The sequence below is a fragment of the Niastella caeni genome, from assembly GCF_004834005.1.
Taxonomy (GTDB): Bacteria; Bacteroidota; Bacteroidia; order Chitinophagales; family Chitinophagaceae; genus Niastella; species Niastella caeni.
The window spans coordinates 1,285,432-1,400,774 of record NZ_STFF01000001.1; the positions used below are offsets into that span (position 1 = coordinate 1,285,432).

Here is a 115,343-nt window from a genome sequence, read left to right on the forward strand (position 1 = left end):
AGGAATAATAATACCGATAATATTGTAAAACCCCTTTCCCCAAACAATTTACCGGCAAGAATGGCAGCAATGGATTGCGCTTCTTTTAAATTCCCAAACCCTATCACTTTATAATAGGTGTAATTAATTGTAATATACAGCAACATTATGATAGCAATGCCAAAAAATATCCCTTTGGGTAAAATTTTCGATGGATTTTGAACCTCTCCGCCGAAATTTATCGTTTGTTGATATCCGCCATATGTAAAACTTACCGCAACCAAACAGGCGCCGAATGCTTTTAAGGTGGACATGATATCTGGTTCGGCAACTGAAACCGGGGTAAACGGAGTGGCATAATCGCCGGTGAATAATGCACTGATCAAAAATATCACCAACCCTATTTTTATGACTGTTAACACATTCTGCGTTCGGGCGCTCATTTTAAGCCCCAACAGGTTTACGCCATAAAAGACGATCACGGCAATAGTAGATATGACCAACTTAATGGAGTTAATATTGCTATGTCCCTGAAACAACACATTGGCGAGGTACTCTGACCCAATTAATGCCACGCCGGCCAGGGAAGCAGCATTTGATACCAGGATAATGCAATTAATGGCGAATGCGATGGAGGGATGATAACAATAAGAAAAGATTTTATAATAGCCGCCGGTAACCGGATATCGCGAGCCAATTTCAGCATAGGTTAATGCGCCACATAAAGCAACCAGGCCACCGGTGATCCAGGCAATAAAGAACATATCAGCCGAATAAGCCTGCCGCGCTACATTCACCGGGGCGCGAAAAATACCCATACCTATTACGAGGCTCACGACGATCATGGTGAGATCGAACAAATTTAACCGGGAAGACTTCATTTGTGGAAGTTAAAATAATATTTGCATTTACCTTTAGGGTTCATACACTTATTCTGATGATGAAAACCTGGTTGCTTATTTCATTAGCATTTTTTTTAGCAGTTGAACTTCATGCACAAACCAAACCGCAGGATACCGCCCGTGTATTACAGGAGGTAGTAGTGAAGGCTTATGAGCAAAACCGCCAGTTGAAGGAAGTGTCGGCGGCAATCAATGTAATAAATACTGCTCAGTTGGAACGGTATAACAATACCAACCTGTTGCCTGCGCTGAATGCCACGCCAGGCGTGCGTATGGAAGAACGTTCACCCGGAAGCTACCGGTTAAATATACGCGGCAGCACCTTGCGTTCGCCTTTTGGCGTTCGCAATGTAAAAGTGTATTGGAATGGAATACCTTTCACCGACCCCGGTGGCAATACCTACCTGAATCAACTCAGCTTTTATAATGTTAATGCCATTGAAATAATTAAAGGACCGGCCAGCAGTTTATATGGCGCAGGAACCGGCGGGGCAGTGCTGATCAACAGCCAACAAGCCGATCGGCCGGCCGGCATAAACCTGCATTATGCAACCGGTAGCTATAATTTGCAAAACATCAATGCCCAAATTACCACCGGCAACAGCGATCGCAATAATACATTTGGTTACACCCATCAAACCAGCGATGGTTATCGTGATCATACCCGCATGCGGCGCGATATTGCTACCTGGGAAACACAGATCAAAGCAAACGACAAACAACAATTAGCCGCTTCGGTACTGTATGGCGACCTGTATTATCAAACACCCGGCGGTTTAACTACCGCTCAATTCAATGCCAATCCACGTGCAGCCCGTCCGGCGGCAGGGGTATTTCCCAGTGCCGATGAAGCCAAAGCTGCTATATATCAAAAAACATTTTTAGCAGGCATTACCCATAAATACCAGTTCACGGAGAATCTGCAGAATACGTCGGTAGTTTATGGCGCTTTTTCAAACATAAAAAATCCTGCCATTCGCAATTATGAAAGAAGAAGCGAACCGCATTTCGGCGGCCGCACTGTATTTACTTTCAATAAACAGTGCCAGGAATCGAACATACAGATCTCATTTGGGGGTGAAGGACAACGTGGTTACTTCAACACCAAAACGTTCAGCAATGCAGGCGGCCATCCTGATACCGTTCAAACCGATGATGAAATTGATAACTACATTTATTCAGCCTTTGTACAAACTGATCTTCATTTACCAGGCGATTGGTCGGTAAGTGCGGGGGTAAGCATCAACAAATCATCCATCACCATTACCCGGTTAACAGGTTCGGAAACTGGCAAGCTGACCGCCACTTTTAACAGTGAATGGGCGCCGCGAATAGCACTTTCAAAAAAACTGATGCCGGGCATGCTGCTCTATGCCAGTGTTTCGCGCGGCTTTTCTCCTCCTGGAACTGCAGAAATATTGCCTTCTACGAGTATCATCAATACCAGTTTGCAGGCTGAGCATGGGTTGAATTATGAAGCAGGCATTAAAAGCAGTTGGCTACAACAACGATTATACGTAGAAGTGAATGCGTATTACTATCAGTTAAAAAATGCCATTGTACAACGGCGCGATGCCAGCGGGGCCGATTATTTTGCCAATGCAGGAAGTACGCGGCAACGAGGTATTGAATCACAGGCCAGTTACCAGTTATTATCCAGGAACAATGGATTTATCAGCAATGCACGCATCTGGGCAAGCCATACTTATAATAAATTCCGTTATCATGATTTTAAAGTGATCGCCAATGATTATTCCGGTAACAAACTGCCAGGCGTTGCCGCTCACATGGCAGCTGCCGGTGTTGACATTACTACGCGGCCCGGCTGGTATGTAAACCTTACCTGGTTTTACAACGATCCCATTGCATTGAATGATGCCAATACCGAATGGGCTACTTCGTACAATTTAGCCGGCGGACGAACCGGCTGGCGCACTTCATTGAGCAAAGCCATCATGATGGATGTGTATGCCGGAGTAGACAATGTGTTTGATGTTACCTATAGCCTGGGTAATGATATCAATGCTACCGGCGGTCGCTATTATAATGCCGCGCCGGGCATTAATTATTACGGCGGCGTATCATGGCGATACAAGTTTTAAGATCAACATATTGATTTACAACTTTATACTTTCCAAACTTTCTTTCCACACAGTAGCTTAAAAAATTATATTGGTAGAATAACAAGTCCGCCTATTTTTGCCGCGTAATTGGTTTCTGTCCCGACAGAGTCGGGATGGAATGAAAAGGGAAACCGGTGCAAATCCGGTGCTATCCCCGTAGCTGTAAGTTCCTTGCCGTGAAACGGCAAACGGCAAACGTGAAATCTGCTACCCGCAGATCGCTTTCCCTCCTCAGAGAGAGGCAAGCTGTAAAACTTCACGTTTACCTTTCACGTTTCACGACTGTTGAAACTCCATACCACTGTTGATTTTTGGTTCAGAAGCCACATCAATGGGAAGGTCTCTCAACAGCGAACGAGCCAGAAGACCTGCCAGTTGCAATTTTTAACATCAACGAGCTTTCGGGTGAAAAGCCGGGATGAACAGTCTTACCACGGGAAGACCGTTTCATTTCTGTTTGTATTTCATTACTCCGAAGGTTCATAGTTATTTAATACTAAACTATGACCATGATCAAAAGGCTACCTACGCTATTGGCGTTGTGCTTGGGTGTTCACTCCTATGCACAGGACTCTACCAAATCAAAACAACTGGATGAAGTAATTGTAACTGCCAATAAACTGGCCCAGAAACAATCTGCCACCGGTAAAGTAATTACTGTTATTCCAAAAGAGGTGATCGAAAAAAGCAGCGGCCGAACTGTAGGCCAAATATTAAATGAACAGGCCGGCGTTTCGATCAACGGCTCATTAAACAACATGGGCACCAACCAAAGTGTGTTCATGCGGGGCGCTGCATCGGGCAGAACATTGATCTTAATGGATGGAATACCTGTATATGATCCTTCTCTTTCCGGTAATGAGTTTGACCTGAACCTTCTTTCCCTGAACGATATTGAACGAATTGAAATTTGCCGTGGAGCACAATCCACGTTGTATGGCAGTGATGCCGTTGCAGGTGTCATAAATATTATAACCGTTAAACAAAATGTTACCAAACCTTTAAATGCAAAAGCAACGATCAGCGGTGGTAACTATGGCACCTTCAGAGGTAATGCACAGGTATATGGAAAAGCCGGAAAACTTACCTATAGCGCCCGGTATGCCAGATTATCAACTGATGGTTTTTCAACGGCGTACGACAGCAGCAAAAAAGGAGGATTTGATAATGACGGTTTTAAAGGCGATGTAGCCAATGCTTCAATGCAATTTCAGGCAACACCCGGACTTACTTTCAGAAGCTTTATTCAATACAGCAACAATAAAACTGATATTGATAATGGCGCTTACAGAGATGATAAAGACTATACAGCTAAAACCAAAAACTTAATTGCCGGCGGTGGATTTAATTTTCGCAAAACAGGCATCAGCTTAACAGGAAATTATCAATACAGCAACAATACCCGCAACCAGGTAGACGACAGTACCGATGCACCGGGTTTTGCGAAGTACAGCGCGTTTGATTTTTTTGGCAAGGCTCAATTTATTGAGGCTTACGCCAACATTAACCTGGGCGAAGGCTTTAGCTGGTTACAGGGAGCCGATTACCGGTATAGCAGCATGAATAGCCAAACCCTTTCTATTAGTTCCTTTGGGCCTTTTGCAGAAGCATTCAGGGACACAGCTCATAGCCAGGCATCTTTGTATTCTTCTTTATTTTATAATGCCGCCAATGAAAAACTAAATATTGAACTGGGCGGCAGAATGAATGTACATTCACGCTATGGCAGCAACTATACATTTACATTTAATCCATCTTATAATTTCAACAGATATTTCAGATTATTCGGAAGCATTGCCACCGCATTCAAAGCACCTACCTTGTACCAGCTTTATTCCGGCTATGGCGATCCTTCGTTACAACCTGAACGTTCCACTACTTACGAAGCAGGCGCGCAAGTTACCTATATACGATCAACCGCCCGCTTAGTATATTTTAAACGCCGTATTAAAGATGGCATCGATTTCGATTATATAAACTATAAATATTTTAACTCAGCCAAACAAACAGTAAATGGTATTGAGCTCGAAGGAAGTGTAAAACCGTTTAATGAACTGACAGTAACTTTTAATTATACTTACCTCGACCCGAAAGAGCAAATACAAAGCCGGGAAACATTTAAAGATACAGCCTACCATTACCTGCTCAGAAGACCAAAACACAATGTAAATTTTACTGCCGGTTATCAGGTTAACAATGCTTTGTATGTAAGCGCTTCCGGAAAATATGTAAGCAACCGCTACGACGTCGGCGGTTACCAGATGGCGGATGTAGCTTTGGCAGATTACTTCTTATTAGGCGCTTACGCAGAATATAAGTTCCCAAAATACGTAAAAATGTTTGTGGATGCCCGCAATATAACTGACAAACAATTCTTCGATATCCAGGGCTATAATTCCATTCCATTCATGATCAACGGAGGAATTATTTTAAACTGGTAAATATTGAAAAGAGTGATGTTACATGCATCACTCTTTCTCTTTATAATAATAAGTAAATTGTAATAAGATCATGTCACTAAAACAAATCAACCCACGGAACGCCGTGTTACTGCTCATCATTCTGGTAACGGCTATCCTGCGTTTGGCAGCTTTTACCGGCTGGGGACCGCTTACTATATTCACCCCAATAGGCGCCATGGCTTTGTTTGGCGGTGCTTATTTTAGCGGCAATGTAAAACCATTTGCGTTTCCTTTATTGACACTGTTCATTAGCGACGTGGTGTTAACATTTACCCTTTTCTCCGACTCGGAGTACCGTGATGGTTTGTTGTACAATGGCTGGGTATGGACCTATGGCGCTTTTGCGTTAATGACCATTGCAGGCAAACTAATCATCAGGGATGTTACTGTAAAAAACATTGTTATTGCAGTAATCGTTTCAACCCTCATCCATTGGCTGGTAAGTGATATAGGCGCTTGTGTTGTTGAAAAAGAATTCACTTTTTCATTATATACGCAACGATTGATCACAGCCCTACCATACGAATGGCGATTCTTAGGCGGCACTGCCATTTACAGCGCCCTTTTGTTTGGATTGTTTGAGTGGTTGCAGACGAAATATACCGCATTACAACCATCAACCTTTCAATAGAAACAACGCTTGTCCTCATAAATCGCAAATGTAGGTTACAAGGGCTTTCCCTGGAACCTGTAACTTGCAACTTGTAACAATACCTAATATATTTATTCATTCAACTTCTCCTCATGACGGCCTCTTCATTTCTCCCCGCAGCTACACAAATGATATACGACATGGGCCTGCAACACCTGCTGCAGGGCATTACTTTTGAGTGCCCGCACCAGGCGCTGGCCGAAAAACAGAAAGTAGTACGCTGCGTGTTGGAAGGGCATCAATACAGCAGCATGGAGATCGATAAAATATTTTCTGCTTCCAAGGCACAGGGAAAGAGTTTGTATTATGTAGATGAAAGTCTGCTGCAAACCATTGCACCCGATATTATTTTTACGCAGGATGTTTGTGAAGTATGCCAGATAGATACCGCCTGTACTTCAGCCGCTGTAGCGAAGCTGGAAAAGCAACCACAACTCATTGCACTTACGCCCAATACCCTGCACGATGTTTTTAATACTGCTATTACCATTGCATCGGCCATGGGCAATGAAGAAGCGGCTTATACATACCTCGCTTCATTACAAAAAAGAATTGACGCCATAATAGATGGTTTACGCTTGCACAAAGCACCGCCCAGGCGGGTGATGATCATGGAATGGCTGGCGCCGGTATACAACTGCGGCCACTGGATCCCCTACCAGGTAGCTTATGCCGGCGGTATCGACATGCTTTCAAATCCCGGAGGCGACAGCATTGTTACACCCTGGGAAAAGATTGTGAAATACGATCCGGAAGTATTGGTGATTGCACCCTGTGGTTTTACTATTTCCAGAACGGCTGAGGAAATTCATTTGCTTACGCAGAAAAAAGAATGGAGCCAGCTTACCGCGGTACGAAATGACGCCGTATTTATGGCCGACTACGATCTGTTCACGCAACCCAGCGCCAGTACATTAACAGATGGTATTGAATTACTGGCTTCCTTATTCCACCCTACCCTGTTTACCGTGCCTGTACATCTGCAACATAAGTACAAACCGCTTCATCAAACAATATTGGAACATGTGTAAGCACGAGCAAAAAACCTGTCCGCGTTGCCATACGCCCTTTGAATGTAAAGTAGGCGACGTAATGCATTGCCAATGCTATGGCATTACCTTCACCAATGAAGAAAAAGCATTTATAGAAGAACGTTACACCGATTGCCTTTGCCGCAATTGTTTGCAGGAACTAAAACAACGGTATACTTTATTTAAAGAAAAATATTTTCATAATGGCAACAGATGAGAAAGGCCTCCCCTCAGCCCTCCCGACAAGTTGGGATAAACCCTCCGGTGGAGGGGGAGCGCACTACAAAGGCATTGTTTTCATCACCGGTGGCGCCCGCAGTGGCAAAAGCCGCTATGCACAACAACTGGCGCTTCAACTAAGCAATAATCCTGTTTACCTGGCTACCGCCCGCCATTGGGACGATGATTTTGAAAAGCGCATTCAACGCCACCAGGCAGAAAGAGATGAACGATGGACGAGCATTGAAGAAGAAAAAAATATCAGCGGGTTATCCTTATCGGGCAAAGTAGTAGTGATGGATTGTGTTACCTTATGGATCACCAATTTTTTTACTGATAACAAATATGATATCGATGCCAGCCTGCAGCAATGTAAAGTTGAAATTGACAAGCTGGATACTGCCAACAATACCTTTATCATCATCAGCAATGAACTGGGTATGGGTATGCATGCCGAAACCGAGATCGGCAGAAAGTTTACCGATCTGCAAGGCTGGATGAATCAGTATATTGCTCAAAAAGCCAACCAGGTAATATTTATGGTGAGCGGTATACCGATGGTTATAAAGTGAGTGTGAATGGTGAATGGGTTCACGACATTCGAAAAGTTTCACTAGTCCACAGCAGTAAGCAAATAAAGTTAAAAACGGTGAAATAGAATGAGCAATAATATTTTACAGGCGAAAGGTGGTAATGACCTCAACGCCTCCGCCAGTGGGCGAAGAGAGGGGGGTGCAGGCCGTGGATATATGAACTGGAGCGGAGGTAAAGACTCATCTCTTTGCTTACATTATATACAACAGGATGATCGCTACCAGGTAGATTGCCTGCTTACCAGTGTTAACGCAGCCCATGACCGGATTTCCATGCATGGGGTGCGGCGGTCGTTACTGGAAGCACAGGCCGCATCAATAGGACTTCCTTTGCAAACTATTGAGTTGCCCGAGCAACCCGGCATGCAGGAATATGAACAGGCGATGGTGAGCAAGGTGACTTCTTTAAAGAACAATGGGTACAGCCATGCCGTATTTGGTGATATTTTCCTGGAAGACCTGAAACGTTACCGGGAAGAAAAACTGGCCACGATGGATATTCAATGTGTATTTCCATTATGGAAAATTTCCACCACACAACTGATGCAGGAATTTTTGCAATTTGGTTTCAAGGCGATCATAGTTTGTGTGAATACAAAATTCCTGGACAAAAGTTTTTGCGGCCGGTTGATCGATGAATCATTTGTACACGACCTGCCCGCCAATGTAGATGTATGCGGCGAGAATGGCGAGTATCATTCTTTTGTTTTTGATGGCCCCGTTTTTAAATACCCAATACCTTTTAGCAAAGGCGAGATCGTGTATCGCACTTACCAGGCGCCCAAACAGGCGCAGGATACCTGCAACCCAATGAACCAGGCCTCGGAATATGGATTCTATTTTTGTGACCTGTCACCGGATTAAAATGAAGAAATGTTGGAAACTGTTTTACCTAATATTTCGGGAAATAATATACATTGCCTGATTGCTGATCCGGATAACCAAAACTCTAAATCATGTCCCTTACATTACAACAACAGCTACAGCACATCATTGATCATAAAACCAAACCACTCGGCGCGTTGGGAAGGCTGGAAGAAGTAGCCATGCAAATTGGTCTGATTCAGCAGACAACGAAGCCAGTAATTCAACACCCACATATTATTGTATTTGCCGGTGATCATGGCATTGCCACAACCGGGCTGGTAAATACCTTTCCGCAGGAAGTAACGGCCCAAATGGTATTGAACTTCATGCATGGCGGCGCTGCGATCAATGTATTTTGCCGGCAACACAAACTCACTTTGAAAGTAGTGGATGCAGGAGTGAACTTTGATTTTTCTTCAAATCCAGTTGATCTCATCAGCGCAAAGATTGGTTACGGAACCAAAAACTATCTCAATGAACCGGCAATGAGTGTAGCGCAAGCCCAACAAGCCATCGATAAAGGAAAAGCGATCGTGGCGGAAACTGCTGCTTCAGGATGCAACTGTATTGGCCTTGGAGAAATGGGCATTAGCAATACTTCCTCTGCCGCGTTGATCATGAGCGCAATGACCGGATTACCAGTTGTAACATTTACCGGCAGAGGCACTGGCTTGAACAATGATCAGTTACAAACAAAGATAGACACGCTGCACCAGGTTTACGAAAAACATGCGCTGAGTGAGTTGAAAGAAAAACCCATTGAATTATTAGCACGGATAGGCGGTTTTGAAATAGCGATGATGGCAGGCGCGTACCTTGAAGCGGTAAAACAAAAAATGGTAGTAATAGTAGATGGATTTATTACTACTGCGGCGTTGCTGATTGCCAATGCCATTTTCATGGCGGAAAAACAAAAATCATTAGTATCTGATTGGAAAACCCTGATAGATCATTGCATTTTTGCACATACCAGCCACGAAGCAGGGCATGAAAAAATATTAGGCCGCCTGGGCGTTCGCCCCTTATTAAACCTCTCGATGCGGTTGGGCGAAGGAACAGGCGCAGCATTGGCCATGCCATTGATACAATCTGCTGTAACCTTCCTGAATGAGATGGCCAGTTTTGAAAGCGCCGGCGTGAGCAATAAAGAGTAAGTTCTATATAATATGATTATGAAAAAAGAGCTACGGATATTCTTTACTGCCATGATGTTCCTGACACGGTTACCTGTGCCGCGCTTTACCGATCATTCGCCTGATTACCTGGAAAAATCGGTAAAATATTTTCCGTTGATAGGATATATGGTGGCTGCCATCAGCGGGCTCACCTTCCTGATCTTTAATAAATACATCAGCGAAGACATTGCCATAGCAGCGTCTATCATTGCAGGCATTTTAACAACAGGTGCTTTTCATGAAGATGGCTTTGCCGATGTATGTGATGCCTTTGGTGGCGGGTGGACCAAAGAAAAGATCCTGATGATCATGAAAGACAGCAGGCTGGGATCGTACGGTGTAATTGGAATGCTGTCAATATTATTCTGCAAATTTCTATTATTAAAGGAGCTGCCCAAGTTCACCCCCGATTTACAAGCGCCTTCAATAAATATTTTCTACAACTACCGGTACTTTTTACTTACACTGCTAGCAGCCCATGCGATAAGCCGGTTGATGCCAGTATTGGTTATGCGCTTTTATGATTATGTAACCGATCCAGACAGCAGTAAATCGAAACCGGTAGCTACCCGTAAACCAACGGTGCCGGTTTTGTTGATACCTATTATTACCGCCTTACTTCCCTTTGCATTTATGAGCTGGCATTTTTTGCTGGCTATTGTGCCGGTAGTATACGTCGCATTCAGCCTGGCTAAATATTTTAAAAAATGGATCGGCGGATATACCGGCGATTGCCTCGGCGCCATTCAACAGGTAAGTGAGTTGTGTTTTTATTTAAGCATGATTATTATCTGGCGCTACGTAATTTGATTGCTGATTTGGAGATTTAGAGATTTGGGGACTTATTTAAATGGGCAATTCTTCTTCTAAATTTCATCTTTTTGCAAATCACAAAATCGCTAAATCAGAAATCCCGAAATTTGTTCTCATGGCAATCTACCTTGTTCGACATACTACTCCACTTATTGAAAAAGGCATCTGTTATGGGCAATCACAAATAGATGTAACGGCTTCTTTTGAAGAAGAAGCAAAACAAATTCAGGCGGCCCTGCCGGAAGGGATTGAACAGGTGTATAGCAGTCCGCTCATTCGCTGTCATAAACTGGCCAGCTATTTATTTCCCCAACATGCTATTAACCTTGAACCCGACCTGATGGAATTGCATTGTGGCGAATGGGAAGGATTGCATTGGGATGCCATCCCATCTGAAGTAATTGACCCGTGGATGAAAGATTTTGTGAATGTATGCATACCCGGTGGGGAAAGTTATGTGCAAATGCACGGCCGGGTAACCCAATGTTTTACCAGGATCATCGAAGGACCTAAACCGGTGGCAATTGTTACGCATGGAGGCGTCATCAGAAGCATTTTAGCACATATAACAAAAACCCCGCTGGTTGATTCATTTGGCGCCTTCAAAATACATTACGGTTGTGTAATGCAGCTACAGGTTACGCCGGCAGGATTTCATTTCGAAGAATTGCATAATATCACTACGGAGAAAGAGCAGCATAAACCCAGTAATTTCAAAAGGTAGATCGGCATCAGGCACCTGATACAAGCAGACTATGCTGAAGGAGGGTCTAAAACCCGGAAAATCACCCTTTTCGCACCAGACATTGGGCATCATTTTTTGAAAAACAGGCTCTTGTGAATGCTTTTTTTTCGTTATTATCGCATTAATTATCAACGCTGAATTGGCAATTTTAATGTAGATTTGCCGCCCGAACTTTGGTTTGGGGTTTTACCCTACTGAATCAAATGGTCTCGTAGTACAATGGATAGTACGCAAGTCTCCGGAACTTGATATCCCAGTTCGATTCTGGGCGAGACCACTCTCTCACGTTCATTTAAGAAGTAACGAAAATCAGCAACCCGCATAAAATCGTGATTTTGTGCGGGTTTTTTGTTTGTGGTTGATCATTCAACATATGGCGATGTACATAGAAGTTAGGCCAGTCCTCAATATTGTTAAGTTAACAGCTGATAATATGTTATAATAAACCTATAATAAAACCGTTACTTCGCATAATTAATTTCACTTATGCGAATAAAAAACACATGTATTCCCGTTAATCGCCCTTTTTTGTTTATTCGCAGCAAGTACCACCCTTGGCCAAACGCTGCAGTTCGATGAATTTTCAGTACCTATTTACCGTTTTGCAAAAGATCAACGATATAGTGAGCACCAGAAAATTGGTTATATAGCAGATATAAATGAGCAACTGGGCGCTTCCCTGTTACCCTCAAAGTCAAAACAATTTAACCGTGATGCATTCCTGAAAAGCATCATCGAAGAATTGAATGCGGCTGGAATAAAAGTGGTATCAGAAAGCGCAGATCTTATGGTTGCTATCGACGTTGATAATTTTGCAGCCACTACAACTGCTCCCGCTGATATGCTGGGCAATGCAAGCTATAATTTGTCGGGCAGCGCCAAGTTGGCTCTATTCAATGGAAAATCAGAACTCTATTTTATCAAACCTTTAAACCTTGCAACAAGCACCTCACTAAAAGCCAGTGAGATGATCAAAAATAGTTTTACGCAAGATCTTGCTACGCCAAAAGCAATAGAAAATTACACATTGTTGGTGCGCACGATCCTTTTGTCGCTACAAAATTGGCAATATAAAACCCAAAAATTTCTACCTTCGATCCCTATAAGAGCTCTCATTATAGCCCAAAATTAAGGTTGATATAACCTGACATTGAAAAAGAAGATCATGAAAACAGCCATTCTATTTGTACTCCTTATTTTTTCATTCAAGACTTATTCACAAGACACTGCAAAAATCAGACAGGTGGATTCGTTAGTTAAGCTGATCAATAATTCAAACTTCAAAACCCAGAGAGACACCATAAAACAAGACCGTCCTGATTATGGTATTTCAAGCAGGACATATCTCACTATGGTAAGTGAAGGGAATGAACTAAAGAAATATGTCAATAGCTTCCATATGACAACGAAGAATAATGGAATATCCAAAAAAATGGATGGAGAAAATGCGTTTTATTTTGATCATAACAAATTGATTAAGGTAGAAGAGTTTATGAGCGAGGGTGATAAAAAGATGGAAATGCACTGGTACTACGCAGACGAGAAACCAATTTATAATACGCTGAACGCTGGTAAAGACAATGAAAGAGCAGAAATGCTGTTAAAAATGGCGAAGGGTTTAGTAGAGAAAATGTCATCGTTCATTAAATAGTAAAAAAAAATTAATCCCCAACACCTAAATGGTAAATGATCGTAAACAGATTGCAACTGATCTTATCTCTACAATAATCGATTGCCAGGCTTAAATATGCGATCATTACAAATTTGCAGCAAATCGTCTCATTTCAATTATTTATTCCTGGCGTGTTGCAGGCGAAATAGCACCCGTTAAAATCGAATTAATCCTCGCAAATGCAATTCACGTTCAAAGTGGAAGTGAAAAATTTAAAGACAGCCAGGTAAATGGATGGGATTTAAAATAGAAGAGTGTAATTCTAAATAAAAATGCAGGGCATTTCACACCCTGCATCTTTAAAGCTCTTTGTTAACTTTCATCCCGCCTTAATTAAGTGCTTCCGGTGTTTCAGGCGCACTTTCTTCTGCAAATAAATTTTCACCTGATGCTTCTTTTGCAGGCTTGGCTTTCTTCACTGATTTGTCAAGAATTTTCTCAAGGGCAGCAATAGCTTCCTGAAGAGGCTTTAATTTAGCTTGCAATTCTACTTCCTCTTCTTTCAGTTTTCTTAGTGCGTCGGTAACGGGATTTTCCTTTACAACGGTTTCTTTGGCCATAGTATATTTTGTTTTTTATTGTGAAAATTCTCCCGCATTACGCGTTATGCAGGGAAAACAGGTCGCTAAAATACATTCAAAAATGGTATGGCAAAATACAGAAAGCGCTTTGTGAAAAAGAAAATCGGAAAAAACAGAATTGGGCCAAAAATTGAAAAATTAGCTGTCAATCTTTCGGGAAAAATAGCTTAATCTGCCGTTCTATCATTTATTTAATTAATGCGTATCCAAAATTTATTCCCCGAAATACAAACCCCGTATAAACCCATGATTTTATACGGGGTTTGTACCTTATAGAAACTACTTTCTGAAATTTCTTATCGCTTGATCACTACCTCCTTATTCAGTACATTTCCACTTGTAGGGTTAGGTTCACCTGGCTGACTACCACCCACGCTAATTTGAACATTGCCCGTAAGCGGCAATTGCTTTCCATTGGCATCTACATAAGTAAGATCGCCGGGCGATACCATGAAACTAACCACTTTGCTTTCTGATGGTTTTAAAGCTATTCGCTTAAATCCTTTCAATGCTCTTAATGGTGTTGTAATAGAAGTATTCTGGTTCGCAACATACAATTGAACCACTTCATCACCAGCCAGCTTGCCTGTATTGGTAACCCGAACCGAAACACGAATGGCTTTTCCTTTTTCTATAGTTGCAGGCATTTGCAACTGATCATAACGAAAGGTGGTATAACTAAGGCCATAGCCAAAGCCATACAATGGCTTTCCGGTAAAATACCGGTATGTACGGTTCTTCATTGAATATTCCTCAAATGCTGGCAGATCATTATCACTCTTGTAAAAAGTAACTGGTAAACGACCCGATGGATTATAATCACCGAAAAGCATGTCCGCAACTGCCGTTCCTGCGGCTTGTCCGCCATACCAGGCATTTACAATAGCAGGAATATTTTCCGACTCCCACGGTGTGGCAATAGCGCTGCCTGTCATCATTACAAATACAACTGGCTTTCCGGTAGCATGCAACGCTTTCATTAATTCGGTTTGTACTGCAGGAAGCAGGATGCTGGTCCTGTCACCACCCCTGAAGCCCGGGTCACTTACTTTCATTTCCTCCCCTTCCAACTGTGGCGAAATACCGCCCACAAAAATGAAAGCATCTGCGTCGCTGATCTTTTTCGCCAATGCACTGAAATCCGTTACGGTAGTTTTACCTGTGTTCATTTTCATGGTGGCTTTGCCTTCGCCCTGCCAGTATTCCACTACCAGGTTGTAAACCGAATCTTTCTCCGTTTTGAGCGTATACGATGCAATATCCCTGGGCTTTCTTGTCCAGGAGTTGAAGATCGTTTTACCATTGATCATAAACCGTAAGCCATCATCGGCTTCCAACTCGAAAGTAATTGCACCGTCGCCTGGTGCTTTGTAATCGGTAACGTAGCGGGCTGAAAAATCATTGGCACGCAGATTGTCAAAAACAGTTTCGCCTTCCTGCCAGTTATGATCGATGCGTTGTTCAAAAACCGTTGCTATTGGCTCCCCGCTCAGTTCCCTGTTTTTGTAATAGGTTGCTTTGATCCCTGCTTTTCCTTCAAACGAACACGCGCTGCTGATATCAATGTATTCAAGGATGTTGTTATTGGTATAATTAACCGCTTTCTCATACACTACCTGTGCAGTGGTTCCCACTTTATCTTTTATTCCCTGCAATATAGTGGTGAGTTTTGAAGGCGTTCCATTATAATTGCCCAATGGCGCAATCACATTGTCGGCATTCGGTCCCAGCACAACAATTTTTTTCAGGTCTTTTTTCAATGGCAGGGTATTATTGCTATTCTTCAATAACACGATCGATTCGTGGGCCATATCCAAAGCATGCTTTCCATGTGCCGCTGCCTCCAGCGCTGTTGCTGGTGTTTGTGCATACTTCACCATCGCAGGCGGATCAAACATACCTAACCGGAACCTTATAAGAAAAAGCCGTTTTACTGAAACATCAATTTGCTGCTCGGTGATCTTTTTCTCTTTTACTGCCTGTACCAACGCTTTATAGGCATCTGTTCCGCAATCGATATCCGTACCATGATACACGGCATCGGCGGATGCGGATGCTGCATCGGGATGTGTTTTATGATTTTTAAAGAAATCGTCAATAGCCCAACAATCAGATGTTACATAGCCTTTAAAGCGCCATTGATTGCGCAATATATCCGTCATCAACAGGTCACTGGCACAACAAGGTTGTTTTTTGAAGGCGTTATAGGCGCACATGACGCCGGCAACTTTTGAGTCTATGACCAGCTTTTTAAATGCCGGCAGGTACGTATCCCACAGATCATAGTTGCTTACATCGGCATTAAATACATGGCGCTCGGGTTCGGGACCGCTGTGTACCGCATAGTGCTTGGCGCAGGCAGCGGCCTTCAGGTATTTGGGATCATTACCCTGTAATCCACGAACAAATGCATCGCCTAACATAGCCGTGAGATAAGGGTCTTCACCATAGGTTTCCTGTCCCCGCCCCCATCTTGGATCGCGAAAAATATTTATGTTGGGTGTCCAGTAAGTAAGTCCGAGATAACGGGAATTCGTTTTTCCAGCTGCTACCGCCTTATTATAAATCACTCTTCCTTCCAAAGCCGAAAAATCGGCCATCTTAAAAAGGGCGGCGGTATCGAAGGTGGCCGCCATGGCAATCGCCTGCGGATAAACGGTTACATTGTATGGGGTCCTTGCCACGCCATGAAGCGTTTCGTTCCACCAGTCATAAGCAAGTAATTCAAGCCGTGGAATAGCGGGCGAAGCGTTAAGCATTTGCGACACCTTTTCTTCCAGCGTCATGCGGCTCACCAGGTCATTAACCCGCTCTTCGAAAGAAAGATTATGATTTTGGTAAGGGAATTTCCAGTTCTGGGCATTTGCACCCACACTCATTAGTAAGCAAGCCGTTACCAATGGATAAAGAAAATAACGTTTGATTTTCATATGCATTAATCTTATTGGCAACAGCAAAGTAAGGTTTTATGCGCATCAAAGTGAGTATACAAAATGGTCGAAATGGTATAAAAATGTTCAAAATGACGCCAATCATCATTTTACCCGGGCGTGAGCTGTATCCTTTAATGCATCCCGCACCATCAACGGCAAAACCGGACTGGCATAGAAAGAAGAAAAGCCATTTTTAAAACCTGTTATGTGTGTAATAAAAAATCCATACAACTTATTTTTAAGGTCTATCCAGGGATAAGCACCGGCCCACGATGGACTGCTAATTAATGTTGCTTCACCTTGTGCATTCACTTCTTCCCGCCATTCTCCCAAACCATAAATGTCATTTGACCGGCGATCCCTGATCTTTACAATAAATTTTTCTCCTGTAGCGTCAGCCGCCAACACCTGGTTCGACTGCATAGTACGGATAACTTCTTCCGACAAGATCCGTTTGCCTTTATACATTCCGCGGTTATAGATCATGGAAAGAAAATTTATGTAATCGGTCAGCGTAGAGCGGGCGCCGCCGCCCAGCATAGGGGCATGACCACCCGATGAATCCACTGGCGTAAAGTGAGTAGATGACATATCCAATGGTACAGCAATCTTTTCGCGAAACAACGTTTCCCAATCTTTACCGGTCGCCAATTCCGCCATGCGCCCGGCAACTTGCATGGCCAAACCGCCATACTTGAATTTTGTACCGGGTAATGTATCGGCAGGCAAGGGTACTATATGCGCAACCGACTCTGTTAAATTCTGGTATATATCAATGGGCTTATCGACGGGCTGATAATCGGGATAGCCAGCGGTATGTGAAAGCAATTGCGCCAGGGTGGCCTGTCCTTTTTCATCCTTAAACTCCGGCAACCATTTGCTCACCTTATCATTCCAATGCAGTTTGCCTTCATCCACTAACGCGGCAATGGTAGCTGCGGCCAACCATTTGCCTGCCGATGCAATGAACACAACGGTTTCAGGTTGGTAACTGCCATAATACTTTTTATGAATTACCTGGTTGTCTTTAACCAACATAAAGCCTGCACCTTTGTAATACCCGGTGTCTATCCAACTGTTTATTTTGTCATCCAGGCGAGAGAAATCATAATGGGTTTGAACGGCTTTTTTTGATTGGGCAATGCTTAGCTGCGTGCAAAATGTCAATGACAGAACAATCGATTTTTTAATACAATTCATGCAAGTATGATCTGATATTATGCGATAAAAAATTCCGGTGAACCTGACTATAATCCACTCGTAATTTGCATCGATTTATAGTAGAAAATGATATTATTTGGGCAAACGTTGGCACTACCTGGCAAAAACTCCCTCCCTCAACGCACTGTATTTCAATACACTAAAAAATATTTGTAGAAATATTTTGTCTGCCTAAATATTTAGGCATAATATTGCCTAAGAAATTAGGTAAAACTTACATCATGAAAAAACTGACCGCTGCCGAAGAACAGATCATGCAAACATTATGGAGTTTGGGAGAAGGTGGTTTTATGAAAGATATCCTGGAACACCTTTCCGATACCAAACCTCATTACAATACTGTAGGCACTTTATTAAAGATACTGGTAGAAAAAAAGTTTGTAGGTATTAAGAACCCTAACCGTAACAACTTCTACTACCCGCTGGTTTCTAAAGAAGAATATTCTGCAACCGGTATAAAAGCCATTGCCGAAAATTACTTCCAGGGATCATATACAAATGTTGTTTCGTTCCTGGTAGATAAAAAAGAAATGTCTATTGAAGACCTGGAATTTTTATTGAATCAACTTAAAAAGAAAGGCAATGAATAGTCATACTTTGCTACTGTTTGTACTGAAATCAACTTTCATCTCAGGCATATTTGTGGGCTATTACTGGATGGCCTTGCGAAATAAAAACTTTAATAACTACAATAGATTTTACCTGCTGCTGAGTATGGTTTGTAGTTTGATCGTTCCGCTTTTTGATCTTAACTGGTTCACTATTGAAAAGCAGGCATTGCCGGTACCTACTGAAACATTCAACTTTATTCCGGCCCAAACAACAAATAGTAATAACATATCCCTTTCCTGGCAGAATATTACTTTTTTCATACTCAGTACCGTTAGCCTGTTCTTATTGGCTTTGTTGGCCTTGAACGTGTTTAAAGTATATCAACTAAAAAGAAGGTCCACCATTACAAAAATGGAGGGCGTTAATTTCATCAATACAAATCTGGAACACGCTCCTTTTTCTTTTTTGAATAACCTGTTTTGGAAAGAAGCGATTCCGTTGGACGAAGATTATGGCAGGAAGATCTTTAAACATGAACTCACACATATTCACCAGAAGCACACCTTTGATATTCTTTTTTGCCAGATCATACATGCTTTATTCTGGATGAACCCGTTTAACTGGTTCATTCAAAAAGAGCTCAAAGCCATTCACGAATTTATTGCAGATAAAGAAGCTGTTGGTAACAATAACGTGGAGGAATTTGTGACACTACTTTTACAAGCCCATTATGGAAATCACTTTTTAAACCCCACGCATACGTTCTATTATTCATCTATTAAACGCAGATTATTTATGTTAACAAGCACTAACAAAGTGAAGTTCACCTACCTACGCAAACTATTGCTGCTGCCTATAACCTTATTAGTGGTCGTGGCAATGTCCATTTCAACCATTGAAAGCAAAGCAACTGTTGTTGTTGCACCACCTGCTGAACCTCTAAAAGAAAACAGTCCTTCCCATATTCAGCAACCGGAAAAGCCTGTACTAAAGAATGACACAACCCCTGCTCCTGCAAAAGCAAAAGAACAGCCTAACATAATCAGGATAACCGATGGCAACAGAAAGGCCAACCCGAAATCTGATACAATAGTGATCAGGTCAACAGCAAATCCTAATAGTAAGATACCTGAAAATGTTTTGTATTTCATCAACGGTCAATCCGCAACGCACCAGGAAGTTAGCAAACTTAGGCCCGATCAAATTAAAGCTATTGATGTCTTGAAAGGAGACGACGCGATAAAAATATACGGCGCGGCCGGCGCCCATGGGGTAATCAACATTACATTAAAGTAGGTTTAATAAAATATTTGAAAAAGGGACCGGCGGCAACCGGTCCCTTTTCTTTGGTGTTATTAAAGGAAAGCTGCCTTTTTCGTAACGAGAACTAGCTTATTTTATGTACCGATAAGTTATCATAATAAATGTAACCATCGGTTGTAGACTGCCAATACGTTTGGCTGCCACCCCTGAACGTATGGAAGCTCATTCTGTTGATCAGCCGTTTGGCATCATTGGTAGTCCAGCGCATAGCTCTGTCAAGCACCACAGTACCGTTAATTACAATTTGTACATGTCCATTCGTATTGCTGCCTGTATTGCTCTTTATATAGAGGTGCACATGGTACCATTGGCCTTTGTTCAAACTACCGCTCGATGGATATGATTTTCCAAATGTATCGCCATACTCACCCGGTTGATCTTTATAATAAATATAGGGTTGAAAGAATACGCGGCCTGCATCTGTTTGATACCACATTAAACGCAAACTGCCACCATTGCCATCCCAACCCGGATCGCCACCGGTGTTACCATCACCTACCAGGAAGCCAAAACCAATTTTACCACCGCGGCTAAAATCAAACTGGCTGTGAAATCGTACATCGTAATCCAGTTCATAAGCGCTTCCATCAGAAATGTCCACGTTGGCAATCACCCCGCCAGCTCCCGACAATGCATTTTTCAACAATTTAATGCGACTCGTTCCGCCTGAGATCCAGGTACGGGTATCATTCCAACCGCTGATATTACCAAAATCGTTTGCTGCTGCCGAGCTCGTATACACGCCATCGGCATAATTGTTCCAGTTTACCGACCAGGTGCTGTTAACGGCTTCTGTATGCACTACAGGATCGGAAGTTTCTTCCTGTTGCCGGCTGTTGCGATCAATAGTTGTTTTTTTACAGGCTGTTACAAACAATCCAATAGTTACGATCAACAAACCTGCCTTACTTACGCCCAGGTACTTTTGCATTTTTTTCATTTTAAGGTTTAACAAAAAAGTTCATAGGGCAAAAATGCAACCAAACAACAGGCGATACCAAATTGTGGGGTACCACAAAACCACTACAATGGAAAACTTTTAATAATAATCAGCAGATTATAAATAAACCAGGTGTAAAAATATTTCGAACTTTGGCAGCCCTGAAAATGTTACATCTTTACTTGTTTAATAAAAAACATCGACATGCGTTTACTAAAAATAATGCTGAGGGTTGTATCGGTGCTGCTTTTATTGCTGCTGGTTTTTGGCATCTGGTACGCATGGCGGGCTTTTCCCATTATCAGCGGTTTTGGCGCAAAGAACATGGCCTCCGGGGTATTCCTGCAGAATCGTGATCCGGCAGCTATACTCAAAGAAGAATTGGGATTTTTTCCTGTTTCGGCTGGTACATATACTATTAACAAAGAAGACTCTTCCGTTACCGGTTCCGTTTTTGGTTTTGCCAAACGAAAAGCCATTTACCGTAGCGGTACCGGTTGCACGCTGGTAAACGATTTTACAGAAACTGCCATCAGGCAACAACACTTTTATTTATCACCGGCTCCCGTTCAAAACAGGGATACTATTTCCTGGCCTTATGGTGATCAGCTTGCTGACAGCACTCCGGCCGCCATCGATCAATCGTTATTACGACAGGCTATTAATAACGCCATGCAGGCAACCAACAAAAAGGGAAAGCCGGCTTATACCCGGGCATTCCTGGTTGTATACGATGGAAAAATTGTCGGGGAACAATACGCGCCCGGTTTCAATAAAAACTCCGTAATGCTTGGCTGGTCAATGAGTAAAAGTTTAACCGCCGCCGTTATAGGTGTGCTTGTTAAAGAAGGAAAATTAGATCCCAATGCGCCGGCGCCTGTGCCGGAATGGAAGCATACCGCAAAAGAAAAGATCACGCTGAGGCAATTACTGCAACAAACATCCGGGTTGGCTTTTACCGAAGATTACTCTTCACCCAGTGAAGCAACGGATATGTTGTTCAAGCGAGGTGATATGGGCGCCTTTACCGCTACGCTGCCCCTGAAGTTTCAACCGGGTACTATCTTTAATTACTCCAGCGGCAACGCCAACATCCTGAGCCGGATCATCCGGCACACCGTGGGCGATGCTGATTATGCTGCGTTTCCTTACCAGGCATTATTTCATAAAATAAATATGTATTCTGTAGTGCTTGAGCCTGATGCATCAGGTACTTATATTGGCTCATCTTATAGTTATGCCACCGCGCGCGACTTTGCCCGCTTTGGTTTGTTATATTATTATAACGGCACCTGGAACGGTGAACAAATATTACCAGCTAATTGGGTGAAAGAAACGGTTCAACCCGCTGCAGCAAACCAACAACAACGCTATGGTTACCAGTTCTGGCTGAATGGCCTGGATGAAAAAGATCCCGGCAAGCGGTGGTTTCCCGATGCACCGGCTGATATGTTTTTTGCAGATGGCTTTGGCGGGCAGAACATTTTCATTATTCCTTCCAAAAAATTAGTGATAGTACGATTGGGCGTACATACCATTGATGAAAACAAGTACCTCAGGGAAGTAATTCGGGCGGTTAAATAATTGTTTGAATTTTGCAAGTTTTTGTTTGAATCGTATAAAGCGAAGGCTGTAAAGCAGTTGTAATTTTACAAGGGTTGCTAAATCAGCTCCTATATTGACACACAATTTGCTTAAATTTATTATATGGCAAAGATGGAAACACTCGAGGACTTTTACCGCCAGAAAATGAATTGGTTGCCGGATAATCTTAAAAAAGATATCGGGCATTTCAATGTATTTAATGTAGAAGAGTGCTCGGGACCGGGCAAAGCACCAGTTGTTTATACACGGCGCGATTACTATAAGATCGCACTGATGCAGGGACCTTATATATATCATTATGCAGATAAAAGCATTGAAGTATCAGGTTCAACCCTCATCTTTTTCAGTCCCAATGTGCCCTATACGTTCGAACCTTTAACAGACAATCCTAAAGGATACTTCTGCATATTCAGGGAAGAATTTTTTACCGAAAAGATCCGCGGCGGTATTAAAGACCTGCCCATGTTTATTGGGGGTAACAAACCCAGCTATTCATTAGATAAAACGCAAGACAAATTTGTAAGCCAGATATTTGAAAAAATGCAGGATGAGATCAAATCTGATTATGTGTACAAGTACGATCTGATCCGCAATTACATTATGGAAATGGTGCATTATGCGTTGAAAATGCAGCCGACTGAAACCTTGTACCAGCATACAGATGCCAATGCCCGCATAACGGCCGTGTTTACCGAATTGCTCGAACGGCAATTTCCTATTGAATCGCCCAACCAGCGGTTCACCTTGCGTTCAGCCAGGGATTTTGCCGAACAACTGGCCGTGCACGTGAACCATCTTAACCGCGCGATACGATTAACTACCGGCAAAACCACTACTGAACATATTTTTGAACGGTTGATCAGTGAAGCAAAAGCCTTATTAAAACACACCAACTGGAATATTTCCGAGATCGGTTATTGTTTGGGTTTTGAAGAACCGGCGCACTTCAACCATTTCTTTAAGAAGCAAACCAGCATGACGCCGTCGGCGTTCAGGAGTTAATACCGAAAGAGTAAGTACGAAGTAACAGGTAAGAAGAACCTGTATTTCGTGCTTCCAGCTTCGTACTTCATCTTCATACTTCTCACCTCCTACTTCGCCTTCCGAGCACCTCCCCACATCCTCAATGCACCCCGAGCTTCCTTTAACAAACATACACTCCAGCCTTGCACAATTCAAACCATCTAACAGCTACCCGTAATTGTTTGAATTATACAACTATCTGTTTGAAAGCAATAATAACACAGGCATTCCTGAACTATACCTTTGTGTTATCAGTTCATGAACGACACAAACAGCTTATAAAAATCAAATTAAACTTAGTATGAAAAATAAGATCTGGTTCGTTACCGGCGCATCCAAAGGATTGGGACTGGCCCTGGTAAAAAAATTATTGAAAGAAGGCTATTGCGTAGCAGCTACCTCCCGCAACATCAAAGAGCTGCAAAAAGCGGTGGATGCCGGCCGTGAAGTATTTCTTCCTTTATCTGTTGATCTTAAAAATGAAAGCAGTGTTGAAAAAGGAATACAGGAAACCGTTGCGCATTTTGGTTCCGTTGACGTAGTAGTGAATAACGCCGGTTATGGTTTAACAGGTAGCCTGGAAGAATTATCGGATGAAGAAGTACGGCAAAATTTCGACATCAATGTATTTGGTGTACTAAATGTGATTCGAAAAGTATTGCCTTACATGCGAAAACAAAAATCAGGGCATTTTTTCAATATCGCTTCTATCGGCGGTTTCATTGGATCATTTCCTGGATTCGGTAGTTATACAGCCACCAAATTTGCGATGCATGGTTTTTCAGAATCATTGGCAGCGGAAGTAAAACCGTTTGGCATCACCGTTTCAATTGTATCGCCCGGTTATTTCAGAACAGAATTTCTGGATGCCTCACTCGGCGTTCCCAAAAATGAAATTGCGGATTACAAACTGGTGAGAGAAATTCAACAGGTTCACCAGAACGATTACAATCATAATCAAATTGGTGATCCTGATAAAGCAGCGGCTGTTATGATAGCTGTTGCAGAACAAGCAGCACCACCAATACATGTATTTCTCGGCAAAGACGCTTACCAACTGGCTGATGCCAAAATGAGAGCATTGAAGCAGGATATGGCTGCCGTGGAAGAGCTGGCAACATCAACCGATTTCGAACAATAGTTTTAAGTTATTCCCAAAATAAGCCTCCCGATTTACACCGGGAGGCTTATGATTTAGGGGAACCTGTTAGCAATATCCCCGATACATTCTACAGCAGCTGGTGCGTATCTTTCAGTATTCCCATTACAAAAATACTTTGTGTTTGACTGATCCCTTTTATCATGCTTAATTTATGCAAATAAAAATCATGATACGTTTCCATGTTCTCTGAAACAACTTTCAGCATAAAATCAAATTGCCCTGAAATATTATAGCATTCCAGCACTTCATTAAAACCGGTTACAGCATCAATAAACACTTTTGCAATTTTACGATTATGCTCTTTTAATGATATATAACATATGACCATGATCCCTTTTTGCACTTTGCGGTGATCAAGCAGGGTTGCGTATTGCTTAATAACCCCATTTGCCTCCATACGTTTTATCCGTTCATGAACCGGTGTGGCGCTCAGGTGAATACGGGCTGCAATTTCACGCACCGTCAATTTTGCATTTTGTTGTAACAACCGCAGAATGGCAAAGTCTTTATCATCTAATGTAATGCCAGCGGTGTCCGGTTGTTCTGTTTTTGATTGCATAAGAATAAGAAACTATTTACTTGTTCTAATTACAGCAATAAATTTAATCATTTGTTCTAAAATAATAAATTTAAACCGTACAAGTGAACATATAAATAGATTTGTATAGAACAATGGAGGTTACGATGCGAAGAAAACAAATCATACTGCTGGTAGCTTCTACGGCTATCTTTTTTGAAGCACTGGATATTGCCATTCTCAACCTGGCCATTCCCTTAATGCAAAAACAGTTTCATTTAGATGCTGAAACCATACAATGGGTGCAAACGGTTTATGTGCTTTTTTATGGTGGCTTTCTGGTTATCGGTGGAAAGCTTTGCGATACGATCGGCAGAAAGACCATCTTCCTTACAGGCGCCAGTCTGTTCTTATTTACTTCGCTTGGCGCTGGTCTTTCCGGTAATTTTATTTTGTTAACGGCCTTCAGAGCTTTGCAGGGGTTAGCAGCGGCCATGGTAATGCCATCTGCTTTATCTATCATCACCAATACATTTACCGAACCGGCAGAACGGAACCGGTCAATAAGTATTTTCAGTTCTTTTGCTGCTATTGGTTCAGGATGTGGTTTGGCATTAGGTGGAATTGTGGCTACTTATTTAGGCTGGCAATGGATCTTTTTTATTAATGTGCCGGTAATTACAGTCGCCCTGATCCTGGCCTACCGGTATATCGACAAAGACGTTATCAGCAAGGGAAATCGATTCCCTGATATTATTTCCAGTATTCTTCTTACATTGATCATTGTACTTGTTTCGTATGTAGTGCACAACCTGCCCGGTTTTTCAAAAAACTATTTACTGTTGTCTTCATTTACAGCAGTTATTATTGCAGCCTGGCTTTATTTCATGCGCCGGGAGCGCACGCAGCAACAGCCGCTGATCGATTTTTCTTTATTCCGTAGTACCGGCACTATCACCGGTAACGTAATAACCATTTTATTAGGGGCGTTCTTTTTAAGCTATCTGTTCTTACTGTCGTTGATATTGCAACAGAACATGCATTTCAGTGCTGCGCATGCCGGGTTACTGCTCTTTCCTTTCAGCGTGCTTTCCTTTCTTGTATCCCGATATGTAGTGCCTGCCCTGTTTAAAAAAATGACAGTATTACAAACAGGCATCCTGGGTATGTGCCTTATGCTTTCAGGTTCTTTGCTTTTAATGATCTCAATAATATATGATCATAGCCTGCCGGTAATTTTATTATCAATAGCCTGTGTAACCGGCAGCGGCATGTCTGTTTGCTATCCCAGTTTAACGGCCCTGGCCATACGCGATATTCCGGATACGCAGCAAGGCGTGGCTGCTGGCATTTGTACCACTTCTTACTTTATAGGAGCAGGGTTGGGTTTGTCGTTGCTAGCGCTGGGCATGCAATTATTGACGTCAGCAACCGACGCCATAAATCATATTCCGGTATTGCTGGTTAGTTGTTTTGCGTTGCCGGGGGTTATATGGTTAGTGTGGGTTAGGAAAAAAATTTGCTGAGTTTAAAAAAATGATCATTGAGGAATAGTTACAGTTTGTGGTTTGTAGTTTGTGGTTCTGTTATTCGATCTGGCTGCACAATATCGGGCATTGACCCTTAAATTGAGCCAACTCAAATTCAATAGAAAACAATAAACTACAAACCATAAACTGCCACTTAAGTTCCCTGTTCATTCACAAACTAAAGCTACCTGTTAAAAAATGTATCGTAACCCAATCTGCATTTGCCAACGTGAAGGCAAATCGGGACTGGCCGTGAAGGTAGAAGTTAATGAAGGATCAAACTGATAAACAGGTGAATTGCCATTATAGTTAACAGACAATGGCTGAAAATACCCGGATGTTGTAGCATAATTTACTACACCCCACTTACTGTTTAACAAGTTACCTATGTTTACAAAATCAATACTCAACTGCAGGGTGGAAGGCTTTTTCGTTGGATTTAATATATAGTCCTGCAGAATACGAAGATCAACCTGGCTCAACCAGGGATTCTCTCCGGCATATTTCTCTGTATACATTCCACGGCGGTCACGAAGGTATTTATCATTCGCAATGAAATTTCTTAATCCCTGCCGCTGCGCAGCCGCATTTTGAATATTTCCGTTTACATCCGTTAAAGGCGCAAACTGCATGGTATTTATCTCTGCATCAGTAGGAACATACAACAGGTCGTTGGTGCCGGTTCCATCGTTATTAATATCGCCGCCATACACGTAAGCAAACCGGTTGCCTGAATTCCAGGAACCAAATAATGAAAATGTAGTAGCCATATGCGCATCATACGTAAACTTCTTTGAAAAAGCAGCCACTATACGATGCGTATTACCATACAATGAACGCGACAAAACCGCTTCATTGGCATTGTTCAAAATAGGATTACGATCGAAGGCATCGCTTGAAATTTCTGCAGAAATAGAACTGGCATCTTTTGCGATCAGGTAGTTGTACCCGAGCATGGCATAAAATCCGCTACCAAAATAATGCTGTGCCTGGAAGGTAGCGTTGAACTGGTAACCTACACTTGTATTGGTGAACGCATACAAATTGGCAGTACCCTGGTTGGCTGTCAAATATACTTTACGATTATCGTCTGTGCCCGAATTTAAAGTGCCGCCGGGTGTTCCCAACTTATAGTTACGCACCATCATACCATTTACATCTTTGGTATACGCAACATCTACGGTAAATATAGTCCCAAACGGGATCTTTATATCAGTTCCCAGGTTGGAACGCCATACCTGCGGCCATTTGAAATCGCGATCGGTAACATTGTAGAAAAAGCTGTATGGGTTGCCGATATGATTCCCGAGCCATACAAATGGCAAACGACCCGTAAACCAACCAGTACCACCGCGCACCTGCACCGTTTTATTGCCCATTACATCCCAGTTAAATCCAAGGCGGGGTGAAAATAATATTTTCTTGGTCGGCAACCGGGTATTATCTACATCTCTGCCAGGACCATTTGTAATTGGTCGGCCATCTTTATTAAAAATAGTAAGGTTGTCTTTATTTGATAATGTTGGTTCTCCTTCATCATACATTCCAGCGAAACTACCATCAGGATTCATTACAGGATTGCGATAACTTGCATTAAAGTAAAATGGCCTGTCGACGCGCAAGCCTAACGTTAACCGGAACTTCTCTGATAATTGCATTTCATCCTGAAAGTAGGCTGATAACTGCCCAACGGTTAAATAATACCATGTCCATTGATTGGCAGCAGCCCTGTTCCGGGCATAAGCCACATCCACATCTAATGGATAAGCGCCAAAAACGTATTTTCCGCTTGCCGGTACACTGTCGATAAACGTTTTTATATCAGCCTCTGAAAACAGGGTTGCATTATAACCGGTCAAATTAAAGGAGTTACCAAACTTGAACGACTCAAATGAAGCGCCAACAGTAAGGGTATGCTTATTAAAAAACATATTGAAGTTGTTGGTAACCTGGAATGCATCCTGGTTCAAGCGGTTGTGGATTGAAAAAGGTTCGTGCCCGGCGATAATATATCGCACACCGTTCTTGGTAATATTAATAACGGGAAAAGGCGCAGAGAAGGGATTGCGCTTATCGCGGAACGTGGTATACACCACTCTTAGTTTGTTGGCATAATCGCTGCGGAAAGTTGATTTTAATTCTGCCCCAAAAGATTGCAACCGGTTTACGATCTCATACCCTGAGTTCCTGAATTGGAGCGTAGTGAAGTCGGGACCACGCCGGCCGATAGCGCTGGGGTGCGCCGGTTTATCTTTAGAGGCGTCCAGGCCGTTATAGGTGAAAGAAAGCCGGTGGCTGGCATTAATATTCCAGTCGGCTTTGATCAACCATTTATAATTATTCTGATCAAGGGTAAACCGCTGGTATGGGCCAGTTTCATAATTAAACTTTGATCGCAAAATTGCACTCACCTGTTGCAGGTCCGATTCCAACACCCTGCTGGTATTCGTATTATTAGCGTTCGTGCTATTCTGGGCCACATAGGATGATGCTTCATCACTCCGTTGTTCCGTTTCAAAACTTATAAAATAGAACAACTTATTTTTAATAACAGGGCCGCCTAATGCAAAACCGGCCTGCAGTTGTTTTAGGTCGGGCAGCACCAGTTTATTCTTTTCAATCTTTGATCCGGTAAGCGATTGATTGCGGTAAAAGCCATAAACGGTTCCCGAAAATTTATTATTCCCCGATTTGGTTACGGTATTAACACCGGCACCCGTAAAGCCCGCCTGCGTAACATCGTAAGGCGCAATATTCACCTGTATCTGGTCAATGGCGTCCAGCGAAATGGGCTGGGCATTTGTTTGTCCGCCAGGCGTTGGCGCATCCAATCCAAATGGGTTATTAAAAACCGCGCCATCTAATGAAAAATTATTGTATTGTCCGTTACGGCCGGCAAAGGAGAGTCCATTATAGGTAAAGGAAGCGGAAGGCGTTAACCGCAGGTAGTCATCAGCCGACCGTGAAATGGTAGGCAATGATCGAATCACCCGGCTATTGATATTCAGTGAAGCGCCGGTTTTCTTATTATCGAAAATTGCTGACCTGCTGGTCACCGTTACCTCTTTCAGTTCGCCAGCTTTTGCCCGTAATTGAATGTCTACCGCATTGTCCTGACCCAGTTCCAAAAAAACATTATCTGTAACTGATGTTTGATAATTTATAAAGGAAACAGTAACGGTATATGGACCGCCCACCCGCAGGTTGGGAACGGTGAACCGGCCATCGCCCTTTGTTGCCAAAACATGTTTAAAGCCGGCATCGGCAAATTCAATAGTCACCGTAGCCAGGGGCAATGGTACGCCATTGGGGTCTTTAACTATACCACTAAGTGTAGCTGTGGTAACCTGGGAAAATAAAGCCGGTGAGCAGCATAAAAAAATAAGCAGACCAAGCACATAGTTTTTGTGTGTACCTCTTTTCATAGCAGTTATTTTAGGTTATAAATACCGGTTTGCGGTACCGATTTAAATCGATGAATTATTAAGGGAGGGGATTGGGCCTGAACCAATCAGATTTTTTCAAAAGGCCTGGCAATAGAAGATACAGATTAAGTAAGCCTAAGACTTTTTTTATAGAAGGCAGCTGCCGGACTAACAATGGATATAGAAGTTTCCATGCGCTTATCTTCATGTGACACGGTCCTGAACAGGTTGTTACTAACAGTATCGTAATTTAAGTAAAATATATTGATTTACATTCCATTGCTATTTTAGCGGCTCCACCCACCCATATAATTTTCTAGCAAGGATTTTGTATATATGGTAATTACCGCCCTGTCAGACACAGGTTGCGCCCCTTAAAAATCACTAATATGAAAAAGATCAGTTTGTTTGTAGGTTTCCTCTGCCTGGCATCCGTTTCCCTGGCCCAGTTAAAGGCTACAGTGGCCTGCCCGTCCTTTGAAGTAGATATCCTGGATGGAAAAGTGAATGGTTATAAGGCAAATACAATTGCCGGTATGATCAAAAACAAATGGCCTTGCTTTACCAGTGTTACCAACGACAGCGCCAAATGCGGCGAAGCTGTATATTACAAAGACAAAGGCATTTCGTTTTATACCAGCCGGGATTATGTGGAAATTACGGAAGGCTTTAAGGGAAAACTCAGCATTCCTTTACTGGGATCGGCCCGGGGTAGCCTTTTTAAAACGTTAGGAAATCCCGCAATGAAAGATGCTGCCTGGGATGCTTACCAAACATCGTATGGTTGCCTGATATTGTATTTCAATAAAGCGAATAAAGTAAGGATGATACAGTTTAGTACCCTGGGTACGTCGGCGATAAAGCTATGTGAATAGATTCGGCGAGTGGTGAGTAGTAAATAGCGAGTAGGGAATACAAGCAAGTGAATCCCTACTCGCTCCCGATAGCTATCGGGGCCACTTAATTCCAGCTACTTCAGAAGAACCCCAAAAAAACAATCTAAACACTAAGTATCCTAAGGAACTGCTGTTTATAATTCCTTCCAATCGGTAAAGAAATAGATTGCACGTTCACTTCTTCATTATTATAGCTCACGATCTTATCAACTGATACGATATACGATTTATGAATGCGTACGAATTTGGTCTCGGGTAATTTTTCTTCCATATACCCAATGCGCTGATAAGTAATAACACTTTTTCCCGGCATTACTATTCTTACATAGTCTTTAATACTTTCTATATAAACGATCTCTTTCAAAAATATTTTCACCAGCTCCTTATTCACCTTGAAATACATATAGGCTTTCTCAAAAGCTTCTTCCTTATTTTCAACTGCCGCCGGTTGCTTTAATACATTATACTGGTGGTATTTTGAGATTGATTTCAGAAAGCGTTCAAACGATATAGGCTTTACCAGGTAATCGAGCACATCCAGTTCAAAGCCTTCAACCGCAAATTCGCGATATGCTGTGGTAAGAATAATTCGGGGACGCTCCTGCAGGGATTTAATTAATTCCAGTCCATTCATCCGGGGCATCTGGATATCGAGGAATAAAATATTGACCGGATATTTTTGAATAAAGGCAAATGCTTCCAGCGCATTCCCGCACTGTCCTGTTATTTCCAGGTCGTCCATTTTTTCAATGTAAGAAACCAGCAACTCCCTGGCAGGCGGTTCGTCATCCACTATCAGGCATTGTATTTTCACACTAGCTTTTTTTGATTTTTAGTATTGTTAAAAACGACTGGCCTTCGCTCAAACATTTAAACTCATGCCGGTCGGGATATAGAATTTCCAGTCGCTTTTTTACATTTTCCATACCTATGCCTTTGTATACTGCATGCCCGTTCATGGAGTCGGGCACCCGGCTGTTCTCAATTTTTACGGTAAGCCAGTCATCTTTTACAGTAAGGTCAACGCGTATCCAGCTATTACCCACGTCATTGCTGACCCCATGTTTGAAACTATTTTCTACCAAAGGCAGGATCAGGAAGGGCGGGATGGTGAAATTATCGACCGCATCAAAACAGTTAACAGATACATCCAACCGCTCGCCATATCGTATCTTCTCCAATTCAATATAGTTGTGAATGTATTCCATTTCCTTACTCACAGGAATGAATTCCTGCCGGCTATCGTACAACATATAGCTCAGCAATGAAGACAACCGGTAAATGAGATCAGATGTTTTGGGATTGTTTTTCAACGACAGTGAATAAATATTATTCAGCGTATTGAAAATGAAATGGGGTTGTACCTGGCTCTTCAATAATTCCAGTTGAGCAATGGCTTTATCGCGTTGTAGTTCCTGCGCCAGCCGCTGTTGTTCGTACCAGGCCCGCAAAAAATAGAACATTGTATACAAAGCAACAATGAGGTAAATATTTACTGCTTCAATAACAACCTTTGGTATAAACAGAAAGGGCATGGTGGCACTTCCATGTGGGTAATAAGTGGGATAGGTATAGTAATAATTAAAAGCACGGCGAATAAGAGTGAACACGATCACGCTTACAATAAAACCGATGCGAAAGGCAGTAGTCCTTTTTTTAAGCAGGTATTGTTTTATAAGCACCTGGGTGGTATACCAGGTGGCAAGCCCGGCAATGGGAACAATGACCAGGGCGTTTATTAAGTAGCGGCGAAATTCATTGGCAATAGAGGCCTGCCCTATCCATTCATATAAGAAGTAAAGCAGCCAAAACAAAACACTTAACCTGACATTGCTTTTATTGTAGTTCATACCCCGGAATTCTCTTCTAAATTACCTTATAATCAACAAAATGCAGGTGTTTCTTAGACAAACGACCATTCTGCACCACAAACGGCAATCCGGGAGGCCGGGAATGGCCTGTTTTGGAAATGGCCAACTTACAAACCAAAACCTATTGGGGCTGTTTTAAAAAGTAAAATGAATCATTTAAAAAATTAAGCTGTGCCTGAAAAGTAAAATGAGTCACTTAAAAAAATTTGAAGGGGCGAAATCCATTTTTGCATGTCACTTAAAAAGTTTCACTATGGCAAATCGTTTTATTCTAGTCATTTAAAAAAATCTGCTATAGCAAAATTCATTCTGTGCGTCATTTTTCAATTTTTATTATAGGAAATATCTTTTTTATAGGAAAGTTTTGAGATTTGGTAATGGTAAAAAACTTTAATGCAGCATTTAAGAAATTAACCAATTACTGTTGACCAATTGTATGATAGTAAAACTTTTAAAGTGTAGGCTGTTTTAAAATTTTGCTATAGCAAAAAAGTTTAAAAGATATCAGTGAAGCGATTGTGCGATAGTAAAAGTTTACAACACGATGATACAATCGGATTTTATAATAGTAAAAAATTACAACACGGTTATCAACGCTATTTAGTAATAGCAAAAAGTTACAATGCTTCCCTTAAGCCTGAGTTTATAATAGCCAAATTGTGCAGCATGACAGTATAATTTGGTTAGAGGCATAAAAAAACCTGGCTGAACCTACAGCCAGGTTTCAATATGACTATTTAATTTATTAAACGAGTGCATCAAACATGATCTCCACGGGGTGAAGCGCATGTTTTCCGGTTCCATCCTTTACTTGGTGGCGGCAACTGGTGCCGGCGGCAGCAATGATCACCCCTTCGGGTTGTTTGCGAACCGTAGGGAATAATACCAGCTCTCCTATCTTCATCGACAATTCATAATGTTCTTTTTCAAACCCAAACGAACCGGCCATACCGCAGCAACCTGAAGGAATGGTTTGCACCGAATAATTTTCCGGTAAGGTCATCATTTTTACCGAGGGCGCAGTGGATGACAATGCCTTTTGCTGACAATGTCCATGTAACTGGATCACCTTTTTCTCAGTGGTGAATTGTTCTTTTCGAATGGCGCCTTTCTCTATTTCGCGGGCAATAAATTCTTCGAACGTAAATACATGCTTGGCCATTTGCCTGGCGACATCGAGATGTTCATCCGTTGCCAGGTCAATGTATTCATCGCGGAAAGTAAGTATAGCAGATGGCTCAATACCGATCAACGGCGTTTCTTCTGTAATGATCGGATGTAAGAGCGCTATGTTTTTATTGATGATCTCTTTAGCCTTGCGCAACAATCCTTTCGATAACCAGGTACGACCGCTTTCAAAATGATGCGGCATCTCTACTTCATAGCCCAGTTTCTCCAGTAATTGTATTGCTTTAATGCCTATTTCAGTATCGTTGTAATTAGTAAACTCGTCACAGAACAAGTATACTTTTTTCTGTATTCCTTGTATTTTGTTTTTTGCTTTTTGGTTCTTTTCTTTCTTATACCAGCTCCGCAAGGTAGTTTTATACATGGTGGGCATAGACCGGTCTGCCGCAAAACCGGAAAACTTTTTTATCAGTTTACCTGTTACCGGATTGGTCACCGCCCAATTGTACAAACCGGGAACCATGGCGCCCAGTTTTGCCGAACTTGAAAAACCGGCAATGAGTTTGGCGCGGAAAGGCACCCCGTTCGCATCATAATAATGTTGCAGGAATTCTGCTTTCAGTTTGGCCACATCTACATTCGAGGGACATTCCGACTTACAGCCTTTGCAACTCAAACACAGGTCCATAACCTCGTAGATCTCTTCATGATCAAAACGATTGGGTTTGTTGGAACGGGTCAACATTTCGCGCAGGATATTGGCCCTGGCGCGGGTAGTATCTTTTTCATTCCGGGTTGCCATGAATGAAGGGCACATGGTTCCGCCCGATAAATGCGTTTTACGACAATCGCCCGACCCATTGCATTGCTCAGCATGTTGCAACACATCCTGGTTATGATAACGGAATACCGTTTTAAAAGCCGGCGTTTGCTGGCCCGGTGTATACCGCAACATGCTGTTCATGGATGGCGTATCAACGATCTTATTGGGATTGAAAATATTCTTCGGGTCCCAGGTGTATTTGATCTGTTTAAGCAGTTGATAGTTCTTCTCCCCTACCATTTGCGGAATGAATTCACCACGCAAGCGGCCATCGCCATGTTCGCCACTTAATGAACCGGAATATTTTTTTACCAGGGTAGCAATTTCTTCAGCAATAGTGCGGAATAATTCATTGCCCTCTTTGGTTTTTAAATTAAGAATAGGACGTAAATGTATTTCACCAGACCCCGCATGCGCATAATGCACCGAATACAGGTCGTACTTCTTCAGGATCTCATTAAAGTCGCGGATGTAAGCCGGCAGGTCGTTCACATCAACAGCGGTATCTTCAATTACCGGCACTGCTTTTTCATCTCCAGGTAAATTACCCAACAAGCCCAGTCCTGCTTTTCGTAAAGTCCATATTTTCTTTGTGTCTTCGCCAAACAGTAACGGGAAGTGATATCCCAGTCCGGCAGCACGCATTTCTGCTTCCACTTGTTTAGCGATCTCAATAATTTCTTCCCGGGTACTCCGCGCATATTCCACTACGAGAATAGCACCCGGATCGCCCAATACAAAAAAGCGGTTTTTGCGTTGTTCGATATTATCCTTTGTACAATCAAGGATATAATGATCTATCAGCTCGCTGGCGCTTGGCCCATATTTCAAGGCGATCAAATTGGCGCGCAACGATTCATCTATTGAGTTAAAATGTACGCACAGCAATCCGGCTTCTTTAGGCGGAAGCGGTACAACATTCAGTTTTATTTCGGTGATAAATGCCAGGGTGCCTTCGGAACCGGCAATGAGACTGCAAAAATTAAACTCCGGCCCGCCCGCTGTAAACGGCGCCATGTTGAGCATCACATCTACGGCATAGCCGGTATTTCTTCTTTCTATACTTGCCTTGGGAAATTCTTTTCTTATCTCAACCTGGTTATTATAATCGCTCAACAGGCTGCGAACGGTTTTGTATATGTTGGCTTCCAGCGTAGCGCCTTCACACTTGTTGTGGAAATCGTCAATGCTTATGGCAGAAAACACTGCTTCGGAACCATCGCTCAGCAAAGCTTTAACTTCCAGCAAATGTTCGCGGGTGCTGCGATATATTACAGAGTTGGAACCACAGGAATTATTACCCACCATTCCGCCGATCATGGCCCTGTTGGCCGTGGAGGTTTCGGGTCCGAAGTAAAGTCCGTGCGGCTTCAGGAACATGTTCAGCTCATCGCGAATAACACCGGGTTGAACGCGTACCCATTTTTCGGCGGCATTCAACTCCAGGATCTGCGTAAAGTTTTTGGAAACGTCTACTACAATGCCATCACCAACTACCTGTCCGGCCAGAGAAGTGCCTGCCGTTCGCGGTATCAGTGACGTTTTATGCGTATGAGCAAATGCGATCAGTTTCTTAATATCATCTACATTTCGCGGTATGGCTACGGCCAGCGGCATTTCGCGATAGGCCGAAGCATCAGTGGCATACAAAACCCGCATGGTTTTATCAAAATACAATTCACCTTCCAGGTCCTTAGCCAACTGCTGTAAAGAATTGTTCATGAATCTTCTCCTTTGATTGCGCCGTGCCGGCGCGGTGCGCAAATTTACTGGCTTTACGGGTGGTTTGGTGCAATCAGGTAAAATATTAGATATTTTTCAAAAATTATCTATTTGGTGTTCAAGTGATTAGAAAAAAATCCGCCCTGCAATCTTCTGGGATTTCACCGAAACTACCTCAAATGGTGCTTTTAAATATCGCCAGTGCTTTAACCCGGCCCCGGGTGTAGATTTTGGCGCCGCATTTTCCTGCAAAAAATTTGAACTTTCAACCACCAACGCTAATAACCTTGTATTACAACCGAAATTAACCATTGGTTTATAGAATTGATCCTAAAAAAGAGTAATATGTGCATGCCTGGGGGGTAAACCTGGAAATTAAAATCCTTGAAAACCGGTCTTACATAACTGACATTAATTAAATTGTACACTCATTCACCACAGGCGTATCCCGGAAAATAATAGTGGGGCAGACATCCGTTCCGAAACGGTAATTACATAATTGCAGTAAGTGAGTTTGAGAGCCATTATAACTGAAAACATGCACAAGAAAAGGGGCCAAAAAATATATAACCGATCTGCAGCACTACCTATTTTTTTCTTGTCATGGCAACAGTTTATCCAATTTTATTATGTATTTGCCTACCAGTACGAGAAATATATAGTACTACTGGTTACAGACACCAGCAAAAAACCAATAACTGCAAATGGTAAAACATGTTGTTTTTGTACTATGCTTTGCGGCCCTCTCGGCATCAGGAAAGGCGCAAACCAATGCCCTTGCTGCAACACCAACCATTGTAAAGGCCGGGGATGTATACAATCCTTTTATCGAAAATCAATCTCGGTTATATAATGGTATTGAACACCTGGGATATTCTATTCGAATAAAAGGACATGCTTATTTCCTGCAAAAAGAACTGGCAATAGGCACCATAATGTACGATGAACTGGAGTTTGCCAATGTACCTATGCTGTACGACCTGTCAAAAGACCAGGTTATAGTGCAGCACCTCAATGGTTTTTCAAGGTTAGGACTGGTGTCAGAAAAAGTAAAGGAATTTACCCTGCTCAACCATCACTTCATTCGCCTGGAGGCCGACAGCCTCAGCAGGTCGCCCATTTTTACCGGCTTCTATGATGAATTGTATTCCGGACAGCTTAAAGTGCTGGCTAAAAGATTTAAATACATCCACGAAGAGATCAAGGATGAGCTGGAGCGGAAATTTCTTCAACAAGACCACTATTTTGTACAAAAAGATGGGGTCTACTACTTGGTCAAAACTTATAAGGATTTACTTACCATCTTGAAAGATAAAGGCAGAGAAGTAAAGCAATACCTGCGTAAAAACAAGATCAAATTCAGAAAGGGACGTGAAAATGCCATTGTACAAGCTACTGCCTATTATGATTCGTTAAACAAGTAACATGAGAACATTTCGACTGCTTATAATATTTAATCTTATCCTTCTAATAACCTGTCTTACAGTAAACGCACAGCCCAATACCAAAAGAGTGAGCGTAGAACTGAAAGATGCCCCCATTGATAGCCTGGTATATGAATTGGAAACACAAACAGGTTATCATTTTTATTACGATCCGGCACAGTTCGATAGCCTGCGCGTTAGTTTGTCGGTTACCAATGTTTCCCTGCAAAAAGTGCTTGAGTTGATATTTGCCAATTCAGATTTTCATTTTGCGATCCCCGAAAAACAATCCTACGTTTTGCTCACCAAAGGAGCAACCATAAAAACAACCCTGCCTCCCGGTTTCTTTTCCGGTACAATTGTCGATAGCCTTCAGGGCACAACGCCTTATTACGGCGATAAAAAGAAAACAAGAACCGACGCTTCCATCGAAAATAAATTATTTGAGATCGGTATCAGGAACAACAACCCCGGCACGGGTTCCGTAGCCATAGCCGGTTATGTGCGCAATATAAAAACGGGCGAACCGGTTGCTGGCGCCATTATTACGTTAACCACTCCTGCTATCAGCGCGGCCACTGACCAATACGGCTACTATTCCATCACCTTACCCAAAGGGCGCCACCTGCTCAACATACAAGGCATAGGTATGAAAGATACCAGGCGGCAAGTGATGGTATATTCAACCGGCAATTTTGATATTGACATGGATGAGCGGATTACATCGCTTAAAGAAGTGATTGTATCGGCGCAAAAACTGGCCAACGTTCGCAACGTGCAATTGGGCATCGATCGCTTAACTATAAAAGCTATTAAGCAGGTGCCAACCGCATTTGGTGAAGCAGATATTTTAAAAGCAGTACTTATGCTGCCCGGGGTAAAAACAGTAGGTGAAGCAAGCACCGGATTTAATGTTCGCGGCGGTTCTGCCGACCAGAACCTGATACTCTTTAACGATGCCACAATTTATAACCCCTCGCACTTTTTTGGGTTCTTTTCTGCATTCAATCCCGAAGTTGTAAAAGACGTGGAACTATATAAAAGCAGCATCCCTGCCAGGTACGGTGGCCGGCTTGCCTCGGTGTTGGATATCAGCAGTCGGGAAGGTAATAAGAAAAATTTCGCCGGAACCGCTGGTATTGGTTTGCTTACAAGTCGCGTTACTATTGAAGGACCCATAAAGAAAGATAAAACCTCTTTTATTCTTGGTGGAAGAACTACTTATGCCAACTGGTTATTGCAGTTTTTACCCAGCGAATATAAACACAGCAAGGCTTCTTTTTATGATGTGAACCTGAACATCAGTCACCAGTTCAATAAAAAGAACAACCTGTATATAACAGGCTACTTAAGCAAAGACCGCTTTAATCTCAACAGCGATACTACTTATGGGTACGGTAACCAAAACGTATCTGTTAAATGGAAGCATACTTTCTCTAACAAGCTCACCATGGTGCTTACCGGCGGCTACGACCATTATGACTACAATATTTATAGCGATAAGGACAGCCTGTTTGCCTACAAAATGAAGTTTGACATTAACCAATATAATTTCAAATCCGATTTCAACTGGTACATAAACGCCAACCACACCATTGACTTTGGTATCAGTTCCATCCGCTACCGTTTATACCCCGGCACCTATGAACCCAACAGCAAACAATCGCTTGTAGTAAGAGATAATATGGAAGCGGAACATGCATTGGAAAGCGCGGCCTATATCAGTGAGAAATGGAACATTACCGATGCACTTTCAGTGCAAGCCGGGCTTCGATATTCCATTTATAATTTCCTGGGACCCAAAACTGTAAACGAGTATTCGCCCGGATTGCCCATTACAGAAGACAACTTACTGCAGACAAAAACCTATGCAAAAAACAAATTCATTAAAACCTACCACGGTCCCGAATACCGGCTGGCGCTTCGTTACAGCCTTACTCAAAGCTTTTCAGTAAAAGCCGGATATAATTCATTGCGGCAGTATATACATATGTTATCAAATACTACCGCTATTTCACCCACTGATATCTGGAAGCTTAGTGATGCCAATATCAAACCACAGACCGGCGACCAGGTGTCGTTTGGCCTTTATAAGAATTTTAAATCGAACACCATTGAAACTTCGGCGGAAGTATATTATAAGAACATAAAAAATTACCTGGATTACAAAAGCGGCGCCCAGTTGGTTTTGAACCATCATATTGAAACGGATGTAATGGGCACGAGAGGAAAAGCTTATGGAGTAGAATTATTGGCTAAAAAACAAAACGGCAAATTAAATGGCTGGATCAGTTATACCTGGTCGAGAATATTGCTTAAGATGGATGACTCCACTGCCGGAGAAGTCATCAATGGCGGAAAGTATTATCCCGCCAATTACGACAAGCCACATGATATTACTATGGTAGGCAATTACAGGTTCAGCCATCGGTTCAGTGTTTCCATGAACATTACCTATAGTACCGGCAGGCCTATTACCTTACCTATTGGACGTTTTTATTATGCCGGCTCCTGGCGCGCATTATATGCTGATCGCAATGCGTACCGTATTCCCGACTATTTCCGTACCGATCTGTCGATGAATATTGAAGGCAATCATAAAGTGCATCAAAAAACGCATAACTCCTGGACGGTTGGAATATACAACCTTACAGCCAGAAGAAATCCATACTCGGTTTATTATATTACCGAAAACGGGGCCATCAATGGATACAAGCTATCCATTTTCGGAAATGCCATTCCGTTTGTAAACTTTAATATCAGGTTTTAAATAGCATACCATGAGAAAGATTGCATATTGCTGCGTAATGATACTGTTGCTGTGTTGCAAAGAAAAATATGATGCACCGGTACATGTACCAATAACAGGGTACCTGGTTATAGAAGGTTATATCAGCGCCAACGGGCCCGCTGAAATTCATTTGTCGCGCAGCATTCCTTTAGCTGATTCAGCTTTGCTCATCAATGAAACAGGATCCAAAATGCAACTGCAGGGGCGCGACAATTCCATTTACGATTTTGTAAATAACGGCGGAGGTATGTATTCCATTAATCAGCTTAACCTCAATAGCAGCCAGCAATACAGGCTGAACATAAAAACAAGGGAAGGAAAAGAATATGCTTCAGATTATGTAAAAGTAAGAACTGCACCATCTATTGATAGCGTAGGCTGGATAAGAGAAAATGGCGACGATGTGCAGATATACATAAACACACATGATCCCAGAAACGATACCTGGTATTACCGCTGGACAACAGAAGAAACCTGGGAATACCATTCTGATTATTATACCAGCCTCGATTTTAATAGAACCTCCGATGGTCGCATCAGAGGTGTTAAATGGCGCAGGCCCGATATGCAGCGTGAAACATCACTATACACCTGCTGGCAAGGGGAGAATTCAACCAACCTGATCCTTGGCTCGTCTGCCAAACTTAGCAAAGACAGTATTCACAAGCCATTAATCAGTATACCATTTGGTTCCTGGAAGCTAAGTGTATTGTACAGCCTTTACGTAAAACAGTATGCCCTCAGTAAAGAAGAATATCAATTCCTGGAAAAGATGAAACGCAATTCAGAGGAAACCGGTTCTGTTTTTGGCCGGCAGCCGTCTGAGCTTAAAGGAAACGTTCGTTGCCTTACCAACCCGAGCGAACCGGTTGTAGGATTTATTGGCATTGCTAACCGCCAGGAAAAAAGGATCTGGATCAAGCGTACTGATTTACCCGACTGGCAATATGTGATGTCTTGTGAAACCTATATAGTACCACTAAAGCCAATAGATTCGTCAGAATATTATTCCTACCTGATGCCTGTAGCGCCTTTTGAATGGGGCAGCGGTGGTATGATATCCTATTTGGGCGTTACCCCAAGTTGCGTTGATTGTACAATACGCGGCACCAATAGAAAACCAACTTTTTGGCCATAAGAAAACAATTGATCTGTATAACTGACTGCATACATGAAACTATTCAACCATATAAAAATTTCAACTGTTTTGATCCTGGCATTTCTGGCATTGCATGCTGTGCAAAGCAATGCACAGGATGCGTTTTCGGGTATACCAGAACGATTCAAACAATATTGCAACAGGAACCAGCAGGAAAAACTGTATGTACATACTGATAAAAATTTTTACCTGGCAGGCGAACTGCTTTGGTTTAAAGTATACAATGTAGATGGCGCCTTATATCAACCAGTTGACCTGAGCAAAATAGCCTATATAGAAATTCTCAATAAAGAGAACAAACCGGTAATGCAAGCTAAAATAGCGTTGAAGAAAGGAAAAGGCAACGGTTCATTTTTTTTACCGGTATCAATAAATTCAGGCAATTATAAGTTGCGGGCGTACACCAACTGGATGAAAAATTTCAATGCAGCGTATTATTTTGAAAAGCCGGTGACCATTGTAAATACATTAAAAACATTAACGCCACAAGCCGCAGATACAAGCAGTCGTTATCAGGTTGCGTTCTTTCCCGAAGGTGGTAACCTGGTAAAGGAAACAAACAGTAAAGTAGCTTTCCAGGTTACCGGCCCTGCTGGTAAAGGAGTTGATTGCAAAGGCATCGTATTGACAGAAAACAATGATACCGTGGTAAGTTTTCAATCACTCAAATTTGGCATGGGGCATTTTATGTTCACGCCTGCCGGCACTCAACGCTACAAGGCATTGATCACCTTACCTGATGGCCGCATCATCACTGACTATTTACCGGCCGCTTATGAACAGGGGTATGTAATGCAGTTAAACGAAGAAGGTGCCAATAATATCAAGGTAACGGTAACTGGCAAGACCATGCCTTCCCAACCGGTATTTCTTTTTGTGCATAGTCACCAGGTTATGCAGGTAGCCGAAACACAATCACTTGCAAATGGGGTGGCCACTTTTTTGATCGATAAAAATAAACTGGCAGACGGCATTTCGAACATTACTATTTTTAACGCTCAACAACAACCGGTATGTGAGCGCCTGTACTTTAAGTACCCCACGCAGGAGCTACTTATTACAGCCACCAGCAATGCACCAACATATGGAAGTCGTAAACGGGTGGCTATTTCTGTTAGTACCCAGCAATCCAAAGCACAAGCTGGCACGCCCGCAAACCTGTCATTAGCCGTATACCGGCTCGATTCGCTGCAAACTGTTAATCCCAATTCTATATTTAGCTATTTATGGCTCACATCTGAACTTAGCGGTAATGTTGAATCACCGGCTTATTATTTTTCTTCGCCCGGTAATGCATTAAAAGAAGCCACTGACAACCTCATATTGGTGCATGGCTGGAGAAAATTCAATTGGGATTATGTATTAAACGAAACCCGCCCTGCATTTGAATACGCACCTGAGTTCGACGGCCATATTATTACCTGCCAGGTAAAGAATAACATGAGCAATACTGCCATTCCCAGAATGGATGCCTGGTTATCGATACCAGGTGTACAGTTGCAATTTTATAACGCTAAAACCAATAAAGAAGGGAAACTATATTTTGATGTAAGAGATTATTACGGACAGAACGAGATCATTGTACAAACCGATGCACCCGATAGTAACTACCGGGTTGATGTATTGAACCCATTCTCGGAAAAATATACTAACCAGCCCCTGCCTACATTTGTTTTACCACCGGCTGCACAAGCAACACTCAACGAACAAAGCATTAGCATGCAGGTGCTCAACACATACGATGCGGGAAAATTAAGCCGGTTTCACGTACCACTGATAGATACAGTGCCTTTTTATGGAAAGCCATTTAAAAAGTACAAGCTCGATGATTATACCCGGTTTACCACTATGGAAGAAGTGTTGCGCGAGTATGTACCGGAAGTAGCTGTACGACGTTATGACGGTCAGTTGCACCTGAAAGTATTTGATTTCGAATCCCGGGATTTTCATACCTCCGACCCGCTTATTTTATTAGATGGAGTAAAAGTAGATAATACCATCCTGTTGAAATACGACCCATTGAAAGTAAATAACCTGGAAGTGGTAACCAATAAGTATATCAAAGGAGAATTTATTTATTTGGGCATTGTAAATTTTACCACCTATCATGGCGATATGCAAGACCTTAAACTTGATTCGAAGGCCGTAATTCTGGATTATGAGGGTTTACAGCTAAAGCGGGAGTTTTACTCACCCGTATACAAAACCGAACAGCAAGCTGCCAGCCGTTTGCCTGATTTCAGAAATCTTTTGTATTGGTCGTCAGACGTGCAGACCGATGCCAGTGGACAGGCGACCGTTGAATTTTATACGAGTGACAGGAAAGGGAAATATGTAGCTGTTTTACAGGGCATGAACGACGTGGGTTATGCTGGCAGCCATTATTTTACGTTTGAGGTAATGGATAAATAAAAATATAGGGTACGGACCGGTACTTAAGAGACGCAGGAATCCCCCTTACCTAAACATACATCTAAAAGCTAGCCATATATAACCGTCTTTAATTATTATTTATTGGGCCTATGAAAATGTGAAGAAACGCGCACTAAGAAAGACTGCATCAAAATGCAAAGTATTTATATATCCGTTCTTTGATTAATTAAAAAAACGGCTTCTACCAATGCTTCCATCTTTTCATAAAAGTAGATATGGTCATTGCGTTGCTGGCCTTCCTGGGAAATACTTCGGCTGCTGCTTACAACTTCTATCATCCAGTTCCACAAAATTTGCCTGACTTCCTGTAAATGATAGCATTCGAAGAAATTTTCAATGGCTAGTCGTGGATTCTTTAATTCTTCCTCACTTAGCCGAAGGGGTTGATTATGCCATTCTGGATGGTTATTAAGGGACCGCATAACAAGTAAGTTAAAGGTGAAGGAATAATCAAAAAAACCGGTAAACGTCCTGAAAACAAACACGTCTTACCGTTGCAATCCCCTGATAATGCTTAAACGAAGATAAGAATTATTTTAATATGATGTACTATATCACAGCCGAAAAATTAAAAAAAAATTTCATCTTAACCTTCTAATACTACACCATTGGCTGCTAACCATCAGATATTGAAAACGTTCGGCGCAAACCTGCGTCACTTCAGAAATGAAAAGGGATTAAGCCAGCGCGATTTGTATGCGCTTTGTAATATTGACAATGCCGAAATAAGCAGAATGGAAAACGGCGAGGTAAATGTTACACTCAACACACTGGCTCAGTTAGCCGAAGCATTGGATATTCCTGAATACATGCTTTTAAAACAGTAATATCCCCTTTTATTGGAGGAAGCACAGGCGCAAACATTCCTTAAATAAAGCATCCCCCGTAAAACGAGGGATGCTGGTAATTTAATGTACCTGTAAAGGAGTTCGTATTGGTTTTTTCAGATATTGGATATGGATAACCTTTTTAACAGGTTCCTGGGTAAACAATGCGATTTCGTTCATAAGATACCGTTTTAAAAACGGGGCCTGTTTCGAAGGGTATTGGATTGTCATCCAAAATTACTCTGCAAATAACAGGTTCCTGCTTCTTGCGGCACTCAATTCAATAAAATGATCAATATGTTTACAGGCTACTAAGGGTTTTCTGTAATAATGTAGATAAATGAAAAGTTTCGGTGTTGTTACGGCGTTATACAGCCTTTTTCAATAAATTTTCTGCAGCCCATTGCTGTACCTTAGGAAAAGCAATATTGAACCAGGAAGTATATTTTTGGGGATGCGATAATAGGGTGGCTTCTATTTCTGCAAGACTTTTATAACAATAATCTTTTACTTCCATGGGGTCGGGTGACATCCTGCCTTCATACATCCCAATAAAAACATGGTCAAATTCATGCTCTGTTAATCCATGTTCAAATTCACACTGGTATACAAAATCGAAGATCTTCTCCAGTAAAGTAGTAAACCCCATTTCTTCGTTCAAGCGGCGGGTGGCAGCCTGCAAGGTATCTTCGCCGGGCGCCGGGTGACTGCAACAGGTATTGGTCCATAACCCTCCGCTATGGTATTTTCCCATTGCCCGTTGCTGCAATAACATTTCTCCTTTACTATTAAAAATAAAAATGCTAAATGCGCGATGCAACACGGCTTTACGATGTGCCTCCATCTTTTCCATAGTGCCGATGGGTTCATCCTGTGCATTTACCAATATCACGTCGGTTACTTTACTCATGATACAAAGTTGCTAAATAATCATGGTGTTACCATACCTGGTAATACAAAATCCTGCTCTCAACCCGGTTAGCCAAAAATGGCGGCCAAACCAGGCTTATTGAATTTAAGAAATTCAATACAATAAGGGAGGTAAAAGAAAGTACGACCAGGAATCGATTATGGTAATACTGTACCGGTTTAAAGATTTAGAAATTGGTAAACTACTAATGCCGTTCTATTTGTGTTTTTAACAGTTTACGGGCAAAGTGAATGCGACTTTTAATAGTGCCCAAAGGCTCACCAAGCATATCTGCAATTTCATGGTATTTAAAACCATCAAAGTACAACAGAAAAGGGTTTCTGAATATCTGGGGCAGGTTATGAATAGCTTCCTGAATATCTTTCAGCCGCAAATTTGATTCGGCGTTATTAGCAACAACACTCTGGGTTTGATTGATCAGAAAATCATTAGGAGTACTATCAAATATAGTATTCTGTTTAACTTTTCTCCGATAATTGTTAATAAAGATATTGCGCATGATAGTATACAGCCACGCCTTGATATTTGTGCCTACACTATACTTGTCTTTGTTGGCCAATGCACGAAACAGCGTTTCCTGGAACAGGTCTTTCGCAGCCTCTGAGTCTCTCGTCAACGTTATTGCAAACGGCTTTAAAAACTCCGCATTGTTCACCAGCATTTGATTAAATTCAACCGTCGACATAAAAAAGTTGTTTAAATAATTACAGTACAAATTTAAACATAAACTACTTAAGGGAAAAATCCGGGCAATTAATAATTCTATAATAAAATATCGAACCAGCCCGACCACCTGCCCCTGGCTTTTGGCGGCTTTCACCTTTTCCACCGGTTGGTGAATATGGCATTGAACGATGGTTAAGACATCGCAGAAAGAATCATCCCCTATTAGATTGACGGTTAATTGGTAGAAATATTTGTTAAGAAAATCTAAAATCAGCCAGGAAAGAATACATTAAACAAATAACTAAAGTATTGCAATAAACTCCAATACTTCGGCTAAAGAGCGCTTTAGCAGAACACGTGCGGGTAATTTCTTAAGATTACAATTGGTTAACTGGCCTGAAATAATGATTTGTACCTGTGGAGCGTGTTGATGGATCCTGGAGAGAAATTTTTCAAAATTAAAATTGCCGGCAATACAGGTGAGGTGGGTATACAGGTAATCGGGTTGTTTACAACTGGTAATAAATTCAAGGTCGTGAAAAGGCACATTGGCTCCCAGGTATATTACCTGCACACCGCGGCTTTTTAGTAAATAGTAGGTATACAGCAAACCCAATTCATGGTATTCGCCCTCAGGCAAAAAGAGGATCACTTTTTTGTTCACCGAAATATGCGAAACCACACTTTCTATTCCCACAATTAATTTTTGCCTGATGATATTGGTAACCACATGTTCCTGGGCCGGGTGAATATGGCTGGCCTGCCATAATATGCCTATTTTATCGAGAAATGGAAAAATGAGAAAACTGATGGTTTTGTCTATGCCCTTTGCCATGATGTAATTATCCAGCACATCTTCAAATTTCTCCAGGTCAAGATCGATCATGTATTGCAACAGGTCGTTCACCAGTCGTTCCTGTTGCGCTTCTGCATGAGAAAGGGACACGATTTTTTCCCGCACTTCCTGCGAACTCATTTTATCGATATGGGAAATTTTATACCCGTATTTATTAAGCAGGGCAATATTGAGCACTATTTTCAATTCTTCATTGGTGTAATAGCGGATATTGGTGGAAGTTCGTTGCGGGCGCAAAAAGGAATAGCGTTGCTCCCAAATACGAATTGTATGGGCTTTAATACCAGAAAGATTTTCCAGGTCCTTTATGGTAAACGCATTCATATACAGTTAACTACAAAGTGCAATATTAAATTGTTTAAGCATACAGAAAGAAAGCTTAAACCAATAATTGCTATTTTTTTTGAGTTAAGCATAAAGAATACATTTACAATGGCTTATCCTACACCAAAGTAAAGCAAGCTAATGCAAATTATGAACACGCTAAGCAACTTTTCTTTTCGCTTCGGCAGTAAGGACCAGTAAAGGTCTTTTCCGGGAAACAAAGCTGGAAAAATATATTTTGATTTTCTCGCGGTTGTTACGAACGTAATTGCGGATGACCACCAGAAGAAGCAGCCAATATATACAAATTGTCACTTCGAACAGAATATGGAATTTTCTTAACATATAGGTCCGGAATGAAAAACTGTTTGCCATTTCTCTACCCATAGCCAAACTCAGGATATTTCTTATCATTGGCATCACAACCGGCACCTTATCCCAATTTGTATATCGTACCCCTGCATAACTATACCTGCTGTCGTAGTTGGCTGGCGTTTGTGTACGGTAGAAATTCCAATTGTTTTGCACATCATTAAAACTGGCCATGCGGCCGTCTGCCCGCTTAAAATACAAATCGTAAGAACCATCCATTACAACCCAGCCCTTTGATGTTTTTGCCTCAACCAGAATATGCCCGCCATAATTGCCTTCTACCTGCATTTGAGCAATGCGATTGGGAATTTTTAATTCATTCAACAAGCGACTTAAGATATAAGCATAACTACCACATGCACCATTATTGGTCATTAAATCGTACGTAACCGGATGAATGATGGAAGATTTAATTGAATGGAATTCTCTGTTCCTAAAAATAGCAGCGCGGTTTTCTCCCAGCGAATAGGTAAGATGTAAACTATTTAGTAGAAGTGCCTCTTCGCTATTTTTTGCACCAGCTGACTTATCCTTAACATAACCGGCAAGGGTTTCAAAAAGTGTTCTTTCATACGAGTCTTCCGTATAAAAATAAAGAAGGGAGGCAAGAAGAAACCCATTGATAAACACCAGGGCATAACGGGAATGGAAGATCTTGCCTGTAAATTTGGCAAAACTTTTTCTTAACGCTTTCAAACCTTATGACTTTAGGGGTAAACAAAAAATAGCATGGCTTAAGCATACCATTCATTTATTTTTCCTAGGATATGAAAGATTAGGCAACTAATATTACCAGACTTCTATTGGATTGAAAAGTTTAACGCAAAAGTATGGTTTTTCACAAAAAATACTTTTTACTCACACAATAAAAAATATTTTTGTTTTTCAATTACCCAATTACCATCTACACATTACTGATAGAAATAATAACAATTATTAAATCGATGGCTTATAGTTAAGATTATAAGCTAATTATTATTGCTTTTAACTATACATGATTCAGGTAATTAAATTTTCAAAAAAAAGGCAGCGGAAATTGATTACAAAGAAGGATTTAACAGCATTCCACTGTCGAGAAGGGAATTAACCGGCTCCATAATATTATTGCCGGCCGATTGAAGTGTATGAAGGTGGCGGAAATGATGGCAATCTGTTCCTAACAGGTTTATATATTTCTTGCCCAGCAGGTAGTGGGCCAATTGCAAAGAAGCTTTTCCATAATAACCGGTGAGCGACAGAATATTCAATTGAAAATAACAACCGGCATTTTTCAGCTCGTCGTACCACCGTTTGTCGCTCATAAAATACAAGTACCGTTCAGGATGCGCCAGCACCGGCTGGTATCCCTTCAATTGCATGTTGAACAGTTTGTCTTTAAAATTAAGTGGTGTAGTTACAAAAGAAAATTCCACCAATACCCAGTTTTCGTGCAGCGTAAGTAAAGGGGTATTGCTTTGCAGCAACTCATCAAAATGTTCGTCCAGGAAATATTCAGCGGCTGCTTTAACTGGTACGTCGGAGTTATTTTGTTGCAGTGCAAGTTGTAATTCCTGATGTGCGGCGCCAATGGAGGCGGCGTCATTCTTATACATATCCCACAAAATATGCGGGGTGGTTATAAATTTCCGGTACCCCAGTTCCTGCAAACCGGCGATCAGTTGCAGGGAGGTTTCTGCATCTGGAGATCCGTCGTCAATGCCGGGTAACAAATGCGAATGCATATCGGTGCCGAGGCTACTCAGATCAACACGCGCTCTTTTCTTTTTTTTAAAAATAGAAAACATGACAAATTCCTTATAAGAATGATACCGGCAGCAAAGCTACAAACCTGCAGTATATTGTTGCGAAAATTCCTGGTATACTTTCTCAATTCCTTCCCGCAAACCTATTTGGGCCTGCCAGCCCAGGTTATGCAATTTTTGAACATCCATCAATTTGCGGGGTGTTCCATCGGGTTTGGATAGATCATGTTCAATATTGCCGGTATAACCCACCACCTCTTTCACTAATATTGCAAGATCTTTTATCGTAATATCTTCCCCGGTCCCAATATTCACAAATCCTGGTTCATCATATTGTTGCATTAAGTAATAACAGGCATCTGCCAGGTCATCTGCATGCAAAAATTCCCTCATGGGTTTACCCGTTCCCCACATTACAACCGACGGCTCATTTTTCAGTTTGGCTTCATGGAATTTTCTGATCAATGCCGGTAATACATGCGATGTTTCAAGGCTGTAATTATCATTTGGGCCATATAAATTTGTTGGCATTACCGAAATAAAATTACACCCATACTGATCGCGATAGGCATCGCACATTTTTATGCCCGCAATTTTTGCAATGGCGTATGGTTCATTGGTTGATTCCAGCAAACCGGTGAGCAGGTATTCCTCTTTCAGCGGCTGGGGCGCCATCTTGGGATAAATACAGGATGAACCCAGGAACAGGAGCTTTTTAACACCATTCACCCAGGCATTGTGAATGATGTTAGATTGCATCATAATATTATCGTAAATAAATTCAGCCCGGTAAGTATTATTGGCCAGGATACCGCCTACTTTGGCAGCCGCAACAAAAACATAATCCGGCTTTTCCTGACGCATAAAATCCTGCACTGCGTGCTGATTGCGCAGGTCTAACTCAGCCGAGGTACGCAGTAATAAATTAGTAAATCCTTCCTTTTGTAATTTGCGTACAATAGCTGAGCCCACCATGCCCCGGTGACCGGCAATGTATATCTTATCTGTTTTATTCACTTTGAATACTGAATATTATAATTGAATATCGAAAAATGAATGTGCATTGCAGGTAACATTATTCAAACTGATTACGCACATAATAACCCGATTGCTTCAATAATTTTTCTTTTTTAAATAGATCTACATCGTTTTCCACCATTTCTTTAACGAGGGCGGGCAGGTCATACTTTGGTTTCCAGTTCAGTTGTTTTTGTGCCTTGGTAGGATCACCGATCAACAGGTCAACTTCTGTAGGACGGTAATACCTTTTATCAACTGCTAGTACTTCTTTACCAATTTCAATTTGAAATTCAGGGTTCTTACAGACCTTCACGATACCTACTTCATTTTCATCTTTGCCTTTAAACTCCAGCTCAATACCAACTTCATCAAAAGCCATCCGCACAAATTCACGTACCGGAGTAGTTACGCCAGTTGCAATTACATAATCTTCCGGCTTTTCCTGTTGAAGTATCAACCACATAGCTTCCACATAATCTTTGGCATGTCCCCAATCGCGTTGCGCATCCAGGTTACCGAGAAAAATTTTATCCTGTAAACCAAGCGCTATTTTCGCTACACCGCGGGTGATCTTTCTTGTTACAAAGGTTTCTCCACGTAAAGGAGATTCATGATTGAACAGAATACCATTTACAGCATACATGTTATACGCTTCCCGGTAGTTCACCGTAATCCAGTAAGCATATAATTTAGCCACCGCATACGGCGAGCGGGGATAGAATGGTGTTTTTTCTGATTGAGGCACTTCCTGCACCAGTCCATATAATTCAGAAGTAGAAGCCTGATAAACCTTTGTCTTTTTTGTTAAGCCCAATAAACGAACAGCTTCCAGGATGCGCAGCGTACCAATACCATCAGCATTGGCAGTATACTCCGGCGTTTCAAAACTCACGTGCACATGGCTCATGGCTGCGAGATTATAAATTTCGTCGGGTTGTGTTTCCTGTATAATACGAATAAGATTAGTTGAATCAGTCAGGTCGCCATAATGTAGCGTAAGGTGTACATTTTGTTCATGTGGATCCTGGTATAAATGATCTATTCGTTCGGTATTGAATAATGAGCTTCTTCTTTTTACTCCATGAACGATATATCCTTTCTTTAATAACAGGTCGGTTAAATATGCTCCATCCTGCCCGGTTACCCCTGTAACCAATGCTACTTTTGCCATATGTTTATCGGGTTAAATTGTAAAACTTTTCGCAGTGGCTTCAACCACATGGTAAAAAAATAAGGTTTCAAGTTATTCAGTTTCCAGGCCATTGCATCTTCCTTATTGGCCCTGAACCTGTTTTTCAATGATGCATTACTCATTCCACCAGTCCGCATTTTTACCAGTACTTCGGGTATATATTGTACCCGTGCATCGAATTTTACTAATACGCGTAGCATTAATTCATAATCTGCAGCAGACCGTAATGTGGTATTGAACAATCCACATTTTTCATAAATGTGCCGGCGAACAAAAAAAGTAGGATGCGGTGGCATCCAACCATAGTAAAGCGACCTCTTCCGGAAGGTGCCAGATTTCCAGGTGCGGGTCACCAGGTGCACATTGGTAGCATTTACATATTGCAGATCACCATATACCGCTTCTACGGCAGGGTCTTCAAACGCCTCAGCTACTTTTGACAGTGTCGTAGGACCCGTATAAAAATCATCGGAATTTAAAATGCCTATTATATCGCCAGTTGCCAGTTTCACGCCTTTGTTCATGGCATCATAAATGCCTTTATCCTTTTCGGATATCACGTAGGCAACGTGTGGAAATTCCTTTACGATATCAAGTGTATTGTCTTTTGATAACCCGTCTACCACAAGATGTTCAATATTGGGATACTCCTGACTGGCAATACAGGCCAGGGTATCTCTGACAGTTGCGGCGCTGTTATACGTGGCGGTGATTATAGAAATCTTCATCATAACTCGCTAAACCCTCATTCACTTAAATAATGCAATAAAAAGTGCAACCAATGATATAATAAAAGAAAGTACAAACAACCACTTTGCATTAGACCGATTGGATGGCTGTTGAACATTCGCTACATTTTTTTCGCTGGCAAACAAACTAGTCTCCGTGTGTATTGCAACAGCAATAGCAAGGTCATTGGTATGCGACACTGATATATCATATCCGGGATACGTTGGTTTCCCTTCGGGATCGTGGTTGATAACAATTGTATTGAAAGGCCTGCTCCTGTTTACGTTGTCAGCTTTTACAATTGCCTCTTTAGCCGCAAATAAACCGGCAAAAGAAGCATAGGGTGAAGGCTGCAATATACAGTAGGCGATTTCACCGGGGGAAAAATTCATTTTATAAAACTCATCTTCTCTAAAATCGTTTGTTCGCGGCATGGCAGTAACCTCTTCTATATCTATACCTACAGCAGGCGCCACTGCATGCCTATGCACTGGTATTGCATTCGTATTCACTACCACATCCTGGATCACTGATGAAGTGGCATGGCCGTTCCCATTAATTCTTTCCACAAGGGTTGAAAACGTTTTTATATTCCAATAGTCAGCAACGATAAACCCTTCTTCCGCCAGTTTAGCATACATCCGGTGCAATGTAATAGAGCTGCTTACAGCCGTACGGTCAATTACTGTATTATAAGATATCTGTTCGGCCGGGACCCGTAAAAAGGCAGCGATCAGATCCTTTATTTTTTCTTCCATAGTCTTAAAAACCTTTCAGACAACTTTGACAAATATAGCCTTCCTTTCCTTCGGGTGTAATACTTTTTACAAAACCCACATCACCCAGTTCATCTGCCAGCGACTTGCTGCATTTATAGCAAATAATATCCTTCACTGGGTAAATATGATTTGTAGCCCGGTAAGATTCAAGTCTGTTTGCCAGTTCTTTGAGGAATGTAGCCACCATCTTGCCTTCTGTAACCCGATGATCGAATGTACAGGAAAGTGTGCAGCGTTGTAATTTATCGTCAATTGCCGATATACCTAATATACCGCTATTCATCATATTGATAAGCGGTCTGAAAAATGCGACACCTTCAGAAGAAAGATCAGTTATTGTAAACGTAATATCTGTGAGATCCTCAAGTTGCAATGTCTCATCCAGGTAACGGGTTGATAAGGCCATGATATTTTCTTCAATATCAGCCAGCGTCTTTTCTGCACTGTTGCTGATCTTCAGTACTTTCAATCCTTTATCGATGTCAACTGCAAACCCCACATTTACCTGTTTATAAAAAGCAATTCCATCTCCTGTAAAATAGCCGTTTAATGCTGGGTATTTCTGCAAAAGCCTGGCTGTTTCATACATGATCACGGGTAACAGGGAATTCTTAAAATATTTAAGTGACCGGTTAAGATGTACGAAAATACCTTCAGTGTTCACCGTTACATTAATGGTGCTTGTTAAACCGGTTGACTGAACCGGACTGAGAAATTCGATCTCCCGCTTTTTGTTTGAAGAAAGCCTTTCTATAATTACTTTGGAATTATCAACCGGTGCTATTGCTTTTTTAGGCGTAGCGGTTACTGGTGGAGCAGCTATTTTTTTATTGGCAATTCCATTTATTCCCTTCAATTCTTCAACATCTTGGCGGGTTACGAAATCCCTACCTTTAAAAGCCGACTTATCAATATGCAACGACTCAATAAGGCGGAGTGCTTCCACAGAATACAGCGTATCACCGGTCCAGGCATTAACAATATGCTGCTTTACTTCCTGAATTTGCGCCGTAAGGTCCTGTTTTGCCGCTATCGGTTCTTTTAGAACTTCTGCATCAGTACTGAATATTTTTGCAACTACCTGATTAACGTCATAATCCCGCCCGGCTTCACATAAATACTGCACAAAACCATCAACCTCTGCCATCACCTCATAGGTTGTTTTTGAGGTTTCAAATACCAATATGATATCGCCTTTTTTTATATGCTGACCATTGGGATATGCGACATCAACTACAGTAAGTGTTGTATCATTTACAGCCAGCAAAGGAACCTGTATCTCCTGAAGTAGTGCCATCAGCCAAAAATTTCTTTAATTTCCTTTACAATACGTTGCTTTTCGGGCAGCACTGCATGTTCCAGTGACTTCACAGCAGGTATTGGAACAGGATAAGCTGCAATTCGTTTCATTTTTATTGGTCCTTCTACCCTTTCAGCCACAGATGCCAGCAACTCACTACCAATGCCAGCATAACCACTCCCCTCTTCAATGACAAGCAGTCGGCCTGTAGCCATTGCCGATTCAGTTATAATATCAATTGGTAGCTGTGAAATTAATGAGGGTACAATTAGCTCCGGCTTTAGATCGGTCTCCATAAAGATAGCCTCCAGCATCGATAACATTTCATCGGCCATTCCACCATAGGCTACAATAGTTATTGTAGGGTCTGAAACAGCAGGTCTCACACGTGCAACCGGGTAAGCATCATCGTTCCGTTCATATAGGAAATGGCTATGTTTGTTCGACAGTATTCTTTTGCCGTAATCAGTTTTATTTTCAATCACCAGCACGGGATGTTCTTCGCAAAAAATGCTTTCATAAATAATAGCCGGATCGAAAAAGGTATTTAATGCAACTGTCTTTACATTATCAATGCCAACAAGAAATTTGTCGAGCGTTTGAGAATGGGTTGGACCATATCCCCTGCGGCCGCCCATGGGCGTACGAATAACAACCGGGCAGTTGATCTTCTTATTGAACATGTGGTGAAACTTGGAAGCATGATTTACGATCTGGTCAAATGCCAGCGTCATAAAATCGCCAAACATTATTTCACCAAGCGGTTTAAACCCATTTAATGCAAGCCCGTTTGAAATACCGGTAATAGCCGATTCAGAGATGGGTGTTGAAAACACACGTTCAGGCCGAAGTACCGATAATTCCTTTGTTACTTTAAACGCACCACCATAAGGCGACAAAATATCTTCACCTAAAAAGACCGTGCGGTCATCAGCAACAATTTTATCTCTGAAAAATTTATTGAGCAGTTCTACCTGCCGCTTATTAATTGATTCCAGAGCGCTCCAGTTATTATCAGAAACAATTTCTTTATGCTGATAATAATTTTCAAAAGGTAATTCGCTTTCCAGCAAAATCTCATCAACCAACTCATCAATTTCCCTGTTGATAGCTTCCAAATATCTGTTATAATAATCGGCCGACTCCTTGCTGAAAATATTCAAAAAGTCTTTGTTCCTGTAACTTTCAACCTCTTCTTTTGCCCGATCGTCATCTCCTTTTGAGTGTGCATTCAATCTGTAAGTATTTACCAGGAAAAAACCGGGTTTTTTCGAAGAACGAACATAATCAATAGCGCCCTGGGCTTTATTGATGAGGAACTCCGGATCCCAGGTATCTCCTTCAAAGGTTTCAATGCCAAATGCCGTCGCCCTTGACACAATGTCTCCAGCAAGGTTTATATGCTGAGGAGTTGATTGGGCATACAGGTTATTCTCACAAACGATGAGTAATGGGATTTCCCATTTGGAAATAATATTCATTGTTTCGTACAACGCACCTTCACCTAACGTGCCATCTCCAATAAATACAATACCAATGGAGTCGTCACCTCTTAACTTATTACCCAATGCATATCCTGCTGCAACCGGAACTATGCCTCCCTGTATTCCATTGGAATAAAAGTTTTTATTGCAAAGGTGCTGGCTACTGCCTATTCCACCCGAAACACCCGATGCTTTGCCAAGCAATTCGGCAAGCAGGCCGCGAATATCACCGGTAAAAGCAATGTAATGCCCATGGCACCGGTGGTTTGAAAATATAAAGTCCTTCTTTTTAAGTTGACCGGCAAAGGCAACAGCCGAAAATTCTTGTCCAACACAAGTATGAACAGTTCCATTTAATTTTCCTGAAGAGAATAATTCAAGGAATTTTTCTTCTACCCGACGAATTCGGATCGCTTCCTTTATAATTCTATGACTTATTGTTTTTGAAACCGATTGCATGATCAGCAAAACTAATATTGATTACTGAATTTCAATTCCTTGGTATTCTACACAGCATTTCTGCAATGGTGGATATCAGAACAAAGATTAAAAAATGCTCCTGCCTAAAACAGGGATCGCAGGATTGCCTTTATATATGGTATAAGGTTTAAGGTCTTTCTCTGCCACAGAATTTATTCCTAAAATACTGTGTGTTTGGCAGGTAGTTCCTCCAAAAACAACTGCCCGCGCACCGATCCAAACGCCATCTTCAAGATGAATTGGATAAGAAATAAAATCGAAGGAAGTACGGGTATGATCATGGCTGCCGGTAAGCAACAAAGCGCCCTGTGATATGGTAACATTATTTCCAATAATAACTTCCGAAAGGTTATCAATCCAAACTTCTTCGCCTATCCAGGAATGATCACCTATCTGCAATTTCCAGGGATATTTGATGTTAACTACAGGTTTTATAACAATCCCTTTACCAATTTTTGCCCCAAACAATTTCAACAACGATACTTTTAGGGACGAGATTATGATAAAGGAATTTTTAAAGAAAAGCACGTTTACAAAATACCAAAGTATTTGTTTGAATTTAGACGCACCAATATCGATAGTTGATTTATATAAGGCGTTATTTACCTGCTTCACCACCGGAGATTTCATGAAAATAAATTGAGATACTGCTTTTTCAATGCGGGATTTTCAATAAATACCTGTGCATATTGCCAGGCCCCCAGCGCCCATTCATCAAAACGGCTTTGCTCCCATGAAGCCATTTCGTCAATGATCTGTGCAAATTTACCCTGATCTTTTAATGGCACATCCCAACCGGCTTTTTTTGATGCCAGTTGCAGCCAGGGTGTTTGATCACTTATCAAAACGGGCCGGCCAGTTAGCAATGATTCAAATATGGAATGTCCAAAATTTTCACCCTGGGTTGGAAGTATAAATAAATGATGTGTAGAAATAATTGATTTTACCTTGTCATTACTTATAGCTCCTAAATATTTTACCTGGATGTTCGATGGTAAATCCTGAATGATCTTTTCACACGCCGCCCAGTAATCTGCATCTTCAATTGGCCCGGCCACTGATACTGTTATCTGCTTTTTCACTTGCTGCAAAACCTGCAATAGAAATAACAGGTTCTTGATAGGCACTATCCGAGCAATGAAAATACATTTCAAAATGTCTGGGTCTTTTTTACAGCTCACAAATACCGGCTGATCCGATTCGGGAAGATTATCTGCAATAATTACCTGGCTTCCTGGAAAATAGTCGAGGATCGCCTGTTTTTCACGCTCGTTGGTAGCGTGAAAAGTGATCATTTTATGAATTTTCAGCCACCTGAAAAGCTTGATAAAGGGTTTCTTTTTTATTGGTTTTACGGCCAGTGCGCTTTCGTATAAAGCACCCCGTGGACACAACACCACTTTACTTTTCAATTGTCGCGTAAATTTCAGCCACAGCGGGTATACTACAAATTTTGGAGAAAACAAGTGATTGAGATATACATAATCAGCATGTGCGCTGATCATTTCCCGTTTTATCTGATCCAACGACAAAGTTGCTTTGCGGGCATAGTAAACCTGTATATCAGGACCTAAATTTGTTAACCACTTATTTGATGTAATGTTTTGGTAAGGTTCCTGCTCACCATGGTCTGTATCGGTAGTTAAAACACGTATATCAAAATCGTTTTTTAAAGCATATGCAAAATTGGTGCAAGACCTGATTGGACCACCGGCTTTATATCCTGGTTTAAACCAATCAACCAATACCAAAACTTTCTTTCTTTCTTTTTGCAACGACATATTGTAGTCTTGACAACTTTTTTTACTCAATCCCATTTTTTTCCATCCAGTATTCCAGGATCACAAATAACCAGATCTCCATCCATCGTACTGAGGCATCGTTATTTAAGAACCGCTGCCAATAACCAAGCAGATTTTTGCCATTGATAAAATCTCGTTGAGCGATGCGCTGAAGTCGCTCCTCACAAAATGTGCGAAGCTCCTTTTTCATCCAGACGCTCCAGGGAAATAAAAAGCCCTGCTTTTTGCGGTGTACGATCTCATCAGGCAGCAATCCCTGTAAAGATTCTACCAATAATTGTTTGGGATAAGTCGGGAATTTTAAGTTATCGGGAATAGCTAATACAAATTCTATCAGGTCATGATCAAAGAATGGCTCTCTGGCTTCAAGCGATACAGCCATACTAAACTGATCGGTATCTTTTAACAGCGTGTGTTGGGTGTATCCGGTATATTCTGCAATAGAAACCTGGCTAAGTAACGGATACTTTTCCAACAAAGCGGGTAATTGAACCAATTGCTTTTCCAGCAGTGTATGTTGATCATTATCCCATTGGGTAAGCGATGATAATAACCCCGGGGAAATAATACGTCTAAACTCAGGATAAAAATACCTGATCGATGATGCAGGCGCATTCAATAACTGTTTTATCCGTTGCGATTTATTGCTGTTACCTAATACCAGCCCGGCTCCCCAACGCAAAGGCTTTGCCGCCCCCCAAAATGGTGCGTATTTCTTTAACTGCAGATATTGTTTAAAAAACGGATATCCTGCAAACAATTCATCGCCGCCCACCCCCGACAATGCAACGGTAAGACCACTTTGTTTAATGGCCTTCGATACCACATATGTATTAACACCATCTCCACTAGGTGTGTCCATTGCGTTCAGGGCATTCGTTAATTCATCAAGGAACACGGCCGGCTTTAATAAAACCTGGTTATGGTTGGTATTGAACTTGCGGGAAATAATATTTGCATAGCCCGACTCATCAAACTCCTTCTCTTCAAAACCTGCAGTAAAAGTATTCGGGCGACCGGTACCAACTTCCGCCATCAGGCCAACTACGGTACTGGAATCGATGCCGCCCGACAGGAAAGCGCCCAGGGGTACATCACTCACCAATCTTCTTTCAACCGCATTACGCAATAACTGACGCACCTGCTGCTGTACACGCAATTTGTCGTTAAAATCAAAATCAACGGTTGGCATTGCGGTAATATCCCAATACTTTTTTATGCTATACTTATTATCACAGATCCTGATAGAGCTACCTGCTTCTAACTGAAATATACCCTGAATGGCAGATTCAGGAAAGCCTACCGATTGATAACTTAAAAACTCCCTAATAGCTGATTTGTTCACTTTTGTTGGAACCATACCGCTTCCCAGCACACCCCGTATTTCTGAAGCAAACAAGAACACGTTGTCATTCACGAAATAGTAAACAGGTTTAACCCCCATTCTGTCCCGCGCAATAAACATCACCTTTTCAACGGCATCCCAGATCACAAAGGCAAACATTCCTTTTAAATAGGGTAAACAATCTGCTCCCCATTTACTGTAAGCAGCCAGTAATACTTCAGTATCGCTGTTCGTATTGAACGGATAATCAGGCAGCAGCTTTTTTACTTCGCGGTAATTGTAAATTTCTCCGTTAAAAATGATCTGGTACCGACCTGTATAATCAGCAATTGGCTGGTTGGCTGCCGTTGACAGATCAATAATAGATAAACGCCGATGGCCCAGCGCGATGGTATCGTTGGTAAAAAAACCATCTGCATCTGGTCCCCGATGTGACATGGCATCTGTCATTCGCCGAATGGTAGATGGCAGATCAATTTGTTGGGCAAAAGATACTATTCCGGCTATTCCGCACATGATTCAAAGAAGTCTTATAATTAATTACTAAACTCCTGGTATTAATTGTTAGTTATAACAAGCCAATTCTTAAACAATGATTTTTTTATATAAATCAAGGTATTGCGTGGCAATAACGTCGGGATCAAATCTCTTAATATTTTCAAAACCGCGTTTGATCATATCGTCCCTGAAGGAATCATTATTAATGATCTTTTCCAATCCTTTGCGTATTTCGCTCACTATAAATGGATCCACCATAACAGCCGCATCACCTGCTACTTCAGGCATCGAGAATAAGTTGCTTGTTATAACAGCCCTTCCTACAGCCTGTGCTTCCAGGATGGGCATGCCAAAACCTTCATACGTTGAAACGAGGTTAACTATATCTGCCTGTTCATATCGTTGAATGATTTCCTCATCAGTCAACCCCCACTCGTATTTATACTCTACACCATACTTTTTCAGCAAGGCTATATATTCATCGTTTTGTTTGCCGATAATATTCAAAATGCAAGGCAACCCTTTCACAGCTTCAATAAGGTTAGGAATGTTTTTATTAGGCGCCGTACCTACCTGCAAAATGACCGGCCGTTCTTTATTGAATGGTTTATCTGTACGTTTAAACTTAGGTGATATAGCAACCGGAATCACTACAATCTTATTTGGATCGCACTTGTGGTGGCGAAGTATCTCCTGTTTAGTTGATTCAGAAATGGCAGTAATATACTTACACCTCCTTTCAGGTATTGAAACCCAGAACAGTTTTAAAATTTTATATTTTATACCTGCTGATGTATTCAAGTGAACACAATCCAATATGGTTTGAATAGTCGCCCGGCGTTTAAGAAAAAGCCCCAAAAAATTTACATCACCGGTAACATGGTTTACCGGACCTTGTTTCCACCAGGCTTCAACGCAGTTATATAACCTTTTAAAAAACCCGGAGCTTTCGTATTTCGATACTACGATCTGGGCATCGATTTTATCTCTTAGGCGTTTTCTGACATCCTCAAAAATAAATTCAACGCTATAGTTACCAACACTTCTTGGCCGTCTGTGAAAGAAAACCACCCTGGGTTTCACGGTCTGCTTATTTTCCATAGTTTTTGTACTCTTCCTCAATAATTAAATTCAACACGTCGAAGAAATCCATATCATATTGCCAGTTTAACACAGAACGGGCTTTTTTATTAGAACCGTATATATCCTGTATTTCGGTAGGCCTGAAAAACGCCGAATTAATTTTTATTCGTCCCTTGTCAATTTTCATCTTATCAAACACATAATAAACTATTTCACGCAATGTTATCGACTTGCCGGAACTAATAATATAATCATCCGGTTTGTCCTGTTGCAATAACAGCCACATCGCCTCCACATATTTTTCAGACCATCCAAAGTCTCGTTTTATATCCAGGTTGCCTACTTCAAGAACCTCGCGTTTCCCATGCACAATATCAATAGCTCCTTTAATTACTTTCTTCACAAAGAAGTTTTCACCTCTGAGATAAGATTCATGATTAAAAAGTATACCACAACTGGTATAGAGGTTATAGGACTCCCTGTAGTTTATGCATACATAATGTGCAGTAACTTTTGAAATGGCATAAGGACTCAACGGATGCACAATGGAGTCTTCAGTGATTGGAAGATCATTCACCTTGCCAAACATTTCACTGGTAGATGCCTGGTAAAAGCGAATGGAAGGGTTTAATAACCGGATAGCTTCCAGCATGTTCAATACAGACTGGATATTAAAATTAATAGTGCCGATCGGTTGCTGAAAAGAAAGTGAAACAGAGCTTTGGGCCGCCAGGTTATAAACCTCATTGGGTTTGTGGGTAGATATTATATTTAATACCTGAGAAAGATCGCTCTGATCGCACTCCACCAGTTCAACTCTGTCAAGTAAGCCCAGGTATTTGAGCCGGTTTAAATTTGATCCATAATGTGACCTTATAAGCCCAACGACCTTATACCCTTTTTCAAGCAGCAGCCGGGTAAGGTATGCCCCATCCTGACCGGTTATTCCTGTAATAATAGCAGACTTCAAACTTGTATTTTTAGATTTCCTGACTGATTCACAACTGCAGATTAATTCGCTACAACTAAATCCTTATTCACAGGCTTAAACAGTGATGGAAATGTTTTATATAAGATAAAAACAAAAAATCCCGATTTTATCAATGTGTTTAAAATCTGCAATGTATCGTTTTCAGCAGAATAAGTGACTTGATAAAACATTACCGGTATCCACAAAATCAATAAGGGTATTTTTTGAGCAATTAAAAATATTCGGGTATAAGCAAATCTAATAAGAAAGCCTAACAGTAACATGTAAATAACTCCACCTACAACACCGAAGCTTCCATAGGCTTCTCCAAGAGGCCCCACGTCAGTTGCAAACCCTTTAATACTAATATTTGCGTAATATTTCATATTTGCCTTTCCGCCAGCCTCTGGCTTATCAGGCCACAATAAGCGAGGAACTAACGACGCAGCTATTTTAACCATCAGAAAAGAACCTCCATCATGTGGTGCTCTAATAGGCATGCGACGCATCACCAGCGCTACATTATACCCCTGATTAACCCGATAATAAATGGGAAAAAATGCTTCTTCTGAGAATAAAACAGTTGAAGAATTAAGTTTACTGGAAAGCAGCTCCCCAAAGAGTTCTACTTTACTTCCTGCATAATTACCCCTCCACGTCTTTTTCCGATAATTAGCTTTCACGCTCTGGATCAGCAACAACATAGCCGAGCTCACAACAAATACAGTTAATTTCTTCCAGAAAGCGACTTTCCTGTTCAGGAAAAAAAATGAAAATATGGTGATGCTCATATATGCCACAACAGTAAACATTCCACTCCTTATGGCATCTAATAATACAAATCCTGTAAAAAAAAGTAAAACTGGTATCTTGTAACGAAAATTGCGGGTATAATACACATACAAAGACCCTACAAAAGAGCTCCAGTATAAAAGAACAGCTACATATCTCAAAGAATCGGGTATTAAATTAACCATATAAAACATAAATAACCCTACTCCTATAAGATATAAGCCCATATTGGGTTTCTGTGCCAATTTATCTTTTATTGACTCAAGCCTTTCCTGCAGGCTGACGCCGCTATCACTACCCAATCTATTGCTTATCGGCCAACAAATAGCTGCTGTAAAGGCAGTCATTGCTGGTAATGCATATGAAAAATAAGTCACTTTACTGACAGGCATAAAACGAACCCAAAGTCTGGCGTAATAATTATCATAATTGTAAATATTGTAGCCCAGCAATGGCATAAATAAACAGATCAGGCATCCATGAAAAGCAATTAATTCACGTAACACAATGCCCTTGCCCAGTTTATCCAAAACGAATATTAGTGCTGTGCTTATAAGAGTGTATACCAGCACAGAATACCATTCTGTTATAAGAGAAAGTATAAAAATTAATATACAGAAAAGAGAAAAACTATATTCCTTTATTTTCAACATAGCCTGCAAACATTGTTCAAATTAAATAAATTAAAGGTTGTAATTTTTCTATCTCAGAAAATGCTTTACAATTGCGGCAATTCGATCTGCCGCCCGACCATCTCCATATGGATTAATATTAGAGCTTGACTTATATTGTTTAGCCCATTCAAAAGTTTCAAGAATCAAAGATGTATTAGCGCCTGTTAATTTTGCACAACCTGCTAAAACAGCCTCAGGTCTTTCAGTAACATTCCTCAAAACAATCAAAGGCTTTCCAAAGGAAGGCGCTTCTTCCTGAATGCCGCCGGAATCGGTTAAAATTATTCTGCTTTGACTCAATAATTTAAGCAAATCCCAATAATCAACCGGTTCAGTTAATACGAAGTTAGAATAAGTTTTAAGTTTTGAAGTACTTATTACGTTTTTCACATTTGGGTTAGGGTGCAAAAGCCACACAAATTTGAACTGGGTATATTGCCTCACCAATTCTTCCACTGCAGCAACAATGTTATTCAGATTTTCTCCGTGATTTTCTCTTCTGTGGCAGGTAATTAATACAATATCCTTTCCCAAACACTGATCAAGGTTACTGTTATTAAAGCCTGCTGTCTTAAACATTTCTGTTGAACTGATGTACTGCAAAGCATCCACAACGGTATTTCCAACTACATAAACATCATTTTCCCGAATGTTCTCTTTTAACAAATTCTGCCTCGATACTTCAGTGGGTGCAAAATGCAATTGAGTGGTAATGGAAGCAACTTTCCGGTTATACTCTTCCGGGAAAGGATTATCTAAATCAAAGCTTCGCAAACCTGCCTCAATATGTCCAAATGGAATTTTGTTATAGAAAGCCAGCATGGCCGTTCCCATAACTGTAGTGGTATCGCCCTGCGCCATCAATAATGCCGGCTTTTCCTCCAATTTATCCAGAAAATCCTGCAACTGTAATAAAATGCGGGAAGTTAATGATGTCAGCGATTGACCTGAAACCATAACATCCAATGAATAATCAGGTTTTAAACCAAATATATTCCAGTAAGGATCCAGTAGATCTTTATGCTGCGCCGTATTGACGATCCGGAACGGAATTCCCGTTTTTTTAAGCGCGAATGCTACAGGTGCGGTTTTAATCAGCTCGGGTCTGGTACCAATTACAAGATAAACGCTCATATTGTTTTTCTTACTATACTATCAAGTCCGGAAATAAATTTATTGAGCTCAAAATTGTCTTTAAAATGTTGCCGTAGTGAATTGCGATCCCAGGTCTCAAGTTGCTTCGACAAATTGATCAGTTCATTATACAATACATCGGGATTGCTTAGGTCGGTTAAAGTACCCTGAATGGAGTTAATGAATAATGGTTCAAGGCTGATCAACTTATGTGCAATCACCGGAACACCACAGCTCCAGTATTCATACATTTTTGTAGGAGCGGCATACCGGGTATTTAATTCATAAGGATGGTACAATATAATTCCTATGTCAATACTGGCATACACATTTTTTAATTCATGCTGCAGCACATGGTCTATAATCTGTACCCGATTACCCAATTCTTTCAACATACTTTTTACTTCAGGGGTGATCCTTCCTGCAAACAGGCTTTTAAAATTGGGAGGCAGCTTTCTTAATACTTCCACATACTGTTTGATAAAATGTTGTTCTGTTCCCAGGGAACCTATATGCCCTATTACAATATTCTCTTTTTGAGTAACTCTATTTGCAGCTGGTATAAAATCTGCTTTATCTGAATTGGTATTAGGAAATATAAATGTAGGGATAGAGCCCGGAATACCTGTAGATTGTTTAAAATATGTTAACCTGTTAATTTCGGGCATAATAACAAGGCTAAGCCGGCTAGCCAGTTTCTTGAAGATCCAGAAGTTAATTTTATCAAATTTACTGGCCCTTGCCGGGTCGTACATTTCAAACTGATGATAAATAACTTTATTTCGCTGAAAAAAGAATAGTAATTGAGAAATCAATAACAAATTACAGGTGGCAAAATCTATGCAATAAAGTACCGATCGCTTATTGGTACTCTGAAACTGAAAGATGCGGTACAGTAATGACAAATGTCTTTTGATCTTCGTAAATCCGCCCTGCTGTAAAGTAGCTGCTGTACTTTCAAAAACAGCCAGCGGGTAAATTTGTGTTTCCTGTTCCTTAAAAACCGATAATCCCCTGACTTCGGCATGATAAACCTGCACCTTTTGGCCACACAAAGAATAAAAATAACTGATCAAATACTTCAACGGAGGAATACCATTGAAGGTACTGTTTGTAAACATTCCTATGGACATAGTTCTTACTGATATTGCGCTGTTTCCTGCAAAAATTTCTTGTACCAATCAAGGGTGTACCTGATCCCATTCTTTATATTCACTTTTGGAGCCCACCCAAGCCGTTGATGGATCTTTTCTATATCCAGAGAACGGCGACGGATATTATCTATGTCCCTTTCCGGTATATTGTTTACCTGCACACCAGACACGGCAGCACTTATATGATCTACCAGGTGATTTACACTGGTTTCGGTATTAGTGCCCACATTAAATACATCACCCAATGCTTGCGGATGCACAGCAGTTAATATGGTTGCAGAAACAGCATCAGTTATAAAAGTATAATCTCTGGTTTGTTCTCCATCACCAATTACCAACAGCGGTTCATTGATCAGGGCATTATGAACAAATTTTCCCAACACCCCGCAATATGGGTTTTTAGGTGACTGGCCATATCCATATACGTTTGAATAACGCACTGCTGATACAGGAATGCCATAATTACGGCCATAGATCATGGTGTAATTTTCTCCTAACAACTTGGTTGCAGCATAATTACTCAATACGTTAGTTGAAGAACCTTCTTTTAATGGTAAATAGGTAGAACTTCCATATACAGAGCCACTGGAAGTATATACGAACCGCTTTAATGACGGAGGCAATTTATAGCGTAAATGTTCAAGTATTTGTAAAGTGCTTTGAGCATTTACCTGAAGGTCGAGCAAGGGCTGGGTACCCGATGCAGCAATTTGAACGCAGGCAAGATGAAAAACATATTCTGCCTTATCAATCAATGGAAAAAGCCGGTCTGTGTCCAATACACTTATCTCATGAAAAACAACTTTGTTTTTGATATCTTTAATAACAGAGGGGCTACTATTTAAACAATTGTCAACTACTACTACTTCACACTCAAATTCGTTGACCAGGGTTCTTACAAGGTTATTACCCACAAAACCAAGCCCTCCAGTTACCAAAACCTTTTTCTTCTTTATGTCATTCAGGTAATTAATCATATTATTCTAATGTTTGAAGTTGTTGCAACAATTTACTTATACGATGTTGATATGTATGCTCGGCGCATACCATCTCATGGCCGGCTTTTCGAATTTGCATGGCCTCGTCGGGATGACTTATATAATATATGATTTTATCCAACAGTTCCGTTGTAGAATCGAAATACAGCAAATGCTTTTTGTCAAGAAAAATTCCAGCTTGTTCCGGACTGTAATTTACCAGTTGTAAACCATTGGCAACAGGAATTTCAAAAAACCGCATGTTTACAGAGGGATATGCAATTTCACCAATTACATTAATATTAATAAAAGTACGGTTAAACAGCTTTGCATATTCGTTACCGCGCAATGGTTTATTAATGGCTTTTTTGACTACATTGGCATTCTTTGCCCTGTTCCAGCCAGGGCCATAGATTGCGATCCGGTATTGAGGCATGTTTTTACAGATGGCAGCCATTACTTCTTCCCGTTCTCCATTCCAACTACCTACAAAACTTATATCATAGTCATAATTGGTTGCCGGTTTATCGAAATAATGGAGCTGCTTATCGGCAGCAAAGGGTGACCAAAAAGGATTTTTAAAACCCATTTGCTGTAATACAGGAAGGATTTGTTTGCCATGAGATACAACCGCATCATACATCGAACTGCATTGCAATGGCCAGCTACCCATATTTAATAAGGTATCGGGCCACACTAATACAAATTTTACCGGTAGTAGCGATTTTACAAATCCAATGCAACCAGGTTGAACCGGCGCATTGGTAAATACAAATACTATATCGGGCTCAAATCGTTTAATATCAACAGCTATTTGCTTATTGAGTTTTTGTATCCATTGATCTACTGATACAAACCGATGAAAAATACGCCCCAGTTTTCCAAAACGTATATGTTGCGCCAGGGCAGGTGGATAACTAAAAGATCTAACTTCAATACCCTCTTCCCGCAATGCTGCCTCGTATGAGCACTCCAAACCCATTTCACTAAATTCACTTATCAGATATGCCTTCTTCATATTAGTATTGCTTCGCAAGATTGTATAAACGATTCTTGAATTTTAAAAACAATGTCGAGGGTATCACTATGGATACAAAAGAGGTAGCCGAATATTCCATTAACAGGAATACTTGTTTAAAGATATTTAAGGATGTAAAATGATTCACGCGATAAGGAAACATACCTACAACAATGCCAATAGCCGCCGGAAAAGCTTTATTGCTTTTATAATCCAGCACCCAATTGGGTACAGTGAACAGGTAAATTCTTTTAAATATCTTAAACAGGACTTTCTTATCAGGAATGCCGGCATCCCGAAAAGCCGAAAGAATAACATTTATCACAGAAGGCAAGCCGCCGTGAATAATATAAAAATCCTTCCATTTTCGTGGTAATTTATCTTTATAAGAGTTTCGATGTTCCGATTTCCCTGCAAGAATGTCTTTTAGTACAATAGGTTCTTTAATAGAAAACAGCCTCATCCCAGATGAAATCATTACTACAGCCAGGTACATTTGTACAAAAATGCTCCCATCGTGTTTATTGGTATTGAACCTGTCGAAAGCATCTTTTTTATAAACAAGGCCGGCAACAAAGCTGAAGCAGCTATAATGATGCAAAGCCACCTCATATCCTTCACCAATAATACCAGATGCTGCAGCTCTGCCATATACATTATCGGGGCTTGATTCCTCTACCATATTACAAAATCCTACTTCCGGATAATTGTTCATTTTAAGAAACTCAACCAGCATTTGCAAGCTGTCGGGTGTGTTTAACGAGTCGTCGTTTCCTAAAATGAAACAATAATCACCAGTGGCCAGCTCCATTGAACGGCGCAGATTGGCATCATACCCTATATTGGTTGTATTACGTGAATAAATAACCTTAAATGGGTATGAAGGAATAAGGGCTTTGATTTGCTTTTCCGTATCATCGGTGGAGCAATCGTCACTGATCACTATTTCAATATTCCTGAAAGTTTGGAGCCTGATCCTTTCAAGGGATTTTAATAAAAAAGCGATACGGTTATACTGAGGTATACAAAGCGATATCTTCATAAGAAATTACCTGTTTAGCGCTGTCCGAACTTTTTACGCTGAAATTGGTCTGGTGTCCAGTTCGAATAAAGGTGAAGCTTGCTTGCCGGTATTCCAATTACTGTTCCGTAAATACCATTTTTATCTGTATAATCTGCTTGTAAGTTTGTTACGGGTGCATCATCACCCACCCTGTAAACTTTATAATTTATGAGAGATAAAGCCTTTCCAATAGCTTTGTCCTCTTCAGATGTATGACTTTCGAGTAGCAAAATTGGCTCATTTTTTTTAATACAATTCTCCATTCCCTGCAAAGCATACACCCCTCCTCCTTCAATATCCATTTTAATAAAATCCGGATACCTTCCTAATTGTTCGTAAAAACTATCTAACGTTACAGCCGGTACTTCTACACAACCGTTTTTATCTTTTGCCCAGTTCATATCTAATGAAGCCATATAGTGGGTATGGCTAAGAAACATCGTAACTGAGCCGTTTGCGTTGCTTACTGCCTTGTTAACCGGAGTTACATTCTCCAGCTTATTCAGGCTAATAGTATCTTTTAAAATATTGTATGTGTTCGGAATTGGTTCAAAAGAATGGACCATGCCTGATGCTTTCACTTTTTTACTCAAAAATCTTGTAAAATATCCTACGTTAGCTCCTATATCGGCTACTGCCATTCCTTCCTTAAGGAAAATATCAAAGACTTCAAATGTATTAGGTTCATGAAATCCCAGCAACATATCCACGTTGAGATCATCACTGTATCGCAATCTCATTCCTTTATTTTTTCCAAATCGAATTACATTAATTTTTTGTGTTTTTAAAAGGAGTTTTACCCCCCGGCCCAATAAGGATGCCATACAATTTTAGTTTTGAGGTTAAAGAATTTCGGTTATTACCAGAAAATAATAACCTATAGGTCAGGTTTCTACGATTTCGCTTTACTTATTGATCCTATATGATTTGCAATGGTCGAAATATGTTTATCATACATGTTCGTTCGTGCAAATGCAATTCGTTTCTTTTGTAAAGAAATGTCGTTATATGTTTCAAGGTTCCGAATGACTTTATTGAATAAAACCGGTAATTGATCATTGTTATTCCTTTCCGGGATCATCTGTACATAATCGGGATAATCTTTAAAGGTTGTTACATTATTAGAGATAATTACTTTGCCAGTGGCCATATATTCCATGATCTTATGGTAATTAGTACCCCGGCTTTGATCTTTATTTACATCGTAACAAATCAGAAAAGCATCCATCCTGTGCAATTCCATCGCTAGCTTTTCTGTTTTGGCTGTTCCATGTAAAATTACATTGGGCATACTTTTTAGCGTATCGATAAATGCTATTCCCGATAATTCTGTATCACCTCCAATGTTTGATTGCTTCACTTCATAACTACCCCAACATTCAAAAACTATCTGCGGGTTCTGTTGTATAATGGTCAATAAAATGTTTCTGTCTATATCTTTCCTGAGTAAGTTACCTGACAAACCTACTTTAACCGGATCGTTTTTAACAACCATTCCATTTTCCCTGAAAAACAATGGGCTTACCCCGTGATGTACAAAAAATGAGGGAAGATTGCAGAACTTGTATTTATTTAATATTTCATTGGTTACAGAAAAAATAATATCTGCGCCCGCTGCCGCCTTCAGTGCTGCTGGCTGTAAAGGCTCATCAACAGGATGAAAAACTTTTATACTGCTTTTATCGAAAAAATCAAGCGGGTATAAATGAAGCAGGTCGAATGACCAAACTATATCAACCGGCGCTGGCATGCTACGTAATATTTTTCGTATATGCCCTCTCATGAAAAAGTGAAACAGGCTGATCGCATGAAAACGTAACCTGAAAGGAAAGGCCAGTTGATGCTCTATAAAAAACAGGTTTTCGTGTACTCCTGAATTTCTTATTTGTATTTTTTTGCTGCCAGCCAAAACAGAAGGCGGATTCAGAAAATATACCGTATTGCCTGCCTTCGCCAGCTCAACAGCATAGTGATGCTTCGACAAAAACATAGCCCCCCAACCTTCAGGAGACAAAATCAGTATAGTTTTATTTTCCAGTTTGTACATTACTTCTTTTTTGCCGAATAAAACTCATTTATACTACCGGCAATATATTTAATACTGTCTTCGCTTAGCTCAGGGTACATCGGTAAGGATAATATTTGCTCCTGATACGCAGTTGCAACCGGGAAATCGGCTTTGGTGTAACCCAGATACTTATAGGCTGGCAAATTAGGTAATGCAGTAGGATAATGAATGGTACATTCTATACCCCTGCTTTTTAAGAATTCCATTAAAGCATCTCTTTGTTGAGCCCTGATAACATATAAATGGTAAGAATGCTTGGCGTTTGGCCGAACAGCCGGTAATACTATCTGATCTATACCTGCCAGGTATTTTGAATACAATCCGGCATTACAAATCCTTTTTTCTGTCCATTCAATTATATAAGGCAGTTTGGATGTAAGAATAGCAGCCTGCAGACCATCCAGACGGCTGTTAATACCTTCAATAAGATGATGATGTTTTTTCAAGGCGCCATGATTGGCCAGCATTCGGCATTTTTCGGCCAATTGATCGTCATTGGTTATAATGCATCCTGCATCGCCATATGCGCCTAAATTCTTGCCGGGATAAAAACTAAATGAACCAGCTATTCCAAACAAACCGGCCCTGTTGTTTTTATATTCTGAAAAATGCGACTGGGCACAATCTTCAATCAAATAAATTCCTTTTTGCTGGCAGATCGATTGAATGGCATCAATTGCACACATTTGTCCCTGCAGATGTACAACGATCACTGCCTTAGTGTTGGGGGTAATCTTACTTTCAAGTTGTGTTTCATCCATACTGTAATACTCTGGATGAATATCAACAAACACAGGGCGGGCGCCGGTTTGACTTATAGTTTCAGAACTGGATATCCAACTGTTGGCAACAGTTATCACTTCGTCACCAGTTCCAATACCCAATACTTTCATAAGGATGTATAAGGAATCAGTTCCATTGGCGCAGCTTATTACATGTTTTACGCCATATAGTGACGCAAACTGCTGCTCAAATTCCTTAACATATTTTCCCCCTATAAAGGCTGATTCTTCAATAACCGATTGAATAGCATCATCTATATTCTTTTTGATGCTATGATATTGCGCTTTAAGATCTACAAATGGAACTTGCATATAATACGGTAAAGGAATTATTCAGATGATGGTAATGTTCTTATCAGTCGTGCAGGATTACCTGCATAAATACCCGGTTTCGTAATATTTTTAGTAACCACTGCTCCGGCTCCTATAACAACATGATCACAAATGGTAACTGGTAGAATAGTAGCATTTGACCCAATTGATACATGGTTTGCGATTTGAGTAGACTTCCATTTGGTTTTATCGCCCATGGCAGGCCCACCCTCCGAAAACAGGTCATTGATAAACATAACGCCATGCCCAACAAAACAATGGTCACCAATAGTTACCAGTTCGCAAATAAAAGTGTGCGATTGAATACGACAGTGATTGCCAATAGAGGTTTTGCGTTGGATCTCTACGAATGGTCCAATAAAAGTATGGTCGCCGATTTTGCAACCATACAGATTTACTGGTTCCATTACTGTTACCTCTTTTCCAAAAACCACATCATCGGTAATTCCTATTTTTTTAAACTGAACACTCATATAGATCGTACGGAAGAATAAATTTTATCTATTATTTCAACTGTTTTCAATCCTTCATATCCATGGGTAGCAATAATACCTTTACCAGTTAATACGTCCACCACATTCTGATATACTTTATCATGATTAGACATAGAACCCTGGTATTGGCCATAGTTATTAGGCGGGTTACCCGGAGGTAAATCACTAATGGTGTAATTGGCGATATTCTGGTACTCCAATTCATTGAGGTATTGCCCGCCAATCTTAACAGTGCCTTTCTCAGCAAATATTGTCAGCGATCCCTCCATATTTTTCTGATGGGAGGTTACAGTATAATTTACAGTACCGACTACTCCATTATAAAATTTCAGGCTTACTACACCGGTATCTTCAAACTCAATGATCTCTTTGTGGCCAAAATTACCTGCATATCCCTGTGCCTCTTTTACATCACCAATGATCCAGTATAACAGGTCAATAAAATGGCTGAACTGGGTGAACAAAGTGCCACCGTCCATATCCTTTGTGCCTTTCCAGGAATCTTTATAATACTCGGCATTACGATTCCAGAAACAGCTCAGTTGAACGCTGTATAATTTTCCCAGTTTTCCTTCTTCAATTATTTTTTTTATTGCAGCTACAGGCGGGTTAAACCGGTTTTGTTTTACAATAAACAGACGCTTATTAGCCCGTTCGGCCGCATTGATCATTTCGCCACAATCCTGTACTGTTAAAGCCATTGGCTTTTCACATAATACATGAAAACCGGCATTTAATGCTTTTATGCTGTGAAATGCGTGCATTCCGTTGGGACTGCAAATAGCCACTACATCCAGATCCTTCGTTTTCAAAAGTTCATCCACATCCTGAAAATGAACAGCACCGTACTGCTGCGCCAGCGCTTTTGCCTTTTCAGGAATTACATCACAAGTTGCTACCAGTTTACCTACCTTGTTAATATGTTCAGCATGCCGCTGCGCTATTCTACCACAGCCAATGATTGCAAATCGTATAGGGTGCATATATATAAAGTGCGATTAAAGGATATTATTTTGGTTTAAGTATTCTTCTAATAGGTGCAGTTCTTTCCAGTAAAGTCAGATATTGCTGTTTCCACCCCAGGTCACTTTTAAATACCTGATGAGGTTGGGGTGGCATTTTCATCATTTCATCAAACTGTTGCTGTGTAAGCTGGAACTTTTTGATTACATACGACATATCCTCTGCCAGTTCATCCTCTTTGTATAATGGCAACTGAAGCTCTTGCATGGCTTCCTCTTTCGTTATCTGACCTGAAAAAATAAGGTTTGAAAGGTGTGATTTTCTTTTGTCGATACTGAATTTTACCGGTAGTATATAAGCCTGGTAAAATTTGGTAAAGATTGATTCATAATGTTTACCCCCATAATCTCTCCAATTGAGCTCACTGGCTATTATCTTTTTGACCTCCTTTTTATTATAATCCATATAATTCAAAACGGAAATCAGTTGCAGACGCAATACTGCATTAAAATAAATAAACTTCCAGAAGGGAAGTGTTGGAAAAGTTTTGATCTTTCGCTTCCCAAAACGGTTATGGATATCCTTAAGATTACGAAAATCCATCTTTGAATACAACCACGACCGCGGCATGGTATGCTCTGTTACCACATTGGTTCCGCTTAGGATGTAAGGAATATTATACTGGCGCGACAGCTTGTACATAGTAGAAAAAATAGCATGGTCAGATACCACTTCTATATCAACAACCGAAGCACGCAGGTAAGCCAACTGAATATCCTTAAACTCGTCCCAGTCTACTACAAGTGTATACAAATCGATATTAAGCTTCTTAATGATATTTTCAATATTGCTTACTGCCAGTTCGGAGTTCCATCCATTATCAAGGTGAACGGCCAAAGGATTCAGATCATATTTCCTTGTAAGGTAAGCAACATAGCTACTATCTACTCCACCACTTAAACCAATAATACAGTTATATTTCTTGCCTTTTCCATCCTCTTTAATTTTTTTTACAAGGCGATCCAACTCTTCTTCTCTCTGACCTGGTTTGGGTAGCTTTGCAGCCGCTTCCTTGTAATCATAATAATAATTACAAATACCATTTTCATCAAAACTGATATCAGGATCGGCAATGGTATCCATTACACTCAATGCACATTGCTGATAAGGTTTTCCAAAATTAATGGCAGTATCCCTTTTTAATTTTTCTTCATCGTATCTCTGCATCATTACAATTTTAATGGTTTGCAGGCATAAATTTTTTCAATGATCTCTATCACTTTTAATCCTTCCAATGCATTCGTAGTGATGGGAGACCTGCCTTTCAATACTTCTACAACATTTTCAAAAATAAAGTGGTGGTTGGCAGCGGATCCTTTATAAGGACCATAGTCATTTGGCGGATTGGAAGGCGGTAATTCAGGCATGGTGTAATCTTTTATATTACATACCTCTACTTCATTCATATATTGACCACCTACTTTTACGGTTCCATTTTCAGCAATGATAGTAATGCTGCTTTCCAGGTTTACATTCCAGGAAGAAGTGGAATAGTTAATACTACCCATGCCACCATTCACAAAATCGAAATTCACAAAACCCGAATCCTCAAAATCGATCATTGATTCATGATTAAAATTGCGGAACCGGCCCTGAATATTACTAATGTCGCCAAACAGCCAAAACATGATGTCGATAAAGTGCGAGAACTGCGTATACAGGGTACCGCCATCCAGTTCTTTGGTACCATGCCAATTGCCCTTTGTATAATACCTGGCATCACGATTCCAGTAACAGTTGATCTGCACCATATATATTTTCCCCAACAAATTGCGGCGCAACACATCTTTCAACCAAACCGAAGGGGGTGAATACCTGTTTTGCATTACACAAAAAACCTGTTTGTGCTGATGCAGGGCTTCGTAAATAATATGTTCACAACCTGCTTTTGTAAGTGCCATCGGCTTTTCAACCACCACATTTTTGCCAGCCTTTAACCCCTTCAGGCTATGCTCTTCATGCAACCCGTTTGGCGTAGCTATACAAAGAACATCAAAAGCAATGTCCGATGCCAACATGGTATCGAGGTTGTTAAAAAACTGAACATTATAATTGCATACACCTGCTTCTTCTTTACTTCGGGTATCGCACAAAGCAACCAGTTCACATTCGCTATTATTCGCTATCATGGCAGCATGTCGCTTTCCAATATGTCCGCAACCTACTACCGCAAATTTGATCTTACCATTATTGTTATTCATGCCTGTTTACTTACCGTGTTATTATTTAGGATATATTTTTGATCACTTTCAGGGCAAACCGCTACTCCCGTATCATCAAAGTTTAACCGATGTCCATATTCACTCACCCAACCTATCTGCCTAGCAGGATTACCTACTATCAGGGCATACGCAGGAATAGTTTTGGTGACCACAGCGCCTGCTCCAATTAAAGCATATTCCCCTATTTCATTGCCACAAATAATTGTTGCGTTTGCGCCTATACTAGCCCCTCTTTTCACCAATGTTGGTTTATACTGATCTTTCCTTGCGATTGCACTTCTTGGATTTATCACATTTGTAAATACCATAGAGGGTCCAAGAAATACATCGTCCTCACAAATAACACCAGTATAAATGGAAACATTGTTCTGCACTTTCACATTATTACCCAGCTTTACTCCAGGCGAAACCACAACGTTCTGCCCAAGGTTACACTGCTGGCCAATTGTACAATCAGGCATAATATGACAAAAATGCCAGATCCTGGTAGCTTCCCCTATCTGACAACCTTCATCAATTACGGCAGTAGGATGTGCAAAATAACTCATACAAGCTCTTTATGATATTTTTTTGATATTTATTTTCTCTCCAGTAAATACTCGGTAAATCCCTGCTCGCCATTTTCCAGGTCTGTACTTTTTGCGGTATAATCAATTATCAATAATTGATTATTGCCTGCAGAAATTACATTCGCATATTTTTTAACCGGAGTAACAGGAAAAGGAAACTGTATACTTCTTTTACCACTATTACCATGTACCCTAACTTTCACTTTTTGTGCATTATATTCTATTTCAATAAAGCCGCCTGTGATCTGCCAGCCATCCTTTTTCAAACTGCCCTTTTCTGTTAGCACTCCCATAATAGCACCCTGCTTCTTTTTCAGGTAATAATAAGTTGGCGTAACTATAAGATCGTCGCCATTTATCTCGATGGAGATTTCATTACCTGGCAATTGTTTTACACGATTATTATAAGGGTCAATTCCTTTTTTGTAAGGAAGAAGTATGGAAAAGAAAGGACGGCTGCTCTTTAACCGGAGGATCTGCTGCTCTTCACTATAATTGCGTCCATTGGTTTTTAAAAACTCTCTTTGTTCCACATCGTTCTGCCAGAAATTGGCCCAGGCAGATAAGGTAAACTGGATCGGTTCACTACAAGAAGAAAATAAATGCCAGTTAATACCTCCGGTAGGATGCGCCGGCCATGCCTGTCCAGTAAAGGAAAAGCGATGAAGCCCCGCCGAAAGATCCTTTACAGTTGTTGCTTCAGGTAATTCCTTCCGATCGCCGTTATTATACAGTTTTTTTACAGGCAACACAGCACCTGCATCTGTTGTTACTGTCCCATCCGACATCATGGGCATATTCCATATGGCGGACCCATTTCCTTTAATACTGTCATACATTATTATTACAGGAGCATCGGTTTGTGTAACAATCATTGAAACCTGCCGGTACCATTCCTGACCCTCACGTTTCATTTGTACAGTCGTGCTGTTGCTGTAACCAAGTTTGGCAAATTGTTGTGATGAAGAAGCAGGCCAGGTGCGGTTGGTCAGGGATCTTTCAGCAATGGGCTGATTGGCGGTTTTCCATTGGGGAAACAGTTGTTCAGGCACAACTACACTTTTAATACGTGCATCAGTAGCATGGGGATAGTAAAAACTGCTCCAGGCAACTGATAACGGCGCCTGCAAGGCATAAATCGCTATTTCACCGGCATCATCCATGCGATGATCGTAATAACGTTCCCCATTCAATACCCAAAGAGCCGTTTCATCAGTAGAATTTAAACCGCTTCTGAAATGAGACATGTAGCCTGTATAGTTACACGAATAAGCATTAAAATTTATTCGGGGTTCGCGGCTAAAATTAGAAGCCAGTATTATTGAACCTGCGGTACTAAATCTGGCCGGACCATTATAATATAATGACAATAATTGTTCGCTTAGTAATGTATCAGTTCTTTGGAAACCAGTGGCCAGTATGGCAAAAATGGCCGAACTTTCTTCAGAACCATCTCCAAATGAGATCAATTTGCGGTTTCCTGAAAAACGGCAGGAAGGAGGTGTTAGAAGGCTTGAATAAAAGCGCGCAAATTTCTTTACCCGCTCATTTGTTTTAAACAGGTCTGCTACGCCTGCCTGCTTTATCTGCAGCATCGAAAACAATATAGGTTCTATAGACGGCTGCGTATAATGCGGAGAGCCAATACTGGCTCCATTTTCATAAATAGCCTCATTGATGTCTTTATTAATATCAGAAGCTGCTTTTCGGGCTCTTTCTTTAAACTCAGGATCATCGGCCAGCAACAATGCAAAAAAGGTTCTTGAGTTATTCCGAAATTGAAGCGACATATTTGCCGGCCCAAAATTCACACCAGAGCTATCGAACAGGGGTATATTATTATCATCCCACATGATACGCGCCATTAACCCAACCAGTTGTTCCAGTTTTTTTCTTTCTTCGGCTGTGATTTGGGTTTCAGGGTCAGCCAGTAAACAAGAAAGAACCATTGTATAATACTTAAAATTCCGGGCACCCATCCAATAACGGTTATTAAAATCGTAGGTACCCTCGCCTACTGTATATTGTTGTACTAATTGTTCTCTCATTTCCAACATACCTTTCAACACATTTTTACGGGCTATCGGATACCTCCAAACATCAAAGATGTCTTTATACCCTCCTTCTGCCTGGCATAGGGACTGATAAAAACTCTCATCTCTTTTAATACGCTTATAAATACCCTCTATATTTTCAACAGATGTATAAATTGCTCCTTTGTAAAAAGCAGGAATCAATTTTACCGGTTTATTCAGATATTCCCTGATAACTGCTCCAAGGCCCGATACCCGGTTTAGTTCAATGCCAATAGGCTGAATCTTTTCGGGTGAAAGCAAATCCTTTTTTGTGCTAATGAAAGCAACCCACTGAAAACGCTTACGGGGAAAATAGCTATTATCGGGTCCTACTCTTATAACTGATAAATGAAGTTCTGCATCATTTGTCCCTTTATCATCTGGATCTGAGGGCCTGGTTTGAAGCGCAGGTCCTGCAAATTTTGCGCCTATTAACCGGCTGGGTTTACCTTGAAAAAAGCCAAAAAGGTTGGAAGAATTATCGCGGCTGTTATATACCTGCCAGTAACGTCCTGTATTCACCTCTCCACCCGCCGGATCCCATAAAGAGAGCCTTGGATGCATAACAGGTTTCCCGTAATTAAGATCCACCGTTGCATCCATAGGGGCACCCCGCTTGTTCTCGGGCCGATATAATTCACCTCCAGGCTCATAGCCGTATTCCTTTGAATCAGATGACCATCCCCGGTAGCGAGCTTTATCCGGCGCAAGGCCATTACTTATTTTTACATTATACGTAAGATCGTTATCTGTATATTCTTCAATCAAAATTGTTTTTTCGCCTTTACGTACTGTTATTGAGCAATTATAAAAACCGGGATCTGAAGTTTTTTTCTTCTGAAATCTATACTCCAGTTGAACAGCCAATTCACTTTCAGATCGGGTAAGGATTTTTATTGCCAGTGAAACAGGAGGAGTAGCGGTATTTAAATAGTTTATGGTATTGTCTGAATAAACGCCGTTGGCATAAATAAATGACTGAATGGGAGCCAGATTAAATTGTTTGGCCTTTATTGCAGCTTCACCCGGGATTACTATTCCTAATAGTCCATTTCTTATCTCCGTAAACCCTGATTTATTAACTGATACAGAAACAGATTGTGTGTAGCCACAAAATGAGCTTCCCAACGATAAGAACAAAAACAAACAATATATCGATCTTATAAATACGGTTCTTCTATTCATGCAAACAATACAATAATTGCGAAAGAATATTGGATAATAGAGAAAAATAGCTTTATGTTATGGAATTATATAGCTGTGTCATTAAATCAGTTTGCGAAGGATAACTAATTAATACAGCATTGTGAGGCCGTTGAAAAACGAACATGCTTCCTGCTGCTACAGCAGAGGCTCCGCCTTCAACAATGGCCTGTTTGAAATCTGTTAATGAGCCGGCACCACCACAGGCAACTACCGGTATATTTACCGCGCGGCTTATCTGTTGTACAATATCAATATCAAATCCTTTATAGGTCCCGTCTCTTTCAATTACATTCAGCAGAATCTCTCCTGCGCCCAGTTTTTCACATTCGCATGCATAATCTACCGGATTCTTTTTGGTGTTTTCAGTACCATTATTTATATAAACATTATACTTACCCCATACATTTTTTTTCACATCAATACTCACTACCACGCTCTGACTGCCGAAACGCTCTGCAATCCTGGAAATAAAAGAAGGTTGAGTGAATGCACTTTTATTAATAATGACCTTTTCAATGCCATTAAAAAGAATGTCTTTAACTTCTTTAATATCAGTAATTCCACCACCATACGATAAGGGCATAAATGCTTCGCCGGCAATTTCAGCTATCTTGTTCAGGTCGGGCTTCTTTCCTTCCCTGGTAGCCGAAATATCTATCAATGCGAGTTCATCTACTTCTTTTTCATTAAATATTTTTACTGCATTAATAGGATCGCCTACGTATTTATGATTTTTAAACTGTACCGATTTTACCAGGCCTTCTCCTTTCAACAGTAAAACAGGTATTACACGAACTCGTTTCATACCAATCAGAAATTTTTTACAAAGTTCTCATACAACTTCATTCCAAAGCGGTGACTTTTTTCAGGATGGAACTGTACACCCATTATATTATCCTGTTGTACCGATGCAGTAAACTCATATCCATATTGTGCTGTAGCTGAAACAACAGTGGCCTCGTCACAAACCAGGTGATAAGAATGCACAAAATAAAATCGTGGCGTTTCAAAACCAGCGTATAAGCCGTTCTTTGCAGCAGGGTGAACATCATTCCATCCCATGTGTGGTATTTTAAAGCCGGCAGGTAATTGATCTTTTTTGAACCTGATCACTTTACCTTTAAGCCATCCTAATCCGTTTTCATTTCCTTCCTCACTCGATTCCATAAGCATTTGGCAACCCACGCAAACACCCAAAACAGGAACTTTATTATTTATTACCTGCTGTTGCAAGAGGTCGTAAAACGGAGCGGCTTTCAACTGGTTCATGCAGTAGTCAAAATGCCCCACGCCCGGCAATATCAGCTTTTTAGCCTGTTCAATAACTGCCAGGTCGGCGGTGATAGTAGCCGGTACGCCAATCTTCTTTAGCATATTGCGTATAGAAGAAACATTTCCAATTCCATAATCTAAAATCGCAATCATAGCTATGCTTTAAGAAAAACCGCCAGCGCGTTTGCCAGTTTTTCGGCATTCCAGTTAATAATATATTGATTATAACATTCCCGGCGCATGCCCTGCTTTTGCTCAGTTGAAAGATTATAAAAATCTGTTATCTTCTTTGCCAGTACTACCCCGGTAATTTCTGCAGGTAAAAGCATACCTACCTGCTCATTTACTATTTCTCCGGTACCGCCAACATCCGTAGCCATAACAGGAATACCTACCGAAAAAGCTTCCATAATTGAAAAAGGCACTCCTTCGCTGGCGCTCACATTTACAAACAGATCAAACGAGTTTTCAGTATAAAAATTCAACACGCGTCTGCTATCCATCATGCCTTCGAAAATAAATTTATCCTCTACCCCAAGCTTTCTGGCCAGGGTTTCCAGTTCATCACGAAGTTGGCCATCTCCCACATGATGCCAAATAATTGGAACCTGAATATGCCGCAGGCTTTCAATCATCACATGCACTCTTTTTACCGGTGATAATAATGAACAGCTTACCACCCGTAAAATACCATCCTGTGAGGCACTGCTTAGCTTGTTGTTGCTTATAGTACCACACCTGAATACCTCCACATTTGCACTAACCCGGGGATATAGTTGCTGCAAATGTTGTTTCCCGGCCAGTGAAGAAGGCGCAATGACCGAAGCGCTATTCAACAGTGCACTACGATAAGGAATATAATTGTTATTCTCGTATTCAAACAAATCGTACCGGTGCATTCGTACAAAGCTTTTGTATAATCGCCGGTTATTTATAAAGGGTAATATTTCACACGAACCCTTCCCCCAATAAAAATAAAAAACTGTATTCTTATCCGCGTTAGATTCGAGTTTTTGAACAAGCGGGTGCTTCAGTAACCTGATAACGTTTAGTGTACTACTAAACCAACTAATAAACCGTGATTTGCTGGTATATACTTTTTTTCGGATAAATTCTTTTAAGAAAGTCCCTCTGTGCTTATGTAGAAAGATCTTTAATAGGTCTTTTTTAGATGACTTCAACTGCTCTTCAGGAAGCAAAGGGCCTTCCAAATGTACACCCTTAGGCAATGGTTTAGGGTTATTATGGTTGCCTCCGTATGAGTAAGGAACTACGATAATGTTATCAAAATGATTGATTAATTCATTTAGTTCATTAGCCTTCCATTGTTCACCGAGGCCATAAGGATATGAAGAAGTGAAATAAATTAAATTCATGCTTATATATTAACCTATTCACCTTTATAGGCTGTACCTGTTATACCGGTTATCATCATCGAGTCTTCAAAAACAATAGTTTTCTTCTTTTTTCTTTTTCTTACCAGCAACCAAACTAATGGCCAAAATAATACTTTAAGAACTTTTCGCAGATGAAAATTCATAGGTGATCGTGTTACCCATAAACCCAACATTTGTCCCAGGCTCTCATTCCATCCACCTGTAGGTTTAAGAGAAACTTTATCGAATCCTGCATTTCTTATAATTCTCTCTAACGAATAAGGCGTATACCTAAACTCATCATAAGGAACTTCATGCAGAGGCCATAAAAAAGGAACTGTAAAAAAAACAAAGCCTCCGGGTTTTAATACTCTTTTTATCTCTTTCATTACAGATAGCAGATCCGGACAATGTTCAAAAACTTCTGTCGACATTACACAATCTACCGATGCATCAGCTAATGGAATTTTATTGCCATCCCAGAAGTAATCAGGCTTTATGTCATAATCTATTTTTCCTGAAGCAATATCAATTCCTATATACTTCTCTATTTTGGTCTTATTTGAAAGCAGTAAAGGTTTGTAAGGCATATCGCCACAACCCAAATCAAGAAAGACACCATGAAATTTATCGAGATTTTCCTCTATGCTGTTAAGTATGGAACGCCTGATATAATATATATCCAGTGTACTATTATTGAGAAACAAATCAAGGAAAAAGGCTGTCTGACGCCAATCTCTCATATATAAAATATTTAAGCGGAATAGCTATTTATAGCTTTATCCAATAAAGTGATACCCGGGTTCTTATCCAGTTTTGCCATTACTGATCTGTGAGCTTCGGCGGCTATTTGGGGCCACTTTTCCTTCTCCGATATTGCCTGTTTAAGCTTTTCAGAAAACATGGACTGTGTAGGTGCTTCAACAATATACCCATTAACTCCATCAATTACCCATTCGTCGTTCCCGCCTACCCTTGTAACTATACAAACACGTCCAAGCACCAATGCTTCAAGTAAAGTAAGCGGAGTGCCTTCCAGCAAGGAAGGCATGAGCAGGCAATGACATTTCTGCCAAATACTGCTTATATCGGTATATGGTTCAATGATTACTTTTTCTGCAACGTTATAATATTTAATCAAATCGGTCAGGTACGCTGCATCTTCTCCTTTACCATAAAGATGGATGATGATATTCGAATTTTTCCAGTAGGGTTCGGCCATCATAGCTACCAGCATATCCTGCCCCTTATCGCTGACAAGAAACCTTCCTACTGCAGCACAATGAATAGTGGTATTCACAGCAGGCAACGGTATCGGTTCAAATATGTTTAGCTTTACGGGGTTTTGAATAACAAAACTGTTCGACAATTCATATGCTAACTGGTGAAATGTGAGCCGTCGGTTTTGCTCAGCTACAAACATTACATATTTGGCATCTTCAAAAAGCGTTATAGTCTCCGCACGATCTTGGGGTTTGAAGTAAGGACCGTTCCCCTGCGACACAATAATATATTTCTTTTTGAAGTTCTTCAACGTACTACGCAGCCAGGGATCATCAGCCGTATAATAAATGCCATCAGTTATAATAATAATATCGGGATTAAAACTTACTACCTCTTTATACGGGTTCAAAGAGTTGGGTTTGGAGATATGTAATTTTTCCGATACCCAATTAATCAACCTTTTACCAAACGATGAAAACCTGGGCCTTTTAAAGACCATGGCTCCCTTTTCCTCAAGGTTTTTAATTGGGAGTGGGTCTTCATCCCACTTATAAACGAATACACCTACCTCATAGTTTCGTTTGATGGCTTCCAATGCGCTTGTATACCACAACTCCTCACTTCCTCCCCAGGGCACACCTCTTATGGTGGTTATATACGCAATTTTCATTTTTCTGAAAGTACTTTTCTTATTTTTCTTAGCGTTTTACTTGCTATGGCAGGGATCCATGGATGGCTCAGATAACCGCTTCCATAGTTTGGGATCTTCAATCTTTTTTTCTTTTTCAATTCTTTATACCGCAGAAAAAGATCAAAGTATTCTTTTGATCTTTCTTTAACCTCATATTTTTCATTGATCAGCCGTAAGGCAGCTTTACTTTTTGTTTCCAGCTCCTGCCGGTTATAATGCAGTTCAGCTATCGCGCTGGCAAATGCATTATTATCACCCACGGGCAACACGTATCCTATATCATTTGTTACTACGGCTGTAATTCCTTCGTTAAATTTTGAAATAACCGGAACACAACCTACGCTCATTGCTTCAAGCATTGCCACGGGTAACCCGTCAAGCCTTGATGGCAAAATGAATATATCATTATTCGCCATTTCATTTACTACTTCCTGGTTTTTAGAAAAAGTAAAAAACTCGGCGTTATCTTTTAGCTCTTGCTGCAAATAGGTTTTCTCTGGTCCGTTCCCAATGATGGTCCATTTTACAGTAATGCCCTGCTCCTGTAAAAGGCGATTGATAACTGGAAGATCATTGGTCCCTTTTTCCGGCTGCAGCCTGGCCGCTATTACTATCTTTAATTCCTTATCTACATTGGGCTTCCTTTGTATTGAAGGAATATTCACACCATAAGGTAGATAGTAAACATCATTTTTACGTTTAGGCAGCAAGCTGCGAAGACGGTTATAAAACTCAATATTGTGTGCGATAAATACATCTATCAAAAAATCAAATCGCACAGCCCTGCTTAAGTACCACTCATCGTGGCAAATAAAAAAAATTGTTTTGTTGTTCCTGCGATGAAGATGCAGCGTGCTAAGTTCAAGGTCAAAGTTGGTAAGAACAGCACCGGCTCTTTCAGAGATCAGCTTTTCTAATCGTGAAGCTCTTATATAGGCATCCTCTCCTGGTGTTTGCTGCAACGGAAAAACAATTTCTTCGCAACAATTAAAAAGAGCTGGCAGTTTTGGATCGTCGCTATTGACGTCGTCAGAAAATATCCACTTCTTATCAAAAGCCTGATATGGATCATTTGATAAAAGGTTATAATAGAAATTTTGAACTCCTCCCAGCTTATACTGGCTAAAAACTATTAGTTCTGGTTTTTCAGCCATATTGCAATTTTTTGAATGCCGCTTTGCAGATCGGTTCCTGGTTGAAATCCCAGGGCCTGTAAAGCGGTTATATCTGCACGCCAGTTTAACGGGTCGCCAATTTTAGTATTGCCTGTAAAACGAATTTTTATATCCCTTTTAAAAACCTTTAAAAAGGTATACACCACTTCTTCTATTGTAACTTCTTTTCCACTGGCTACATTAATAGCCTTGCCATCAAACTTTTCTTTATCGATAATATATTTTATAGCCTGCATTATATCACCAACATAAATAAAATCTCTCGACTCCTTCCCGGTGCCAAACATTTCGATGGAATCGCTGCTGTTTGAGATCTTTTTATGCAAATCCCAGAATAATTGCTTTTTCAACCCTTCGCCATATGCAGAGAATATTCGCAAGCTAATGGTGAACAAATTATGCTGTAAGTGAAATTGTTTACAGATCTGTTCACTATACCATTTATGAAACCCATAAGGCGATAACGGCTGAATAGCATGCGTTTCTTTAATGGGCAATGAAGCAGGATTGCCATATACCGCAGCACTACTAAGATTTATAAATTTACAACCGGGGTTATATTGCCTGATACTGTCTAAAATATTGTATACGTTAACAGTATTGATCATATAGTCCAGTGCCGGATATTGAAAAGACAACTGAACATTGGCAGCACCTGTTGCATTGATGCAAACATCAAAAACCTGGTTTCTGAATATAGACGAAAAATCCGGAAGTTCAGGATTTATCAATAGATAGTCCGGCTCTGCTTTCAAAACAATATCGGCGCATGTTACAGAATAGCCTTCTGAACGAAAATATTGTACAGCATGGCTGCCAATAAACCCTTCTGAGCCAAGAACCAGCAGCTTAATCATGTATATGCATCAGTCTTTAATAAAAAAGGTAAAACCGGAAAATTAATATTTCACAAGAGCACTATCAATCTTTAGTGTTCGGTTCTCTTGTATATCGTAAACCTCCAGACCTTCTATCGTCTTTAATCGTTTATCTCCTGTAACCCGTTCTCCATTTATGACAGCTTCACGAATTTTAGATTTCACATACCCCTCATCAGCGGTAAGAGGTTTAAACTGCCCAAGTTTGTCATTTCTGATAAAATAGGCATTATTTCCTTTGCTATTGCATCCGATAAAGCTATAGCCTTTTTCTTTGCCTAAAGTATACAGGGCTTTTAATGAAGCACCATAATACAATAAAGACGAATGTTTTTCTGACCGTACAAAAGATGGGTCATAAGGAACAGTCCAGGAAGTATTACGTCCAAAAACACTATTGTATTCAACAATTACTATTATGGGATTAATACAATCTATCGCTTTCCAAACCCAATAATCATTTCCATCAATGTCAACGCTCAAAATGCCTACTTCCGCATCAAATTCGGGTTTTTTCAATAAGCTATTGATATTTTCAGCAGTTATAAATGCCTGTTCAGCATACAGCTCACAAGCCCATGATATAACATCTCTTTTTGCGTATTGAATATTTTCAGGATCACCATCTATGATCAGGCCTGTCCAGTTATTATTTATTAATAAAAAGCGGGTATTTGCTTCTGTGTAATTTTCGACACCAAACTCGATAAATGTTTTATTTGGAATGTCGATTTTATTTATCAGATATTGAATTATACCATCATCACCCCATTGAGAAAATACCTGAAATTCAACTTCGGAAAGACTTGTTATAGATGATTTTTGTGCATTCAACGACGACTGGATCTGGCCAAGGTTAACCTTGCTGCTTTTCAGATCATTTGTCAATAAATTGTATATCTCCGGTATTTGACTAACGTCGTTATTTCTTTGTCTTAGCTTCCGAAAAAATTTTTTCATCATTTATGACTATTTGAATACCCTAGTATCTTTTTTGATTTTCTTTATACTGCCGTCTTTAGTTCTGTTGGCCTGGTATAATCAAAATATCTCTTTAAATCATTGATTGGTTTTTCAAAGAGAAACCAGGATAAAGTCGATATCAAAACGGTTGTTAAAAAATATATTATCGAATTGGTCAATAGTGAATGGTTTTCATCCCAGCCGATATAACTAAATAAATAAGGCATAAAATGGTGATAAACGTAAATGCCGTAACTTATTTTTCCCAGATAGGTAATGATTTTATTTTCCAGAATGTACTTGAAAACACCTTTGAATGAAGTAGTACTGGCAACTCCTATTAGCCAAAAACAAAAAATTGAATAGGTAAGTCTATAAAAAACACTGGAAAAAAAAGTATAAGTGGAACCCAAAAATGATACGGTGTAAAGGCCTACAGCAATAGCTAAAAAAAGAAAAAATAAATATTTTCTTTTTAAAAGTTCCTGCAATTTCTCGGGTGAAAATATTTTATAAAAGGCAAGAATTGACCCTATACCGAAACAATCAAAACAACATGGAGTTAGTGAGTAAGAAGCCCATTCGTATTGCCTTAAGAAAAAGAACACAAAAACCTTACTTAAAAAAGCGAGACCAATAATTATATAAAACGATTTTAGGATCAATCTTAAAGGAACGAATAGAATTACAAACGGAAATACAATATAAAACTGTTCTTCAACTGCTAATGACCAAAGATGGGTGAAGAAGCCACATTGACCGGAATTTATTGTACAAAGGATATTAGTAGTATAGGTAAAAAACCAGATAAAATGAGTTTCACTGGTTGGTATTTTTATTAATCTTCCGGCAAAGATGACAAAATAATATAATGGAAATATTCGTAGAAATCGCCTTATATAAAATTGTTTCAAAGCCAACGGCGTTGAAACTCCATTTTTCTTTACTTGCAAAAGAATTTGGGTTATCAAGAACCCGCTCAATACAAAAAAAAGGTTAACTCCAGCCGAGGCAAAAAAAGGATTAATATTTTTTAAATATGAAATATTAAGCCAATGCCCGCTCATTACACCGCCAACTGCAAAAAATCTAAGGCCATCTAATTGTAGAATGTAATTGCCGGTTACCGAATTTTCCTGCATTGTATTAAAGAATGAATATTTTTTATTGTCGGGCTAACTTATTGTCACTTGTATATGAAGAATATGCAAATCACCATTTATTAAAGAGTCATTTTCGGCCTGATTTTTTTGCAATTCGTTTAACAAAGTTGATTCCTCGTCTGGCTAGTGTAGGAGACAGGGAGTTAGGTGGGTTCATAAAACGATCTTTTGCTAACATTAGCTGTTTTTGCAAGATTTTATTGTGAGCAAATCCTTCGATCATATAATTATATGCTTCAATTATATATTGCCTCATCCGCTCTCTTTCCTGTAGAGTCCATATACCATTTGAATGTATTCTGTGCACACCCATTACTTTTGGCAGATACCAAAAATCACCATACTGGGCATTTAATAAATGCAGCGGCCAATCACCCATTTTTAGCTTACTATGCCATTCAGGAAAATCGCCAAATAATTGGTTACGATATACTATTGAGCATGTGGGTATAACATTTTCAAAGCTGAGATCATTAAAAGAAATTGTTCTGGCTGTAGGGTAATTGCAATACAAAAAGGAGGCTGTATCATCATCTTCATACCGCTCTTCCGTATTGTGAAAACAACCAACATATTCAGGGTGCTTTTCAAGAATATCTACCTGGGTCTGCAGTTTGGTATCATCACACCAATAATCGTCCCCGTCGCAAAGCGCAACATATTTTGATACACACTCTTTCCATACCACTTTACTGTTAACATATGGCCCTACATTCTTTTCATGAAAAAAAACCTTCAGCTTATCTGGATATGACCTGAGATATTTTTCAATGATAGGCCGGCTTGCATCAGTAGAACAATCTTCACCGATAATTAATCTGTACTTAAAATCTGTCTTTTGTCTTAAGACACCCTCAATAGTTTGCGCTATAAATTTTTCATGGTTATACACGCACATTGGAATATCAAGCAAATAACCTTCCTGATCTGTCATATTTTTTCACATGCAATAATGAAAAAATTAATTTGAACGCCCCAAAAATTATCCATGCATTTGCAAATTGCAATGTTTTTAAAATAAGGGGAGAACGTTTGCCTTATCTCCTCCTCATTTTCAAAGGTTCTGAATATATAACCGTTCCTTAAGTTATATATATCATTCGTGATCAAAACATGGCCATCCTCAAGCTTAATACAATCCTTTAAAATAAAATTATCCGGAGCGGGTAATGAAGCAATAAAAGTACCGCCTGATTTTAGTACACGGTGAATCTCCCTGATATTGTCATTGAAGCTAGTGCCTTTATCTACATAGTAACATGAATGGCAGGCAAGTAAATAATCAAAATAACTGTTCTCAAATGGGATGCTGGCACTAACACCGCGTTTCAAAGTGGCCTCAATGCCAAGGGTATTAAGCTTTTCCCCGGCCATGTTGAGAATATCATCTGTGATCTCTACCCCATGAATATCAAAATTGCAGTTGTTCAGTAAAGGCATATTTCTGCAATCACCAAAACCCAGATCGAGCAATTTTGCATTGGGATATTTGGTTTTGTCCAAATTAAGATCAGGATATTTACCTAAAAAGGTTCTTATAACCCATTCAGTTGGATAAATATGTTGTGAGCTGACCTTTTTATGAAAATTGGTGTAGGTTTCTTGTACGTTTTCCATAAAAATTATTTTTCTAATACTGCAACTCCAAATCCATTTTGGCCAAAATTGTTACCGCAGTAAAACATGTATATTTTACCATTTAATTCAACTACATGGGGATAGCATACCATTTCAGCATCCCACCCCGCATCTGAAATAGTGAGATCACTCATTTCATCAGCACGGATCCAATCCACATAGTTTTCGCCAAATGCGTAGCCAATTCTATATCCGTTTTCCTTATTGCGAAAATTCAATCCATGCCGGTAAGAAAAGAAAATGTGATTTTTATTGTCAAAATTTATAAAGCTTGCGCTGGTTTGACATTCTTTGGGAACAATTGTAGGGATCACTTGTCTATTTTCTTCCGACCAATGAATTCCGTCGCTTGAGGTTGCAAACCGGGTTATATATACAGATTCATAATGGTCCTCGAGTAAATTCCATTCAGTTCCCGAATTGTACCACATAATAAAACTATCCTTACTTAATCGCTTTACTCTTGGGCATGCCTGGAGATAAGGATCAGAGAAAGTAGCACCCATGATTGGCCCCTTTGCATACCGTTCAAATGTTTTACCATTATCCTTACTGATTGCCAATCCGTTTGACCATTTATACGGCACTGAATGCATACGAGTCCAGCCAACGTAGTATAGCCATATCTCGTTTCTGTCCTTCATATTTATAACCGATCCAGGCATAATTCCAAATTCATCAAAATCTCCAGGCCCGCCTAAATTCAATACAGGTTTTTCGGCAACTTCAATTAACTTGAAAGGCTCCTTCTTTTCAAAATCCGCATATGCCGTATTACTTACGCAATTACCAAATTCGTCTCTTTGGGGTCTCGTAGTAAAATAAATTCTTAACCTGTCTTCTAATTCAAGAACATTAGGATTTTGAGAGTAATGATGCATCCAATCTTTCTGATGCCTGGTAGGATCAAAGATCTGACCCAGCTTTCTCCATTTCAACATTCTTATTTAATTATTATTTTTCCAATTGCTTTTTTGCTGCACTCACTACCACTTCTTCCAGCCATTCAGACATTCCTTTTCCTGATCTTTTACGTGCTTCGTGTGCGAGTTTTTTTGCCTCATCAGATATTCCTTCAAGGTTGCCATAATACCTCTTCCAATGCGTTCCGCCCCGCTCACTTGGAATTGGAATATGGTAATTGGCTTTAGGTTCACCATCTCCTACAGTGAATTCAAGTAAAAAGAATGCTCCCATCATGATCCATTCTACCTTAACATTCCTTGCTTCTACAGGAAGTGATTTAAATGGCACTTCATAACCGATAAGTGGGTTAGAATTGATCATAACTTTCCCAAACTCAGTATTACGCAACCACGGTCCAATTCCCTCATCACCTACTACTACCTTTCCGCCAGGCTTTACGACCCTGGCCAACTCCTTCAAACATCTTTCAACTTCTGAAAAAGTATTGATGCCTCCGAAATGCAGCGCTGCATCGAAATAATTATCCGGAAAGGAAAGATAGCTGGCATTTGCTATTGAATACTCAATTATATCTTCATGTTCTTTTAATCTTTCATGAGCTTTGGCAAGGAAAGCCGGTGATAACTCCTGAAAGTACAGCCTGGCGTTTTTGCTGAGCCTTTTTACAATATGAAGAGCACCGCGGCCATCTCCGCCACCTATTTCCAATACTTTGTTGTCTGACTGCAAGTTCAATCTATTAGTCATATCCTTACGCACTTCCTCTTCACTTGTATGGAAAGTTTGAAATGGGATGCTGGCAAATTTATCATACTCTTCCGCCAGTTTATTGTACAGGTCTTTCGTTTGCTGATCGATATTGGCCAGTTCTTTGGGCCATGTAAAATCTGGCAAACTGTTCTCAATGGCGAACTCATGATTATTATCACACCGCAATTTGCCATTTATAACATTATCACCTTCTTCCTTAATGGAAATCAGTGATAATGAAGAAAGACAACAGGGACACCTATAAACATTGGCATCATTCCGTTTCATTACTTTTTTGTTTTATTGAAAATAGATAAGAAGTTATATGTACAGCTATACCTGAAACCCAGGCTTTCTGCTGTTTTTAAGGACCCGTAATTTTCCTCAAAACAGTCCCAATTCGGTATAATACCGTTATCTAGTGAATACGCTACAAATTTGGCCACTACCAGCCTGGCCAATCCTTGTTTTTGATATGCAGGCAGGGTTGCTACATCAATCTCTGCTGCGTTATTGGCGACACAGGCTGCATAACAGATTGAAACAGGAATGCCGGCTTCGTTATTTACTACAAACCCAAATCCGTTATTTAAAAAATCCTGTTTTGATCTCCAAAATTTATCAGATAATGAAAGATTAAAAGCTGAAAGATCATCAAAATTTGAATTATCGATTTTCACTACAGAAAATCCATGCGGCACTGCCACTTTTTGATCCGGCGGTTTTATATCCAGATATTTTAATTGAATCCTTTTTCTTACCCTTATATTGATCTTATCATTATGCGCTTCACAAAAATCAATTAAATCGGCGGGCGTATCGTATATATGGAAATAAATAGGTAATTCACCTGACTGTAGAAAGAAGGACAATAAATCGGGATAGTTGGCCCTATCACTAATTGTCAAATAAGAAAACGCAGCTTTATGAAAAACAAAATAAAATGTTTCCCTTTCATCACCAAAGATCCTTCCTTCCTGCAGATTTGACACTACCGCATTAATTAAAGGAAACTTTGAAACGATATTGACAGGATGATCGCTGAACTTTATCTCCTTCAACATTACAGAGATGAAAAGTTCGACATTCTTAAAAACTGGTTACTGGTTAATCGCAATGGCTTTTGGGCCTCGGCTATAACTACCTTATCATCTTCCAGATTTTTTATAACAAGCGTATTCGCGCCTAAAAAACAATTTTTCCCAAGCGTTACACTATGCCCAACTGTAGCATTCACTGCTAAAAATGTATTGGCGCCAATATGTACATTACCAGAAATATTACAGCAGGAAGTAAGCCAGCAATTATCTTCAATAACTGAATGATGTCCTACCATTGCCCCACTCCAAATGAATACATTATTTGCAATACGTACGCAGGGATGAATTACAGCGGGAGGCATAATAAAACAATTCCAACCGGTTGTTACGTTTAATGGCAAATTAGCGCGCGGACTGATAATGGACGCCAGTGCATATCCTTTTTCCATTGCTTCCCTGCATTTCGTTTCACGTAACCGGTTCAGGTCGTGATAGCCTACTGCCACGAACATATCATACCGATCGGGTGGATAATTTTTTGCCACCTCTTCGAAGGCTACTACCGGTAAATCCTGGAAAGTGGGTATAGTTCTATATTTTTCATCAACACAAAAACAAGCGATTGAAAACCCACATTCTTCTTTGGCATAATAATATACCACTTCTGCAATTTTACCGATCCCGAAAATAACCAGTTGCTTTTGCATATTAGAGATTTGACAGTTGTTTGCGATCTATTTTGCCATTAGCATTCTTGGGCAACACATCCAAAATGGTAATGTTGCGTGGTACCATATAAGGCGGTAATAGTTTTTTAATGTCAGCCATCAGGGTGGCGGTATCTTTATTCTTGTCTGCAAGGCTCACAAACGCTTTTATCTGGCCCAGTTCTGCACTGATCTTTTCATACACAACACCTATTTCATCTACGTAATCAAGTGTGCTGAAAGCGGCTTCAACTTCTTCCAGTTCTATTCGATAACCCATATGTTTGATCTGGTTATCGATACGGCCTCTAAAATAGAGATATCCATTGCTTCCTTTTTCAACCACATCGCCGGTTTTATACATCAACTGATTGTACTTGCTTTTCGGATTTTGTACAAACGACTTACTTGTTCTTTCAAAGTCATTGTAGTACCCGGCACCAACACAAGGCCCAATAAGGGCCAGTTCACCGAAATTTTCATTTTCTGCGTCAATCGGAATGATCTCATAACCGAAGTTAGGAGCAATATTTCCAAGCGGGGCCAGCTCATTCATATTATCAAAGTCAGCCGCATTGATTATGTAAGAAGAACAGATACATGTGCATTCAGTAGGACCATATACATTATATAAAGTTATACGGTCATTGAACATATCATATAACTGCTTCAGTTTATTTTTTGGAAATCCTTCACCGCCAAAGGAAATACGTTTTATAGAAGGGAAATCATTCTTACTGAGTGCTTTTGTAGTAAGCAGGTATACCAATAAGGAGGGAACCGAAAACCAGATAGTACACGCCGATTGGTTTATGGCCTGTACCAGTTGCCGTGCATTTTTCACCAGTTCATGTGATAAGGGCACAAGCGTTGCTCCATTATATAAAGATGTGTAAAAATCAAATACCGAATTGTCAAAGTAAATAGGGTTGGCATTAGTAAATACATCTTCGGGCGTTACATCAAAAGTTTGTTTTCCCCATTGAATAAAATTCAGTACGTTATTATGGGTCATAACAGCACCTTTGGGAAAACCGGTTGATCCGGACGTAAACATGATATAAGCCGGCGTGCTTCCGTGTACAACGGAAGTTTCCTGAAAATTATCTTTGTTTAAAGCTGAGATCTTCGATTTAATATCATCATGCTCTAAAACGAATACGGGTGTTTTTGAAAATGATTTCTTAAAAGCTCCAATCGTTTCGCTTTCCTCTCTATCGAAAAAAACAGCTTTAGGCAAACAGGTATTTAAGATCTTTTCAATACGCGCCCATGGACTCGAAACATCCAGGTTAGTATATATAATGCCTGTTTTTAAACAGGCCAGCATTAGCGAATATGCAAATACAGATTTTTCATTAAATATAGCTACCACATCGCCTGCTGATAAGTTGTTCTGTATTAAAAATCGGGCAATTTGATTCGAAAGCTGATTTATTTCAGCGTATGAATAACTAGCACCATCAGGATATCTTAATGCAGTTTTGCTTTGATGCTTTTCAGCTATATTATAGAATCCAAGGCCAAGATTGTATTGATAATGCATATGCTTAAATAGTCAGCCCACCATCCAAAGACAGTGTTTTTCCGTTAAAATAATCGTTTTCAATAATGAAAGTCATGGCAGAAAGTAATTCATCGAGCGCTCCCAACCGGCCCAGCGGAACGCTTTTTTGCCATTTCGCCAACATATTTTCGCTTAGGCTTTCACGGGTAGAAGGCGTTTCAAAAAAGCCTGGCGCAACAGAAACACACCTTATCTTAAACATGCCTAATTCCTTACTCCATGTTTTTGAGAGCGCTTCTACCGCCGCTTTTGAAGCAGCATACGCAGATTGCCCCACATTTCCCTGTGCTGATATGGAACTAATATTAATGATCACACCTTTTTGCTTATGAAGTACCATTTGCTCAGCAACATTTGCAGTAACATAAAATACTGCATTCAAATTCACATCAATCACCTTTTGCCAGTTGGTCAGATTATGCTTTTTATCACCCCGCGATAAAATGTTTATGAGTGGTTCACTATGTATAATGCCTGCATTGTTTATGCACACATTTATGCCCCCATGTTTCTGAAATATTTCTTGTATGGTAGATTCAACTTCGGCAGGTTGCGTAATATCACAGGTGTATTTTATCAAACGTGGATGACTTTCCAGTTTTTTTAACAGGTCCTGATCCCGATCGATGACAACAACACTGGCAACCTTTTCAAGCAAACGAAGTGCTATAAACTGGCCTATACCACGGCCTGCTCCAGTAATTAAAACCCGGGCGGTAGAAAGATCCATTATAATTCTTTGCCTTTGGAAGTGATAACCTTTTTTATATCTGCGATCTTTTGCATGGATGCGATCTCATCGCCAGTCACCTCTATCCCGTAAGCTTCCTCCAGTTTCGTAATAAAAAACATGTGCGAAAGAGAATCCCACTCTCCGAAATCCATTAACAAGGTTTCATCAGTAAAGTCTGACTCATTCACGTTGAAAGATTCCTTTAAAACTTTAGCTAATTGCATTATAACCAATTTTAGTTGTAAGTGTATACTTATTAAGCAGTTCGCGAGCGGTTGACACATCAACAAACATCAACACATCTATAATCGACAGCGCAGATTGGAAATTATCCCTTTCAAACTGGTGATACTTTATATCATCCATGTTAATGAATCGCAACCGGATGTTTTTTGCAGTGAACGGCTCTTCTTCATAGATCTCAACTCCATTCTTAGGATTGATATATTGGTCAGCCTTTAAAATGTCACAAATACTTAAAATTTTATCCTGCCCATTTTGTTTTTCTTCTGTCTTATATGATAAATCTGAAGACCGTAAGAATCGGGTTGGCAGGTTCATCAATTTGGCAATTTGCTCAACACTGTCCGATGTTATTTCACCGATCAACCGGTATTCCTTTGAATAAAAAAAGTCCTCCAGCCATTTATAAAAAAAAGAAAAGTTTGGCGCCTTCTTATAGTTCAACTCCAGCAGTTTTAAAAAATCTTTACGCCATTTATCATATTCCGCAATCTCGATCTCATTGATCAGCCGGTTTTGACTGGCCTTTACCAATGGTATAGTAAATCGAAATGGTTCGTTATTCTGTAGAATGCGATTCCTGTTGATCCAGCCTTTGTTAATGTAATTTACATCATCAAAAAAAACGAACGTATCCACTGCACCAACCAGTTGATAGTATCCCAGATAAGGAAATACATAAGGCTGCATTACGGCGATGTTCATGAAAGCATCTCTTTTAAAGTTGTAGTAATTAGTTCAATATCTTTATCTTCCAACCCCGGAAACACAGGCAGGCAAAGTACTTTGGTGCTAATTTCCTCCGCTATTTGGCAATTAACTTTATGCGGTAGTGTTTGTGGCAGTTTATTAAGTGAGGGATAAAAATATCTGCGGGTGTTAATTTGCTTTTTTGCAAGGGCTTCCTTAACCTTCAACAGGCATTTCTCGGTTTCAAATATTACCGGTAAATATGAATAATTATATTCAAAATCAGGTAACTCAAAAGCCGGCCTTTTAAGTTCAGCAGGTAAAAGAGAAGCGTATACCGAGAATAACCGTTTGCGCTCTTGTAGAATTTCACTCATTTTAGGCAATATTGCCAAACCCATGGCAGCATGAAACTCAGAGTTTTTACCATTAATGCCTATTGAATAATAGTCATCGCCTATATGGCCAAAGCTCCTGTACAATAACAGTTTTTGAGCCAGCTCATCATTAAAAATGATACACCCGCCTTCAACTGTATGGAATAGTTTGGTTGCATGAAAACTGCAGGTTGATATATCTCCATAACTTAATAAAGCGCGACCTTTATAAGTACAGCCAAATGCATGTGCTCCATCATATATCACTTTCAAATTGTGTTTAGCTGCAATAGCTTCTATTTTTTCAACATCGCAGGGAATACCATAAACGTGTGTTGCCAATATAGCCTGGGTATTTGGCGTAATAGCGTTTTCAATTTTGTTGGCATCAATACACAGGGTTTCCCGATCAACATCAACAAATACAGGCGTACACCCTTCCCATAACAATGCATTAACTGTTGCTACATATGAAAAAGGGGTGGTTATTACTTCTTTGGTAATATTTAAAGCTTTCAGGGCCATTTGTAATACAATGGTCCCATTAGTGCAATAGAATAAATTATTTAAAGAAAGATAATCCTTGAGGTTTTTTTCTAACTCCAGTACCAGCTCACCATTGTTGGTGATCCAGGCCTTGTCCCAGGCCCTTTTCAAAATGGCCATATATTCTTCAAAGGGAGGCAGATATGTCTTTGTAACATTTATCATTTTATCTTATTCTAGGGTAAAATCTAGCATTGGTCTTACAAATCCTGGCCATTTGCCATGCCAGCCACTGGCATCCCTGTTTTCCTGCACCTCAAAAGAAACGGCATGTTCATAATGGTACATCACACTAGACCGATCTGCAACTACCATCATAGACACTGAATAGATCCCGTCATTTAACAAATTGGCGGGGATACGACAAATACCTTTATGCAATCCTTTTGAAAGTTTAAGTGCAGGAGTGCCCACGTTAAAAACGCACTCCTGGGCAATTGTGTAAAGGTGAAGACTTAAATTAATTGTTTTATTTTCAATATAATTCCAGAACTCAAACTCAATATCTACCTGGGTATTTACAGTAATGGGACTTAATTCATTATCAAGCCTTGGGCAAACCTCTATCCGCTTAACTTTCACCAATTCATTGCCCGGCGCCTCCGTTGGATCTTCAAACACCTGACGCAGACTGCTATTGACATAATGCGACAAATAATTATTAATTACCTGATTGGTTGGTCCCATCTCAGCCACTCTTCCATTACGCATGTACAATACTGAATCGCATAAGTTTTTTATCGCAGTCATGTTGTGGCTTACAAATAAAATGGTGCGCCCATCATTGCTGCTCACATCCTTCATTTTACCAAGGCATTTTTTCTGGAACTCAGCATCCCCTACAGCTAATACTTCGTCAACAATCAATATTTCAGGTTCCAAATGTGCTGCTACTGAAAATGCCAGGCGTACATACATACCTGAGGAGTATCTCTTTACAGGTGTATCAACATATCTTTCAACGCCGGCAAATGAAACAATGTCGTCGAATTTGTGCTTTATTTCATTCTTCGTCATGCCCAAAATGGCGCCATTTAAAAAAATATTTTCCCGGCCAGTAAGTTCCGGATGAAATCCGGTTCCAACTTCAAGCAAACTAGCCACACGCCCTTTTATTTTTACATTCCCTTTTGTTGGAGCTGTAGTACGACTTAAAATTTTTAACAGGGTGCTTTTACCTGCTCCGTTACGGCCAATGATTCCCAAAACTTTTCCATGCTCTACTTTAAAGTCCACTTCCTGCAAGGCCCACACGTATTCGCTATTCCCTTTTGTTGTACGTTCATTTTCCTCACCGATCTTCATATATGGATCCTCTTTTCCCCGAACGCGATACCACCAACGGTTTATATCGTGCGCCATGGAACCAGTACCAATTTGCCCTAACCGGTATTGCTTTGAAAGATGATTAACTTCTATAACAATGTCGCTCATATCTTTTGACTGGTGTTATTAAACCGTATCCATAAAGTCTTTTTCTACCTTATTAAAGATCAACATGCCTGTTACTACTACTACTATCATAAAAATAAAGCTATACAGCAAGGCACTCATACTTACAGTAGCACGGCTAAAAAGACAATAGCGAAATGCTTCTACAATAGGTGACAGCGGGTTGATTCCAACCAGCCACTGGTATTTTGTTGTTTCCAGAAAAGAAAATGGATATGCGATTGGAGTAACATACATGCCTAGCTGAACTGCAAAAGTCAGCAGCAGTGCCATATCGCGGTACTTGGTAGTAAGAGAAGATATTATAACCCCTAATCCAAACCCAATGCCTGCCATTAATATTACCAGAACGGGTATAAACAACCAGTAATAAGTAATTACAATAGGCACACCCTTAAAAGCATACCATATCATGAAGATCAATAACAAGCCAAATTGAATTCCAAAACGGATGATATTAGAGATCACTATGGATAAAGGTATAACCAGTCTGGGAAAATATACCTTTCCAAAGATGGAAGCATTAGTTACAAACGTAGTTGATGTGTTGGTTAAACAGGCTGCAAAATAGTTCCAGATAGCGATACCCGACATATAAAAAAGGATCGGCTCAATTTCATCGGTACCTATTTTTGCCACACTTCCAAAAAGGAAAAGAAAAACAAGTGTAGTAAGCAGGGGTTGAATAACATGCCACAGCGGGCCGAGAATGGTTTGTTTATACTGAGCTACAAAATCTCTTCGAACAAACAACCACATCAGATCGCGATACTGCCATACATCTTTCAAATTAAGCCTGAAAAAGCTGGTTTTGGGCTCAAGAACAATATCCCAATGTTCATGTGTGTTGTTTACAACTGAATCCCTCATATTGCGTCAATCGAAATCCTCTATTTTTATGATCAAATAAAACCTACTCTCTACTTTTTCAACCCGGGCAACCACTTCTTCCATCCTTTAGGTTTGGTTGTTCCATTTTCAAAATATCCATTGGCTGTGCCATTCCCTCCATATCCATATCCATATCCATAACCATAACCGTATCCATAGCCACCATATCCATAGTAACCACCATAACCTCCACGGGCGTTAATGTCATTTACAATAATGGAGAGATGCGGCAATTTTTTATTCTGGTAAAGATCATCGATCAATTGTATTTGCTTTTTCAGCGTATAATTGTGTCGAACAATATATACCGTTGCATTTGCATAACGCCCCAGCGTCAAAGCATCACTTACAAGTCCAACGGGCGCAGTATCTATAATTATTGCATCAAACTGCATACGTAGATCTTTGAATAATTGTTCTATCCTCTCATTCAAAAGCATTTCAGCAGGATTAGGTGGCACGGGTCCACATGGAATAACATATAACCCTTCTACCTCAGGTACCGGATGTACGATCTCAGAAAATGACACATTACCTATAATATAATTGGTAATCCCTTTCCTTTCCAGCATGCCCAATCCTTTCATGATCTTCGGTTTGCGAATATCAAATTCAAGGATCACAGTACGCTTTCCCGACAAAGCTAGCACCGAACCCATATTCGTACTAACAAATGATTTTCCTTCACCGCTGTACGATGACGTAACCATTATAATTGGCTTTTCAGCATTAGGCAGTATGTACTGCAAATTTGAGCGGATAATTCTAAACTGTTCAGCCAGAAATTTGCGGTTGTTGCGCGTAACAACCAGGGCATTTTTCTCTTCTGCATGCCCTACCTCACCCAGGATTGGCGCATCTGTCAATTGCTCTATTTCACTCTTGCTTTTTATTTTATCGTTCAAATATTCAATCAAAAATATAATACCTCCCGGAATGGCAATTCCAACTAATATAGCAAGAATGTACAACGACTTTCTATTTGGACTAACAGGTACTCCGGAAGACATGGCTGATTCAACCACTTTTATGTTGGAAATAGTGGAAGCAGAGGCTATGGCTGTTTCCAGCTTTTTTTGCAACAAATACTGGTATAATTCCTGCAAAATACTTTGCTGCCGTTTAACTTCAAGCAACTGTTTTTCCTTGGCGGGAATGGCGCTGATCAACTGGTTCGCTTCCCTGCCTTTCTTCTCTATTTCCTCCAGGGCCAGCGTATGGGTTTGCCGCACATTTCTGAGCGTTTCAATCATATCGGTACGCAGCTTTTCAATAGCTGTTTCCAATCCAAGGATCCGAGGATTATTGGGCGCTGTAGTTTTTAAGGCTGTTTCTCTATCAAGCTGAAATTTGTTGAATTCAGTTATTTGTTGCAATAACGCGGGTTCACTTATACCCATCATGGTAGGAATAATCCTGTTCCTGTTCTTGGCATCAGATAAATAATCGATCAGGTAATCAGTTATTTTTAAATTAATCCCATGTTCCGCTTGTTGCTTATTGCTCTCTGAAAGCTCATTAAAAGATAATTGCGCTTGCGCCTCGGGGTTAAATACCCGTTTGCTTTCCCGGTATTTTTGAAGATTACGTTCTACGCCACCCAATTCATCAAAAACCGCCTTTAGTTGCTCATTAATAAACTCAAGAGTTCTGGCAGCAATTTCTTTCTTATCTTCCAAACTGCTTTGACGGTACTCTTCTATATATTGATTAACAACATCCACACCCAGTTTGGTATTTTCTGACTGATACGAAAGAGCAAGCATATTTGTATAATCGTTTACACGATTAACGTTAATGCTTCCACTTAAACCGGCTGCCATTCTTTCCAAAGGGCTCCATGAAACTATAAAATTATTACTCGTAAATCCCTGCCAGCTTTTATTGTTAGCAGTAATACGAAATTTGGCGCCTGACTGAGCGATCACTTCATTATAATAATGTTTCTGAGGCTGTTCATTTAAGGTAAATTGTTTATCCTGAAAAGATATCTGCACACCAAATCCCCTGCTTGAATCGGAAATTTCCAGAATTTCAAAGTTAAACGGCACATCACCCGGATAAACTATCGTGGAACGGATTTTCCCAATATTATATATTGATTTTTGCATGCCCAGTGAACGTATTACCCGGGCAGCCATAGACCGGGATTTGATCAACTCCATTTCGTCATTGATCTTTTCACTGCGTTGCGTCATAAAGATATCATCAAATTTATCGCCCCTTCCTCCCTGCATTGTCTGACTGCTAACGAGCAGTTTACTGGATACATTGTAAATGGGAGTAGAATAGCGCAACTTTATGTAAGCAGCCACCAGCATCACTGCCAAAGAAATAACAATCCATGGCAGATAGCGGATATACCGAAAAATAATTTCCCGGGGACTTACAGATTGCTTTGTACGTTGATTTTCTATATTTTGACCTGACATATAATTCTATCTTCTGAATATAGTAATAAATACAGCGGCTAACGAAATAAGACTTGTAGCTATTGAAATATTGCGAATGGTTGACTGATCATTTGCGGCAGCTTTATTCTTCGTTACATCCACAACTACTAAATCATTTTGCTGCAGATAGAAATAAGGAGATAAAAACACATTCGGGTCCCTGAGATTTAACCGGCCAAACTGCCGTACGCCATTTGTTTCCCGCACCACCACCACGTTGTCGCGTCGACCAAATGCCGTGATATCTCCGGCCATACCTACTATTTCAAAAGCATTTACCTTATCAACCGGTACAGAATATTGACCAGGTTTGTTCACTTCTCCAATTACAGTTACTTTATAATTAAGGAACCGGACTTCTACAAACGGATTTTTCAATAAACCCTGGTTGGTATATAAAGACACTAACGTATCGGCCAATTGTTGCTTGGTTTTACCTTCTACAGAAAGAAGCCCCAGTTTGTATACCTGAATTTCGCCATGCTGGTTAACAAGAAAGCCAGGCTGAAATGAATTACCGCTACCTGTAACGCCTGCATTAACACCAGCCGAAATCGAAGATAAGGAACCTGCCCCATTCGACATCGGATTCGTAACCGCCGCAGTAGCCAATGCATCATCACTATACACTGTAATGTTTAATAGATCGCCTTTTTGAATAACCGGTTCAGGAACGTGTATTTTGCTTAAACGTGCAGTATCAAATGACCCCTGCAAATACTGTAAGTTTTTTATATTACCGCACGAAGTGCTTATGAGCACAACAAAAAGTGCAATTATTACAACCGAAAAGTATTTCATGCTGTGATTAAGGTGATTCAATGGTTTATTTGTCAAGAAGTACAATTTTTGATTTATCAATATAGGCTGAAAGAACAAACCCAATACTTTCAATAACTACTTCTACTTTTTTGTGCAAAACTTTCTTCACCGTGCCTTCTTTGCCCATTAAAATACCACTTTGTACCATTACCCGCTTACCAGCTTTAATTTCAATGGGCCTTACCTCTACATCATGATGGTCGTTCAGGAATTTTTTAATGGTTTCAATTTCCTTTTCCTTAATAATAGCAGGCTTTCCTAACCAATAAATAAAGTTTACCACCCCTTGTGTCATACGAACATCTGTTTTTTCTTCTTCATTTACTTTTACAAACACGTATGACTTAAACAGGGGGTCATTAACTATTTTAATGCGATCGCTCCATTTGCGATGCACTTTATTGAGCGGGCAATAACTTTCAATTCCCTTTTCTTCCAATAGCTTATGCACTTTTTTTTCCCAGCGGGGCCTGGTATAAACAGCAAACCATTTTTTTGATGTTTGTGCAGCCATAGAATTAAACAAGGTGCAAGCGTAAAAACCAATCCTTACAACAGCTCCAAATCATATCCAATTACCTGGATCTTTGAGCTCAAAACTTCGCATAGCTTCGCCTCGTCAGTCACAAAAATTTCTTTGCAACCGATTGATTATAAATTAATTGAAACTATATCAACTACTAATAGACGCAATAATAAAAGGGCATAAGTGAGCCACTTCAATGAAGTACTCCTTATACCCTTCCACTATAAAATATATTTAGTGTAACAATTAGCGCTGACACAGGAATTCTTTCCATGTTTTTATTCTAAAGCACGGAAGTTTTAACCATTCGGTACTTCCATCGGCAAAAGTCTGCAAATGCTACCTGAACGGGTGCAAATATAGGTGTTTTTTAATGTGTATAAGCATGTGCAAAAAATCTTAAACCCTTATTTTTCAATCAAAAATGTCATTTTCTCAGTCACAACCAGTTATCAATAATTGAAAAAATATATTAAAGCAGGAATAAGACACCCCCTATTAAGCACCCTCCAGCGATTGCCGCAAGGTAAATAATCATTTTAATAATAATAGCTTTCCCAAGCCGCAAAGCCAGGTATTATTTGTCCTTCAAATAACCTATACACCCATCACACCACAATTATACATATGCCCCTTACATCCATTTAACATGTGTGCACCCGCCCTGCGTAAATATCGTGCCCAAAAACGCATATGAAATAAGAATATTGTTAGATTAATATAAGCTGACGCTCGTTCGCAAAATCTGCATAGCATTGCCAATCCACGCTTCCCAATATCTTGTTTGCTGTTCACGGGTTCCTTATCTTTCCTTTTTAAATATAATGTCTTGCAAAAACGCTTCTATTCCCTTGATGTTTTCCGGGGCGCCACTGTAGCTTTTATGATTCTGGTAAATAACCCCGGAAGCTGGTCAAATTTGTATGCACCGCTTGCACATGCATCGTGGCATGGCTGTACACCTACCGACCTGGTTTTTCCTTTCTTCTTATTTGCAGTAGGTAATGCCTTAGCCTTTGTGATGCCAAGGCTTGAACAGGCAGGAACCGCAGCCTTTCTTAAAAAAGCGATCACACGTTCACCGCTGATCTTTCTTATAGGTTTTTTCCTTAACTGGTCGCCCTTTATAAGGTGGGATAATGAGCAATTGGTCTTTAAAGCCTGGGAATATGCAGGGCCGAACGGCACCTTGACAGGTATACGTATTTTGGGTGTTTTGCAACGTATTGCGCTTTGTTATTTATTCGCCTCCCTGATCATTTATTTTTTTAAAATACGCGGTGCATTTGTTACCTCCATTGTTTTGTTATTAGGTTATTGGATGTTGTGTATGTTGTTGGGAAACCCTGCCGATCCCTATAGTCTGAATGGCTATTTTGGAGTGGGAATAGATAAAGCAATACTGGGCGAATCGCATATGTATCATGGAGAAGGGGTGGCTTTTGACCCGGAAGGTATTTCCAGCACACTCACGTCTATTGTTCAGGTGATCTTTGGCTATTTCGTTGGTTTTTACATTCAACAAAAGGGAAAGAACTTTGACATGCTGGCTCATTTATTTGCAGCCGGCTGCATCCTGATCTTTACAGGATTTGTATGGGATATGGTGTTCCCCATTAATAAAAAAATATGGACAAGCTCTTACGTGCTTTACACCACAGGTTTGGCTACCCTGCTACTTTCTGTTTGCATATTTTTCATTGAATTCAAGGAAACAAAAGGTTGGTGGAGTCGCTTTTTTGATGTGTTTGGCAAAAATGCCTTGTTCATTTATTTCCTGAGTGGATTTTTACCTCGCGTTCTGGCCATCTTCCGCTGGGTAGATCATATAGATGAGGAAGGCAAGAAAGTGTATACAAGTACACTACCCTGGTTTTACCAGCATGTTTGCAAACCCGTATCAGACAACCTGAAAAACGGTTCCTTACTATATGCGATTTGTATGATCATCTTCTATTGGCTGATCGTGTATGTTATGGATAAGAAGAAGATCTACATTAAAGTTTAACCGATCACAACCAGGTAATCGGTTTTACCTCACAACACTATTTTCCGCAGCAACCTGAACACCAGACAAACGGCAATAAATAACGCCGATAAAATTACTATGGAGAATTTGGTAGTGGCCATATCATAAGCCAGCAAAACCGACCAGCGGGTAGGCGTGCCCTGTAAACTCTTCAGCATAGCTATATTTTCAATAACATCACAAATACCCGCTATTATTAACAGATACGTTACAAATTTTCCAGTTCGCATCAAAATTTCATGGCCGCTTAAACGACCGAAATATATGCTGGCTACCGATAGGCCGGTAGTATAAAAAACTATAAACAGAAAATCGATGTAGATACTTATGATCGCATATTTAAGCTTCCCATACGTTTCCCATTCCTGCACCATTCTCTCTGCTACCGACAGTTCTTTGGCCAGTTCAAAACGAACAATTTCATCCGTTTCCACCGGCATATACCATTTAAAAGCGATAATAAACAGGCAATTGATAGCCAATAGTACCCAAAACCAGCGCTGTAAATTGGTAGGTGACGCAACCGATAGTTGTTTCATCTGAGCATGTATTTTGTTCGCAGGCATTCCTGGTATTTTAAAATCGGACCGCCTGATTGAAATAGTTGGGCAGGATTCAGGAGAGAACCTGGCATGTACCGATTTCGATGCCGGGTTATACAGTCAACGGGTATTGATTTATAAATGACTGTGATTTGCTATCTTACTAAAGTAATAAATTTCAGGCAATTGAAAAAAACCTGATTTTTTAGATATGAAAAAAATATTGCAGCGCTTATTTAAAAAACCGGTCACCTGGCTGGCAGAACGGCTTTCCTCTTCGCCTGAAAAAGATCAGGTATTCACCTCGTTATCAGCCTTACTTAAAAATATACAGAATAAAAAATCAGGCTCGGGCATTTGCATCCCCTTCGATCTATCAACCGGTAAGTTTATCATTTTTTCAGATGAACACAAAGGCGCCCGGGACTTTGCCGATGATTTTAGGATGGCTGAGAAAAATTATCTGAACGCCCTCGATTATTATTTCAACAACGGTTTCCATTTTATTAACCTCGGCGATTGTGAGGAATTGTGGGAAAACAAACCGGATGTGGTGCTGGAAAAGAATAAGACCAACTTACAGGCAGAATTGCGCTTCTTACAACAGGATCGCTATTACCGCATTTTTGGCAATCACGACCTGGAATGGAAGTTTGATTTTCCGCGGACCCGTTTTCTGAAACCCGTTTTTGGCGACAAGCTAAAAATACATGAAGGCATTATATTAACAACCATATACAACAACCGACAATTCTCCATTTTTTGCACGCATGGTCATCAGGGCGATAAAAAAAGCGATGGCAATGCCTTCAGCACCTGGTTCGTAGCCTCCATCTGGACCCCATTGCAACGCTACCTTGAGATCAGCATCAATTCAATCGCCGACTCTTTCGAGCTGGTTGATAAACATAATATCATGATGTATGAGTGGAGCGCCACCCAAAAAGATCTGTTGTTCATTTCCGGTCATACGCACAAACCGGTATTTGCCTCACTTGATCATATAGAACGGCTTACAAAACAACTGGAAAAAGCAAGAGCCAAACAGGATGCTGAGGCCATACAAAAAATCGAAGCAGAACTGGAAAAAAGAAAAGCAGAATATGCCGGTAAGCAATTTCATAAAACAATGGTCATTCCATCGTATTTCAATAGTGGTTGCTGCTGCTTTGTAGATGGTGATATTACCGGCATTGAAATTGAAGGCGACAACATAAGGCTGGTAAAGTGGAAAGAAGAAAACGGTCAATCGAACCGGCTGGTGCTGGAGCAAAGCCCGCTTTCTTATCTTTTCGAAAAGATCTCAAATACTTAAGATATTATTGAACGACAATGCCGCCCCGGTTGAACCAGGACGACATATATCATTTACTCACCGTCTAACTGATTTTTAACTTTCCATTTCTTTGGTGCAGTTCCATCCATTCGCACAATTTTAGGTGTGAACTTACCTACGATATCAACCAGTGCCGACTGGCTTTTCATCACTACTTCAATATCCTTGTAGGCATGTGGCGCTTCATCTAACCCACCACCCAGCAATTTCACGCCGTGCCGTTGCAATTGCTCTTTCAGGTCCTTTTGCGTAATGGCAGCCAAAGCCCTGGTACGGCTCATTTTTCTTCCGGCGCCATGTGATGCAGAAAAAACAGAAGCCTCCTCCCCTTTTCCCTTCACAATAAAGCCCGGTGCGGTCATTGATCCCGGTATGATCCCTAACACATCTTTACCTGCAGGAGTTGCGCCTTTCCGGTGAACAATTAACTCTTTTACTTTTCCATCGGGTGTTACCATCATTTCTTTCCAGGCAAAGTTGTGGTGATTTTCAACCATGGTTATCGGCCTTTCACCGATCGCCCTTGCAATTTTTTCATGAATGATATGATGACAGGCACTCGCATAATCACCAGCCAGGTTCATCGCCAGCCAGTATTCAATACCTTCCGGTTCATCCATTTGCAACCAGGCCAGGTTAACCGCATCACCAGGCAAGCGCCTTTTTTCCTTTGCTATTTTAGTATAATGATTAGCGATATTAGCGCCTAAGGCCCTTGAACCGGAGTGCGTTAACAAACCAACGTAAACCCCAGCATCAATACCTAAAATGGCATCTTTCTCACCTATTTCAATTAAGCCAAATTCCGCAAAATGGTTTCCCGAACCACTTGACCCCAACTGCTTCCATGCTCTTGTCTGTAATCCTTTTAATAATGGCAGTTCATCAAACTCATTGCGCTCCATTACTTCGTGGTCAGCAGCCTCATCAAACACTGCTCCGCTACCAAACAAGGTTGCTTCCTGCAATTCTCTTGTATATAAATTTTCCCGCTGTATCAATTCTTTCGGATTAATTGGGAAAACACTTAAACACATACGGCATCCGATATCAACACCTACGCCATAAGGGATCACCGCGTTTTCCGTTGCCAGTACGCCACCAATAGGTAACCCGTAACCGGCATGTGCATCGGGCATCAAAGCGCCGGCTACGCTAATGGGTAATTTGGCAGCCTGGTGCATCTGGTGCATGGCGCCTTCTTCAATATGTTCGCTTCCGAATACATTGAATTGAATTCCCGTACTGTTCAATGGAATAGCTTCTCCTGTCTCCACTATTTTCTTTGGTATCAGTTGTTGTGCAATCAACCCTAACACGGCATCATTTTCATACTCCACCGGAGCACTCAATATTTTTTTCAATAACTCCATCACATCCTCCTTTTTCTCATGCTTATAATTCTTCTCCATTACGTTCATTGCTATGCTTATCACCGGTCCTTGGGGATAACCAATTGCTCTTAACTCTTTTCCTGATAACTTTAATTTCGCCATTTTTTTAATTTTATTTAGCCGACTCCAAGGTTGAACTCAATTTCAACCAGCTCCATTTGGGTAATGTGTCTTTGGGCATGTTGAACCAGAAAGTATATATAATGATAAACGTCTATTTTACCCAGATTATTTACACTCATCATAGTTTTATGCAAAACACCTTCACCATGCTGCAACGTTAGCAAGTGCGTACGGCATTGCTTCAATTGTTGTTCTAATTCGTGCCGTATTGCTGCAACCGGCATCTTGCCTCGCGGTTGCATATGATCAGGCCGACTCCACTCAAACGATCTATGCTGACCGATTATCTTCATCCGTTCCCAATCCAGATCATAATCAACCAGGATGCCGGAAAAATCTTCTTTTTTCGATCTTTCCAGTGCTTTTTTAGAGCCCTTACTGATAAACATCAGCAAATAATGGTTCGTCAGCGATACATGTTCCAATATTTTACGAATGCTCCATCCCTTATTATCAGGTGCATAATGCAACAGCTCATTATCAATATTAAACCATTTGAACAATTCATCAAAGGTTTGTTTGAGCTCTGTTTCAATAATATTAATCACATCAATCATCATACTTAAACTGCTTACTGGTTACTTACAAAAGCTTAACCGAATGTTTAGAAAAGCATCCGCCTCGCGGCGGATACTTTAGTTCTCAAGGCTATACAACTTACAAGCTACCTGCCCGTTCTTACGGCTACAGGCTTTTATTTTTCAGCACCTTTAATAGGCTGATCATTTTTGTGATACCAGGATCTGCTTCAACTGATCAAGCAGTACACCGTTGCCGTTAACACTGATATTGCTGATCTTGTCTGCTATCTTTTCAACATATTCCATTTCTTTCAACTTCCACAGCATGGCATTTTCTTCCATCAGTTTGGCAGTGTTCAGCAGGCTACGGGTGCTGGCAGTTTCTTCACGACGCATAATGATGTTCGCCTGTGCTTTCTTTTCGGCGATCAACACCTGGTTCATGATCTCCTTCACATCACCTGGCAGAATAATATCCCGGATACCAAATCCATTCACTTCCACACCCAATGCTTCAGCATGCTCTTTTACAGCTTCCAGGATAAATTGGGTGATACTTTCTTTCTTTTCCAGCAGCTCATCAAATGGCAGTGCACCTACGTATTCACGCAGCGCCAGCTGAAATACCACATACAGCTGGTAACTGAAATCCTTGTTCTGCAACACCGCTTTTTCAATGTCCTTCACCTTATACTGCGCCCAGGCATTGATACGCAAAGCAGCTTTATCCTTTGTCAGAATTTCCTGTCCGTTGATCTCCGCCTGCTGCTGACGCATATCGAGCTTGTTTACCTGTACCACCATCCCGTTCTTCCACCAGTTGTAAACACCTGCATCCAGTGTCTGCACAAACTTTCCATCGATGTACAAAACACCTTTTTCATGGCTTTCAACAATGAAGGTGCGCACGTAAGGAGCCACCAGTTTATTCTGCAAAGTGGCACGGTCAATGTTTTCAGTGATCTCCACTTTACCAATATCGGCGCGCACAAAATCATGCTGTATCACACTTTTCCAGAAAGTATAACGACCTGCGGTAAGCACCTGTTTCAGCAATCCGTTCTCGTAGTGCAATACGATCTCATTATCTTTTACATCCACTACATGCAGTGCATCTGCCAAAACCGTATCCTGCAACAGGATGTTGAGTTCAACAGGGGCAACGAATGGCTTTGTAACGTTGTATTTATGTACTGTTTCATTTTTCCAGAACCAGTAATTTCCTTCTTTCAGCATTTGCTGGTATACGCCTTTTTTAAATACAAGGGCTACCTCATAGGCGTTTACATGAATATTTTTCATTGGTACATTTTTTTAAGGGTTATTAAAATAAAGCCGGGTATTATTTTCCGTCCCGTAATTGCGGAAGCAATATTTACCGGTGTTCGTTATACCAGTTCTTCATCGACCTATTTGTTGTAGCATCTTCAACACAATATTTCTTTGAAAGAAGTGGCATAAACCGCAACGGCTCCTGATAGCCTGCAAAGCATTTACCAGATTGCGGTAGCGCTTTTGGCGGTACCGCGGGTCAATAAGCCGGCTTTATGTTGCATTCACCATTTTTGGGGAAGCGGTGTACTTCCTGGAATTAAGCATTAAGAATGCTTTGCGTTTACCATTTTCGCCAATCCTTCAGTAAGGATGTGGGACTCGAACCCACAAATTAAAAGTCGTCGTTCTACCGCTGAACTATCCCGGTATTAGCGGGAAAGGGATTCGAACCCTTGACCTACGAAGTGATGGCATATTCCGATCTTACCACAGCATACAGATAGTTACTACATCTGCACTGTTGTGCTTCTTTAAAACACTAACCTGGTTGTTTTCAACCGGTCATATACCAGCCTTCCCATTGGGGAAGCTCTTAACACCAGATCAGCCAATTACTAATCATGGTGAATTATTTGAAACTTATCCAGGGGTTTAATTTCTGGATAAGCTTTTTACTGTACTGCTTTATTGGCGCAGCTTGAGCTGGCAAAGGCATGTGGTTTGGCTTTGAACACAAAACCCATTCCCATGATATAACCCATGGCTTCTTTCAACGCATCATTACTTCTGAAGTTGGGGTTGGTATTAATATCAGCATGCACTTCCATGTCTACATTATAAATTGTAAACAGTCGGCATAGTGTGTATGCTATTTCAATACTTTTAGAAACCTCCATTAACATACGCTGTTTGATGCTCATTTTCTGTTGGGTAGTTTCGTTGTGTATATACATAAACCCACCTTTCCCTTTCCGGATGAACACAATTACCGTAGCGAATTCCGTTTCTTTACCCTTAACCTGGCTATCGGTACCGATACATACTTTTACTGTATGTCCCATTTCTTTTTCACGAACCAAAACGGCCCTTACTTCATCTTCAATTGACCTGTTGATCCGTGTACCGTCCAGCCGCCTCCAATGATGCTGTTCCATGGCTTACCTCCATTCCTTTGTTATTTTAATTTTCAATTACGCTTCGTCTAAAACCAATCACTTCTACCCTGCTTGCCGGCTGCTCTTTTTCATGCGGGTTGGCAATTTCTGCTATGGTCATTGGTTGATTAACTACAGTTTTCAATCCCAAATGATTACTTAACCGTTGCGCTTTAGTTATGCTCAATTTTCCAAACTCATATTTTGCAATCAGCCTTCCCTTTCGCATCAACGCACTATCTACCAGCGTAAGCGAACTATTGAAGGTGCAAATGAGTTGTACATTCAGAAAATCGGCCAGCAATCCGTCTGAAATATTCAACAGGTTCGATACGGCTGACCCCGAATTGTACTTACGATCCATGATGATATTTTCTGCATCCTCAATGATCACAACAGTATTGGGATTATCGATCAGTAATTCAATAAAATCAGGGTTCATCAGGTTTCCTGCTACAGTAGGTGAAAGGAACAACACCCGCTTCTTTATTTTTCCTATCAGGTAACGCAGATACGTTGTTTTTCCCGTACCTGGCAAACCATGCAATAACACTATTCCTTTATCATTCTTCTTATTCAACCTTTGCCTGATGATCTCATCCGTTTCCCTGAAATCGTCCTCATAAAAAAGGTCCAGATCCAATTTTGTACGCTTGATCTCCATTGCCTTTAATTCGAGCCCATCACTACTTTGCGCAATCAAATTGATCTCAAGAGGCTTACGTCTTTGCCGTTCTTTGCACAGGCCAGCTAATTCAGTTATAGCTGCCACGAACTCAGGGCATAAGCCATCATACAGAATATCACAATAACTGGTAGTGATCTCAACCAGGCAATTTTCCTCAAATACAAGCACCGTTCTACCGAATTGATATTGCTTATCTTTATTTTTATACCAGCGGAACTGATGTATATTCTTAATTTGACCGGCGTACTTTTCCTTTAGCGCGTTGAATAATTTTTCGCCATCTATATGGCCTATATAACTCAAACTGGGCAACCGGTTATAATAGTACAGGTATAATATTTTCACATCCAGAAATCGATTGTCAAAAACGCTATTAGCATTGATCGACTTCTGCGTAAATAAATTGTCCATATTTTTCTTTAAATAGTTAATAGAATGATCATTCTTTGCTGACAAAGATTTTTCTGCTAACTATTTCATTACACGAGTACGCATAACCATATTTTTTAGCACGGACACTTCGACTCGAACGAAGACTAATAGTTTTGGAGACTATTATGCTGCCATTACATTATGTCCATATAGGTGGTGCCCCGTGGAATCGAACCACGATGTTCCCGGCTTCAACGGGATGCAATAGAACCATCTCTGCCAAAGCACCTGGTAGTCTGTATGAGGATCGAACTCATCCATCTGGTTCGAAAGACCAGCGCCCTAACCAACTAGGCGAACAGACCATTGCGGATGAAGAAAGACTCGAACTTTCAACCCCTCCCTTAACAGGGGAGCGCTCTTACCATTGAGCTATTCATCCATTTTTATTTGTTGGCCCGATGAGACTCGAACTCATGGTCCCCCGGTTAAAAGCCGGGTACTTTTGCCAACTAAGCTACGGGCCATTTTGTAGCGACCTCCGGAATTGAACCGGAATGACCACCTTATGAGAGTGGGGTGTTAGCCTTTACACCAGGTCGCTTATTGTGATGACTGACAGACTCGAACTGTCAACCTGTACCGTATCAGAGTACTGCTCTACCAATTGAGCTAAGTCATCTTCTATGTTGGCCCGACCGGACTCGAACCGGTAACCTTTTGCGTATAAGGCACTTGCTCTTACCATTGAGCTACGGGCCAATATTTCTGATGGCTTAGAAAGAGTCGAACTTTCATCCCTGCGTTCGTAGCACAGTATTCTTCCATTGAACTATAAGCCAGTTTCGGGTGAGCCGTCCCGGTGAGCCGGGAAACCCTGTTCTTCCCATTCACAGCGGAACGCTTTACCAAATAAGCTACAGCCTCCATTTGTTGTCGAGATTGGATTCGAACCAATATCATCAGGGTCAAAGGCTGATATGCTAACCATTGCACCACTCAACAATTACAGCAGTTCGTACGGGAATCGAACCCATAGCTTCGGATAGACAATCCGAGGTGTTAGCCATTACACCAACGAACTATTAGAGCAGCACCAGAGATTCGAACTCTGTCCTCCTGATTGGAAGTCAGGGACGCAACCATCAACGCTTGTACTGCTTTTGTATAGGAGACAGGACTCGAACCTGCAGCCTCCCCGCTCCAGACGGGGGATCCGACCAACCGGAATACTCCTATATTTTGTAGCGGTCGTGGCAACCGCTACAGTTTCATAAGGGTTTAATTTTAGTCAGGCTTAATGGTCAATGAATGTTTTTGGAAAAGCATCCGCCAGCCGACGGACGCTTATTTTCCTCCTTTTTGAACTCTTATCTTCAATCACTTTCTATCGGATCTGGAATGCTGCAGGATGTCTTGCTTCCCTTTCATCTGCATCCTGTTGAACGTTATTCTTGTTCGCTTTGGCTTTATTCTCGAATAAAGCAATAATGAAACGGATCATAAATACACTCATTAATAATTTCATCA

The 115,343-nt window shown here is 40.5% G+C and carries 100 protein-coding genes, 13 tRNA genes and 1 riboswitch (1 of these 114 running past the window's edge); of the genes, 27 read left to right on the forward strand and 86 right to left on the reverse strand.

The annotated features are described in order from the left end of the window. On the reverse strand, positions 1-860 hold the 5' portion of the coding sequence (locus FAM09_RS04970; RefSeq protein ID WP_136575952.1) for an APC family permease. Its footprint begins 475 nt before the window's first position; only the first 860 of its 1,335 coding nucleotides appear in the window; the start codon lies at positions 858-860; its stop codon lies beyond the left edge, outside the window. Positions 861-916: 56 nt separating this feature from the next. Between FAM09_RS04970 and FAM09_RS04975 the strand changes: the two genes are divergently transcribed. The 13 genes from FAM09_RS04975 to FAM09_RS05035 all read left to right on the forward strand — a co-directional run bounded on the left by FAM09_RS04975 (position 917) and on the right by FAM09_RS05035 (position 13,212). Further along, on the forward strand, positions 917-2,983 hold the full coding sequence (locus FAM09_RS04975; RefSeq protein ID WP_136575953.1) for a TonB-dependent receptor: 2,067 nt from the start codon (positions 917-919) through the stop codon (positions 2,981-2,983). Positions 2,984-3,075: 92 nt separating this feature from the next. After that, positions 3,076-3,394, forward strand: a riboswitch (cobalamin riboswitch). A gap of 119 nt (positions 3,395-3,513) precedes the next feature. Beyond that, entirely contained in the window at positions 3,514-5,445 is a 1,932-nt protein-coding gene (locus tag FAM09_RS04980) for a TonB-dependent receptor plug domain-containing protein (protein ID WP_166437030.1), read from the forward strand. 70 nt (positions 5,446-5,515) lie between these two features. Then, the gene (locus tag FAM09_RS04985; protein ID WP_136575955.1) at positions 5,516-6,097 is read left to right on the forward strand and encodes a DUF6580 family putative transport protein; all 582 of its coding nucleotides are present in this window, start codon (positions 5,516-5,518) and stop codon (positions 6,095-6,097) included. Positions 6,098-6,210: 113 nt separating this feature from the next. Next, entirely contained in the window at positions 6,211-7,149 is a 939-nt protein-coding gene (locus FAM09_RS04990; RefSeq protein ID WP_136575956.1) for an ABC transporter substrate-binding protein, read from the forward strand. Beyond that, positions 7,142-7,366, forward strand: coding sequence for a cysteine-rich CWC family protein (locus FAM09_RS04995; RefSeq protein ID WP_136575957.1), 225 nt, complete (start codon positions 7,142-7,144; stop codon positions 7,364-7,366). Before FAM09_RS04990 ends, FAM09_RS04995 begins: the two co-directional genes overlap by 8 nt. After that, positions 7,353-7,940 carry a bifunctional adenosylcobinamide kinase/adenosylcobinamide-phosphate guanylyltransferase gene (locus FAM09_RS05000; RefSeq protein WP_136575958.1) on the forward strand — a complete coding sequence of 196 codons (588 nt, stop codon included), beginning with the start codon at positions 7,353-7,355 and terminating at the stop codon, positions 7,938-7,940. Before FAM09_RS04995 ends, FAM09_RS05000 begins: the two co-directional genes overlap by 14 nt. 87 nt (positions 7,941-8,027) lie before the next feature. Further along, entirely contained in the window at positions 8,028-8,825 is a 798-nt protein-coding gene (locus FAM09_RS05005) for an adenine nucleotide alpha hydrolase (protein ID WP_243751598.1), read from the forward strand. Positions 8,826-8,917: 92 nt separating this feature from the next. Then, positions 8,918-9,982: a nicotinate-nucleotide--dimethylbenzimidazole phosphoribosyltransferase gene (cobT, locus tag FAM09_RS05010; RefSeq protein ID WP_136575959.1), complete on the forward strand. Its 1,065-nt coding sequence runs from the start codon at positions 8,918-8,920 to the stop codon at positions 9,980-9,982. An 18-nt stretch (positions 9,983-10,000) separates the two neighbouring features. Then, positions 10,001-10,813, forward strand: coding sequence for an adenosylcobinamide-GDP ribazoletransferase (locus tag FAM09_RS05015; protein ID WP_136575960.1), 813 nt, complete (start codon positions 10,001-10,003; stop codon positions 10,811-10,813). A gap of 118 nt (positions 10,814-10,931) precedes the next feature. Then, positions 10,932-11,540, forward strand: a complete 609-nt coding sequence (gene cobC, locus FAM09_RS05020; RefSeq protein WP_136575961.1) for an alpha-ribazole phosphatase — start codon at positions 10,932-10,934, stop codon at positions 11,538-11,540. Between the two features lie 226 nt (positions 11,541-11,766). Next, positions 11,767-11,838: transfer RNA gene (locus FAM09_RS05025), tRNA-Arg, on the forward strand. Positions 11,839-12,348: 510 nt separating this feature from the next. Then, positions 12,349-12,693 (forward strand): hypothetical protein, encoded by a 345-nt coding sequence (locus tag FAM09_RS05030; RefSeq protein ID WP_136575962.1) that lies wholly within the window; start codon positions 12,349-12,351, stop codon positions 12,691-12,693. A 111-nt stretch (positions 12,694-12,804) separates the two neighbouring features. After that, the gene (locus FAM09_RS05035; protein ID WP_136575963.1) at positions 12,805-13,212 is read left to right on the forward strand and encodes a hypothetical protein; all 408 of its coding nucleotides are present in this window, start codon (positions 12,805-12,807) and stop codon (positions 13,210-13,212) included. A gap of 350 nt (positions 13,213-13,562) precedes the next feature. On the opposite strand, the gene FAM09_RS05040 is transcribed toward FAM09_RS05035, so the two are convergent. From FAM09_RS05040 to FAM09_RS05050, 3 genes are all read right to left on the reverse strand, one after another. Further along, on the reverse strand, positions 13,563-13,793 hold the full coding sequence (locus FAM09_RS05040) for a hypothetical protein (RefSeq protein WP_136575964.1): 231 nt from the start codon (positions 13,791-13,793) through the stop codon (positions 13,563-13,565). A 317-nt stretch (positions 13,794-14,110) separates the two neighbouring features. Then, positions 14,111-16,744 carry a glycoside hydrolase family 3 C-terminal domain-containing protein gene (locus FAM09_RS05045; protein ID WP_136575965.1) on the reverse strand — a complete coding sequence of 878 codons (2,634 nt, stop codon included), beginning with the start codon at positions 16,742-16,744 and terminating at the stop codon, positions 14,111-14,113. Between the two features lie 105 nt (positions 16,745-16,849). Then, the gene (locus tag FAM09_RS05050; protein ID WP_136575966.1) at positions 16,850-17,947 is read right to left on the reverse strand and encodes a serine hydrolase domain-containing protein; all 1,098 of its coding nucleotides are present in this window, start codon (positions 17,945-17,947) and stop codon (positions 16,850-16,852) included. Positions 17,948-18,189: 242 nt separating this feature from the next. On the opposite strand from FAM09_RS05050, the gene FAM09_RS05055 reads away from it, so the two are divergent. After that, positions 18,190-18,558: a BlaI/MecI/CopY family transcriptional regulator gene (locus FAM09_RS05055; protein WP_136575967.1), complete on the forward strand. Its 369-nt coding sequence runs from the start codon at positions 18,190-18,192 to the stop codon at positions 18,556-18,558. Beyond that, positions 18,551-19,816: a M56 family metallopeptidase gene (locus tag FAM09_RS05060; RefSeq protein WP_136575968.1), complete on the forward strand. Its 1,266-nt coding sequence runs from the start codon at positions 18,551-18,553 to the stop codon at positions 19,814-19,816. The genes FAM09_RS05055 and FAM09_RS05060 overlap by 8 nt, the downstream gene beginning before the upstream one ends. Before the next feature lie 91 nt (positions 19,817-19,907). Here the strand turns inward: FAM09_RS05060 and FAM09_RS05065 are convergent, their stop codons facing one another. Beyond that, positions 19,908-20,774, reverse strand: coding sequence for a polysaccharide lyase (locus tag FAM09_RS05065; protein WP_136575969.1), 867 nt, complete (start codon positions 20,772-20,774; stop codon positions 19,908-19,910). 213 nt (positions 20,775-20,987) lie between these two features. Here FAM09_RS05065 and FAM09_RS05070 point away from each other — a divergent pair, with 213 nt between their 5' ends. From FAM09_RS05070 to FAM09_RS05080, 3 genes are all read left to right on the forward strand, one after another. Continuing rightward, complete coding sequence (locus FAM09_RS05070) at positions 20,988-22,367, forward strand: serine hydrolase domain-containing protein (RefSeq protein WP_136575970.1); 1,380 nt, start codon at positions 20,988-20,990, stop codon at positions 22,365-22,367. A gap of 123 nt (positions 22,368-22,490) precedes the next feature. Next, the gene (locus FAM09_RS05075) at positions 22,491-23,390 is read left to right on the forward strand and encodes a helix-turn-helix domain-containing protein (protein WP_136575971.1); all 900 of its coding nucleotides are present in this window, start codon (positions 22,491-22,493) and stop codon (positions 23,388-23,390) included. A 322-nt stretch (positions 23,391-23,712) separates the two neighbouring features. Beyond that, entirely contained in the window at positions 23,713-24,552 is an 840-nt protein-coding gene (locus FAM09_RS05080; protein ID WP_136575972.1) for an SDR family oxidoreductase, read from the forward strand. 88 nt (positions 24,553-24,640) lie between these two features. Here the strand turns inward: FAM09_RS05080 and FAM09_RS05085 are convergent, their stop codons facing one another. Continuing rightward, the gene (locus tag FAM09_RS05085) at positions 24,641-25,132 is read right to left on the reverse strand and encodes an Lrp/AsnC family transcriptional regulator (RefSeq protein ID WP_136575973.1); all 492 of its coding nucleotides are present in this window, start codon (positions 25,130-25,132) and stop codon (positions 24,641-24,643) included. A 125-nt stretch (positions 25,133-25,257) separates the two neighbouring features. Between FAM09_RS05085 and FAM09_RS05090 the strand changes: the two genes are divergently transcribed. Beyond that, positions 25,258-26,616: an MFS transporter gene (locus FAM09_RS05090; RefSeq protein WP_166437031.1), complete on the forward strand. Its 1,359-nt coding sequence runs from the start codon at positions 25,258-25,260 to the stop codon at positions 26,614-26,616. Positions 26,617-26,810: 194 nt separating this feature from the next. Here the strand turns inward: FAM09_RS05090 and FAM09_RS05095 are convergent, their stop codons facing one another. Then, entirely contained in the window at positions 26,811-30,044 is a 3,234-nt protein-coding gene (locus tag FAM09_RS05095) for a TonB-dependent receptor (protein WP_136575975.1), read from the reverse strand. 389 nt (positions 30,045-30,433) lie between these two features. On the opposite strand from FAM09_RS05095, the gene FAM09_RS05100 reads away from it, so the two are divergent. After that, entirely contained in the window at positions 30,434-30,919 is a 486-nt protein-coding gene (locus tag FAM09_RS05100; RefSeq protein WP_136575976.1) for a hypothetical protein, read from the forward strand. Positions 30,920-31,043: 124 nt separating this feature from the next. Here FAM09_RS05100 and FAM09_RS05105 read toward each other — a convergent pair whose 3' ends face one another. The 3 genes from FAM09_RS05105 to FAM09_RS05115 all read right to left on the reverse strand — a co-directional run bounded on the left by FAM09_RS05105 (position 31,044) and on the right by FAM09_RS05115 (position 36,484). Continuing rightward, positions 31,044-31,754 carry a LytR/AlgR family response regulator transcription factor gene (locus tag FAM09_RS05105; RefSeq protein WP_136575977.1) on the reverse strand — a complete coding sequence of 237 codons (711 nt, stop codon included), beginning with the start codon at positions 31,752-31,754 and terminating at the stop codon, positions 31,044-31,046. A 1-nt stretch (position 31,755) separates the two neighbouring features. Continuing rightward, the gene (locus tag FAM09_RS05110; protein ID WP_136575978.1) at positions 31,756-32,790 is read right to left on the reverse strand and encodes a sensor histidine kinase; all 1,035 of its coding nucleotides are present in this window, start codon (positions 32,788-32,790) and stop codon (positions 31,756-31,758) included. A gap of 766 nt (positions 32,791-33,556) precedes the next feature. Next, a complete protein-coding gene (locus FAM09_RS05115; RefSeq protein WP_136575979.1) occupies positions 33,557-36,484 on the reverse strand; it encodes an FAD-binding and (Fe-S)-binding domain-containing protein in 2,928 nt (975 codons plus the stop codon). 704 nt (positions 36,485-37,188) lie between these two features. On the opposite strand from FAM09_RS05115, the gene FAM09_RS05120 reads away from it, so the two are divergent. The 4 genes from FAM09_RS05120 to FAM09_RS05135 are packed head-to-tail and all read left to right on the forward strand — an operon-like array spanning position 37,189 to position 44,270. Continuing rightward, positions 37,189-37,908, forward strand: coding sequence for a hypothetical protein (locus FAM09_RS05120; protein WP_136575980.1), 720 nt, complete (start codon positions 37,189-37,191; stop codon positions 37,906-37,908). Between the two features lies 1 nt (position 37,909). After that, a complete protein-coding gene (locus FAM09_RS05125; RefSeq protein ID WP_136575981.1) occupies positions 37,910-40,678 on the forward strand; it encodes a TonB-dependent receptor in 2,769 nt (922 codons plus the stop codon). Between the two features lie 10 nt (positions 40,679-40,688). Next, positions 40,689-41,837, forward strand: coding sequence for a DUF4249 domain-containing protein (locus tag FAM09_RS05130; RefSeq protein ID WP_136575982.1), 1,149 nt, complete (start codon positions 40,689-40,691; stop codon positions 41,835-41,837). 33 nt (positions 41,838-41,870) lie between these two features. After that, a complete protein-coding gene (locus FAM09_RS05135) occupies positions 41,871-44,270 on the forward strand; it encodes a hypothetical protein (protein ID WP_136575983.1) in 2,400 nt (799 codons plus the stop codon). A 164-nt stretch (positions 44,271-44,434) separates the two neighbouring features. Here FAM09_RS05135 and FAM09_RS05140 read toward each other — a convergent pair whose 3' ends face one another. Then, complete coding sequence (locus FAM09_RS05140) at positions 44,435-44,713, reverse strand: hypothetical protein (RefSeq protein ID WP_136575984.1); 279 nt, start codon at positions 44,711-44,713, stop codon at positions 44,435-44,437. 186 nt (positions 44,714-44,899) lie between these two features. Here FAM09_RS05140 and FAM09_RS05145 point away from each other — a divergent pair, with 186 nt between their 5' ends. Next, positions 44,900-45,118, forward strand: coding sequence for a helix-turn-helix domain-containing protein (locus FAM09_RS05145; protein ID WP_208025480.1), 219 nt, complete (start codon positions 44,900-44,902; stop codon positions 45,116-45,118). A gap of 367 nt (positions 45,119-45,485) precedes the next feature. On the opposite strand, the gene idi is transcribed toward FAM09_RS05145, so the two are convergent. The 56 genes from idi to FAM09_RS05425 all read right to left on the reverse strand — a co-directional run bounded on the left by idi (position 45,486) and on the right by FAM09_RS05425 (position 104,367). Next, positions 45,486-46,028 (reverse strand): isopentenyl-diphosphate Delta-isomerase, encoded by a 543-nt coding sequence (gene idi / locus FAM09_RS05150; RefSeq protein WP_136575985.1) that lies wholly within the window; start codon positions 46,026-46,028, stop codon positions 45,486-45,488. Between the two features lie 205 nt (positions 46,029-46,233). Further along, on the reverse strand, positions 46,234-46,734 hold the full coding sequence (locus FAM09_RS05155) for an RNA polymerase sigma factor (RefSeq protein WP_081144569.1): 501 nt from the start codon (positions 46,732-46,734) through the stop codon (positions 46,234-46,236). Positions 46,735-47,016: 282 nt separating this feature from the next. Further along, a complete protein-coding gene (locus tag FAM09_RS05160; RefSeq protein ID WP_136575986.1) occupies positions 47,017-47,895 on the reverse strand; it encodes a MerR family transcriptional regulator in 879 nt (292 codons plus the stop codon). A gap of 159 nt (positions 47,896-48,054) precedes the next feature. After that, positions 48,055-48,963, reverse strand: a complete 909-nt coding sequence (locus FAM09_RS05165; RefSeq protein ID WP_136575987.1) for a hypothetical protein — start codon at positions 48,961-48,963, stop codon at positions 48,055-48,057. 344 nt (positions 48,964-49,307) lie between these two features. After that, positions 49,308-50,051, reverse strand: a complete 744-nt coding sequence (locus FAM09_RS05170) for a tyrosine-protein phosphatase (protein WP_136575988.1) — start codon at positions 50,049-50,051, stop codon at positions 49,308-49,310. A gap of 36 nt (positions 50,052-50,087) precedes the next feature. Then, positions 50,088-51,026 carry a GDP-L-fucose synthase gene (fcl, locus tag FAM09_RS05175; RefSeq protein WP_136575989.1) on the reverse strand — a complete coding sequence of 313 codons (939 nt, stop codon included), beginning with the start codon at positions 51,024-51,026 and terminating at the stop codon, positions 50,088-50,090. Between the two features lie 58 nt (positions 51,027-51,084). Continuing rightward, complete coding sequence (gmd, locus tag FAM09_RS05180; RefSeq protein ID WP_136575990.1) at positions 51,085-52,200, reverse strand: GDP-mannose 4,6-dehydratase; 1,116 nt, start codon at positions 52,198-52,200, stop codon at positions 51,085-51,087. After that, on the reverse strand, positions 52,188-52,952 hold the full coding sequence (locus FAM09_RS05185) for a glycosyltransferase family 2 protein (RefSeq protein WP_243751599.1): 765 nt from the start codon (positions 52,950-52,952) through the stop codon (positions 52,188-52,190). Before FAM09_RS05185 ends, gmd begins: the two co-directional genes overlap by 13 nt. Before the next feature lie 18 nt (positions 52,953-52,970). After that, entirely contained in the window at positions 52,971-53,708 is a 738-nt protein-coding gene (locus FAM09_RS05190; protein WP_136575991.1) for a holo-ACP synthase, read from the reverse strand. A gap of 4 nt (positions 53,709-53,712) precedes the next feature. Continuing rightward, positions 53,713-55,026: a 2-oxo acid dehydrogenase subunit E2 gene (locus FAM09_RS05195; protein WP_136575992.1), complete on the reverse strand. Its 1,314-nt coding sequence runs from the start codon at positions 55,024-55,026 to the stop codon at positions 53,713-53,715. Further along, entirely contained in the window at positions 55,026-56,972 is a 1,947-nt protein-coding gene (locus FAM09_RS05200; RefSeq protein ID WP_136575993.1) for a dehydrogenase E1 component subunit alpha/beta, read from the reverse strand. The genes FAM09_RS05195 and FAM09_RS05200 overlap by 1 nt, the downstream gene beginning before the upstream one ends. A gap of 87 nt (positions 56,973-57,059) precedes the next feature. After that, entirely contained in the window at positions 57,060-57,623 is a 564-nt protein-coding gene (locus FAM09_RS05205) for a WcaF family extracellular polysaccharide biosynthesis acetyltransferase (RefSeq protein ID WP_136575994.1), read from the reverse strand. Further along, a complete protein-coding gene (locus tag FAM09_RS05210) occupies positions 57,620-58,804 on the reverse strand; it encodes a glycosyltransferase (RefSeq protein ID WP_166437032.1) in 1,185 nt (394 codons plus the stop codon). Before FAM09_RS05210 ends, FAM09_RS05205 begins: the two co-directional genes overlap by 4 nt. Then, on the reverse strand, positions 58,797-60,656 hold the full coding sequence (asnB, locus tag FAM09_RS05215) for an asparagine synthase (glutamine-hydrolyzing) (protein ID WP_136575996.1): 1,860 nt from the start codon (positions 60,654-60,656) through the stop codon (positions 58,797-58,799). Before asnB ends, FAM09_RS05210 begins: the two co-directional genes overlap by 8 nt. A 69-nt stretch (positions 60,657-60,725) precedes the next feature. Further along, positions 60,726-61,739 carry a glycosyltransferase family 4 protein gene (locus tag FAM09_RS05220; protein ID WP_136575997.1) on the reverse strand — a complete coding sequence of 338 codons (1,014 nt, stop codon included), beginning with the start codon at positions 61,737-61,739 and terminating at the stop codon, positions 60,726-60,728. Beyond that, on the reverse strand, positions 61,729-62,691 hold the full coding sequence (locus tag FAM09_RS05225; protein ID WP_136575998.1) for a GDP-mannose 4,6-dehydratase: 963 nt from the start codon (positions 62,689-62,691) through the stop codon (positions 61,729-61,731). The genes FAM09_RS05220 and FAM09_RS05225 overlap by 11 nt, the downstream gene beginning before the upstream one ends. 41 nt (positions 62,692-62,732) lie before the next feature. Then, positions 62,733-64,013, reverse strand: a complete 1,281-nt coding sequence (locus FAM09_RS05230; protein ID WP_136575999.1) for a hypothetical protein — start codon at positions 64,011-64,013, stop codon at positions 62,733-62,735. A gap of 171 nt (positions 64,014-64,184) precedes the next feature. Further along, on the reverse strand, positions 64,185-65,291 hold the full coding sequence (gene wecB / locus FAM09_RS05235) for a non-hydrolyzing UDP-N-acetylglucosamine 2-epimerase (protein ID WP_136576000.1): 1,107 nt from the start codon (positions 65,289-65,291) through the stop codon (positions 64,185-64,187). Beyond that, positions 65,288-66,424, reverse strand: coding sequence for a glycosyltransferase (locus tag FAM09_RS05240; protein ID WP_136576001.1), 1,137 nt, complete (start codon positions 66,422-66,424; stop codon positions 65,288-65,290). The genes wecB and FAM09_RS05240 overlap by 4 nt, the downstream gene beginning before the upstream one ends. A gap of 5 nt (positions 66,425-66,429) precedes the next feature. Continuing rightward, positions 66,430-67,422: an NAD-dependent epimerase/dehydratase family protein gene (locus FAM09_RS05245; protein WP_136576002.1), complete on the reverse strand. Its 993-nt coding sequence runs from the start codon at positions 67,420-67,422 to the stop codon at positions 66,430-66,432. A gap of 1 nt (position 67,423) precedes the next feature. Beyond that, positions 67,424-68,440, reverse strand: a complete 1,017-nt coding sequence (locus FAM09_RS05250) for a CgeB family protein (RefSeq protein WP_136576003.1) — start codon at positions 68,438-68,440, stop codon at positions 67,424-67,426. Between the two features lies 1 nt (position 68,441). Beyond that, complete coding sequence (locus FAM09_RS05255; protein WP_136576004.1) at positions 68,442-69,482, reverse strand: glycosyltransferase family 2 protein; 1,041 nt, start codon at positions 69,480-69,482, stop codon at positions 68,442-68,444. Between the two features lie 14 nt (positions 69,483-69,496). Continuing rightward, entirely contained in the window at positions 69,497-70,327 is an 831-nt protein-coding gene (locus FAM09_RS05260; protein ID WP_136576005.1) for an FkbM family methyltransferase, read from the reverse strand. 68 nt (positions 70,328-70,395) lie between these two features. After that, entirely contained in the window at positions 70,396-71,550 is a 1,155-nt protein-coding gene (locus tag FAM09_RS05265) for a glycosyltransferase family protein (RefSeq protein ID WP_136576006.1), read from the reverse strand. Continuing rightward, positions 71,550-72,665 (reverse strand): DegT/DnrJ/EryC1/StrS family aminotransferase, encoded by a 1,116-nt coding sequence (locus FAM09_RS05270; RefSeq protein ID WP_136576007.1) that lies wholly within the window; start codon positions 72,663-72,665, stop codon positions 71,550-71,552. Before FAM09_RS05270 ends, FAM09_RS05265 begins: the two co-directional genes overlap by 1 nt. Positions 72,666-72,682: 17 nt before the next feature. Then, positions 72,683-73,159 carry an acyltransferase gene (locus tag FAM09_RS05275; RefSeq protein WP_136576008.1) on the reverse strand — a complete coding sequence of 159 codons (477 nt, stop codon included), beginning with the start codon at positions 73,157-73,159 and terminating at the stop codon, positions 72,683-72,685. Next, a complete protein-coding gene (locus FAM09_RS05280; protein ID WP_136576009.1) occupies positions 73,156-74,163 on the reverse strand; it encodes a Gfo/Idh/MocA family protein in 1,008 nt (335 codons plus the stop codon). The genes FAM09_RS05275 and FAM09_RS05280 overlap by 4 nt, the downstream gene beginning before the upstream one ends. A gap of 25 nt (positions 74,164-74,188) precedes the next feature. Continuing rightward, positions 74,189-75,373, reverse strand: coding sequence for an N-acetyl sugar amidotransferase (locus FAM09_RS05285; protein WP_136576010.1), 1,185 nt, complete (start codon positions 75,371-75,373; stop codon positions 74,189-74,191). Then, the gene (locus tag FAM09_RS05290; RefSeq protein ID WP_136576011.1) at positions 75,373-76,404 is read right to left on the reverse strand and encodes a Gfo/Idh/MocA family protein; all 1,032 of its coding nucleotides are present in this window, start codon (positions 76,402-76,404) and stop codon (positions 75,373-75,375) included. Before FAM09_RS05290 ends, FAM09_RS05285 begins: the two co-directional genes overlap by 1 nt. Next, positions 76,401-76,973 (reverse strand): acyltransferase, encoded by a 573-nt coding sequence (locus FAM09_RS05295; protein WP_136576012.1) that lies wholly within the window; start codon positions 76,971-76,973, stop codon positions 76,401-76,403. Before FAM09_RS05295 ends, FAM09_RS05290 begins: the two co-directional genes overlap by 4 nt. A 29-nt stretch (positions 76,974-77,002) precedes the next feature. After that, on the reverse strand, positions 77,003-80,254 hold the full coding sequence (locus tag FAM09_RS05300; RefSeq protein WP_136576013.1) for a hypothetical protein: 3,252 nt from the start codon (positions 80,252-80,254) through the stop codon (positions 77,003-77,005). A gap of 52 nt (positions 80,255-80,306) precedes the next feature. Next, positions 80,307-81,080, reverse strand: a complete 774-nt coding sequence (locus FAM09_RS05305) for an AglZ/HisF2 family acetamidino modification protein (RefSeq protein ID WP_136576014.1) — start codon at positions 81,078-81,080, stop codon at positions 80,307-80,309. A 5-nt stretch (positions 81,081-81,085) separates the two neighbouring features. Then, entirely contained in the window at positions 81,086-81,700 is a 615-nt protein-coding gene (gene hisH, locus FAM09_RS05310; protein ID WP_136576015.1) for an imidazole glycerol phosphate synthase subunit HisH, read from the reverse strand. Between the two features lie 2 nt (positions 81,701-81,702). After that, complete coding sequence (locus FAM09_RS05315) at positions 81,703-82,923, reverse strand: glycosyltransferase (RefSeq protein WP_136576016.1); 1,221 nt, start codon at positions 82,921-82,923, stop codon at positions 81,703-81,705. Positions 82,924-82,937: 14 nt separating this feature from the next. Next, positions 82,938-83,666 carry a class I SAM-dependent methyltransferase gene (locus FAM09_RS05320; RefSeq protein WP_136576017.1) on the reverse strand — a complete coding sequence of 243 codons (729 nt, stop codon included), beginning with the start codon at positions 83,664-83,666 and terminating at the stop codon, positions 82,938-82,940. A gap of 11 nt (positions 83,667-83,677) precedes the next feature. Further along, positions 83,678-84,817, reverse strand: a complete 1,140-nt coding sequence (locus tag FAM09_RS05325) for a glycosyltransferase family 4 protein (protein WP_136576018.1) — start codon at positions 84,815-84,817, stop codon at positions 83,678-83,680. Beyond that, positions 84,814-85,992, reverse strand: a complete 1,179-nt coding sequence (locus tag FAM09_RS05330; RefSeq protein ID WP_136576019.1) for a glycosyltransferase family 4 protein — start codon at positions 85,990-85,992, stop codon at positions 84,814-84,816. The genes FAM09_RS05325 and FAM09_RS05330 overlap by 4 nt, the downstream gene beginning before the upstream one ends. Next, on the reverse strand, positions 85,971-86,870 hold the full coding sequence (locus tag FAM09_RS05335) for an NAD-dependent epimerase/dehydratase family protein (RefSeq protein WP_208025481.1): 900 nt from the start codon (positions 86,868-86,870) through the stop codon (positions 85,971-85,973). Before FAM09_RS05335 ends, FAM09_RS05330 begins: the two co-directional genes overlap by 22 nt. A gap of 42 nt (positions 86,871-86,912) precedes the next feature. Beyond that, positions 86,913-87,854: a hypothetical protein gene (locus tag FAM09_RS05340; protein WP_208025482.1), complete on the reverse strand. Its 942-nt coding sequence runs from the start codon at positions 87,852-87,854 to the stop codon at positions 86,913-86,915. A gap of 41 nt (positions 87,855-87,895) precedes the next feature. Beyond that, positions 87,896-88,996, reverse strand: coding sequence for an acyltransferase family protein (locus FAM09_RS05345; RefSeq protein ID WP_136576020.1), 1,101 nt, complete (start codon positions 88,994-88,996; stop codon positions 87,896-87,898). Between the two features lie 88 nt (positions 88,997-89,084). After that, on the reverse strand, positions 89,085-89,951 hold the full coding sequence (locus tag FAM09_RS05350) for a glycosyltransferase (RefSeq protein ID WP_136576021.1): 867 nt from the start codon (positions 89,949-89,951) through the stop codon (positions 89,085-89,087). Beyond that, positions 89,948-90,634 carry a class I SAM-dependent methyltransferase gene (locus tag FAM09_RS05355; RefSeq protein WP_136576022.1) on the reverse strand — a complete coding sequence of 229 codons (687 nt, stop codon included), beginning with the start codon at positions 90,632-90,634 and terminating at the stop codon, positions 89,948-89,950. The genes FAM09_RS05350 and FAM09_RS05355 overlap by 4 nt, the downstream gene beginning before the upstream one ends. A gap of 5 nt (positions 90,635-90,639) precedes the next feature. Further along, on the reverse strand, positions 90,640-91,593 hold the full coding sequence (locus tag FAM09_RS05360; RefSeq protein ID WP_136576023.1) for a sialidase family protein: 954 nt from the start codon (positions 91,591-91,593) through the stop codon (positions 90,640-90,642). A 16-nt stretch (positions 91,594-91,609) separates the two neighbouring features. Further along, a complete protein-coding gene (locus FAM09_RS05365; protein ID WP_136576024.1) occupies positions 91,610-92,620 on the reverse strand; it encodes a class I SAM-dependent methyltransferase in 1,011 nt (336 codons plus the stop codon). Beyond that, positions 92,620-93,396, reverse strand: coding sequence for a GNAT family N-acetyltransferase (locus tag FAM09_RS05370; RefSeq protein ID WP_136576025.1), 777 nt, complete (start codon positions 93,394-93,396; stop codon positions 92,620-92,622). Before FAM09_RS05370 ends, FAM09_RS05365 begins: the two co-directional genes overlap by 1 nt. Beyond that, a complete protein-coding gene (locus FAM09_RS05375; protein ID WP_136576026.1) occupies positions 93,396-94,079 on the reverse strand; it encodes a NeuD/PglB/VioB family sugar acetyltransferase in 684 nt (227 codons plus the stop codon). Before FAM09_RS05375 ends, FAM09_RS05370 begins: the two co-directional genes overlap by 1 nt. Before the next feature lies 1 nt (position 94,080). Next, complete coding sequence (locus tag FAM09_RS05380; protein ID WP_136576027.1) at positions 94,081-95,625, reverse strand: AMP-binding protein; 1,545 nt, start codon at positions 95,623-95,625, stop codon at positions 94,081-94,083. A 4-nt stretch (positions 95,626-95,629) separates the two neighbouring features. Beyond that, positions 95,630-96,376 (reverse strand): SDR family NAD(P)-dependent oxidoreductase, encoded by a 747-nt coding sequence (locus tag FAM09_RS05385; protein WP_136576028.1) that lies wholly within the window; start codon positions 96,374-96,376, stop codon positions 95,630-95,632. Then, entirely contained in the window at positions 96,376-96,603 is a 228-nt protein-coding gene (locus tag FAM09_RS05390) for an acyl carrier protein (RefSeq protein WP_208025483.1), read from the reverse strand. The genes FAM09_RS05385 and FAM09_RS05390 overlap by 1 nt, the downstream gene beginning before the upstream one ends. Continuing rightward, entirely contained in the window at positions 96,590-97,327 is a 738-nt protein-coding gene (locus FAM09_RS05395; RefSeq protein WP_136576030.1) for a WbqC family protein, read from the reverse strand. Before FAM09_RS05395 ends, FAM09_RS05390 begins: the two co-directional genes overlap by 14 nt. Further along, a complete protein-coding gene (locus FAM09_RS05400; protein ID WP_136576031.1) occupies positions 97,324-98,400 on the reverse strand; it encodes a DegT/DnrJ/EryC1/StrS family aminotransferase in 1,077 nt (358 codons plus the stop codon). The genes FAM09_RS05395 and FAM09_RS05400 overlap by 4 nt, the downstream gene beginning before the upstream one ends. A gap of 6 nt (positions 98,401-98,406) precedes the next feature. Then, positions 98,407-99,669, reverse strand: a complete 1,263-nt coding sequence (locus tag FAM09_RS05405) for an ABC transporter ATP-binding protein (RefSeq protein ID WP_136576032.1) — start codon at positions 99,667-99,669, stop codon at positions 98,407-98,409. Between the two features lie 18 nt (positions 99,670-99,687). Further along, the gene (locus FAM09_RS05410) at positions 99,688-100,557 is read right to left on the reverse strand and encodes an ABC transporter permease (protein WP_136576033.1); all 870 of its coding nucleotides are present in this window, start codon (positions 100,555-100,557) and stop codon (positions 99,688-99,690) included. Positions 100,558-100,607: 50 nt separating this feature from the next. Further along, positions 100,608-103,010, reverse strand: a complete 2,403-nt coding sequence (locus FAM09_RS05415) for a GumC family protein (RefSeq protein ID WP_136576034.1) — start codon at positions 103,008-103,010, stop codon at positions 100,608-100,610. A 6-nt stretch (positions 103,011-103,016) separates the two neighbouring features. Continuing rightward, positions 103,017-103,832 (reverse strand): polysaccharide biosynthesis/export family protein, encoded by an 816-nt coding sequence (locus FAM09_RS05420; RefSeq protein WP_136576035.1) that lies wholly within the window; start codon positions 103,830-103,832, stop codon positions 103,017-103,019. A 25-nt stretch (positions 103,833-103,857) separates the two neighbouring features. Further along, complete coding sequence (locus tag FAM09_RS05425; protein WP_136576036.1) at positions 103,858-104,367, reverse strand: UpxY family transcription antiterminator; 510 nt, start codon at positions 104,365-104,367, stop codon at positions 103,858-103,860. Between the two features lie 841 nt (positions 104,368-105,208). Between FAM09_RS05425 and FAM09_RS05430 the strand changes: the two genes are divergently transcribed. After that, a complete protein-coding gene (locus tag FAM09_RS05430) occupies positions 105,209-106,387 on the forward strand; it encodes an acyltransferase family protein (protein ID WP_136576037.1) in 1,179 nt (392 codons plus the stop codon). 29 nt (positions 106,388-106,416) lie between these two features. On the opposite strand, the gene FAM09_RS05435 is transcribed toward FAM09_RS05430, so the two are convergent. Then, positions 106,417-106,947 (reverse strand): hypothetical protein, encoded by a 531-nt coding sequence (locus tag FAM09_RS05435; RefSeq protein ID WP_136576038.1) that lies wholly within the window; start codon positions 106,945-106,947, stop codon positions 106,417-106,419. A gap of 214 nt (positions 106,948-107,161) precedes the next feature. Between FAM09_RS05435 and FAM09_RS05440 the strand changes: the two genes are divergently transcribed. Further along, positions 107,162-108,265, forward strand: a complete 1,104-nt coding sequence (locus FAM09_RS05440; protein WP_136576039.1) for a metallophosphoesterase — start codon at positions 107,162-107,164, stop codon at positions 108,263-108,265. 53 nt (positions 108,266-108,318) lie between these two features. On the opposite strand, the gene FAM09_RS05445 is transcribed toward FAM09_RS05440, so the two are convergent. The 18 genes from FAM09_RS05445 to FAM09_RS30635 all read right to left on the reverse strand — a co-directional run bounded on the left by FAM09_RS05445 (position 108,319) and on the right by FAM09_RS30635 (position 115,341). After that, positions 108,319-109,782: an RtcB family protein gene (locus FAM09_RS05445; protein WP_136576040.1), complete on the reverse strand. Its 1,464-nt coding sequence runs from the start codon at positions 109,780-109,782 to the stop codon at positions 108,319-108,321. 14 nt (positions 109,783-109,796) lie between these two features. Next, on the reverse strand, positions 109,797-110,363 hold the full coding sequence (locus FAM09_RS05450; RefSeq protein WP_136576041.1) for a DinB family protein: 567 nt from the start codon (positions 110,361-110,363) through the stop codon (positions 109,797-109,799). Between the two features lie 162 nt (positions 110,364-110,525). Beyond that, positions 110,526-111,626, reverse strand: coding sequence for a slipin family protein (locus tag FAM09_RS05455; RefSeq protein ID WP_136576042.1), 1,101 nt, complete (start codon positions 111,624-111,626; stop codon positions 110,526-110,528). Positions 111,627-111,965: 339 nt separating this feature from the next. Beyond that, a tRNA-OTHER gene (locus tag FAM09_RS30625) sits at positions 111,966-112,022 on the reverse strand. Between the two features lie 248 nt (positions 112,023-112,270). Then, positions 112,271-112,753: a ribonuclease H-like YkuK family protein gene (locus FAM09_RS05460; RefSeq protein ID WP_136576043.1), complete on the reverse strand. Its 483-nt coding sequence runs from the start codon at positions 112,751-112,753 to the stop codon at positions 112,271-112,273. A gap of 25 nt (positions 112,754-112,778) precedes the next feature. Then, positions 112,779-113,852 carry an AAA family ATPase gene (locus FAM09_RS05465; protein ID WP_136576044.1) on the reverse strand — a complete coding sequence of 358 codons (1,074 nt, stop codon included), beginning with the start codon at positions 113,850-113,852 and terminating at the stop codon, positions 112,779-112,781. Between the two features lie 175 nt (positions 113,853-114,027). Then, positions 114,028-114,102, reverse strand: a tRNA-Phe gene (locus tag FAM09_RS05470). Continuing rightward, positions 114,103-114,178 (reverse strand) — tRNA-Glu (locus tag FAM09_RS05475). Positions 114,179-114,182: 4 nt separating this feature from the next. Beyond that, positions 114,183-114,255, reverse strand: a tRNA-Asn gene (locus FAM09_RS05480). Positions 114,256-114,266: 11 nt separating this feature from the next. Next, positions 114,267-114,340, reverse strand: a tRNA-Lys gene (locus FAM09_RS05485). An 82-nt stretch (positions 114,341-114,422) separates the two neighbouring features. Next, positions 114,423-114,495, reverse strand: a tRNA-Ile gene (locus FAM09_RS05490). Between the two features lie 7 nt (positions 114,496-114,502). Next, a tRNA-Ile gene (locus FAM09_RS05495) sits at positions 114,503-114,575 on the reverse strand. A gap of 9 nt (positions 114,576-114,584) precedes the next feature. Continuing rightward, positions 114,585-114,655 (reverse strand) — tRNA-Arg (locus FAM09_RS05500). Between the two features lie 91 nt (positions 114,656-114,746). Then, a tRNA-Gln gene (locus tag FAM09_RS05505) sits at positions 114,747-114,818 on the reverse strand. 7 nt (positions 114,819-114,825) lie between these two features. Beyond that, positions 114,826-114,897 (reverse strand) — tRNA-Asp (locus tag FAM09_RS05510). Positions 114,898-114,902: 5 nt separating this feature from the next. Then, a tRNA-Gly gene (locus tag FAM09_RS30630) sits at positions 114,903-114,974 on the reverse strand. Positions 114,975-114,979: 5 nt separating this feature from the next. Next, positions 114,980-115,052 (reverse strand) — tRNA-Pro (locus tag FAM09_RS05515). A 148-nt stretch (positions 115,053-115,200) separates the two neighbouring features. Further along, positions 115,201-115,341, reverse strand: coding sequence for a hypothetical protein (locus tag FAM09_RS30635; RefSeq protein ID WP_153825441.1), 141 nt, complete (start codon positions 115,339-115,341; stop codon positions 115,201-115,203). Positions 115,342-115,343 lie beyond the last annotated feature (2 nt).

Excerpts from the sequence above, each read along its gene's own strand:
- FAM09_RS05285 (WP_136576010.1), bottom strand. The coding sequence starts at position 75,373 with ATGATGCAGAGATACGATGAAGAAAAATTAAAAAGGGATACTGCCATT.
- FAM09_RS05300 (WP_136576013.1), bottom strand. The coding sequence starts at position 80,254 with ATGAATAGAAGAACCGTATTTATAAGATCGATATATTGTTTGTTTTTG.
- FAM09_RS05330 (WP_136576019.1), bottom strand. The coding sequence starts at position 85,992 with ATGGCTGAAAAACCAGAACTAATAGTTTTTAGCCAGTATAAGCTGGGA.
- FAM09_RS04990 (WP_136575956.1), top strand. The coding sequence starts at position 6,211 with ATGACGGCCTCTTCATTTCTCCCCGCAGCTACACAAATGATATACGAC.
- FAM09_RS05100 (WP_136575976.1), top strand. The coding sequence starts at position 30,434 with ATGAAAAAGATCAGTTTGTTTGTAGGTTTCCTCTGCCTGGCATCCGTT.
- FAM09_RS05465 (WP_136576044.1), bottom strand. The coding sequence starts at position 113,852 with ATGGACAATTTATTTACGCAGAAGTCGATCAATGCTAATAGCGTTTTT.
- FAM09_RS05015 (WP_136575960.1), top strand. The coding sequence starts at position 10,001 with ATGAAAAAAGAGCTACGGATATTCTTTACTGCCATGATGTTCCTGACA.
- FAM09_RS05390 (WP_208025483.1), bottom strand. The coding sequence starts at position 96,603 with ATGCAATTAGCTAAAGTTTTAAAGGAATCTTTCAACGTGAATGAGTCA.
- FAM09_RS05325 (WP_136576018.1), bottom strand. The coding sequence starts at position 84,817 with ATGAAAATTGCGTATATAACCACCATAAGAGGTGTGCCCTGGGGAGGA.
- FAM09_RS05445 (WP_136576040.1), bottom strand. The coding sequence starts at position 109,782 with ATGGCGAAATTAAAGTTATCAGGAAAAGAGTTAAGAGCAATTGGTTAT.
- FAM09_RS05415 (WP_136576034.1), bottom strand. The coding sequence starts at position 103,010 with ATGTCAGGTCAAAATATAGAAAATCAACGTACAAAGCAATCTGTAAGT.
- FAM09_RS05110 (WP_136575978.1), bottom strand. The coding sequence starts at position 32,790 with ATGAACTACAATAAAAGCAATGTCAGGTTAAGTGTTTTGTTTTGGCTG.
- FAM09_RS05140 (WP_136575984.1), bottom strand. The coding sequence starts at position 44,713 with ATGCGGTCCCTTAATAACCATCCAGAATGGCATAATCAACCCCTTCGG.
- hisH (WP_136576015.1), bottom strand. The coding sequence starts at position 81,700 with ATGATTGCGATTTTAGATTATGGAATTGGAAATGTTTCTTCTATACGC.
- FAM09_RS05190 (WP_136575991.1), bottom strand. The coding sequence starts at position 53,708 with ATGGAAGAAAAAATAAAGGATCTGATCGCTGCCTTTTTACGGGTCCCG.
- FAM09_RS05060 (WP_136575968.1), top strand. The coding sequence starts at position 18,551 with ATGAATAGTCATACTTTGCTACTGTTTGTACTGAAATCAACTTTCATC.
- FAM09_RS05255 (WP_136576004.1), bottom strand. The coding sequence starts at position 69,482 with ATGAAGATATCGCTTTGTATACCTCAGTATAACCGTATCGCTTTTTTA.
- FAM09_RS05005 (WP_243751598.1), top strand. The coding sequence starts at position 8,028 with ATGAGCAATAATATTTTACAGGCGAAAGGTGGTAATGACCTCAACGCC.
- FAM09_RS05030 (WP_136575962.1), top strand. The coding sequence starts at position 12,349 with ATGGTTGCTATCGACGTTGATAATTTTGCAGCCACTACAACTGCTCCC.
- FAM09_RS05290 (WP_136576011.1), bottom strand. The coding sequence starts at position 76,404 with ATGAATAACAATAATGGTAAGATCAAATTTGCGGTAGTAGGTTGCGGA.
- FAM09_RS05240 (WP_136576001.1), bottom strand. The coding sequence starts at position 66,424 with ATGTCCATAGGAATGTTTACAAACAGTACCTTCAATGGTATTCCTCCG.
- FAM09_RS05075 (WP_136575971.1), top strand. The coding sequence starts at position 22,491 with ATGGCAAAGATGGAAACACTCGAGGACTTTTACCGCCAGAAAATGAAT.
- FAM09_RS05450 (WP_136576041.1), bottom strand. The coding sequence starts at position 110,363 with ATGATGATTGATGTGATTAATATTATTGAAACAGAGCTCAAACAAACC.
- FAM09_RS05375 (WP_136576026.1), bottom strand. The coding sequence starts at position 94,079 with ATGCAAAAGCAACTGGTTATTTTCGGGATCGGTAAAATTGCAGAAGTG.
- FAM09_RS05170 (WP_136575988.1), bottom strand. The coding sequence starts at position 50,051 with ATGTTTTCTATTTTTAAAAAAAAGAAAAGAGCGCGTGTTGATCTGAGT.
- FAM09_RS05335 (WP_208025481.1), bottom strand. The coding sequence starts at position 86,870 with ATGATTAAGCTGCTGGTTCTTGGCTCAGAAGGGTTTATTGGCAGCCAT.
- FAM09_RS05275 (WP_136576008.1), bottom strand. The coding sequence starts at position 73,159 with ATGAGTGTTCAGTTTAAAAAAATAGGAATTACCGATGATGTGGTTTTT.
- FAM09_RS05085 (WP_136575973.1), bottom strand. The coding sequence starts at position 25,132 with ATGCAATCAAAAACAGAACAACCGGACACCGCTGGCATTACATTAGAT.
- FAM09_RS05345 (WP_136576020.1), bottom strand. The coding sequence starts at position 88,996 with ATGCAGGAAAATTCGGTAACCGGCAATTACATTCTACAATTAGATGGC.
- FAM09_RS05000 (WP_136575958.1), top strand. The coding sequence starts at position 7,353 with ATGGCAACAGATGAGAAAGGCCTCCCCTCAGCCCTCCCGACAAGTTGG.
- FAM09_RS05385 (WP_136576028.1), bottom strand. The coding sequence starts at position 96,376 with ATGGATCTTTCTACCGCCCGGGTTTTAATTACTGGAGCAGGCCGTGGT.
- FAM09_RS05370 (WP_136576025.1), bottom strand. The coding sequence starts at position 93,396 with ATGTTGAAGGAGATAAAGTTCAGCGATCATCCTGTCAATATCGTTTCA.
- FAM09_RS05125 (WP_136575981.1), top strand. The coding sequence starts at position 37,910 with ATGAGAACATTTCGACTGCTTATAATATTTAATCTTATCCTTCTAATA.
- FAM09_RS05305 (WP_136576014.1), bottom strand. The coding sequence starts at position 81,080 with ATGAAACGAGTTCGTGTAATACCTGTTTTACTGTTGAAAGGAGAAGGC.
- FAM09_RS05405 (WP_136576032.1), bottom strand. The coding sequence starts at position 99,669 with ATGAGCGACATTGTTATAGAAGTTAATCATCTTTCAAAGCAATACCGG.
- wecB (WP_136576000.1), bottom strand. The coding sequence starts at position 65,291 with ATGAGCGTTTATCTTGTAATTGGTACCAGACCCGAGCTGATTAAAACC.
- FAM09_RS05320 (WP_136576017.1), bottom strand. The coding sequence starts at position 83,666 with ATGAGAGATTGGCGTCAGACAGCCTTTTTCCTTGATTTGTTTCTCAAT.
- FAM09_RS05155 (WP_081144569.1), bottom strand. The coding sequence starts at position 46,734 with ATGTCGACGGTTGAATTTAATCAAATGCTGGTGAACAATGCGGAGTTT.
- FAM09_RS05080 (WP_136575972.1), top strand. The coding sequence starts at position 23,713 with ATGAAAAATAAGATCTGGTTCGTTACCGGCGCATCCAAAGGATTGGGA.
- FAM09_RS05130 (WP_136575982.1), top strand. The coding sequence starts at position 40,689 with ATGAGAAAGATTGCATATTGCTGCGTAATGATACTGTTGCTGTGTTGC.
- FAM09_RS04995 (WP_136575957.1), top strand. The coding sequence starts at position 7,142 with ATGTGTAAGCACGAGCAAAAAACCTGTCCGCGTTGCCATACGCCCTTT.
- FAM09_RS05185 (WP_243751599.1), bottom strand. The coding sequence starts at position 52,952 with ATGATGAAGATTTCTATAATCACCGCCACGTATAACAGCGCCGCAACT.
- cobC (WP_136575961.1), top strand. The coding sequence starts at position 10,932 with ATGGCAATCTACCTTGTTCGACATACTACTCCACTTATTGAAAAAGGC.
- FAM09_RS05160 (WP_136575986.1), bottom strand. The coding sequence starts at position 47,895 with ATGAATGCGTTTACCATAAAGGACCTGGAAAATCTTTCTGGTATTAAA.
- idi (WP_136575985.1), bottom strand. The coding sequence starts at position 46,028 with ATGAGTAAAGTAACCGACGTGATATTGGTAAATGCACAGGATGAACCC.
- FAM09_RS05260 (WP_136576005.1), bottom strand. The coding sequence starts at position 70,327 with ATGGCATCCTTATTGGGCCGGGGGGTAAAACTCCTTTTAAAAACACAA.
- FAM09_RS05395 (WP_136576030.1), bottom strand. The coding sequence starts at position 97,327 with ATGAACATCGCCGTAATGCAGCCTTATGTATTTCCTTATCTGGGATAC.
- FAM09_RS05355 (WP_136576022.1), bottom strand. The coding sequence starts at position 90,634 with ATGGAAAACGTACAAGAAACCTACACCAATTTTCATAAAAAGGTCAGC.
- FAM09_RS05410 (WP_136576033.1), bottom strand. The coding sequence starts at position 100,557 with ATGAGGGATTCAGTTGTAAACAACACACATGAACATTGGGATATTGTT.
- FAM09_RS05205 (WP_136575994.1), bottom strand. The coding sequence starts at position 57,623 with ATGAAATCTCCGGTGGTGAAGCAGGTAAATAACGCCTTATATAAATCA.
- FAM09_RS05045 (WP_136575965.1), bottom strand. The coding sequence starts at position 16,744 with ATGAAAATCAAACGTTATTTTCTTTATCCATTGGTAACGGCTTGCTTA.
- FAM09_RS05070 (WP_136575970.1), top strand. The coding sequence starts at position 20,988 with ATGCGTTTACTAAAAATAATGCTGAGGGTTGTATCGGTGCTGCTTTTA.
- FAM09_RS05270 (WP_136576007.1), bottom strand. The coding sequence starts at position 72,665 with ATGCAAGTTCCATTTGTAGATCTTAAAGCGCAATATCATAGCATCAAA.
- FAM09_RS05460 (WP_136576043.1), bottom strand. The coding sequence starts at position 112,753 with ATGGAACAGCATCATTGGAGGCGGCTGGACGGTACACGGATCAACAGG.
- FAM09_RS05380 (WP_136576027.1), bottom strand. The coding sequence starts at position 95,625 with ATGCATTATCAATACAATCTTGGCCTTGGATTCTATAATATAGCTGAA.
- FAM09_RS05420 (WP_136576035.1), bottom strand. The coding sequence starts at position 103,832 with ATGAAATACTTTTCGGTTGTAATAATTGCACTTTTTGTTGTGCTCATA.
- FAM09_RS05425 (WP_136576036.1), bottom strand. The coding sequence starts at position 104,367 with ATGGCTGCACAAACATCAAAAAAATGGTTTGCTGTTTATACCAGGCCC.
- FAM09_RS05250 (WP_136576003.1), bottom strand. The coding sequence starts at position 68,440 with ATGAAGAAGGCATATCTGATAAGTGAATTTAGTGAAATGGGTTTGGAG.
- FAM09_RS05040 (WP_136575964.1), bottom strand. The coding sequence starts at position 13,793 with ATGGCCAAAGAAACCGTTGTAAAGGAAAATCCCGTTACCGACGCACTA.
- FAM09_RS05055 (WP_136575967.1), top strand. The coding sequence starts at position 18,190 with ATGAAAAAACTGACCGCTGCCGAAGAACAGATCATGCAAACATTATGG.
- FAM09_RS05135 (WP_136575983.1), top strand. The coding sequence starts at position 41,871 with ATGAAACTATTCAACCATATAAAAATTTCAACTGTTTTGATCCTGGCA.
- FAM09_RS04975 (WP_136575953.1), top strand. The coding sequence starts at position 917 with ATGATGAAAACCTGGTTGCTTATTTCATTAGCATTTTTTTTAGCAGTT.
- FAM09_RS05440 (WP_136576039.1), top strand. The coding sequence starts at position 107,162 with ATGAAAAAAATATTGCAGCGCTTATTTAAAAAACCGGTCACCTGGCTG.
- FAM09_RS05400 (WP_136576031.1), bottom strand. The coding sequence starts at position 98,400 with ATGATAAATGTTACAAAGACATATCTGCCTCCCTTTGAAGAATATATG.
- FAM09_RS05115 (WP_136575979.1), bottom strand. The coding sequence starts at position 36,484 with ATGAACAATTCTTTACAGCAGTTGGCTAAGGACCTGGAAGGTGAATTG.
- FAM09_RS05065 (WP_136575969.1), bottom strand. The coding sequence starts at position 20,774 with ATGCAAAAGTACCTGGGCGTAAGTAAGGCAGGTTTGTTGATCGTAACT.
- FAM09_RS05455 (WP_136576042.1), bottom strand. The coding sequence starts at position 111,626 with ATGAAAAATATTCATGTAAACGCCTATGAGGTAGCCCTTGTATTTAAA.
- FAM09_RS05220 (WP_136575997.1), bottom strand. The coding sequence starts at position 61,739 with ATGGAAAATAAGCAGACCGTGAAACCCAGGGTGGTTTTCTTTCACAGA.
- FAM09_RS05095 (WP_136575975.1), bottom strand. The coding sequence starts at position 30,044 with ATGAAAAGAGGTACACACAAAAACTATGTGCTTGGTCTGCTTATTTTT.
- FAM09_RS05350 (WP_136576021.1), bottom strand. The coding sequence starts at position 89,951 with ATGACAGATCAGGAAGGTTATTTGCTTGATATTCCAATGTGCGTGTAT.
- FAM09_RS05200 (WP_136575993.1), bottom strand. The coding sequence starts at position 56,972 with ATGCAATCGGTTTCAAAAACAATAAGTCATAGAATTATAAAGGAAGCG.
- FAM09_RS05265 (WP_136576006.1), bottom strand. The coding sequence starts at position 71,550 with ATGTACAAACTGGAAAATAAAACTATACTGATTTTGTCTCCTGAAGGT.
- FAM09_RS05280 (WP_136576009.1), bottom strand. The coding sequence starts at position 74,163 with ATGCACCCTATACGATTTGCAATCATTGGCTGTGGTAGAATAGCGCAG.
- FAM09_RS05195 (WP_136575992.1), bottom strand. The coding sequence starts at position 55,026 with ATGGCACTACTTCAGGAGATACAGGTTCCTTTGCTGGCTGTAAATGAT.
- asnB (WP_136575996.1), bottom strand. The coding sequence starts at position 60,656 with ATGTGCGGAATAGCCGGAATAGTATCTTTTGCCCAACAAATTGATCTG.
- FAM09_RS30635 (WP_153825441.1), bottom strand. The coding sequence starts at position 115,341 with ATGAAATTATTAATGAGTGTATTTATGATCCGTTTCATTATTGCTTTA.
- FAM09_RS05340 (WP_208025482.1), bottom strand. The coding sequence starts at position 87,854 with ATGATGAAAAAATTTTTTCGGAAGCTAAGACAAAGAAATAACGACGTT.
- FAM09_RS05245 (WP_136576002.1), bottom strand. The coding sequence starts at position 67,422 with ATGATTAATTACCTGAATGACATAAAGAAGAAAAAGGTTTTGGTAACT.
- gmd (WP_136575990.1), bottom strand. The coding sequence starts at position 52,200 with ATGGCAAAAGTAGCATTGGTTACAGGGGTAACCGGGCAGGATGGAGCA.
- FAM09_RS05295 (WP_136576012.1), bottom strand. The coding sequence starts at position 76,973 with ATGAGTTATTTTGCACATCCTACTGCCGTAATTGATGAAGGTTGTCAG.
- FAM09_RS05315 (WP_136576016.1), bottom strand. The coding sequence starts at position 82,923 with ATGAATTTAATTTATTTCACTTCTTCATATCCTTATGGCCTCGGTGAA.
- FAM09_RS05120 (WP_136575980.1), top strand. The coding sequence starts at position 37,189 with ATGGTAAAACATGTTGTTTTTGTACTATGCTTTGCGGCCCTCTCGGCA.
- FAM09_RS05435 (WP_136576038.1), bottom strand. The coding sequence starts at position 106,947 with ATGAAACAACTATCGGTTGCGTCACCTACCAATTTACAGCGCTGGTTT.
- FAM09_RS05090 (WP_166437031.1), top strand. The coding sequence starts at position 25,258 with ATGCGAAGAAAACAAATCATACTGCTGGTAGCTTCTACGGCTATCTTT.
- FAM09_RS05365 (WP_136576024.1), bottom strand. The coding sequence starts at position 92,620 with ATGAAACGGAATGATGCCAATGTTTATAGGTGTCCCTGTTGTCTTTCT.
- FAM09_RS05050 (WP_136575966.1), bottom strand. The coding sequence starts at position 17,947 with ATGAATTGTATTAAAAAATCGATTGTTCTGTCATTGACATTTTGCACG.
- FAM09_RS04985 (WP_136575955.1), top strand. The coding sequence starts at position 5,516 with ATGTCACTAAAACAAATCAACCCACGGAACGCCGTGTTACTGCTCATC.
- FAM09_RS04980 (WP_166437030.1), top strand. The coding sequence starts at position 3,514 with ATGATCAAAAGGCTACCTACGCTATTGGCGTTGTGCTTGGGTGTTCAC.
- cobT (WP_136575959.1), top strand. The coding sequence starts at position 8,918 with ATGTCCCTTACATTACAACAACAGCTACAGCACATCATTGATCATAAA.